At 34.5% G+C, this 115,343-nt stretch carries 104 protein-coding genes and 1 tRNA gene (2 of these 105 running past the window's edge); 71 read left to right on the top strand and 34 right to left on the bottom strand.

From position 1 onward, the window contains the following. The 3 genes from AC6CHK_RS10635 to AC6CHK_RS10625 form a co-directional block, all read left to right on the top strand. Nucleotides 1–512: the 3' portion of a S8 family peptidase gene (locus tag AC6CHK_RS10635; protein WP_498095906.1), read on the top strand. Its footprint begins 1,360 nt before the window's first position; only the last 512 of its 1,872 coding nucleotides appear in the window; its start codon lies off the left edge, out of view; its stop codon occupies nt 510–512. Between the two features lie 292 nt (nt 513–804). Next, nucleotides 805–1,188 carry a hypothetical protein gene (locus AC6CHK_RS10630; RefSeq protein WP_498095904.1) on the top strand — a complete coding sequence of 128 codons (384 nt, stop codon included), beginning with the start codon at nt 805–807 and terminating at the stop codon, nt 1,186–1,188. Then, entirely contained in the window at nt 1,173–2,882 is a 1,710-nt protein-coding gene (locus AC6CHK_RS10625) for a S8 family peptidase (protein WP_498095902.1), read from the top strand. Before AC6CHK_RS10630 ends, AC6CHK_RS10625 begins: the two co-directional genes overlap by 16 nt. Nucleotides 2,883–3,050: 168 nt before the next feature. On the opposite strand, the gene AC6CHK_RS10620 is transcribed toward AC6CHK_RS10625, so the two are convergent. After that, nucleotides 3,051–3,302 (bottom strand): hypothetical protein, encoded by a 252-nt coding sequence (locus AC6CHK_RS10620; protein WP_498095900.1) that lies wholly within the window; start codon nt 3,300–3,302, stop codon nt 3,051–3,053. A 220-nt stretch (nt 3,303–3,522) separates the two neighbouring features. Between AC6CHK_RS10620 and AC6CHK_RS10615 the strand changes: the two genes are divergently transcribed. Then, on the top strand, nt 3,523–5,238 hold the full coding sequence (locus AC6CHK_RS10615) for a helix-turn-helix domain-containing protein (protein WP_498095898.1): 1,716 nt from the start codon (nt 3,523–3,525) through the stop codon (nt 5,236–5,238). Between the two features lie 411 nt (nt 5,239–5,649). Further along, the gene (locus AC6CHK_RS10610) at nt 5,650–7,161 is read left to right on the top strand and encodes a carbon-nitrogen hydrolase family protein (RefSeq protein WP_498095896.1); all 1,512 of its coding nucleotides are present in this window, start codon (nt 5,650–5,652) and stop codon (nt 7,159–7,161) included. A gap of 179 nt (nt 7,162–7,340) precedes the next feature. Here AC6CHK_RS10610 and AC6CHK_RS10605 read toward each other — a convergent pair whose 3' ends face one another. Beyond that, the gene (locus AC6CHK_RS10605; RefSeq protein WP_498095894.1) at nt 7,341–7,922 is read right to left on the bottom strand and encodes a YciE/YciF ferroxidase family protein; all 582 of its coding nucleotides are present in this window, start codon (nt 7,920–7,922) and stop codon (nt 7,341–7,343) included. Between the two features lie 141 nt (nt 7,923–8,063). Here AC6CHK_RS10605 and AC6CHK_RS10600 point away from each other — a divergent pair, with 141 nt between their 5' ends. Next, nucleotides 8,064–8,384, top strand: coding sequence for a hypothetical protein (locus AC6CHK_RS10600; protein WP_498095892.1), 321 nt, complete (start codon nt 8,064–8,066; stop codon nt 8,382–8,384). 40 nt (nt 8,385–8,424) lie between these two features. Beyond that, the gene (locus AC6CHK_RS10595; protein WP_498095890.1) at nt 8,425–8,685 is read left to right on the top strand and encodes a SemiSWEET transporter; all 261 of its coding nucleotides are present in this window, start codon (nt 8,425–8,427) and stop codon (nt 8,683–8,685) included. 65 nt (nt 8,686–8,750) lie between these two features. Here the strand turns inward: AC6CHK_RS10595 and AC6CHK_RS10590 are convergent, their stop codons facing one another. From AC6CHK_RS10590 to AC6CHK_RS10570, 5 genes are all read right to left on the bottom strand, one after another. After that, nucleotides 8,751–11,012, bottom strand: coding sequence for a glycoside hydrolase family 3 C-terminal domain-containing protein (locus AC6CHK_RS10590; protein WP_498095888.1), 2,262 nt, complete (start codon nt 11,010–11,012; stop codon nt 8,751–8,753). 108 nt (nt 11,013–11,120) lie between these two features. Continuing rightward, the gene (gene metQ / locus AC6CHK_RS10585) at nt 11,121–11,930 is read right to left on the bottom strand and encodes a methionine ABC transporter substrate-binding lipoprotein MetQ (protein WP_498095886.1); all 810 of its coding nucleotides are present in this window, start codon (nt 11,928–11,930) and stop codon (nt 11,121–11,123) included. Nucleotides 11,931–12,027: 97 nt separating this feature from the next. Further along, nucleotides 12,028–12,684: a methionine ABC transporter permease MetI gene (metI, locus tag AC6CHK_RS10580; RefSeq protein ID WP_498095884.1), complete on the bottom strand. Its 657-nt coding sequence runs from the start codon at nt 12,682–12,684 to the stop codon at nt 12,028–12,030. Then, entirely contained in the window at nt 12,677–13,705 is a 1,029-nt protein-coding gene (locus AC6CHK_RS10575) for a methionine ABC transporter ATP-binding protein (protein WP_498095882.1), read from the bottom strand. The genes metI and AC6CHK_RS10575 overlap by 8 nt, the downstream gene beginning before the upstream one ends. Nucleotides 13,706–13,945: 240 nt before the next feature. After that, complete coding sequence (locus AC6CHK_RS10570) at nt 13,946–14,362, bottom strand: hypothetical protein (RefSeq protein WP_498095880.1); 417 nt, start codon at nt 14,360–14,362, stop codon at nt 13,946–13,948. A 233-nt stretch (nt 14,363–14,595) separates the two neighbouring features. Here AC6CHK_RS10570 and AC6CHK_RS10565 point away from each other — a divergent pair, with 233 nt between their 5' ends. Continuing rightward, on the top strand, nt 14,596–16,710 hold the full coding sequence (locus tag AC6CHK_RS10565; RefSeq protein ID WP_498095878.1) for a type IA DNA topoisomerase: 2,115 nt from the start codon (nt 14,596–14,598) through the stop codon (nt 16,708–16,710). Nucleotides 16,711–16,890: 180 nt separating this feature from the next. Here the strand turns inward: AC6CHK_RS10565 and AC6CHK_RS10560 are convergent, their stop codons facing one another. Further along, nucleotides 16,891–18,195, bottom strand: a complete 1,305-nt coding sequence (locus tag AC6CHK_RS10560; protein WP_498095876.1) for a helix-hairpin-helix domain-containing protein — start codon at nt 18,193–18,195, stop codon at nt 16,891–16,893. Nucleotides 18,196–18,430: 235 nt separating this feature from the next. Continuing rightward, nucleotides 18,431–18,775 (bottom strand): MerR family transcriptional regulator, encoded by a 345-nt coding sequence (locus tag AC6CHK_RS10555; protein ID WP_498095874.1) that lies wholly within the window; start codon nt 18,773–18,775, stop codon nt 18,431–18,433. 83 nt (nt 18,776–18,858) lie between these two features. Between AC6CHK_RS10555 and AC6CHK_RS10550 the strand changes: the two genes are divergently transcribed. Continuing rightward, the gene (locus tag AC6CHK_RS10550) at nt 18,859–19,752 is read left to right on the top strand and encodes an SMP-30/gluconolactonase/LRE family protein (protein WP_498095872.1); all 894 of its coding nucleotides are present in this window, start codon (nt 18,859–18,861) and stop codon (nt 19,750–19,752) included. 114 nt (nt 19,753–19,866) lie between these two features. Here AC6CHK_RS10550 and AC6CHK_RS10545 read toward each other — a convergent pair whose 3' ends face one another. Beyond that, entirely contained in the window at nt 19,867–21,174 is a 1,308-nt protein-coding gene (locus AC6CHK_RS10545) for a DEAD/DEAH box helicase (protein ID WP_498095870.1), read from the bottom strand. Between the two features lie 82 nt (nt 21,175–21,256). Between AC6CHK_RS10545 and AC6CHK_RS10540 the strand changes: the two genes are divergently transcribed. The 4 genes from AC6CHK_RS10540 to AC6CHK_RS10525 all read left to right on the top strand — a co-directional run bounded on the left by AC6CHK_RS10540 (nt 21,257) and on the right by AC6CHK_RS10525 (nt 24,887). Further along, nucleotides 21,257–21,679 carry a PaaI family thioesterase gene (locus AC6CHK_RS10540; RefSeq protein WP_498095868.1) on the top strand — a complete coding sequence of 141 codons (423 nt, stop codon included), beginning with the start codon at nt 21,257–21,259 and terminating at the stop codon, nt 21,677–21,679. Nucleotides 21,680–21,765: 86 nt separating this feature from the next. Next, nucleotides 21,766–22,110, top strand: coding sequence for a phage holin family protein (locus tag AC6CHK_RS10535; RefSeq protein WP_498095866.1), 345 nt, complete (start codon nt 21,766–21,768; stop codon nt 22,108–22,110). 185 nt (nt 22,111–22,295) lie between these two features. Continuing rightward, nucleotides 22,296–24,290, top strand: a complete 1,995-nt coding sequence (locus AC6CHK_RS10530) for a S9 family peptidase (protein WP_498095864.1) — start codon at nt 22,296–22,298, stop codon at nt 24,288–24,290. A 108-nt stretch (nt 24,291–24,398) separates the two neighbouring features. After that, the gene (locus AC6CHK_RS10525; protein WP_498095862.1) at nt 24,399–24,887 is read left to right on the top strand and encodes a DNA-deoxyinosine glycosylase; all 489 of its coding nucleotides are present in this window, start codon (nt 24,399–24,401) and stop codon (nt 24,885–24,887) included. A gap of 53 nt (nt 24,888–24,940) precedes the next feature. On the opposite strand, the gene AC6CHK_RS10520 is transcribed toward AC6CHK_RS10525, so the two are convergent. After that, nucleotides 24,941–25,633 carry an AIM24 family protein gene (locus tag AC6CHK_RS10520; protein ID WP_498095860.1) on the bottom strand — a complete coding sequence of 231 codons (693 nt, stop codon included), beginning with the start codon at nt 25,631–25,633 and terminating at the stop codon, nt 24,941–24,943. A gap of 201 nt (nt 25,634–25,834) precedes the next feature. On the opposite strand from AC6CHK_RS10520, the gene queA reads away from it, so the two are divergent. From queA to AC6CHK_RS10500, 4 genes are all read left to right on the top strand, one after another. After that, nucleotides 25,835–26,884, top strand: coding sequence for a tRNA preQ1(34) S-adenosylmethionine ribosyltransferase-isomerase QueA (queA, locus tag AC6CHK_RS10515; RefSeq protein ID WP_498095858.1), 1,050 nt, complete (start codon nt 25,835–25,837; stop codon nt 26,882–26,884). Nucleotides 26,885–26,976: 92 nt separating this feature from the next. Next, the gene (rlmN, locus tag AC6CHK_RS10510; protein WP_498095856.1) at nt 26,977–28,011 is read left to right on the top strand and encodes a dual-specificity RNA methyltransferase RlmN; all 1,035 of its coding nucleotides are present in this window, start codon (nt 26,977–26,979) and stop codon (nt 28,009–28,011) included. 45 nt (nt 28,012–28,056) lie between these two features. Next, a complete protein-coding gene (locus tag AC6CHK_RS10505; protein WP_498095855.1) occupies nt 28,057–28,965 on the top strand; it encodes a hypothetical protein in 909 nt (302 codons plus the stop codon). Nucleotides 28,966–29,037: 72 nt separating this feature from the next. After that, nucleotides 29,038–30,015, top strand: a complete 978-nt coding sequence (locus tag AC6CHK_RS10500; RefSeq protein WP_498095853.1) for a polyprenyl synthetase family protein — start codon at nt 29,038–29,040, stop codon at nt 30,013–30,015. Here the strand turns inward: AC6CHK_RS10500 and AC6CHK_RS10495 are convergent. Next, entirely contained in the window at nt 30,012–30,308 is a 297-nt protein-coding gene (locus AC6CHK_RS10495; protein WP_498095851.1) for a hypothetical protein, read from the bottom strand. The genes AC6CHK_RS10500 and AC6CHK_RS10495 overlap by 4 nt on opposite strands. Before the next feature lie 136 nt (nt 30,309–30,444). Between AC6CHK_RS10495 and AC6CHK_RS10490 the strand changes: the two genes are divergently transcribed. Then, nucleotides 30,445–32,877 carry an alpha-ketoacid dehydrogenase subunit alpha/beta gene (locus AC6CHK_RS10490; RefSeq protein ID WP_498095849.1) on the top strand — a complete coding sequence of 811 codons (2,433 nt, stop codon included), beginning with the start codon at nt 30,445–30,447 and terminating at the stop codon, nt 32,875–32,877. An 87-nt stretch (nt 32,878–32,964) separates the two neighbouring features. Further along, nucleotides 32,965–33,780, top strand: a complete 816-nt coding sequence (locus tag AC6CHK_RS10485; protein ID WP_498095847.1) for a hypothetical protein — start codon at nt 32,965–32,967, stop codon at nt 33,778–33,780. A 43-nt stretch (nt 33,781–33,823) separates the two neighbouring features. Here the strand turns inward: AC6CHK_RS10485 and AC6CHK_RS10480 are convergent, their stop codons facing one another. Further along, nucleotides 33,824–34,180 carry a winged helix-turn-helix transcriptional regulator gene (locus tag AC6CHK_RS10480; protein WP_498095845.1) on the bottom strand — a complete coding sequence of 119 codons (357 nt, stop codon included), beginning with the start codon at nt 34,178–34,180 and terminating at the stop codon, nt 33,824–33,826. 153 nt (nt 34,181–34,333) lie between these two features. Between AC6CHK_RS10480 and AC6CHK_RS10475 the strand changes: the two genes are divergently transcribed. Beyond that, nucleotides 34,334–35,395: an NADH:flavin oxidoreductase gene (locus tag AC6CHK_RS10475; protein WP_498095843.1), complete on the top strand. Its 1,062-nt coding sequence runs from the start codon at nt 34,334–34,336 to the stop codon at nt 35,393–35,395. Nucleotides 35,396–35,596: 201 nt separating this feature from the next. Here the strand turns inward: AC6CHK_RS10475 and AC6CHK_RS10470 are convergent, their stop codons facing one another. Further along, nucleotides 35,597–36,799, bottom strand: a complete 1,203-nt coding sequence (locus AC6CHK_RS10470) for a C1 family peptidase (RefSeq protein ID WP_498095841.1) — start codon at nt 36,797–36,799, stop codon at nt 35,597–35,599. A gap of 242 nt (nt 36,800–37,041) precedes the next feature. Between AC6CHK_RS10470 and AC6CHK_RS10465 the strand changes: the two genes are divergently transcribed. The 10 genes from AC6CHK_RS10465 to AC6CHK_RS10420 all read left to right on the top strand — a co-directional run bounded on the left by AC6CHK_RS10465 (nt 37,042) and on the right by AC6CHK_RS10420 (nt 48,099). Further along, nucleotides 37,042–37,560 carry an RNA polymerase sigma factor gene (locus tag AC6CHK_RS10465; RefSeq protein WP_498095840.1) on the top strand — a complete coding sequence of 173 codons (519 nt, stop codon included), beginning with the start codon at nt 37,042–37,044 and terminating at the stop codon, nt 37,558–37,560. 12 nt (nt 37,561–37,572) lie between these two features. Next, on the top strand, nt 37,573–39,879 hold the full coding sequence (locus tag AC6CHK_RS10460; protein ID WP_498095838.1) for a T9SS type A sorting domain-containing protein: 2,307 nt from the start codon (nt 37,573–37,575) through the stop codon (nt 39,877–39,879). A 121-nt stretch (nt 39,880–40,000) separates the two neighbouring features. Further along, complete coding sequence (locus AC6CHK_RS10455; RefSeq protein ID WP_498095836.1) at nt 40,001–40,504, top strand: GbsR/MarR family transcriptional regulator; 504 nt, start codon at nt 40,001–40,003, stop codon at nt 40,502–40,504. A gap of 97 nt (nt 40,505–40,601) precedes the next feature. Then, nucleotides 40,602–40,979, top strand: coding sequence for a hypothetical protein (locus AC6CHK_RS10450; RefSeq protein WP_498095834.1), 378 nt, complete (start codon nt 40,602–40,604; stop codon nt 40,977–40,979). A gap of 52 nt (nt 40,980–41,031) precedes the next feature. Next, nucleotides 41,032–41,739 carry a DUF2071 domain-containing protein gene (locus AC6CHK_RS10445; protein ID WP_498095832.1) on the top strand — a complete coding sequence of 236 codons (708 nt, stop codon included), beginning with the start codon at nt 41,032–41,034 and terminating at the stop codon, nt 41,737–41,739. Nucleotides 41,740–41,854: 115 nt separating this feature from the next. After that, the gene (locus tag AC6CHK_RS10440) at nt 41,855–42,307 is read left to right on the top strand and encodes an SRPBCC family protein (protein ID WP_498095830.1); all 453 of its coding nucleotides are present in this window, start codon (nt 41,855–41,857) and stop codon (nt 42,305–42,307) included. A gap of 168 nt (nt 42,308–42,475) precedes the next feature. After that, a complete protein-coding gene (locus AC6CHK_RS10435) occupies nt 42,476–45,214 on the top strand; it encodes a zinc-dependent metalloprotease (protein WP_498095828.1) in 2,739 nt (912 codons plus the stop codon). Between the two features lie 141 nt (nt 45,215–45,355). Continuing rightward, nucleotides 45,356–45,628: a hypothetical protein gene (locus AC6CHK_RS10430; protein WP_498095826.1), complete on the top strand. Its 273-nt coding sequence runs from the start codon at nt 45,356–45,358 to the stop codon at nt 45,626–45,628. Between the two features lie 167 nt (nt 45,629–45,795). Then, on the top strand, nt 45,796–47,184 hold the full coding sequence (gene lpdA, locus AC6CHK_RS10425; RefSeq protein WP_498095824.1) for a dihydrolipoyl dehydrogenase: 1,389 nt from the start codon (nt 45,796–45,798) through the stop codon (nt 47,182–47,184). A gap of 114 nt (nt 47,185–47,298) precedes the next feature. Further along, nucleotides 47,299–48,099: a patatin-like phospholipase family protein gene (locus AC6CHK_RS10420; RefSeq protein ID WP_498095822.1), complete on the top strand. Its 801-nt coding sequence runs from the start codon at nt 47,299–47,301 to the stop codon at nt 48,097–48,099. Between the two features lie 2 nt (nt 48,100–48,101). On the opposite strand, the gene AC6CHK_RS10415 is transcribed toward AC6CHK_RS10420, so the two are convergent. The 3 genes from AC6CHK_RS10415 to AC6CHK_RS10405 all read right to left on the bottom strand — a co-directional run bounded on the left by AC6CHK_RS10415 (nt 48,102) and on the right by AC6CHK_RS10405 (nt 49,717). Continuing rightward, complete coding sequence (locus AC6CHK_RS10415; protein ID WP_498095820.1) at nt 48,102–48,812, bottom strand: ABC transporter ATP-binding protein; 711 nt, start codon at nt 48,810–48,812, stop codon at nt 48,102–48,104. A gap of 79 nt (nt 48,813–48,891) precedes the next feature. Further along, entirely contained in the window at nt 48,892–49,458 is a 567-nt protein-coding gene (locus AC6CHK_RS10410) for a hypothetical protein (RefSeq protein ID WP_498095818.1), read from the bottom strand. A 185-nt stretch (nt 49,459–49,643) separates the two neighbouring features. Beyond that, a tRNA-Arg gene (locus tag AC6CHK_RS10405) sits at nt 49,644–49,717 on the bottom strand. Between the two features lie 47 nt (nt 49,718–49,764). On the opposite strand from AC6CHK_RS10405, the gene AC6CHK_RS10400 reads away from it, so the two are divergent. The 3 genes from AC6CHK_RS10400 to AC6CHK_RS10390 are packed head-to-tail and all read left to right on the top strand — an operon-like array spanning nt 49,765 to nt 53,542. Then, a complete protein-coding gene (locus AC6CHK_RS10400) occupies nt 49,765–50,811 on the top strand; it encodes an ABC transporter substrate-binding protein (RefSeq protein ID WP_498095816.1) in 1,047 nt (348 codons plus the stop codon). 39 nt (nt 50,812–50,850) lie between these two features. After that, nucleotides 50,851–51,495, top strand: coding sequence for a monofunctional biosynthetic peptidoglycan transglycosylase (gene mtgA / locus AC6CHK_RS10395; protein ID WP_498095814.1), 645 nt, complete (start codon nt 50,851–50,853; stop codon nt 51,493–51,495). A 13-nt stretch (nt 51,496–51,508) separates the two neighbouring features. Beyond that, nucleotides 51,509–53,542: a transporter-like protein gene (locus AC6CHK_RS10390; RefSeq protein WP_498095812.1), complete on the top strand. Its 2,034-nt coding sequence runs from the start codon at nt 51,509–51,511 to the stop codon at nt 53,540–53,542. Here the strand turns inward: AC6CHK_RS10390 and AC6CHK_RS10385 are convergent. The 5 genes from AC6CHK_RS10385 to AC6CHK_RS10365 are packed head-to-tail and all read right to left on the bottom strand — an operon-like array spanning nt 53,520 to nt 56,240. Continuing rightward, nucleotides 53,520–53,816, bottom strand: a complete 297-nt coding sequence (locus AC6CHK_RS10385; protein ID WP_498095810.1) for a hypothetical protein — start codon at nt 53,814–53,816, stop codon at nt 53,520–53,522. The genes AC6CHK_RS10390 and AC6CHK_RS10385 overlap by 23 nt on opposite strands. 1 nt (nt 53,817) lies before the next feature. After that, entirely contained in the window at nt 53,818–54,921 is a 1,104-nt protein-coding gene (recF, locus tag AC6CHK_RS10380; RefSeq protein WP_498095808.1) for a DNA replication/repair protein RecF, read from the bottom strand. Further along, complete coding sequence (locus AC6CHK_RS10375) at nt 54,918–55,226, bottom strand: type II toxin-antitoxin system RelE/ParE family toxin (RefSeq protein WP_498095806.1); 309 nt, start codon at nt 55,224–55,226, stop codon at nt 54,918–54,920. The genes recF and AC6CHK_RS10375 overlap by 4 nt, the downstream gene beginning before the upstream one ends. Then, a complete protein-coding gene (locus AC6CHK_RS10370) occupies nt 55,214–55,450 on the bottom strand; it encodes a hypothetical protein (protein ID WP_498095804.1) in 237 nt (78 codons plus the stop codon). The genes AC6CHK_RS10375 and AC6CHK_RS10370 overlap by 13 nt, the downstream gene beginning before the upstream one ends. Nucleotides 55,451–55,478: 28 nt before the next feature. Then, nucleotides 55,479–56,240 (bottom strand): UbiA prenyltransferase family protein, encoded by a 762-nt coding sequence (locus AC6CHK_RS10365; RefSeq protein ID WP_498095802.1) that lies wholly within the window; start codon nt 56,238–56,240, stop codon nt 55,479–55,481. A 96-nt stretch (nt 56,241–56,336) separates the two neighbouring features. Here AC6CHK_RS10365 and AC6CHK_RS10360 point away from each other — a divergent pair, with 96 nt between their 5' ends. The 7 genes from AC6CHK_RS10360 to AC6CHK_RS10330 all read left to right on the top strand — a co-directional run bounded on the left by AC6CHK_RS10360 (nt 56,337) and on the right by AC6CHK_RS10330 (nt 65,173). After that, nucleotides 56,337–62,192, top strand: a complete 5,856-nt coding sequence (locus AC6CHK_RS10360; protein ID WP_498095800.1) for an alpha-2-macroglobulin family protein — start codon at nt 56,337–56,339, stop codon at nt 62,190–62,192. Nucleotides 62,193–62,237: 45 nt separating this feature from the next. Continuing rightward, complete coding sequence (gene eco / locus AC6CHK_RS10355) at nt 62,238–62,726, top strand: serine protease inhibitor ecotin (RefSeq protein WP_498095798.1); 489 nt, start codon at nt 62,238–62,240, stop codon at nt 62,724–62,726. A 159-nt stretch (nt 62,727–62,885) separates the two neighbouring features. Next, a complete protein-coding gene (locus AC6CHK_RS10350; protein WP_498095796.1) occupies nt 62,886–63,341 on the top strand; it encodes a DUF1569 domain-containing protein in 456 nt (151 codons plus the stop codon). A 9-nt stretch (nt 63,342–63,350) separates the two neighbouring features. Then, the gene (locus AC6CHK_RS10345) at nt 63,351–63,821 is read left to right on the top strand and encodes a hypothetical protein (RefSeq protein ID WP_498095794.1); all 471 of its coding nucleotides are present in this window, start codon (nt 63,351–63,353) and stop codon (nt 63,819–63,821) included. Nucleotides 63,822–63,823: 2 nt separating this feature from the next. Then, on the top strand, nt 63,824–64,228 hold the full coding sequence (locus AC6CHK_RS10340) for a hypothetical protein (RefSeq protein WP_498095792.1): 405 nt from the start codon (nt 63,824–63,826) through the stop codon (nt 64,226–64,228). 37 nt (nt 64,229–64,265) lie between these two features. After that, on the top strand, nt 64,266–64,637 hold the full coding sequence (locus AC6CHK_RS10335) for a VOC family protein (RefSeq protein WP_498095790.1): 372 nt from the start codon (nt 64,266–64,268) through the stop codon (nt 64,635–64,637). 86 nt (nt 64,638–64,723) lie between these two features. Then, a complete protein-coding gene (locus tag AC6CHK_RS10330; RefSeq protein WP_498095788.1) occupies nt 64,724–65,173 on the top strand; it encodes a VOC family protein in 450 nt (149 codons plus the stop codon). Nucleotides 65,174–65,458: 285 nt separating this feature from the next. Here AC6CHK_RS10330 and AC6CHK_RS10325 read toward each other — a convergent pair whose 3' ends face one another. Further along, entirely contained in the window at nt 65,459–65,974 is a 516-nt protein-coding gene (locus AC6CHK_RS10325) for a hypothetical protein (RefSeq protein WP_498095786.1), read from the bottom strand. A 229-nt stretch (nt 65,975–66,203) separates the two neighbouring features. Here AC6CHK_RS10325 and AC6CHK_RS10320 point away from each other — a divergent pair, with 229 nt between their 5' ends. The 7 genes from AC6CHK_RS10320 to AC6CHK_RS10290 all read left to right on the top strand — a co-directional run bounded on the left by AC6CHK_RS10320 (nt 66,204) and on the right by AC6CHK_RS10290 (nt 73,032). Beyond that, on the top strand, nt 66,204–66,878 hold the full coding sequence (locus AC6CHK_RS10320; protein ID WP_498095784.1) for a DUF2490 domain-containing protein: 675 nt from the start codon (nt 66,204–66,206) through the stop codon (nt 66,876–66,878). A 248-nt stretch (nt 66,879–67,126) separates the two neighbouring features. Continuing rightward, nucleotides 67,127–68,131: a bestrophin family protein gene (locus AC6CHK_RS10315; protein ID WP_498095782.1), complete on the top strand. Its 1,005-nt coding sequence runs from the start codon at nt 67,127–67,129 to the stop codon at nt 68,129–68,131. A 123-nt stretch (nt 68,132–68,254) separates the two neighbouring features. Next, nucleotides 68,255–69,865, top strand: a complete 1,611-nt coding sequence (locus AC6CHK_RS10310) for a Na+/H+ antiporter (protein ID WP_498095780.1) — start codon at nt 68,255–68,257, stop codon at nt 69,863–69,865. Nucleotides 69,866–69,952: 87 nt separating this feature from the next. Continuing rightward, a complete protein-coding gene (locus tag AC6CHK_RS10305) occupies nt 69,953–70,978 on the top strand; it encodes a glutaminyl-peptide cyclotransferase (RefSeq protein ID WP_498095778.1) in 1,026 nt (341 codons plus the stop codon). Nucleotides 70,979–71,069: 91 nt separating this feature from the next. Next, on the top strand, nt 71,070–71,975 hold the full coding sequence (locus AC6CHK_RS10300) for a hypothetical protein (RefSeq protein WP_498095776.1): 906 nt from the start codon (nt 71,070–71,072) through the stop codon (nt 71,973–71,975). 32 nt (nt 71,976–72,007) lie between these two features. Beyond that, nucleotides 72,008–72,622, top strand: coding sequence for a deoxynucleoside kinase (locus AC6CHK_RS10295; protein WP_498095774.1), 615 nt, complete (start codon nt 72,008–72,010; stop codon nt 72,620–72,622). Between the two features lie 59 nt (nt 72,623–72,681). Next, the gene (locus AC6CHK_RS10290) at nt 72,682–73,032 is read left to right on the top strand and encodes an ArsC/Spx/MgsR family protein (RefSeq protein ID WP_498095772.1); all 351 of its coding nucleotides are present in this window, start codon (nt 72,682–72,684) and stop codon (nt 73,030–73,032) included. A 71-nt stretch (nt 73,033–73,103) separates the two neighbouring features. On the opposite strand, the gene AC6CHK_RS10285 is transcribed toward AC6CHK_RS10290, so the two are convergent. Both AC6CHK_RS10285 and AC6CHK_RS10280 read right to left on the bottom strand, forming a co-directional pair. After that, entirely contained in the window at nt 73,104–73,409 is a 306-nt protein-coding gene (locus tag AC6CHK_RS10285; protein ID WP_498095770.1) for a DUF493 family protein, read from the bottom strand. A 36-nt stretch (nt 73,410–73,445) separates the two neighbouring features. Further along, nucleotides 73,446–74,126: a DUF4197 family protein gene (locus AC6CHK_RS10280; RefSeq protein ID WP_498095768.1), complete on the bottom strand. Its 681-nt coding sequence runs from the start codon at nt 74,124–74,126 to the stop codon at nt 73,446–73,448. 406 nt (nt 74,127–74,532) lie between these two features. Between AC6CHK_RS10280 and AC6CHK_RS10275 the strand changes: the two genes are divergently transcribed. The 11 genes from AC6CHK_RS10275 to AC6CHK_RS10225 all read left to right on the top strand — a co-directional run bounded on the left by AC6CHK_RS10275 (nt 74,533) and on the right by AC6CHK_RS10225 (nt 92,752). Beyond that, complete coding sequence (locus tag AC6CHK_RS10275) at nt 74,533–77,343, top strand: SusC/RagA family TonB-linked outer membrane protein (RefSeq protein ID WP_498095766.1); 2,811 nt, start codon at nt 74,533–74,535, stop codon at nt 77,341–77,343. Nucleotides 77,344–77,360: 17 nt separating this feature from the next. Continuing rightward, nucleotides 77,361–78,827, top strand: a complete 1,467-nt coding sequence (locus AC6CHK_RS10270) for a RagB/SusD family nutrient uptake outer membrane protein (protein WP_498095764.1) — start codon at nt 77,361–77,363, stop codon at nt 78,825–78,827. Continuing rightward, nucleotides 78,787–79,743 carry a LamG domain-containing protein gene (locus tag AC6CHK_RS10265; RefSeq protein ID WP_498095762.1) on the top strand — a complete coding sequence of 319 codons (957 nt, stop codon included), beginning with the start codon at nt 78,787–78,789 and terminating at the stop codon, nt 79,741–79,743. The genes AC6CHK_RS10270 and AC6CHK_RS10265 overlap by 41 nt, the downstream gene beginning before the upstream one ends. A 46-nt stretch (nt 79,744–79,789) precedes the next feature. After that, nucleotides 79,790–81,172 (top strand): glucoamylase family protein, encoded by a 1,383-nt coding sequence (locus AC6CHK_RS10260; protein ID WP_498095760.1) that lies wholly within the window; start codon nt 79,790–79,792, stop codon nt 81,170–81,172. A 12-nt stretch (nt 81,173–81,184) separates the two neighbouring features. After that, nucleotides 81,185–82,573 carry a glucoamylase family protein gene (locus AC6CHK_RS10255; protein WP_498095758.1) on the top strand — a complete coding sequence of 463 codons (1,389 nt, stop codon included), beginning with the start codon at nt 81,185–81,187 and terminating at the stop codon, nt 82,571–82,573. 187 nt (nt 82,574–82,760) lie between these two features. After that, nucleotides 82,761–83,468 (top strand): carboxylesterase family protein, encoded by a 708-nt coding sequence (locus AC6CHK_RS10250; protein ID WP_498095756.1) that lies wholly within the window; start codon nt 82,761–82,763, stop codon nt 83,466–83,468. 105 nt (nt 83,469–83,573) lie between these two features. Continuing rightward, the gene (gene bglX / locus AC6CHK_RS10245) at nt 83,574–85,901 is read left to right on the top strand and encodes a beta-glucosidase BglX (protein ID WP_498095754.1); all 2,328 of its coding nucleotides are present in this window, start codon (nt 83,574–83,576) and stop codon (nt 85,899–85,901) included. A gap of 294 nt (nt 85,902–86,195) precedes the next feature. Further along, nucleotides 86,196–87,623 (top strand): adenylosuccinate lyase, encoded by a 1,428-nt coding sequence (gene purB / locus AC6CHK_RS10240; RefSeq protein ID WP_498095752.1) that lies wholly within the window; start codon nt 86,196–86,198, stop codon nt 87,621–87,623. Between the two features lie 49 nt (nt 87,624–87,672). Next, nucleotides 87,673–88,632 carry a WG repeat-containing protein gene (locus AC6CHK_RS10235; protein ID WP_498095750.1) on the top strand — a complete coding sequence of 320 codons (960 nt, stop codon included), beginning with the start codon at nt 87,673–87,675 and terminating at the stop codon, nt 88,630–88,632. 30 nt (nt 88,633–88,662) lie between these two features. Beyond that, nucleotides 88,663–92,358, top strand: a complete 3,696-nt coding sequence (locus AC6CHK_RS10230) for a phosphoribosylformylglycinamidine synthase (protein WP_498095748.1) — start codon at nt 88,663–88,665, stop codon at nt 92,356–92,358. After that, a complete protein-coding gene (locus AC6CHK_RS10225) occupies nt 92,336–92,752 on the top strand; it encodes a barstar family protein (protein ID WP_498095746.1) in 417 nt (138 codons plus the stop codon). Before AC6CHK_RS10230 ends, AC6CHK_RS10225 begins: the two co-directional genes overlap by 23 nt. Here the strand turns inward: AC6CHK_RS10225 and AC6CHK_RS10220 are convergent. Continuing rightward, nucleotides 92,733–93,104, bottom strand: a complete 372-nt coding sequence (locus AC6CHK_RS10220; protein WP_498095744.1) for a diacylglycerol kinase — start codon at nt 93,102–93,104, stop codon at nt 92,733–92,735. The two genes, AC6CHK_RS10225 and AC6CHK_RS10220, sit on opposite strands and share 20 nt — an antisense overlap. A 143-nt stretch (nt 93,105–93,247) precedes the next feature. Here AC6CHK_RS10220 and dnaN point away from each other — a divergent pair, with 143 nt between their 5' ends. The 3 genes from dnaN to AC6CHK_RS10205 all read left to right on the top strand — a co-directional run bounded on the left by dnaN (nt 93,248) and on the right by AC6CHK_RS10205 (nt 97,491). Then, on the top strand, nt 93,248–94,378 hold the full coding sequence (dnaN, locus tag AC6CHK_RS10215; protein ID WP_498095742.1) for a DNA polymerase III subunit beta: 1,131 nt from the start codon (nt 93,248–93,250) through the stop codon (nt 94,376–94,378). Between the two features lie 148 nt (nt 94,379–94,526). Continuing rightward, a complete protein-coding gene (gene pheT / locus AC6CHK_RS10210; RefSeq protein ID WP_498095740.1) occupies nt 94,527–96,929 on the top strand; it encodes a phenylalanine--tRNA ligase subunit beta in 2,403 nt (800 codons plus the stop codon). A 151-nt stretch (nt 96,930–97,080) separates the two neighbouring features. After that, a complete protein-coding gene (locus tag AC6CHK_RS10205) occupies nt 97,081–97,491 on the top strand; it encodes an META domain-containing protein (RefSeq protein WP_498095738.1) in 411 nt (136 codons plus the stop codon). 48 nt (nt 97,492–97,539) lie between these two features. On the opposite strand, the gene AC6CHK_RS10200 is transcribed toward AC6CHK_RS10205, so the two are convergent. The 8 genes from AC6CHK_RS10200 to AC6CHK_RS10165 form a co-directional block, all read right to left on the bottom strand. Next, nucleotides 97,540–97,779, bottom strand: a complete 240-nt coding sequence (locus AC6CHK_RS10200) for a DUF8828 family protein (protein WP_007845674.1) — start codon at nt 97,777–97,779, stop codon at nt 97,540–97,542. A gap of 36 nt (nt 97,780–97,815) precedes the next feature. Beyond that, nucleotides 97,816–99,135 (bottom strand): glycosyltransferase family protein, encoded by a 1,320-nt coding sequence (locus AC6CHK_RS10195; RefSeq protein WP_498095736.1) that lies wholly within the window; start codon nt 99,133–99,135, stop codon nt 97,816–97,818. Between the two features lie 74 nt (nt 99,136–99,209). Beyond that, on the bottom strand, nt 99,210–100,100 hold the full coding sequence (locus AC6CHK_RS10190; protein WP_498096228.1) for a 3-hydroxyacyl-CoA dehydrogenase family protein: 891 nt from the start codon (nt 100,098–100,100) through the stop codon (nt 99,210–99,212). 23 nt (nt 100,101–100,123) lie between these two features. Continuing rightward, nucleotides 100,124–100,531: a hypothetical protein gene (locus tag AC6CHK_RS10185; RefSeq protein WP_498095734.1), complete on the bottom strand. Its 408-nt coding sequence runs from the start codon at nt 100,529–100,531 to the stop codon at nt 100,124–100,126. Between the two features lie 98 nt (nt 100,532–100,629). Further along, nucleotides 100,630–101,508: a CGA/CIA family class A beta-lactamase gene (bla-A, locus tag AC6CHK_RS10180; protein ID WP_498095732.1), complete on the bottom strand. Its 879-nt coding sequence runs from the start codon at nt 101,506–101,508 to the stop codon at nt 100,630–100,632. Between the two features lie 64 nt (nt 101,509–101,572). Then, nucleotides 101,573–103,303, bottom strand: coding sequence for a cellulase family glycosylhydrolase (locus tag AC6CHK_RS10175; RefSeq protein ID WP_498095730.1), 1,731 nt, complete (start codon nt 103,301–103,303; stop codon nt 101,573–101,575). 165 nt (nt 103,304–103,468) lie between these two features. Beyond that, nucleotides 103,469–104,431, bottom strand: coding sequence for a Gfo/Idh/MocA family protein (locus AC6CHK_RS10170; protein WP_498095728.1), 963 nt, complete (start codon nt 104,429–104,431; stop codon nt 103,469–103,471). Nucleotides 104,432–104,624: 193 nt separating this feature from the next. After that, entirely contained in the window at nt 104,625–105,425 is an 801-nt protein-coding gene (locus tag AC6CHK_RS10165; RefSeq protein WP_498095726.1) for a T9SS type A sorting domain-containing protein, read from the bottom strand. A gap of 95 nt (nt 105,426–105,520) precedes the next feature. On the opposite strand from AC6CHK_RS10165, the gene AC6CHK_RS10160 reads away from it, so the two are divergent. The 10 genes from AC6CHK_RS10160 to AC6CHK_RS10115 all read left to right on the top strand — a co-directional run. Further along, nucleotides 105,521–107,638, top strand: a complete 2,118-nt coding sequence (locus AC6CHK_RS10160; protein WP_498095724.1) for a TonB-dependent receptor plug domain-containing protein — start codon at nt 105,521–105,523, stop codon at nt 107,636–107,638. A gap of 10 nt (nt 107,639–107,648) precedes the next feature. Continuing rightward, nucleotides 107,649–108,752 (top strand): HmuY family protein, encoded by a 1,104-nt coding sequence (locus tag AC6CHK_RS10155; RefSeq protein WP_498095722.1) that lies wholly within the window; start codon nt 107,649–107,651, stop codon nt 108,750–108,752. Between the two features lie 24 nt (nt 108,753–108,776). Beyond that, nucleotides 108,777–109,655 carry a heme/hemin ABC transporter substrate-binding protein gene (locus tag AC6CHK_RS10150; protein WP_498095720.1) on the top strand — a complete coding sequence of 293 codons (879 nt, stop codon included), beginning with the start codon at nt 108,777–108,779 and terminating at the stop codon, nt 109,653–109,655. Continuing rightward, nucleotides 109,639–110,679: a FecCD family ABC transporter permease gene (locus AC6CHK_RS10145; protein ID WP_498095718.1), complete on the top strand. Its 1,041-nt coding sequence runs from the start codon at nt 109,639–109,641 to the stop codon at nt 110,677–110,679. Before AC6CHK_RS10150 ends, AC6CHK_RS10145 begins: the two co-directional genes overlap by 17 nt. Next, complete coding sequence (locus AC6CHK_RS10140) at nt 110,679–111,452, top strand: heme ABC transporter ATP-binding protein (RefSeq protein ID WP_498095716.1); 774 nt, start codon at nt 110,679–110,681, stop codon at nt 111,450–111,452. Before AC6CHK_RS10145 ends, AC6CHK_RS10140 begins: the two co-directional genes overlap by 1 nt. Next, a complete protein-coding gene (locus AC6CHK_RS10135; RefSeq protein ID WP_498095714.1) occupies nt 111,452–112,102 on the top strand; it encodes a class I SAM-dependent methyltransferase in 651 nt (216 codons plus the stop codon). Before AC6CHK_RS10140 ends, AC6CHK_RS10135 begins: the two co-directional genes overlap by 1 nt. Nucleotides 112,103–112,105: 3 nt before the next feature. Then, the gene (locus AC6CHK_RS10130; protein WP_498095712.1) at nt 112,106–113,134 is read left to right on the top strand and encodes a hemin-degrading factor; all 1,029 of its coding nucleotides are present in this window, start codon (nt 112,106–112,108) and stop codon (nt 113,132–113,134) included. 209 nt (nt 113,135–113,343) lie between these two features. Next, nucleotides 113,344–114,216 carry a ChaN family lipoprotein gene (locus tag AC6CHK_RS10125; protein WP_498095711.1) on the top strand — a complete coding sequence of 291 codons (873 nt, stop codon included), beginning with the start codon at nt 113,344–113,346 and terminating at the stop codon, nt 114,214–114,216. 97 nt (nt 114,217–114,313) lie between these two features. Next, nucleotides 114,314–114,943, top strand: a complete 630-nt coding sequence (gene def, locus AC6CHK_RS10120) for a peptide deformylase (RefSeq protein WP_498095709.1) — start codon at nt 114,314–114,316, stop codon at nt 114,941–114,943. Nucleotides 114,944–115,048: 105 nt separating this feature from the next. Then, nucleotides 115,049–115,343, top strand: the 5' end (the start) of a protein-coding gene (locus AC6CHK_RS10115; RefSeq protein ID WP_498095707.1) for an SDR family oxidoreductase. It continues 461 nt past the right edge of the window; the window shows 295 of its 756 coding nt (coding positions 1–295); its start codon is at nt 115,049–115,051; its stop codon lies off the right edge, out of view.

Here is a 115,343-nt window from a genome sequence, read left to right as displayed (position 1 = left end):
ATTTGGATTTAAGAATTATTGATGTTACAAATAATACGGTTTATTCCCCTTGGAAATTGAATGCTGATATGCCAATGGTAACTGCTTCAAAAGGCGATAATACGGTTGACAACGTAGAGCAAGTTGTTTTTAATAATCCTGTTGCCGGAAGAGAATATAGAATTGAGGTTACTAATAAAGGTAACTTAGTAAATAGTACAGGCGCAAATGCACCGCAAAATTATTCTATTCTTGTGTCAGGATATTCGGAACAGGTTTTGGCAACTGGTGAAGTTATAAAATCAAGTGGAGTCATCATTGCACCGACCATTACGAAAGATTTTGTAAAAATATTAAAAGCTCCAGCAAAATCAATATATAATGTTTATGATTTATCTGGAAAAGTAGTGCAAAGTGGATCTATAAATGGTGATGATACTAGTTTAAATTTCACATCATTAACAAAAGGAATTTACATAATTGAAGTGAAAACTGGTAAAGAAGTGATTACTAAAAAGGTAATTAAAGAATAATATCTCTCTGTTTGAATATTTAATATTCATGGTTTAAATTTTATTATTAATCAAATCTCAAAAGGAGTTGATTTTTTATGTAATTAATGCCTCAATTTAAAGTAATTTAAAATTAACGATAATTTAAAATTAATTGTTTGTTTTCCAATGTTTTAGGTAGTGGAAAGTTAATAGTTTTTAATTGGATTTGTAGAAATTTATTAACATTTATTAATGCTTTGTGTTGATAATTTTCTATTAATTGAAGTATTATTGAAAAAAATCAATTAATATAAAAAAACAATTACTATTTGTGAGTGTTCTGGCTATTTTTCTAGCAAATGCACAAAATTATGATTCGCTTGAAAAAGAATTCGAAAAACAGAACAGAGACTACAACAAGAAGTTTAATTCTTATGTAGAAAAACACTATGGATCTTCCAAAACTCCTGAAGCTCTTAAAGAGATTGAAGAGCAGAGAAAAAACTTAGCCGGTTTTGCTCCAAATGGAAATCCGTATTTTTATAAGGCTGATGATTTAGATCAGATAAAAAATTCAAATTCAGATTTTCTTCAAAATGGTACTATAAACGGATTGACGGTTCTTTTAATGGAGAAGGTATCAAGTATACAGTTTTTGATGGCGGTCGTGCTTTTGAGGGGCATATTTTTTTCGATAATTTGCCTAACCGAGTAAATAATTTTGAAGCATCTACAAGTAATTACAGTTCGCATGCAACAGCTGTTACTAGTTTTATAGGGTCAAAAGATTATGCATATACGTTGAGTTCAGGGAGCATCATAAATTTCAAAGGTATTGCTCCAAATTCTACTTTTGATAATTATTCATTTGAAACCACTACATTACAGGGAAATACGACAACAAGTACTGTAGAGCAAAAAATATTATTAGCAAAACCTAAAATATCTAATCATTCATATGGAACAAACTTTGGTTGGAGTTTAAGAGCTTATAACGGTGCTAATGTTTGGCTGTGGTCCAGTGGTTCTTATTATGATGCTGGCGTTCATTATGATTTACAAGGAACTTACTATACAAACGACAGAGATTATGATAAAATTGTATACGAAAATCCATCTTTTGTAATTGTAAAATCTTCAGGTAATTCTTATGGTGATGGCCCGACAGGAAACACTAATGACTCATACTATTACAACACTTCGGGAAACCTTACGCAGTTTACAGCAACAGATGTTTTGCCACCAAACAATTGCGGATTAGGATATGATTGTATTGGTCCTGGCTCATTGGCTAAAAATATAATTGTTGTTGGAGCAACTGATATTATTACAAGTAATGATAACAGATATACGGTTTCTACTGATGTAGTTCATTCTGATTACAGTAGCGCAGGACCAAGAGATGACGGAGGTATAAAACCGGATATTTCTACAACAGGAACTAATGTTGCTAGTGCTGGTACTGCTCAGGATACTTCAGGTAGTCAGGGAATAGCAATTGGTAGCGGCACGTCATATTCTGCACCTATTGTAACGGGAGTTATTGGACTTTGGATGCAAATATACCGCCAGCTTTTTCCAGATCAAGAACTTAATGCTGCTTCTGCAAAAATATTGATGGTGCAGTCTGCTTTTGAAGCCGGAAATATTGGTCCGGATGCATGGTTCGGATGGGGTTATATAAATGCTAAGAAAGGGGCTGAATTACTTGTAGGTAAAGCTAATGATACCGTTGTTTTTAATGACGAAATTTTAAATAATGGTGTTGCTAACACAATGGAAGTAACAGCATCAGGTAACGAACCATTAAAAGTTACTATTTCATGGATTGACCCAGAATTCACAAATATTCCTACAACATATCAAGCAGGTCACAATAATAGAAGTTCTGTATTAGTCAATGACATAGACTTAAGGATTATTGATTTAACTACAAATATTGCTTATCTTCCCTGGAAACTTGATGTAAATAGTCCAAACACTGCTATAAAAGGTGATAATACCGTTGATAATGTAGAGCAGGTTGTAATAGATACTCCGGTTGCGGGACGTTCATATAGAATTGAAGTTTCAAATAAAGGAAGCTTGGTAAATAATGCAGGTGCAGTTACCCCTCAAAAATATTCTATAATAGCAACAGGACATAATCAGGTTCTTGGAACTGAAGAAACTGACAATAATTCAAGCATCATAATCGCTCCGACAATTACAAAAGATTATGTAAAAGTATTAAAGGCTCCGACGAAGTCAACATATAATGTTTATGATTTATCCGGGAAACTAATACAAAATGGATCTATAAATAGTACTGAGATAAGTTTAGACTTCTCGTCATTAACGAAAGGAATTTATATCATTGAGGTGAAAACAAATAATGAAGTAATTACTAAAAAGATAATTAAAGAATAGATATTCGCCTTTTTTGAGAGGCCCTAAATAAAAGAAAGACTGTTTCAAATGTGAAACAGTCTTTTAATATTACGAGTAACTAGTCTTAAACAAAAGAAAAAAGGCAAAGCTAAAATAGCTTTACCTTTTTCTATATATAATGAATGTTTGGTGTAGGTTCTGAAATAATTATTTCTTTTGTCTCCAATGAGTCCCGTTTTTTGGCGGATCTGTTGGTTCGGTTTCTTCGTCTAAACTTGATAATGAATCTCGTTTTGAATAACCTTCTTTTTGAAATTCACCCTTGTCATTTATTTTCTTATCGAAAATATTTGTGGTTTTGTTTTCTTCAGTATTAAATTCATCATCTTCTTGTCGGCAAGATATAAGTGATAAACTTAATAACATCATTACGGCTAAAAAATATTTTTGTAACATCATTTCTAAAATTTAAAGTTATCGACTTTATTTTTAACAAAGATATCTATGTAAAGTACACTGTGCAAGTTTATATAGGGACAATTTATAAATTATACCGTAAATATTTATAAATTTTTACCAAAAACAGCAATTTAAACCTTTGATAATCAAAATATTGATTATTAAGTATTATATTTTTAAACATCGTTGTATGAATAAATGATTTTGTTTAAATTTGACTATGATTTTCAAAATAAAATATCAAATCATAAAAAGATTTATTTCCTTATTCTGTTGTTTTTTTCTGTCGCTATTGTATTCACAGGATCCATATTCTGAGTTAAGAAAAAAATATTGGAATTATGAGGAAAATGATAAAAGAGCATTTGTTTACCTCAATCAGAATATTCGCAGAGCAAAACTTGAAAGAAATTATTCTGAGCTTTTTCAAGCGTATAAAGATGCTATTTTATTTTCTGAAAATAAGAAAATAGAATATTCAGATAGCGCAATAGCAGTTGCTAAGTTATCAAAAAAAAATGATCTTATAGGTGACTCTTATTTAAGTAAAGGTGCGATATATTATTTTAATCACAGGAAATTCCAGTATGCTTTAAATGAATATTTAAAAGCTTACGAATATCTTAAAGATTCGAAAAACGAATTTCTAAAATATCAAAATCTTTATCATATAGGAGTTGTCAAAAGTTATCTTGGATATTATGATGAAGCGTTGCAAATATTTAAAGAATGTATTGACTTTTTTGATGCTGAAATTAAGAATGAATCTCACGAGAATTTAATTTTTAATAATAGAAAAGGTTATCTCAATTCACTGCATCAGGCAATAATTTGCTATCAGGCATTAGGAAAGTTGGATGAGGTAAAAAAGCTTTTAGGTAAAGCAAAGGTTTCGATTCCAAATGATAAGGATTTTATTCTTGAAAGTAGTTACTTTAAAAAGAATGCTGGAGTTTTAGAATTTTCAGAAAAAAACTACAAAGAAGCGATCAGAGATTTTGATCTGGCGTTGCCCGGTTTATTAAAAGCTAATGATTTTACATGGGCATCCTATGTCTATTATTATAAAGGAAAAAGTTATACAAAACTTGGAAATCAGGAAATTGGCGTAGAAAATTTCAAAAAGGTTGATTCCATATTTACAGAATACAAATTCATTCTTCCGGAGCTGAGAAATAATTATGAAGAACTGATAGATTATTATAAAAATCGTAATAATTCTGAAAAAGTCTTGTTTTATACTAATCAGCTGCTAAAAGTTGACAGTGTAATTTCTTCTGATTTTAAATATTTGTCAACGCGCATTTATAAAGATTATGATACCAAAAGGCTCTGGGAAACTAAAGAAGAACTTGAGCAGACAAATTCGTACAGTAAAATATTATTGATTATTTGTTTGGCTATAATAATTGCTTTGGGTTTCATTATTTATTATCGTATTAGAAAACAAAAACAGATTCAGGAGAAATATAATAAATTATTGATAAAAATCGAAGACGAAGCTCATACAGAACCGGTTAAGTTACCTTTGCAGTATGATGTAAACAAAAATGTGAAGCTAGATAAAAACATAGTTGAAAAGCTGCTCAATGATATTAGTAAATTTGAAGCAGATCAAGGATTTTTAGAAAAAGGTCTTACACTAAAAAAACTAGCAGATAACTTTAAAACAAATACGTCTTATTTATCGCAGGTTATTAATGAATATAAAGGAAGCAATTTTAATTCGTATATCAATTTTTTAAGAATAAACTATGCTACGCAAAAGATCTATCATGATAAAGAATGGAGAAAGTATTCTATAGAACATGTGGCTGCGGCTTCAGGTTTCAGTAACAGACAAAGTTTTTCAAATATATTTTTAGAACAAAACGGAATAAGGCCTGCTGATTTTATCAAGAAAAGAGTAAAAGAACTTGAAGGCAATAATCATTAATATTTTTGTAAAAAAAAGAAACCAGAACTATCGTAAGATAATTCTGGTATTCTACAGAAACTAAGTGATGAAACAATATTTTTGCTAATATGAATGTTATTGAATATTGTCTTATTTGAAAAACTATTCTTTGATAATTTTCTTACTGCTAATTTATATACTTATTTAGCTGCTTCCAAAAGGTTTAGGGATGTATTCGTAAATGTTTACGTTAAAATTTATAAATTTTTACACTTGATTAAATTGTGTAATACATTGAATATCAAGTTACTATATCTTTTTTTATTGTCTGTTTTTTTAGATTAAGAAATGCTATTAATAGCGTTTAAATTTTTCTATAATTTTCACTAAAAACGGTAACTTATTTTAGTTTTCCATTATTTTTCATAACTTTAATGAAATAAAATTTTTATGCAGATAGATACACGAACCCTGAATATTGATGATTATGATGAATTGGTTTTGGCAATGCGACGCGCTTATCCAAACATGTCAGAAAATATCTGGTCTAAAAAAAGTATTACAAAACTTACTAAAATTTTCGAAGCAGGTCAAATTTGTATCACTGTAGACGGGAAAGTAGCAGCGGTTGCGCTTTCAATTGTTGTCAATTATGAAGAATTTGATGACGAACATACTTATAGTGATATTACCGGAAATTATACATTTAATACACATTCGGCAACTGGTAATGTGTTGTATGGTATTGAAATATTCGTCGATCCGCAATATCGTGAGCTTAGATTAGGAAGAAGGCTTTATGATGCCCGAAAAGAATTATGTGAACAGCTCAATCTTAAATCTATTATTTTAGGAGGAAGAATTCCCGATTATCATAAATACAGTCATGAGATTTCACCAAGAGAATACATCCGCAGAGTAAGAGATAAAGAAATTTACGATCCGGTATTGTCTTTTCAGCTTTCCAATAACTTTTTACCGATCCGTGTATTGAAAAAGTATCTTCCTGAAGACGAAGCATCTCGGGAAAATGCTGTTTTGCTACAATGGAACAATATTTATTACAGTAAAAAACCTAATACAATGCAGGACAGTACCATTCGTTTAGGTTTGGTACAGTGGCAGATGCGTCATTTTAAAGATATTAATGCTTTTTACGAGCAGGTTGAGTTTTTTGTAAACGTGATGGGCGATTACAAATCTGACTTTGTTTTGTTTCCGGAATTATTCAATACACCTTTGCTGGCGCCTTTTAATAATCTTTCGGAAAGAGACAGCATGATTGAGCTTGCGAAGATTACTGAAGAAATAAAAGCTAAAATTTCTGATTTGGCTATAAGCTACAATGTCAATATCATTTCGGGAAGTATGCCTCTTTTTGAAAATAATGACTTATATAATGTAAGCTATCTTTTGCATCGTGACGGACGTATTGATGAATACAGAAAAATTCACATTACACCAAATGAAAGAAAGTATTACGGAATGAAAGGCGGTAATGAAATAAGAGTTTTTGATACAGATTGTGGAAAAATAGGCCTTGTTATATGTTATGATGTAGAATTCCCAGAATTACCAAGAATTTTGGCCGATCAGGGCATGAAGATCCTTTTTGTGCCTTATCTTACGGATACCCAGAATGCATACATGAGGGTTCGTCATTGCGCTGCTGCCAGAGCAATAGAAAATGAATGCTATGTTGCGATTGCAGGATGTGTGGGAAATTTGCCGGGTGTGAATAATATGGATATTCAGTTTGGTCAAGCCGCTGTATTTACGCCTTCAGATTTTGCGTTTCCGTCTAATGCTGTGAAAGGGGAAGCGACTCCTAATACCGAAATGACACTTATTGTAGATGTAGATTTAAATTTGCTTAAAGATCTGCATTATCACGGTTCTGTTCAAGTGCTCAACGACAGAAGAAAAGATTTGTATGAAACCAATCTTAAATCCCAAATATAAAAGGATTAATAAAATATATTAATTATTAATCTTTTAATCATAATAATTTAAAAATTAAAACCTTTCATTGCTGAAAGGTTTTTTTTGTGTTTAAGGAAAACTTTTATGGTTATTGTTTCAATAAAGATAATACTTTATTGCATAACACAATATGATTTCGGTCACAATTTAACATAAATTTATTTTGCCTTGCTATTCAGAGCTGTATCAGCGATTTTGGTAAGAAGCTTATCGCAGTTTTTTTCTTCTTTTAAAGTAGCTAAAAGGTTGCTTAAGCATTTTTTTTCTTTTAAAACTTTTGCATAAGCAGCAAGACTGCCGTAAGTGGCAATTTCGTAATGTTCTACTTTCTGAACGGCAGAAATAATTCCCGCATCACGCACAGCTCCGGCTTGAGTTTCTTCCATTATACTTTTTCCTTCTTCTAGCAAACCCTGCATTGCATCACATTTTTTGGCTTCCGGTTTTAGTCCTAAAGATTTAAAGCATTCTTCAAGTCTGGTTACCTGCACCTTTGTTTCTTCAATATGATTCGCAATAGCCTTTTTAAGTTCAGGATGGGTTGCATTTTTTTCCATTTTCGGAAGTGCTTTTGCTAATGCTTTTTCAGCCCAGTAAATATCCTTAAGAGAATCTTCAAACAGGTCATTAAGATCTTTTGCGGCACCTTTTTTTGCAGGCGTTTTCGCTGCTGATTTTGTAGTTGATTTTGAAGTGGTTTTGGAAGCTGTTTTTTTTGATGTTGGTGTTTTGGTTGCCATAATTTAATATTTTTATTGATTTATGATTATTACAATTCAATTATGAGACCAAAAAACAATTGAATCACATCTTAGAGTATTATTTGGATGTTAATATTAATGGCAAACATTTTGTTCAGTCCAAGAATAAAAATATACACTATGAATAATAAGATAAAAATAGCTTTAGCAGTAATGGCTGGTGGAAGTTTAATTCTTCTAAACCAGCTTAGAAAAAGAAGAAAGAGCAAAACATTCACTGCACCGGACGGCAATTCTTACCTAAAGGATCAGATTTACCGTACTGCAGAAGGCGAATTGTACAAAAATGGAAAACCATTGCATTTCAATACTTTGCAGTCGGAGCAGAATAATTCTCAACATATGAATTATGATAAAAAAATAAATGACAAGCCGAAGAATTATGATGCTTCAAATATCAAAAATGTAGAATATCATCAAAGAGGAGTGAGACATCATTAATTCCCAAATGATGTTTAATAATTGTGAATGAATATTGATTATGGATGAAAATATCTTAGGAATTGCAGCAGGTGTGTTAACTTCAGTTTCCATGATTCCGCAGCTGATAAAAGTAATAAAGGAAAAAAATGTGGAAGACCTTTCTTGGGTGATGATTTTAGTGCTCATTAGCGGACTTTCGCTTTGGGTTTGGTACGGAATTTTACGCAACGAGCTTCCGATTATTCTGTCAAACGCATTCGCTGTATTAGTGAATTTAACTTTATTGACCTGTTATATTTTATTTAGGAAAAAGTCTTAATCCATACTAAATATTTAAAACTGTAAAATAACAAAGCTTGAGGATTTCTCAAGCTTTGTTGTATTCTATTTTAAAGTAAATTTTACTTTTGTTTTAATGGCATCAGAAGCATTTCCGATTAATGCTTCAAAATTGCCGGGTTCTGCAACCCATTCATGCTTGTCGGCATCGAAAAAGCTTAAAGCAGTTTTGTCAATTGTGAAAGACACTTCTTTTTCTTCGCCGGGATTTAAAAATACTTTTTCAAAACCTTTTAATTCTTTAGCGGGACGCGGAACAGAAGATTTCGGATCACTGATGTAAAGCTGCGCAACTTCAGCACCCGCTTTTGTACCTGTATTTTTAATATTTACGGTAAAAGTGATTGTATCTTCTTGATTCATTGTGGTTTTGTCTGCTTTAGCTTTACCAAACTCGAAAGTTGTATAGCTCAAACCGTGTCCAAAACTGAATAATGGCTTTATTTTTTTTGTATCATGCCAACGGTAACCTACAAATATTCCTTCATTGTAGGTAATGTTGATCGGGTTTTTCTGGTCTTTACCTTTTCCGGCAGCCAATTCTTCCTTATTTCCTGGATATTCGCCCAATTTGTGAACTGAATTATCTTCAAGCTTTACAGGAAAAGTAAAAGGAAGTTTTCCTGAAGGATTGGCATCACCTGCCAAAATAGAAGCAATAGAATTTCCGGCTTCAGATCCTAAATACCAAGCCTGAAGAACTGAAGGTACCTCTTTTATCCACGGCATTGCAACAGCATTTCCTGAAACCAAAACTACAGCGAAATTCTTATTGGCTTTGGCCAAAGCAGCAATTACATTGTCTTGATTATATGGTAATCCGTAGTCTTTTCTGTCGTTTCCTTCACTGTCTTGAAAATCAGCTTTATTCAATCCACCAACAAAAATTACATAATCAGATTTCTTTGCCAGTTCCACGGATTCATTCAACAATTCTTCTGCTGAGCGGTTGTCTTTCAGATCCTGACCGGATTTCACACCGTTGTATTCTCCACCAATATCACCAACGTAGCCTCTTGCATATTGTACGTCAGCCTGTTTTCCAAATCTCGCTTTGATTCCGTCTAAAGGTAGAGTTTCATATTTTACTTTTAATGAAGAAGAACCTCCGCCAACGGTCATTATTTTAATGGCGTTTTCACCGATAACGGCGATTTTTTTGGCTTTATTAATGTCAATCGGAAGAATGTTTCCATGATTTTTTAATAAAACAATTCCTTCCTCACCAATTTCTTTGGCAATTGCTTTATGCTCTTCAGAAGCGATATTTCCAAAAGGCTTTTTCGTATTCATTGTGGTCTTGTATGCCAAATGAAGAAGCCTTGTTACTTTATCGTCAAGTTCTTTGGTGCCTACTTTTCCGGATTTAATTAAGTCTAAATATGGTTTTGCCAGATAATAATTATCGTAAGCATTTTTTGTACCTGCCGAAAGTCCGTTGGTCCAGCTTCCGAATTCCAGATCCAATCCGTTGTGAATTGCCTGTTCGGTATTATTTACAGCACCCCAATCTGAAACTACAACACCTTTGTAGCCCCATTCGCCTTTTAAAATATCATTTAGAAGATACTGATTCTGACTTGCATATTGATTTTTATACATATCATAAGCTCCCATGATCGTCCATGAATCTCCTTCGGTCACCGCCGCTTTGAAGGGCGGAAGATAAATTTCGTATAAAGTCCTGTCGTCTACGATCACATTGCTGGTATGACGGAACATTTCCTGATTATTCAAGGCGTAATGCTTTACAGAAGTTGCCACACCGTTTGACTGAACACCTTTAATATAAGGAACCACCATTTTTGAAGTTAAATAAGGATCTTCGCCCATGTATTCAAAGTTTCTTCCGTTCAACGGAGTTCTGTAAATATTAACTCCCGGTCCCAAAAGAATATCTTTTTTTCTGTATCTGGCTTCTTCACCTAATGCTTTGCCGTAATTCCAGGACATCTTTTTGTTCCATGTTGCGGATAAAGCGGTAAGCGCCGGATAAGCGATAATTGAATCATTAGTCCAGCCGGCCTGATTCCATTCGTCCCACATTACTTCGGGACGTACGCCGTGCGGGCCGTCTGTTGTCCAGAATTCAGGGATTCCCAATCTTGGAACTCCGGGTGAACTGAATTTTGACTGTGCGTGAAGCATTGCTACTTTTTCCTCAAGCGTCATTCTTGAGAGCGCATCCTGTACACGCTGTTCAACAGGTTTAGAATCATCTAGGTAAACAGGTAATTGAGTATTTTGAGCCATGGAAGACATTGATATAAGAGTAAATAAACTTACAATGGCAGTTTTCTTTAGCATAAACCTTTATTTTGATTGTCAACAAAAATACAAAAAAAATTATTATCTCAATTTGAGATAATAATTTTTTATTTAGAAATTAGTTATAATTAAATCAACTATCAACTATTAAAAACCTTTCACAGCGCCGCCTTTAAAAATCTCATCCGCTTTTTTGGCAACTTCTTCGGATTGATAAGCTTTCAGGAAGTTTTTTACTTTTTCATCATTCTTATTATTTTCTCTTGATACAATTACATTCATGTATGGAGAATCTTTATCTTCTTTGAAAATTCCAAACTGATCAGCGTTCAATCCGGCTTGTGCAGCAAAATTATTGTTGATAATGGCAATTACAACTTCTTTATCATCCAAAACTCTTGGAAGTTGCGGAGCTTCAATTTCCAGAATCTTCAATTGTTTCGGATTTTCAGTAATATCCGTGACTTTCGGTAATAATCCTATTCCGTCTTTTAGTTTTAAAAGTCCGTTTTTCTGTAAAAGAAGCAACGATCTTCCGCCATTTGTTGGGTCGTTTGGTATCACAATTGTGCTTCCGTTTTGAAGCTGAGAAATATTTTTAATCTTTTTAGAATAAGCAATAATAGGGTAGACAAAAGTATTTCCAATGACTGCCAATTTATAGCCTCGCTGTTTAGATTGTTCTGTTAAATAAGGAACGTGTTGAAAAGCATTGGCATCAATATCACCATTGTTCAGAGCTTCATTCGGAATGACATAATCATTGAAAGAGATCAATTCAACTTCAAGATTGTATTTTTCTTTGGCTACTTTTTTAGCTGCTTCGGCAATTTCCTGTTCAGGTCCTGAAGTGATTCCGACTTTGATATAATTCGGATCATCTTTTTTTGGCGAATTACATGCAGTGAATAATAGCAAAACTGTTGCTGCGAAACCTAAAATCTTTATTTTTTTCATTGTAAATTATTTTATTTTAATTAATTTTTTGTTGGTTGGATAATCGCAAAGGCGCAAAGTTTTTACGGTATATAGTTGCGATTAACCAAATTCAAGCTCACCTGTGATCAAACCTTTTCGCCAATCGATCCCCAAAAAACTGTATGATAAAAACCAATGCCACCAACAAACCGAGAACCATATTCATAATCACGGCGTCATAACCGATATATCCGTATTGATAGCCAATTTGTCCCAATCCACCGGCACCAACTGCGCCACCCATTGCGGAATAACCGACTAATGTAATCAGCGTAATGCTAGCATTATTAATCAATGATGGAAGTGCTTCTGGCAGCAAAACTTTTTTGATGATCTGAAATGGAGTAGCGCCCAAAGCTCTTGCGGTTTCAATCAAACCTTGCGGGATTTCAAGAAGACTGTTTTCAACTAATCTTGCGATAAAAGGAGCAGCGCCAATACTTAAAGGAACTAGCGCCGCATTCACACCAATCGAAGTTCCTACCAAAGATCTCGTAAATGGAATCATCCAGACAATCAGAATAATAAAAGGAATGGATCTGAAAATATTAACCAAAATTGACAATACCCTGTTATATAAAACATTTTCCAAAAGCTGGCCTTTTTTTGTCAGAAATAATAAAATTCCGACAGGCAAACCCAATGCAAACCCGAAAAATCCTGATGCAAAAGTCATAAAAATTGTTTCCCAAAGTCCTTTAGACAAAAGTAAAATTGTTGTTTCGCTAAGCATAACCTCTCAATGTATTATGAATTTTATTCTGATTAAAATAATAGATTGCTTTTTGGTTTTCTTCCGTTTTTCCTTTCAGATGAATCAGAAGAGTTCCAAAGTTTGAGCTTCCCAGATATTCTACATCGGCTTTCAGTAATTGATACGGAATTTTATATTCGTCATAGATCTTTGAAAGCAATTTTTCAACGCTGATCTGTTCGTTGAGTTCTATCTCAACCAATGGAAATAAACCATCTTGTGGTTCTTTTTGAAATGTTTTGCTGAATTCTTTCGGAATTGTCATATTTCCTGAGTTTATAAATTGTTTGATGATGGGATGTTCTCTGTTTGAGATGATTTCCTGTAAAGTTCCCTTGATGATGAGTTTGCCTTTATCGATTACTGAAACGTGATTACAGATCGCTTTGATAACTTCCATTTCGTGGGTAATCAGCAAGATTGTGATTCCCAGGCGTTGATTAATATCTCTTAACAACTCCAAAATCGACTGTGTCGTTGCAGGATCGAGCGCACTTGTAGCCTCATCACAAAGCAGAAGATATGGGTCATTGGCTAAAGCCCTTGCAATGGCTACTCTTTGTTTTTGTCCGCCCGAAAGGCTTTTAGGATAGTCATTTGCTTTGTCTTCGAGACCTACAATTTTCAGCAATTCGTTTACTTTTTCACGGATTTTATCTTTGCTGATTTTATCGAGTTCCAATGGAAGTGCAATATTTTCAAAAACAGTTCTTGAAGAAAGCAGATTAAAATGCTGAAAGATCATCCCTATTTTTTTGCGTTCTTTCGCCAATTGTTTTGAACTTAATTGAGTAAAATCCGTTCCGTTGATGATGATTTGCCCATTGTCTGGCCTTTCCAATAAATTCACGGTTCGGATCAAAGTGCTCTTTCCTGCTCCGGAAAATCCGATGATTCCTACAATATCGCCTTTTTGAATGGTCAGACTTACATCATCCAAAGCCTTAAAAGATTGCTTTTTTTGATAAAATGTTTTTGAAATGTTTTTAATTTCTATCATTTTCCTGATTCGTTGTTAAATAAAAAAGGCTTTACAACGTGGTAAAGCCTTTAAAAATATGTCATAATAAGAGTAAGGTCAGCCACTAAAATTCACATACAAAGGCATACAGCAATACATCATCACATGATTGATGCTCATCTTCTTCATTGAATTGTATCTGAATTTTGTTTTCATTATCATTTCCAAACCTGATTACGGATGCAAATATAAAACATATATTTTTATTAGTCTACTTATTTAGTGGACTTTTTTAAATCTGAATAGTAAATAATTGTTAAGTATTTGGTTTTTAGTAATTAATAAATTGTTATTAAAGATATAATTCTCAACATCTTCTGTAAAACAAACATCAAAGAATATAATATGAGGACCCGCATTTATAATATCAGCATCTGCAATCGTAATATAAGCGTCCACTTTTATATAATTAGCAACTGATATTATAATATTAGCGCCAGCATTTATAAAATAAGCACTTGCAAGTATAATATAAGCATCCGCTTTTATAAAACAGTCAGCAGAAAATATAATATGAGCATCTGCAATCATAATATGAGCGTCAACTTTTATAGAACTAGTAACTGATAGTATAATGTAAGCACCCGCTTTTTTAATATAGGCGACTAATAATATAATATGAGCATCTGCATTCATAATACAAGCATCCGCTTCTATAGAATTATTAACTGATAGTATAAAACAAGCACCCGCAAATATAATATGAGCATCCGCTTCTTCATTATTAGCGATGGCGATTCTAAAGTAAGCTTTGGCAACAACATTATAAGTAATAGTAAACGGAAAACTGCCAAAATCTTTTCTATAGCACCGGCCGATAAAGTCAAAAAAAATCCCGAATTTTGTAGCCCTTCAATAATTCCGAATTCATGAAACTTTGTATTGCCGAAAAACCCAGTGTTGCCAGAGATATCGCCAAAGTATTGGGTGCAACGATGCCCAAACAAGGCTATATGGAAGGTAATGGCTATTGCGTGACATGGACTTTCGGACATCTTTGTACCCTCAAAGAACCACACGATTATGGTCCGCAATACAAATCCTGGAATTTGTTTTTGTTGCCAATTATTCCAAAAAACTTCGGAATCAAATTAATTCCAAACAAAGGAGTTGAAAACCAGTTTAAAGTCATTGAAAGATTAGTTGCAGAATGTGATGAAGTCATCAATTGCGGGGATGCGGGACAGGAAGGTGAATTGATACAACGTTGGGTTTTACAGAAAGCAAAATGCGACAAACCCGTGCAGCGACTCTGGATTTCTTCATTGACTGAAGAAGCAATAAAAGAAGGTTTTGAAAAATTGAAACCGGCCGAAGATTACAAAAACTTATATCTCGCAGGAAATGCTAGAGCAATAGGAGACTGGCTGCTGGGAATCAATGCAACACGACTTTTTACCAAGAAATTTGGCGGGAATAAAGCTGTTTTGTCCATTGGAAGAGTGCAAACTCCGACTTTGGCGATGTTGGTTCAGCGTCAGAAAGAGATTGATGCTTTCACCACAGAAGAATATTGGGAACTGAAAACCAAATACCGTGACGTAATTTTCAACGCAGCAATTGATCGATTAAAAACATTAGATCGTGCAGAAAAAGGTTTGGAATATCTGAAAGTAAATCCTTTTGAGATCGTATCATTTGAAATTAAGGAAGGAAAGGAAAAAAATCCGAGACTTTTTGATCTGACAGGACTTCAGGTCGAAGCCAACAAAAAATACGGTTATTCTGCAGACAGCACGTTGAAATATATTCAAAGTCTTTATGAGAAAAAACACGTGACTTATCCGCGTGTTGATACAACCTATTTATCCGAAAGTCTTTACCCAAAAATTGATGGGATTCTAAGAAAAATGACATTTTATCAGGAATTGGTTGCTCCTTTGTTGCAAGAGCCGATTCCGAAGTCGAAAGCGGTTTTTGATGATACAAAAGTAACGGATCACCATGCTATCATTCCGACAGAAATTCCGCCAACGCAAAATCTCAGCAGGGAAGAAAAGTTGATTTATGATTTGATTGCAAAACGTTTTATTTCCGTTTTTTATCCCGAATGTAAAATCTCAAATACTTTGGTGGAAGCTAAAGTAGGAACAATTCCTTTCAAAACAAGCGGAAAGCAGATTCTTGAGCCGGGCTGGAGAGCCGTTTATGCAAAAGACGCAAAAGACGAGCCTTCAGAAAAAGAAAAAGACGAGGAACAAACCATTCCTGAATTTAAAGTCGGAGAAACCGGGCCTCATGAACCAATGATTCATCAGGGAAAAACCTCTCCGCCAAAACCTTACACAGAAGCAACATTGCTTCGTGCGATGGAAACTGCCGGAAAACAGGTGGATGATGAAGAGCTTCGTGAAATGCTGAAAAATAACGGAATCGGAAGACCGTCAACTCGAGCAAACATCATCGAAACGCTTTTTAAAAGAAAATATATTGAAAAGAAAAGGAAAAATCTGATCGCCACACAAACAGGAATTCAGCTGATTGATACAATTGAAGACGAATTGCTGAAAAGTCCTGAATTAACCGGCGAATGGGAACTAAAACTCCGGAAAATTGAAAGTGGTGAATACGAAGCCAATCAGTTCAAAGACGAATTGATACAAATGGTAACCGAACTCACCAAAAAAGTGATCGACGGAAAAGCAAAAGTTTTCACAATTCATGACGAAAGCGAAGTAAAAGAAAAAAAGAAAAGCGAGCCAATTCCTAAAAAAGTATTACAAACCTGGGAAGAAACCGAATGCCCAAAATGCAAAAGCCGAGCTTTGATAAAAGGTAAAACCGCAGTCGGCTGTTCAGATTACAAAAACTGTAGTTTTAAGATTCCGTTTGAAATATTCGGTAAAAAATTGTCTGAGAAACAGCTTTTAGATTTAGTTTTAAAAGGAAAAACGTCAAAATTAAAAGGCTTCGCCACGCATCCGGAAAGTTTAACGGAAGGAATTATTTCACTCTCTCCCGAATTTATGATAACCCTAAACTAATTAAATTATTTTTAAACCATTAAGATAATTTAGTTAATAAGTAAATTAAGAAAATCCACGGATTTTTAGCAATATGCTTAAAGCGAAGCTTAACCTTAATATTCTAAAAATCTTAAAAAAACTTAATGGTAAAATTTTAAGTATTTTATCAACCATCAACTATCAACTATCAACCATCAACTATTTCAGATACAATCTCATTCTCGCTTCATATTCAGGCTTCGTTTTTAGGAATTTCCAGATTTTTTTGTCATCAGGATTACTGATTCTGAAATAAATAATTTTATCAGCAGAATATTTGAAATATGGATGATTTTTCAGCCACTCTTCAGGAGCGTCAACCAAAGTATATCTTTCAATTTTCGCATTGTCAAGCGGAGCAATATTTAGTAATTTCTGAACCAGTTCTTTATCAATATTGTACGTTTCAAGAATCTGTTCTTTGGTCATAAAACCCCCAAGTTTTTTCCTGAAGCCAATCATTGAACCTGCACTTTTTTCATCCAAACCAAATTCCAAAAGTTGCTTAAAAGTAATTGAATTCATATCTGTTTTAGAAAAATCAGTTTTTTCATGTTTAAATTCAGCTTTTTTAGAATCAGCTTTTTTTGCTATTGTTGCAGCGTTTAGCTTGATGTAAGGTTTCAGTTCTGCAAATTTTTCAGCAGAAATCACAAAGCAATTTTGGATGTCTTCTAAAGTTTTGAAGCTCCCTTTTAAGTTTCTGTCACGATAATTAACGATCACATTTGCCTGTTTTTCTGTAAATCCTAAAGCTTTCCAACCTTCAAAATCTAAAATATTCGGATCGAAAGATGTTTGTTGTATTTTCGTTTTAAAAGGCTTTGATTTTCCGGCGTAGCTACTGAAATTTTCCGGAGTTTTTGCAGGTAATATTATATACGGCGCCAGTTGCTTGTAGTTTTCCTCGTTAATAATAAAACATTCTTTGAATTTTTCTTTGCTTACAAAACTTCCGCCCAGAAAATTTTTATACTTTAAAATTGCAGCGGCTTGTTTTTCGCTAAAACCTATTTTTTCCCAATCGTTTTGTGAAAGTTGATCAGGATTGAATTTCCTTGAAATTGTTAAAGATTTATTCTCAAAACTTTTAAAATGATTGTTTTTTGCTTCTTTATTGTTTTCCGGAAGCAGAATATATTCCTGAAGCTGCGCAAACTTTTCTTCGGAAACCGCGAAACATTTTTTAAACTGTTCTTTTGAGATGAATTTTCCGCCGATAATTTTTTTATAATTCAGAATTGTGGCAACCTGCTTGTCTGTAAAGCCCAGCTTTTTCCATTGATTTTCATCCAGAATATTGGGATCAAAATCTGTCAGAATTTCTGTTGAAAAGCTTTCAGAAATAAATTTTACTTCAGGAAATTGCGTTTCATTTTTATTAGAATACTTTTTGAATGCAAACAATACAAGCAACAGCATTCCAAGAAATGCTATTTTTTGATAGTAATTTTTCTTCATCATTCCGTAAAATTAAAAATAATTTTAACTATAAAATATATAATTAAGAAATAATTTTTATTTTACTCTTTTTTTGCTAAGAAGAAATTGGGTAACGGATAAAAGTAAGTTACCGATTAATGCACAAATTACAAAAATATTTACTTCAAAGATGAAAGCAATTATTAATAAGGATAATGTGATGGTAATTAATAGAAGCAGATATTTTTGTTTCATTTTTTCCATTGAAATTTGAAATTTATTCAGAATCTTTTTCAACTAAAGAATCTTTCAGTTTCAGCAATTCAACTTTCACAAATTCGAGTCGGTCGATGATTGATATTGTTTCAGAAATTTTGGAATTTGTTGTCAGAGCAATTCGGGCACCGTCCAAAGTATAGCCTTTTTCCTTCACCAAATGATAAATGATCTTCAAGTTTTTGATATCTTCAGGTGTAAAATAGCGGTTTCCTTTTTTGTTTTTTTTAGGCTTGATGATCGGGAATTCCTGTTCCCAATATCTTATCAATGAAGCGTTTACGTCGAAAGCTTTGGCAACTTCTCCTATCGAATAATACAGTTTGTCGGGTAAATTTGTCTTCATTATATCTGATCCTGAAAATTCAAAGATAAATATTTTTTAAACTACTTCGCAAATCGTAAATTGTCGGCTTTAAATTTAGAAGAATGAAAAATACATGGAGTTTTTGCCTTATTGGTTTGGTTTTGGTAATACAAAGTTGCAAACCAGTAAATTATAATCATATGTTTTTTGAAAATGCAGAACCCACATTAGTTTCTGATCAGTTTGCTTTTACCGAAGGACCGGCGACTGATAAAAACGGAAATGTTTATTTTACCGATCAGCCAAATGATAAAATTTATTATTGGGATTGGAAAACCAACAAAATCATAGAATTTCTCGATAAAACCGGTCGTGCCAACGGAACTTATTTCGATGAAAATGATAATTTGATTACATGTTCGGACAACGAAGGTGAAATCTGGAAAATTGCGAAAGATAAATCTGTAGAAGTTTTATCAAAAGGTTTTGAAGGAAAAAGACTAAACGGCCCAAACGATCTTTGGCTGGACGAAAGTGGCGGAATTTATTTTACAGATCCTTTATATGAAAGAGATTATTGGGAAAATTTTAAAGTTGAAATTCCTGAAAAAAATTTGTATTACCGAAACAAAGAAGGCAAAATTTCAAAGTTGGAGACTTTCACGCAACCAAACGGAATTATTGGAAATACAAAACTGAAAAAACTTTTTGTTTCCGATATTGATGCCGGAAAAACCTATGTTTATGATATTTTGGGTGAAGGAAAATTGTCTGAAAAGAAATTATTCTGCGAAATGGGCTCAGACGGAATGACGCTCGACAAGGAAGAAAATCTATATTTGACGGGTGATGGCGTTACAGTTTTTAATAAAAAAGGTGAAAAAATTCATCATATCAAAATCCCTGAAGACTGGACAGGAAATGTAACTTTTGGAGGCGAAAATAATGATGTTCTGTTTATTACCGCTTCAAAATCAGTGTATACTTTGCCGACAAAAACAAAAGGCTTGAAATAATATTTTTAAACCATTAAGAAATTTTAGAGTTTGAGATTCATTAAGTAAACTTAAAAGCAAGCTAAACTTAATATTCTTAATAACTAAAAAAATCTTAATGGTTTAAATTTAATTTTAATAAGCAACTTCCATCTTTACTTTTTTGCCTTTAAGCTTTTCATTGCTCAGTTTTTTAAGTAAATCTTTTACTTTAGTTCTCGAAACTGCAACATACGAAGTGGTGTCTTTTACTTCGATCAAGCCTAAATCTTCTTTCTGCAATTCACCTTTTTTCAGTAAATATCCCACGATGTCTACTTTATTTACTTTATCTTTTTTTCCTGCGCTGATGTAAATCGTCTGAAATGGTGGGTTGGCAGGAACTTTAGAAAATTCTTTTACAGATTCTTCAGGGGTATCTTTTTTGATGAACGGGAATTTTTCATCTTCTGTCATGACCATATAAGCGAAACCTTTGGCATTCATTCTCGCGGTACGACCGTTTCTGTGAATAAAAGCATCTTCTGTTGCCGGCAGCTGATAATGTACAATCGACTCAACTTCAGGAACATCTAAACCACGCGCAGCCAAATCTGTAGTAATTAAAACTCTGGCCGTATCATTTCTGAATTTCAGTAAAGCACGTTCTCTTTCGTCCTGTTCCATACCACCGTGGAAAGTTTCTCTGGCAATTCCTTTATCCAAAAGCAAGTCGGCAATACGGTCAACGGTTTCTCTGTGATTACAGAAAATAAGGGTTCTTTTATTACCGATTTTACAAATCAGATGAAATAAAGTATCCAGTTTTTCTTCAGAAGTCGTCATTACTTTTCTTAACTGAATATCAGGTTTATTTTCTCCTAATTTTAAGAAATCGATTATTTTTTCATTTTTTAAACCTGTAAACTTTGGAATTTCATCCATCGCTGTGGCCGAAGTCAGAATTCTCTGAAAAAGATTGTACATATTTTCGATAATATATTCCATATCATCATGAAAGCCTAATTCCAAAGCCTTATCGAATTCATCGAGCACCAGATTTTTGATTGTTTTCACATCAAGATTTTTATTCCTCATGTGATAGGCAATTCTTCCGGGCGTTCCAATTAACACAGCAGGAGCTTCCTTAAGATTGTTTATCTCAATTTTTTTATCGTGACCACCGTAGCAAACTGTCACCTTAAAATCTGTTCCCATCGATTTGAAAACCTGCTCGATTTGTAAAGCCAGTTCTCTTGCCGGAACCACAATCAATGCCTGAATTCCTGTGGATTCTTTCTGTAGATTTCTAAGAACCGGAAACAAAAAAGCAAGTGTTTTTCCTGAACCCGTAGGCGAAAGTAAAACAACATCTGTATTGTTTTCCGTAGTTTTGTATGTAGATTTCTGCATCTGATTCATATCCTGAATCTGCAGTTTTTTGTAAATAGATTCTAATTCCATTTTGCAAAGGTAAGTGAAAAGAAATTTTTTAAGAAATTTTAATTATTTTAAAGAACTTTACTAAACATCAAATATCAAACCCATGTCTCCCCAGAAAAGAAAACTCATGACCGACAGTTTCAACCGTTCAGAAACTTTACAATTTTATAAAGCTGAACTTCTTGAAGTAGAAACTGATTTTGTTTCCATAAAAATCCCGAAAATGGAACTCATGACCAGAAAAGCTGGAATGTTCAATGGTGCAATGATCGCTTCTTTGGTGGATGTATCGTCCGGTTATGCGGCGGTAAGTCATTATGAAGAAGATTGTTACGTGGTAACCGTTGAATTAAAAGTGAATTACCTTCGGCCGGCAATTGGCGATGCGTTGGTTTCAAAAGCTTATGTGATAAAAGGCGGGAATAAAATAAGCGTGATCCGAACAGAAATTTATACGGTGAAGGAAAATCATGATTCAGAAAGTCATGTTGCCACTTCATTGGTAACGATGATGAAAATCAAATGATGTTTAAAGCCAATGCCGATCAAGGATTTATTGCTTTGGAATGAGATTTGTTCATCAAGAAAACATTAACATTAAAAAAATAAACCATGAACTTAATTATCCGATTACTCATCACCGCTGTAGTTGCTTTTTTACTCACAAAAATCTTACCCGGCGTACAATTTGACAGCTTTGGAACGGCTGTAATTTTTGCAATCGTTTTAGCTTTGTTGAATTTATTTGTAAAACCAATCTTAAGTCTTTTAGGATTGCCGCTTACGATTATCACGTTAGGGTTGTTTGCCTTGGTGATTAATGCTTTGATAATTTTGTTGGCAGATTATTTCATCGACAGCATGGTTGTAGATGGTTTTTGGTGGGCATTGATTTTCAGCATTGCACTTTCCCTAATTACTTCGCTGGCAAATTCTATGTTTTCAGATAGAGATTAATTTTTAATAAATAGTATGTATAAAACCGTCATTTTGACGGTTTTTTGTTATTGTAAACATATTTAATATTGAAAAACTTAAAGTAATAAATACAATTCGAAGTCTTAATAAACTTAGCCGTTAATTTTTCGTCCGTTTTTATTTTAAATACTAACTTTGACGATCTTTGATTTAAACAAAAAATTATGAAACTTAAGTACAGTCTGCTCGCTTTGGCAGCTCCGCTTTTAATGAATGCACAACAAGTAATGACGCCGGAAATTCTTTGGACTCTGAAAAAAGTCGGTGTTCAGGCTGTTTCGCCAGATCAATCTTCGCTTATTTATAAAGTAGGACAAGTTGATCTTAAAACTGAAAAAAAGAAAAATGAAAATTATTTATTAAATGTTCTCAATAACCAGTCTTCTAAAATAGATTTAGGTAAAAAAGCTTTAATTCAGTGGGATAAAAACGGAATCTATGCCCAGGAAGGTGACAAAATTTTCCTTTCAAAAGACAGCGGAAAAACCTGGACTGAATTTTACACAATCGGTGAAGTTGATAACATCGTAATTTCTCCTGACGGAAAGAAAATAGCTTTCAGTAAGCAGGTTTTGGTGGAAAAAGTAATGGGAAAAGATAAATATTCCGATACTCCAAAAACAACTGCGCAAGTTTATACAGACTTAAACCACAGGCATTGGGATTACTTTAATGAAGGCAAATACAATCACGTTTTTGTAGTCAACGTTTCTGATAAAGTAGATGCTGCAAAAGATTTGTTGGAAGGAAAAGCCTGGGATTCTCCGCAAAGGCCTTTCGGTGGAGCAGAAGATTTTGTTTGGAGTCCGGATTCTTCACAACTTTTATATGTTACAAAACCGAAAAGCGGTGCAGCATATGCAACAAGCACCAATACAGATATTTTTGCTTATGATTTGGCTTCAGGATCAACAAAAAATTTAACTGAAACTAATAAAGGTTACGATGTCAACCCAAAATTCAGTCCGGATGGGAAATCTCTGATCTGGCAAAGCATGGAGAGAGAAGGATATGAAGCTGATAAAAACGACATTAAATTGATGGATTGGAAGTCCGGAAAAACTTCAAATCTTACAAGCAATTGGGATGAAAGCGTTTCAGGAGATTTTTTCTGGGGTGGAGATTCAAAAACGATCTATTTTACAGCAGCATTTAGAGGAACAAAACAGCTTTTTTCTTTAGATCCTAAAAATTCTAAAGTTCAGCAGATTACAAAAGGAGATTTTGATATTAATGAAATTTTTGCGAATAATAAAAACTCGCTTTTAGTTTCAAAAACAGATATCAATCACGCGTCAGAATTGTTTTCTGTAAATCTTAAAAACGGAGAATTGCAGCAGGTTACCGAAGTTAATAAAGATGTTTATTCGAAATTAACACAAGGAAAATTTGAATTGAAAATGGTAAAAACTTCGGACGGAAAAGAAATGGGAGTGTGGTTCCATTATCCTCCAAACTTTGATCCGAATAAAAAATATCCGACTTTATTGTATTGTCAGGGTGGCCCACAATCTGCTTTGACGCAGTTTTTCAGCACAAGATGGAATTTTGCTTTAATGGCTGCCAACGGATACATTGTGGTTGCACCAAATCGTCGCGGAATGCCGGGCTGGGGAACAAAATGGAATGAAGAAATTTCAAAAGACTGGGGCGGACAACCGATGAGAGATTATTTGGCGGCAACAGATTTTGCGAAAACTTTACCTTATGTTGATGATGAGAGAATTGCGGCAGTTGGCGCTAGTTACGGTGGTTACAGCGTATTTATGTTGGCGGGAATTCACAACAATAGATTCAAAACCTTCATCGCTCACGATGGACTTTTTGATATGAAATCTTGGTATTTGACAACTGAAGAATTGTGGTTTGCAAATTGGGATTTGGGTTCGCCTTGGGAAAAGCCTTTGCCAAAAGCTTATACAGAATTTAATCCAAGTAATTTTGTAGATAAATGGAATAAACCAATTATGATCGTGCAGGGTGGAATCGACTTTAGAGTTGGTTACGAGCAAGGACAAGAAGCATTTCAAGCTGCAAAACTAAAAGGCCTGAAAACAAAATTTGTATATTTCCCGAATGAAAATCACTGGGTTCTGCATCCGCAAAACGGCTTGGTTTGGCAAAGAGAATTTTTTGATTGGTTGAAGGAAACTTTGTAATTAATTTAAAGTGAATAAATAATAATTAATTATTCAATATCAATAGAAACGGGCTTTAGCCCGTTTTTTGTTTAGTATTGGTTTAGCTGAAACTTATATATTTGAATCATGCAAAACAGGATTTCTTCATTTCCGCCAATAATTGATAAAAGTTCTAAAATTTTAATTTTAGGTTCAATTCCCGGTGTGAAATCTCTGGAAAAACAACAATATTATGCTCATCCGCAAAACAAATTCTGGAGAATTATTTTTGAATTGCTTAATGAAGAATTTACAGAAGATTATTCGGAGCGCATCCGTATTCTTAAAAAACATCAGATCGCTTTGTGGGACGTCATCGATTCATGTGAAAGAAAAGGAAGCCTCGATTCTGAAATAAAAAACGAAGAAGCTAATCAGATTGCTGAGCTTTTACAAGAACATCCAAATATTGAGGCTATATTTTGCAATGGTGGAAAATCATATAAAAATTTGCAGAAGATTTTAGGAAAGAATTTTAGAATTCCTGTAATTTTGCTGCCTTCGACAAGCCCGCTTCACACCGTTTCTTTTGAAAAAAAACTGGATGACTGGAAAAAGATTTTAGAGTATATCTAAAAAAAATGAAGCAAGAACAAAAAGTCCTTGCTTCATTTATATATTGTTAAGTTTTATTTTTCCAAAACATAAACTTCTTCATACGGCTGTATCAAAACCCATCCGTTTCCGGAAAATTTCATCTGAAATTCTTCACCGCTTCCTCTTCCGATTAAACTTTTAAATGAAACATTGGTTTTAAGTTCGGGACTTAGATTTCCGGACCATGCAACCGTTGCATTAGGATCTGTAAAAACTGGCGCGTCTGGCGTCACCATCAAAGTTAACGGTTCACCGTGGGTGGTGATAGCAATGTGACCTGTTCCCGAAAGTTTCACCTGAAATAAGCCTCCCGACATTACACCTGCAATACTTTTTAGCATTGTAATATCGCTTTTTATGCTTTGTTCGTGAGCTAAAACATCGTTTCCGTTTACACAAACGGTTTCGTTATTTAGATAAAGGATTCTTACTTTTTTCCCTGAATCTGCAACATACAATTTTCCTGTTCCTTCAGCTTTCATTAGTTTGGAACCTTCACCGCTAATTGCTTTTTTCAGGAAATTTCCCAATCCGCCGGCCAGCATTCCTTGCCTTTCAAAATTGATATTTCCAACGTAGCCGACCATGCTTCCGGTTTTCGTCCATACCGCCTGATTGTTGAGGTTGATTTCTAAAAGAGCAGGCTTTTCCAGCTCAAAATAGTCTCTTTCCTGTGGATTTTCTTTAGTTTCGTTAACGAATGATTCCAATGAATATTTGCTCATATTTTTATGATTTTATTTAGCCTAAAAATACTATTTTTCTTTAATAGAATTATTAATATTAAAAAACTTTAATGCTTCAACACGCTGTCAGAGCAGCCCTTAAAATAAAGACTTGACAAAGGGGTGTTTAATGTTGTATATTCGCAGTCCGAAAATTACATTAAGTAATTTTTAAATAATTTTTAAACCGTAATTTAAAAAATGAAGACATCCGATTTTAATTTCGACCTTCCTGCAGAATTATTAGCAGAACACCCATCTGAACACAGAGATGAAGCCAGATTAATGGTGCTTGACAGAAAAACACAAACCATTGAACACAAGTTGTTTAAAAATGTTGTAGATTATTTTGAAGAAAAAGATTTGTTCATTTTCAATAATACTAAAGTTTTCCCGGCACGTCTTTACGGAAATAAAGAAAAAACAGGAGCTAAAATTGAAGTTTTCCTTTTAAGAGAGCTTGATAAAGAAACCCGCGTTTGGGATGTTTTGGTAGATCCTGCAAGAAAAATAAGAATCGGAAATAAATTATTCTTTACCGAAGACGAATCTTTGGTCGCTGAAGTCATTGACAATACAACTTCAAGAGGAAGAACTTTGAGGTTTTTATTCGACGGTTCTTATGAAGAATTCAGAACCAAGCTGAAAGAGTTGGGAGAAACTCCGCTTCCGAAATATATCAAAAGAGAAGTTGAGCCCGAAGATGCCGAAAGATATCAGACAATTTATGCGAAAGTGGAAGGAGCTGTTGCTGCGCCAACGGCCGGTTTGCACTTTTCAAGACATTTAATGAAAAGATTGGAAATCAAAGGAATCGATTTTGCTGAAGTTACTTTGCATGTTGGTTTAGGAACTTTCAACCCAATCGAGGTAGAAGATCTTTCGAAACATAAAATGGAATCTGAAGAAATCATCATCGATGAAAAAAATGCTGAAATAATCAATAAAGCAGTTCAGGAAAACAGAAGAGTTTGCGCCGTAGGAACGACTACGATGAGAGCTATTGAAACTTCAGTTTCCTCAAACAGAAAAATTTCTGCATTCAATGGTTGGACAAATAAATTTATTTATCCACCTCACGATTTTGGTGTTGCGAATGCGATGATTACCAATTTCCATACTCCAAAATCTACATTATTAATGATGATTGCAGCGTTTGCAGGCAAAGAATTTATCATGCATGCATACGAAGAAGCCGTAAAAGAAAAGTATAAATTCTATTCTTACGGTGATGCAATGCTTATTTTGTAATTAATTTTAAATTATAGATTATAAATTTTAGATTGAATCCTAACTTTTGTGAAGGGTTTTAATCTAAAATTTATAATTTAAAAAACAATATTTTGAAAGACATTCGTACATTATCACTCGACCAGCTTAAAGACTATTTTTCGTCTTTGGGAGAAAAACCGTTTCGTGCGAAGCAGGTTTACGATTGGTTGTGGAGCAAAAATCTCCATTCAATTGAGGAAATGACGAATCTTTCAAAGCAACTTCGCGACAAAATTTCCGAAGAATATACCATCAATCCGGTTTCCGTAGATCAGCTTCAGAAAAGCACCGACGGAACGATCAAAAACGGAGTGAAACTTCACGACGGTTTATTGGTAGAATCGGTATTAATTCCAACAGAAACCAGAACGACTGCATGTGTTTCTTCACAAGTTGGATGCTCATTAAACTGCGAATTCTGCGCAACGGCAAGACTAAAAAGAATGCGAAACCTGGAAGTTGCAGAAATTGTAGATCAGGTCGCTTTAATCGACAGCCAAAGTAAAATGTATTTCAACAGACCGCTTACCAATATCGTTTTTATGGGAATGGGCGAGCCGATGATGAATTACAAAAACGTAGTTGAAGCCATTAAAAAAATTACCCAGCCGGAAGGTTTGGGAATGTCACCGAGAAGGATTACCGTTTCTACTTCGGGGATTCCAAAGATGATTAAAATGTTGGCGGATGATGAATTGCGTGTGAAATTAGCTTTATCGCTTCATTCCGCAATTGAATCCAAGCGTAACGAAATAATGCCGTTTTCGGATAAATTTCCGTTGACAGATATTATGGAAGCGCTTCAATATTGGTACAAAAAAACAGGATCGGTCATCACTTTTGAATATTGTGTCTGGAAAGGCATCAATGACGGAGATGAAGATATAAAAGCTTTAATTAAATACTGCAAACAGATTCCTTCTAAAGTAAATCTGATTCAATACAATCCGATTGGCGACGGAAAATACGACCAATGCAACAAACAGGCGGAAGAAAATTACGTTCGTCAGCTGGAAAATGCAGGAATTACCGTAATGATCAGAAAAAGTCGAGGCGGAGATATTGATGCGGCTTGCGGACAATTAGCCAATAAAACGACAGCTTAATCTTTCTTAACAATCAATTTATATCTAAAACATTATTTTTGTAGGATGAATAAGGTCATTCTGCTTTTTATTGTTTGTTTTTCTCAAGCTGCTTTTTCTCAACAGGCAGAAATTTTTAAGCTTAAAAAATATAAGATTGCAGTTTTAAATGATTCCATTCGGGAAAATTCCGGATTAAATTTTTTTGATGATAAATTATACACTTTCAACGACAGTGGAAATCCTGCCAGATTGTATGAAATCGACAAAAATTCCGGAAAAATTCTTAAGGTTTTAAAAACAAATCTTATCAATACAGATTGGGAAGCTTTAGCCAATGACGGAATAAATTTCTACATCGGAGATTTTGGAAACAATGCAGGAACAAGAAAAGATTTGAAAATTTATAAAGTTTCTTATGAAAATCTGACTTCTGCTAATCAATATAGAATTCCAGGTTCAGAAAGAGCTTTAGACGGTCAGCCGCTAACCTTTTATTTCCCTGAACAGAAAGATTTCACTTCCAAAAATAGGAGCACTGATTTTGATTTGGAATCTATGATTTATTTAAACGGAAAACTACATATTTTCACCAAAGAATGGGCTTCCAAATCTACTACACATTACACAATTGATCCTGAAAATTTCGAAAATCAGGCTGCACAAAAAGTAGAATCTTACAAGACGAATTTTGTAGTTACCGATGCATCTTATTTTGATAAAAAGCTTTATGTTGTTGGTTACACCAAGAAAACTGAAGTCTTTTTGGATATATTTAACGAAACCGAGCCGGGGATTTTTTTTGAAGAACCTTCAAAACATTATTACTTGGGAAGCGCTTTATCCATCGGGCAGATTGAAGGAATTGCCGTTGACGAAAAAGGAATTTATATTTCCGGAGAAAAATTTTATTCGCCTATCAAGAAAACATTGCCGTATCTCTATTTTGTACCTAAAGCCAAACTCAAACTTTAATTTTTGTTAAAATTGGCTGAAAAAAATTATCTTTGTGAGAATTAATAACTATTTATCCATCATTCAAAGATAGTGGCCAATATTGTAGAAGAAATCAAGCAACCGATCAATGAGGAAATGAAACTTTTCGAGCAGAAGTTTTATGAATCTATGCAGAGCAAAGTCGCTTTATTAGACAAAGTTACACGTTTTATCGTTACAACAAAAGGTAAGCAGATGCGTCCTATGTTTGTATTTCTTTGTGCAAAATTGATTGGGAATGTTAACGAGAAAACGTATCGTGGTGCTTCGATGATTGAGCTGATTCATACCGCAACTCTCGTTCACGATGATGTGGTTGATGAAAGTTTTAAGCGACGTAATTTCTTTTCAATCAATGCTTTATGGAAAAATAAAATTGCGGTTTTGGTTGGTGATTTTTTATTGTCAAAAGCTGTTTTGCTTTCAACAGACCACAAAGATTACGATTTACTTTCTGTAATTTCACGAACAATTAGGGAAATGTCTGAAGGCGAACTTCTTCAGTTGGAGAAAGCGCGGAAACTTGATATTACCGAAGATGTTTATTACGAAATTATCCGACAGAAAACAGCAACATTAATAGCTGCTTGCTGCGAAATAGGAGCTTTGTCGAATGATGCCGATGAGATTTTGGCAAAAAAAATGAGAGATTTCGGAACGTATACCGGAATGGCTTTTCAGATCAAAGATGATTTATTTGATTATTTGAGCTCAAATTTTATCGGAAAACCTGTCGGAATTGATATTAAAGAGCAGAAAATGACATTGCCTTTAATTCATACTTTAAAAATAGCAGGCGAAAAAGACAGAAAATATTATTTTGATACGATAAAACGCTATAATAACGATCCGAAACGTGTGAAAGAATTAATAGCTTTCGTTAAAAGTTCAGGCGGTCTCGATTATGCTATCAAGATTATGAAAGAATTTCAGCAAAAAGCAAAAGATATTTTAAATGAATTTCCGGATTCTGAAATCAGAACATCTTTGCATACAATGCTCGATTACGTTATTGAGAGAAAATTTTAGTCTAAAATCATTGTTGTGATCATAATCACAGACAAAACAATACAAAATAAAGCGATTAAAAATAAATAATCCGCAATACGTTCAAATCTGTTCTCCGTCTTTTCTTTCTTTGATCTTATCGCCATAAACGAGAAAAAGCAGCTGCATGCAAAAAACACACAAGCAATTCCCGCAAACTCATCAAGATAAGTATTGTGGCTCGTTTTTGTGATCTTAAGCGAAGTGATAATAAGCATCGAAAAACCCAACAAATTGCTGGATGCGTTCAGAATATGAGGCGATTTCTTTTCCATTTTTTAATATTATGTAAAATTAAGATAGAATTATTCTGATTATCAAATTTTTAAAAAAGATTATTAAAAATTAAAATTAATATAAAAAGTGTATATTAGCAAAATACTTCGAAATAAAAATATTTAATATTTGGCTATGCAAACAACCTATATTGAAACTCAGCAAATATCCTTTCAGGACTTTAAAAATCAGATACTTGAAGATTATAAATTAGGAAGAATCTCTCGTGAAATGTCTTATTTGGGCAGAAGAGAAGTTCTGACGGGAAAAGCTAAATTTGGGATTTTTGGGGACGGAAAAGAACTTCCTCAATTGGCGATGGCGAAAGTTTTCAAAAATGGAGACTTCCGTTCGGGATATTACAGAGATCAGACTTTTGCATTGGCTGTAAATGCTTTGACTGTTGAAAGTTTTTTTGCACAATTGTACGCAGATACAAGCGTTGAAAGAGAACCTGCATCAGCCGGAAGACAGATGAATGGCCATTTTGCAACAAGAAGTTTGAATGAAGACGGAAGCTGGAAAGACTTGACGGCTCAGAAAAATATTTCTTCAGATATTTCTCCGACAGCAGGGCAAATGCCAAGATTATTAGGGTTGGCGCAAGCTTCAAAAATATATAAAACCGTAAAATTTGACGGTTCTGAAAAATTCTCAAAAGAAGGAAACGAAATTGCTTTTGGGACAATCGGAGATGCTTCTACAGCAGAAGGTCATTTCTGGGAAACTCTGAATGCTGCTTGTGCACTTCAGGTTCCGATGATTGTTTCGATTTGGGATGATGGCTACGGAATTTCGGTTCCGACGATGAAGCAAAGAGCAAAAGCAGATATTGCCGAAATGCTGAGCGGTTTCCAAAGAAAAGAAGGTGAATTTCAGGGATGTGAAATTATTCAGGTGAAAGCGTGGGATTATCCTTCATTACTGGATGCTTATGCGAGAGCCGAACAGTTTGCAAGAATGGAAAGTATTCCTGTAGTCGTTCATGTGATTGAAGTTACGCAGCCTCAAGGTCACTCAACTTCGGGTTCTCACGAAAGATATAAGAATGAAGAGCGTCTGGCTTGGGAATCTCAGTTTGACGGTTTGGTGAAATTCAGAGAATGGATTTTAAATTATTCAATCGAAATCGAAGGAAATGAAGAGATCATTGCAACCATTGAAGAGTTAAATGCAATAGACGAAGAAGCTAAAAGAACGGTAAAAGCAGGTCAAAAAGCAGCTTGGGAAAGTTACCAGAAAACGATTACGGATTTGATTCAGTCAGTTTTACCTTTTGTTGAAAACCTTAAAGGTCAGAATTCTGAAATTGAAAATTATATTGGTCAATTCAATAAATTAGTTTCAAAAGCTAAAAAAGATGTTTTCCATTTGGTGAGAAAATCTTTATTGGCAACAAGAGGGACAAATTCTGCAGAAAGAAACCAATTGATGCAGAAATATAATGAGATTTTTGAGGTTGAAAAAGACAATTATTCTTCACATTTATATTCCCAGTCTCAGTGGAAAGCTGAAAACGTAAAAGAAATCAAGCCAATTTATTCCGACAATTCAGAAGATGTTGACGGAAGAGTAGTGGTAAGAAATAATTTTGATAAGATATTCGAAAAATATCCTGAAACTTTAGTTTTTGGTGAAGATGCAGGAAATATCGGTGATGTAAACCAGGGATTGGAAGGAATGCAGGAAAAATACGGTGAAGTTCGTGTTGCAGATACAGGAATCCGTGAAGCTACAATTTTGGGTCAGGGAATTGGTATGGCAATGAGAGGTTTAAGACCGATCGCTGAAATCCAGTATTTAGACTATATTTTGTATTGTTTGCAAGGAATGAGCGATGATTTAGCAACGGTTCAATACAGAACAAAAGGCGGTCAGAAAGCACCTGTAATTATCAGAACTAGAGGTCACAGATTGGAAGGAGTTTGGCATTCAGGTTCTCCAATGGCGGGAATTTTGAACCTTTCAAAAGGTATTTTGGTATTGGTTCCGAGAAACTTAACAAAAGCTGCCGGATTCTACAATACAATGCTTCAAAGTGACGATCCAGCAATAATTGTTGAATGTCTGAACGGTTACAGATTAAAAGAAAAACAACCTGATAACTTAGGTGAATTCACAGTTCCTGTCGGAAAAATCGAAGTTACAAAAGAAGGAAAAGATGTTACTTTGGTAACGTACGGATCGACTTGGAGAATTGTAATGGAAGCAGCAGAAGAACTTGAAAAACTAGGAATTTCTGCGGAAGTTATTGATGTTCAGTCATTAATTCCTTTTGATTTAACTCACGAAAGTGCTGAAAGTGTGAAGAAAACCAACAGATTAGTCGTAATCGACGAAGATGTGGAAGGTGGAACTTCAGCGTTTATTCTTCAGCAGATTTTAGAGAAACAAAAAGCATTCAGATATTTAGATTCTGATCCGTTGACGATCGCTGCAAACGATCACAGACCTGCGTATGCAAGTGACGGAGATTATTTCTCTAAGCCATCTTCGGATGATATGGTTGAAAGAATTTATGCAATGTTTAATGAAACAAATCCTCAGAAATATCCTTCGATATTTTAATAGAGATTTTAGATAAATTTTAAAACCGCTTTCTTTTAGGAAGCGGTTTTTTTATGATAAATGAGTATATTAGAGTAATTGTATTTTATGAAAAATATTATAAAACAAATAGCAGAAAAACAAATAGAAAGCCTTTCTATAATTCGAAATTATACTTGTATTCTAATTAAAAATTATAGTGATTATAAAGTTCATGGAACAGGTGTATTTGTGAAAATTCAAAATTTATATTTACTTATTTCTGCTGCTCATGTATTTGATGATTTTCATGAACTATTTATTCCTTTGGGAAATGGCGAAACATTACTTAAACCTGGTGGTAGACTAATAATTAACAATTCAAAAGTTAGTAGAAGCAATGATGATTTAGATATTGGTATTTTAATATTAGATGATGTATCTGTAAAAGATTTAATTCAAAGCTATGATTTTGTGATTGAAAGTAATTTAGAAATTAATCATGATATAACTTACCTTCATAATTATATTGTTTTTGGTTATCCTTCAAGTTGGTCGAAAAAATCTTTTTCTCGAAGCTCATTTCATTCACGTCCATTTATAAATTTTACAAAATGTGTTGACTTAGCTGAATACCCCAAATTAAAGAGGAACGAGGTATTAAATATTATTGTAGAATATAACAGACAAGAAACAGTCAATTTTAAATCTAAAAAATTTAGTTTTGGACCAAACCTTTTTGGAATTAGTGGATGTGGATTATGGTATTTAGATCCTCAAAATTATGAGGAGAATGCAAATCCAAAATTACTTGGAATAATGACTGATTGGCCAATTTCAAATAGAAGAAGATTGATTTCAACACGAATCGATGCTATCACAGAACTTTTAAGAAAAAGTGAATCTCTTAATTTTCCAGAATCAAATTTGTTTTCTTTTAAATAAATAGAAAACTTTTAAACAACCACCTTTTTCTTTTCCTTTTTTTCTAAAAGAGTCTTGCAGTTATAGCTTTCTCAGGATCAAAAACGTGATATTTTGTTTCCCATTCTTCCAATAAATACAAAATTGGCAACAACGCCAATCCTTTTTCTGTCAACGAATATTCTACTCTTGGAGGAAGTTCTTTAAACTCTTCGCGGATTACCAAACCATCACTTTCCATTTCCCTCAATTGATCGGTCAATACTTTTCTGGAAATAACATTGATTCGTACGGCAAGCTCCCCGAAGCGTAATTTTCGGTCTTTAATTACTAATACAATAATCGGTTTCCACTTGCTTCCCAATGCAGACATCGCTTTGCCGAGCGGACAACTGTATTTCATCAATTCATTCTTTTTCATAGGATTTTGTTTATAAAGTTCAACTAATTTAAACGTTACTTTTTTGTTACTAATGTAAGTTACTGCGAAGTTACCACTATTTTTTCAACAAAAGATACAAATACGAACTATTATTAGTTACTTTGTGTAACAATTATAAAATATTATTTAAAAATGAACACAGAATCATTATTTAAAACGTTTCAATACAAAAATTTACAGCTTAAAAATAGAATTGTAATGGCTCCGATGACGAGAGCCCAATCAGATAATGGAGTTCCGACTCAGCAGATTGCAGATTATTATGCAAGAAGAGCGGCTTCGGATGTTGGTTTGATCCTTTCTGAAGGAACGGTTATTAATAGACCGGCTTCAAAAAATATACTAAATATTCCTGATTTTTACGGAACAGAAGCATTAAACGGCTGGAAAAATGTAATCGACGGCGTTCACCAAAATGGTGGAAAAATGGGGCCTCAAATCTGGCATGTTGGTGATACAAGAAGTTCGGCAGATTACCCTTTAGTGGAGATGGAAAAGGCCTCCACAATGACTTTGGAAGATATTCAGGATACGATTGCTCAATTTGCGGCTTCAGCAAAATCTGCAAAAGATTTAGGTTTTGATGTTGTTGAAATTCACGGAGCACACGGATATTTGATCGACCAGTTTTTCTGGGAAGTGACCAATACAAGAACAGATGAATATGGCGGAAAAACATTAAAAGAAAGAAGTCGTTTTGCAGTTGATGTGGTAAAAGCAATCAGAGCAGCAGTTGGTGAAGATTTCACCATTATTATCCGTCTTTCACAATGGAAACAGCAGGATTATAAAACAAAACTGGCAAACAATCCACAAGAAATGGAAGATTGGCTGTTGCCGTTAAAAGAAGCCGGAGTTGATATTTTCCATTGTTCGCAACGTCGTTTTTGGGAACCGGAATTTGATGGTTCTGATTTTAATTTTGCAGGTTGGGCAAAGAAAATTACAGGACAGCCAACTATTACTGTTGGTTCTGTTGGTCTTGAAGGAGATTTTATGGCCGCATTTGCAGGACACGGGACCGAGAAAACAGATCTTTCCGAATTGATTCGCAGAATGGATAGAGAAGACTTTGATCTTGTGGCTGTCGGTCGTGCGCTTTTACAAGATCCTCAATGGGTAACAAAAATAAAAGACGGAAATTTGAGTGAGTTGATGGATTTTTCGCCTGAAAGTATGGGTGTGCTTTATTAAGGCAATTCACTTTTTTTACACATAATTTTACCTAATTTTTTTGATTTTTAGAAAAGCCGCTTTCAATCTGGAAGCGGTTTTTTTTAATGTTTTTTAAATTATTTCATTTAAGATTAAGATAAATAAAAACCGCCTGAAGAATTCTTCAGACGGCGATTAACAAGTTTTAAATATCTAAATTATCACTTAGAAAAAATTTTATTACAAACCAATGCTTTTGTTTGGTTTCAATTGCTTTCTGATGTTTTTCGGGATTGCATTTTTATGAACCAAAATTGCTGTTGATTTATACTCAACATAAGGTTTTGTCACATACAGATAACCGTCAAAATCGTTGGTTACACCCCAAGAATTTTTCACCATATAATATTCTTTTCCAGACTGATCTTTTGCCAATCCTACAATGTGCATTCCATGGTCATCGGTTGTAGAAAGGTTGTTAAGAGCCATTTGACGCATATCTTCTGTGATCGATTTGTCTTTTTTAGGCTGAGTAAATAAATCTTTTTTCACATCACCGCTGATTTGATTCAAATCAACATCCGGAACATATGCTACGCCGTTTTTATACGAAAAATAAGGCTCCGAAACGTCTGTTGCCCAACCAATTGAATATCCTTTGTTTACGGCATTATCAATAATTGCTGTTAGATCTTTCATCGGAACATTCCAGTCAGAATCGTGGCTCCAGTTATCAGGAATCGGAACTACAAATTTCTGATAATAAGGATAATCTTTATAAGATGTCAATTCAACATAATCTTCCGGATTGATGGCTACAACTTCTTTAGCAAAAGTTTTCGGTGTATAGTTTTTTCCTTCATACATGAAGTTTGCAGGAACTTTTCCAAGATATTGATCCAAAATTGCATCCACAGAATCCATCCAATTGTCTGAAAGTTTACCTTTTGTAGAAGCCTGAACCAAACTGTCTAAAACCGGCTTCAGCTTTTCCTGCATTTCTTTGAAATTGTTGGTCGTTTGTCCGGCTTTCAAACCTGTATACACTTCTTGAGGAACTGCTCCGTACTTTTTGTACATATTCACTACATCATGCAATTCACCTCCGTCGCCCCAATTGATTGCTCCGTTATTGAGAACAAATAATTTTGCTTTGTCGTGATAAGAATTTCTTGCTGTGAAGATTTCAGCCAAATCAACAGGTTTTTTGCCCATTCTCTGCATTTCAGACTCAAGGAAAGAATTTCCCGAATAACTCCAGCAAGTTCCCGAAGAACCTTGGTTTTTCACTGAAGTCGCTCCAACATCTTTTAACGTTGTGAACTGAAAGTTAGCATTTTGAGACTGATTGTTTTTTAACTTGTTGATTAAGTCATCTTGAGCAAACATCATACTTCCTGTACATAAAACAAAAAGCAATGATGCAAATTTTTTATTTTTCATTACTGTAAAAATTATGTCTGAATAGTCGCCAATATTAATGATTTGTTACACGAAAGTCTGGGAAAAGGGCTAAATTATATTTTAAGTTGGAGAAAACTGATTTCAGTTGAACAATTTTAAGTGTTAAATTTTAAATATTGAAATTTCCTTTCGCGAGTTTATTTGATTATTTTTAAAAAAAGTTTAATGTGTTTCCAACCTGTTCCAAAATTTCTGCATCTATAAGAGTATAAAGCCTGACTATGGAAAAAGAATTACTGTTAGAATGCCAGCGTAAAGACCGGAACGCACAGCGGAAAGTTTACGAAAAAATGGCGGGCAAGCTGTACGCCGTCTGCAAACGCTATCTGAAAAACGATGAAGATATTGAAGAAGTATTGGCCGATACATTTTACAAGATTTTCACAAAGCTGGATCAATTGCAAAATCCGGAAATTTTCGAAGCCTGGGCGAAGAAAATTGCAGTCAACGAATGTCTCCAAAAATTAAGAAGTATGAAAGCGCTTCATATTTCTTTTGACGATGAACTGGCAGAATCTCATGATACACAATCCGACAGTATTTCTTTTGAGAAAGATATTTTGAAACTTCTCAACTATCTTCCCGAAGGGTGCCGAGCGATTTTTAACCTTTTTGCGATTGAAGGATATCCGCATAAAGAAATTGCTGCGATGCTTTCGATAAGCGAAGGTACTTCAAAATCTCAGCTCAATTTTGCAAGGAAAAAATTACAGGAATTATTGGGTAATCAAAACATTTAAACTTTTACAACAATGGAAAATAATCACGATATAGATAAAAAATTCAACGATGCTTCTCAATCTTTGGAAGAGCCTGCAACTTTTCCGGGGTTTGACAAAGTTTGGGCAAAAGTTGAAGAGAAATTAGATAAGAAAAAAGATAAAAAAAGAATTGTTCCGATTTGGATTCCGTACGGAATCGCTGCGAGTTTGATGATTGGTTTTGGCGCATTTTATTTTATGAATAAAAAAGAAATAATTGATGTTTCCAAAAAAGTTATTGCTCATCATACGGTTTCACCAAAAATAAATTCAAATTTTCAAATAATTGACAGCACGATAAAATCTAATATTGAAAAGGAAACTGCTATTCCTAAAAATAAAAAAAGTGAACAGATTTTAGCCTATGAAAATTCAAAAATTTCTGAATCCGAAAAAATAAAAGATGTAAACATTGAATATGATAATTTAAAATCTGAAGTTTCTCCACAAAAAGAGCAATGGAAAGATACGCTTAAGGAGAAAAATATTGAGGAAGTTGTGGTAATGGGTTATGGAATTAAAAGAAAGGAAGCCTTAACTTCATCATCAACTTCGAGACTTTTAGCTTCAACAGAAAAAGCTTCCAAAACGTCGTATGCTGCCAAATCTTTGAGTGGTAAAGTTGCCGGTGTAAGAATTTCTTCTGATCGTAAAAAAGATGGAACAATAATGATAAGAGGTGCAAGAAGTATAAGTTATAACGCTCCTTTATATATTGTTGACGGAATTGTAGCCGGAAATAATTCTGAATTGCTGAAGGTTTTAGACCCAAAAAAGATCAAAGAATTAAAAGTAATTAAAGGAGCTGAAGCAACTGCATTGTACGGAAGCAGAGCAAGTGAAGGAGTTATTTTGGTTACAACAAAGGGTTTGTCAAGATCAGAGAAAAGAAAACTGAAAAGAATTTCTTCTGAAAAAATAATAAAAAAAGCAATTGAACCGAAAACAATTGAACCTGAAAAAGAAATCCCCAAAGCAGGCCTTTTAACGGCGGGAGAAGTCAACGATTTTTCAAAATGGAATTATTGGAAAGACATCGCTGTTCCAATCTTGGAAAAATATAAAAACGAATGGAAATTCTTTCCGGATAAAAGAGTTTCAGTTCAATTGGTGAATAGAAACAAAAAACCTGTCGTTGGCGAAAAAGTAAAATTACTGAATGATAAAAAACAAGTTGTTTGGGAAGCGGTTTCGGATAATTTAGGAAATGCTGAATTATGGATAAACCCAATGACTGATGAGAATTCTGTTTTGGAAAAATTTTATTTAGCAGATCAATCCGGTCAAATTATCGGAAGCAATATAAAAGAGTTTAAAAATGGACAAAATTTAATTGTTTTAGACAAAGATTGTGTTGAAAAACGTACATTAGACTTGGCTTTTGTGGTGGATGCAACAGGTTCGATGAGTGATGAAATTTCTTATCTGCAATCCGAACTTTTAGATGTTCTGAAAAAAGTTGAAGCAAATTTAAAGGATACAAATGTAAGATACGGCTCTGTTTTTTATCGCGATCAAGGTGATGAATATGTGACAAGAAAGTTTGATTTTTCAAATAAAGCGGAAGATTTAATTAGTTTTATTAAAAACCAAAATGCCGGCGGCGGCGGCGATTATCCTGAAGCGGTAGTTGAAGCAATGCAGGTTTCAATCGATGAATTGAAATGGAGCAACGAAAATTCGACAAAAATTTTATTCCTTATTTTGGATGCTCCGCCACATCATTCTGACCAAAATATCAATAAATTGTATGATAAAATAAAAGAAGCTGCGAAAAAAGGCATTACAATTATTCCTTTGGCAGCAAGTGGAATCGACAAGCAAACGGAATATCTGATGAGAACTTTTGCTTTGCTGACGAACGGAACTTACAGTTTTCTTACCAATGACAGCGGAATCGGGAACGATCACATCAAACCAACAATAGATTCTTATGAAGTGGAAAAGCTAAATGATTTATTATTGAGATTGATTCTTCAGAGAGCAACACTTCCGAAATGCAAAAACAGCATTTCCAATGATTATCTGAATAAAAAGCTTGAAACAGAAATTGAAAATCAGGAAGATTCTAAAACTATTTTATTTCCGAATCCTACAAAAGGAATGATAAATATTAAGTCGAAAAATAAAATTGATGAACTATTCATTTACGATTTGGCGGGTAAAATTATCATGAGAAAAGAGAATTTACCTGCCGGAAAAAACAGCATCGACATTACATCTTACCCGCAAAGTATTTATCTTGTGCGCACCAGATCGCAGGATAAATGGGAAACTTTTAAGGTGATTAAAAATTAATGAAATAAAGTAAAGCAGACATTCAAAAGTGTCTGTTTTATTTTAAATTTAATTTTCAAATATTATTGAAAGTTTAATAAAATGATTATATTTGTAAAAGAAATCGATAAAAATTTTATAAATGAAACTTTCGGAAGCTAAAGAAAAATACATTCAGACTTGGGGAACTTTTGCGACCAATTGGGGCATCAACCGCACAATGGCGCAAGTTCACGCTTTACTTTTGGCGACCGGAAAACCACTTTCTACAGACGAAGTAATGGAAATGCTTGAGATCTCAAGAGGAAATGCCAACATGAATCTGCGCGCTTTGATGGATTGGGGAATCGTGAAAAAAGAGTTTGTAAAAGGTGAAAGAAAAGAATATTTTGTTGCTGAAAAAGATGTTTGGTATTTGTTCAAACAAATTACAAAAGAACGCCGAAAAAGAGAGATTGAGCCTGTAATTTCTTTTTTGGAAGAGCTGAAAAATATTGAAGATAATGATTCTGAAGAAGCTAAAGAATTTATAAAGTTGATGGATGATTTCAGTTCTGTAACAGGAAAAATAAATAATATTATGGATTTGGCTATTAAAAGTGACGATCATTGGCTGGTGGGGAAAATAACCAATTTGTTGAAATAAGGAAGGACTTTAGAATCCTTTTTTTATTTAGAATTATCTTTCAAAAATTACTGAAACTATAGTAACAAAAGTATAACTAATTAATAAAACTTCAATCATGAAACTGAAAATTTTGATTACAGAACTTGCTTTTCAAACCTTATTAAGTGTCGGATGTATTTTGTATATGATTTACGAATACATTCAAAAAGACCAAATTAATGAATTTTTCATAGCATTGTTTTTTGTTGGAACTGCAAATTTATTAGGGTTTGTTATCAGGATATTGATTGTAGCGAGCCATTTCCATAGATACTATTTTTTTGGAGTAGTTGCATTTTTTCTATTATTGTATGCTTTAGTTAAATTTGAATCTGAAATGTTTTTGACGTTATATTTTATGGGAATTGGTGGTGTACTTTTTAATATATATTATTTAATCTACGGATTTTTTACAATTAGAAAATTATCAGACGAAATAGAGATTAAGAATTAATTTTTTCCTAATAAACTTTCAAAAATTACTGAAACCACAAAAACAATTAATCATGAGAAAGCAATACAAATTTATGACCTGTAATTGGGAGAACCTGATTTATCTGAACTTTCATATTGCGCCCGACTTACTTGCTGATCTTCTGCCAAAAGATGTTGAGCTAGATTTATTTAGTGGAAAAGCAGTACTAAGTATTGTTTGTTTTGAATTTTCAAATGCCAAATTATTTGGACTTAAGATTCCTTTTCATCAATATTTTCCTGAAATTAATGTAAGAACTTATGTAAAAAGAAAAGATGATGAAACTGTAAAAGGAATTTATTTTTTATCTGAAATGGTTCCAAAATTCATGACATATTTCACAGGAAAATTCATTTTTGGAGAACCTTTTTCAATGAGAAATTTAAGAATTGCAAAAAGCAAAACAAACTTGAATTATACAATTGATGATTCTGTCTGCAAAATGAATATACAAATAGAAAAAGGAGATATTTTAGAAAACCAGATACAGACAGAAGAACAGAAATTTGTAATTGAAAGGAGTTTAGCATTTTGTGGAAAAGCTGATCAAAAGGTAAAAATTTACGGGATTGAACATCAAAAATGGAATTTATTGGAATGTAAAAATCTAGAATTTGGTGTTAATAAAATTAAGCATCTTAATGACGCAATTCAAAATATCTTACTTTATAAAAAACCGGAAAGCGTTTTTATGACAAATGGTTCAAAAGTAGAAGTTTTTAAAAACTTTTTTATTTGAGTTTATGTTTCAAAAATTACTGAAAATATTATAATTATGAAAAATTTAATTGTGCATTTATTTTTAATCTTCTATTTTGGAGGAAAAACAAAAGGATAACTAAATCATAATCAAAATGGCTAGAATTTATATTGAAACATTCATCAAAGCCGATATTCAGAAAGTTTTTGATTTGGCTAGAGACATAGATTTACATCAAAAATCAACTGCAAAAACCAACGAAAAAGCAATTGCAGGAAGAATAAGCGGGTTGATCGAAGAAAATGAAACAGTCACGTGGCGAGCAAAACATTTGGGAGTTTATCAAACCCATACTTCAAAAATCACCAATATGGAAAAGCCTTATCAATTCACAGATATCATGCTGAAAGGAACTTTTAAATCCTTAAAGCATCAGCATATTTTCAGAGAAAAACATGGCGGAACTTTAATGATTGATATTTTTGAATTTGAATCTCCTTTTGGAATTTTTGGAAAGCTTTTCAACAAATTCTATCTTAAAAATTATCTGAAAAATTTTTTATTGGAAAGAAATTCTATGATTACAAAAATGGCAGAATCAATGTAGCTGAAAAGTTTGAAAAATCGGAACAAAACTTTAATATATTTAAAGAATAAAATTTTGGTTTTTATTTTATATTTTGATTTTTATAGTAAAAAAAACTAAAATTAATGTTAAAATATGTAACATTTTTATAATATTCCTACTAACAGTAAAATCCCCAAAAATAATATTATGACAAAAAAAATTTACGTATGTTGGGCATTAATAGCGATGGGAGTGCAAACGCTATATGCCCAAAACTTTTGGAAAAAAACAAAAATAAACGAAAGAACGGTTATTGAATCTAAAAAAAATATAGGATTAGATTATTCTAAGGCTTATACCTTAGATTTCAATCAGTTAAAAGCACACTTGAAAACAGTTCCAAAATCGGAAACAGGAATGGTGGTTTCATCTAATGTGACTATTGATATTCCTACATTAAACGGTGGTTTTGAAAAGTATTCCATTTACGAAACTTCAAATATGTCTCCTGAATTGGCAGCAAAATATCCCGATATTAAGTCCTACAGGGGAATATCTTTGAATAATGCTAATAAAACATTAAGTTTTGGATTATCGCCAAACGGGATAAAAATGATTCTTTTTTCTCAGGATGAAAAGCCTGTAGTCATTGAGCCCGCAACAAAAGAAGGGAGCATTTATCTGGTAAGTCCGGCGGTTCCGGAATTGCTTCCTGAAAGTGATAAGCTCAACTGTTATTTGGAAGATAACAATTCTTCTATGCAAAAAAATCCCACTTTTGTTGATGATAATACCGATGACAGAAAATTCAGGGTATTTCGTTTAGCGGTATCAACAGACGGGGAATTCAGTACTTTTCATGGGGGAACCGTTGCCGGTTCTCTGGCAGCGATTAATGATTTGATGAGCTATATAAATCCTGTATATGAAAGAGATCTTGCCATTCATATGAATCTGATCGCCAATACGGATGCGGTTATTTACTTAGATGCAGCTACAGATCCTTACACTCATACAGGTCCATTCGGATCCCTTTTAGGGAATTCACTCAATTCTCAGACACAGACAACACTTACTCAAGAGATTGGAGAAGCAAATTATGATATAGGGATTTTATTTACCGATCAGACCGGAGGTGGCAATGCCGGAAAAATAGGTATAGTTTGTGTTGATGGTGGGGCAACTATTACACCACCACCTATCCTTGGTTATAAAATAGTGATTGGAAAAGGAGCGGCTTACGCAGGACCCGTTAATGGTACTGGCCCACAAGGTTATATTTATAGTATGGTAATCGCCCATGAAATGGGCCACCAATATGGTGCAAATCATACTTTTTCAAGATCTGAAGAGTCAAATACAGGAGCAAGCAGAGAACCGGGAAGCGGAACAACAATTATGGGATACCCCGGAGTAACAGGTACTTATGATGTATTAGACAAACATAGTGACCAGTTTCTTCATTACAGTATTAGCCAGATTAATAATTATATCAAGACAACAACGTGTGCTGCAACTACAAATATGCAAAATAATCCACCTGTAGTGAACGCAGGGGATGATTTTACAATTCCTAAAGGAACTGCATTTAAGTTGACCGCTATGGCAAGTGATCCTGATAATAATAACCTTACTTATTCATGGGAGGAAGCTGATATTATACCCGAGTCAATGGACTATTATACATTTCCTGATCGAATGTCTGCTGTTACCCCCAATTTCAGAGTGTATCCACCAGCTTCCAGTCCTACAAGATATTTACCACCATTCGAAGAGGTTCTCAACGGAAGCCTTTACAATACATGGAATATGGTTTCGGACACAACTCGTAGTATGAAATTCATAAGTTTGGTAAGAGATAATGCTACAGGAGGAGGACAGACAGCAACAGATGAAGTGACAGTGGATGTTGATGCAGTAGCAGGGCCTTTCAAGATTAATTCAATATCATTGAACCAAAATTATACTTCAGGATCTTCTCATCTTCTTCAATGGGATGTGAACGGAACAAATGCCGCTCCTATAAACACGCAGTCTGTTAATATTTTGATCTCAACAGATGGTGGAAATACATTTACTACGCTTGTTTCGAATACTGCAAACGATGGACAGGAATCTATTACACTTCCAACAACTCCTTCACCAAAAGCATATATCTTGGTGGAATCTATAGGGAATATATATTATGCAGCAAGTCCTGCTTTTGCAATAGACCATACGGTTTCTTTGAACTGTACGCAATATCCTGCTGATGGAACATTTGCTATTACGCCAGCAGCTGAGGCAAATTTTGATATTAATGTTCCGGTAACCAATGCAATTGAAGATGTCAATATTTTAATGGATGTTTCCTACACAGACATGCAGAATCTAGTATTTACACTAAGAGCACCAACCGATCAGCAAAATCATTTTTTCTGGTATAAAAACTGCCCGGGGATAAGTGTCCTTAAAGCAACTTTTGATCAGGAAGGTCAGTCTTTATCAATGAATTGTAACAATCTGAATGCAACTCCGAATGCTAGAGTAGAGCCTATAAGATTGGATTTTAGCAGATATTATGGGCAAAACCCAAATGGTAATTGGAAAATTAGAGCAGTTGATATTGTGACAAACTCTACGGGTTCAGGTACCGTGAATGCAGCAGCAATTGAGCTTTGTACAAGAGTAGCTACTGCAACTAACTTATCAGTAAATGACACGAAACTGGATAAAGATGATTTCCAGATTTATCCGAATCCATCCAATGGAAGGTTTAATATCTTAATGACAAATAATACTCCAGTAACAATTCAGGTTTTTGATATATCTGGAAGATTGGTTCATACTCAAAATGATGTGAAAAATGATACTAAAATTGATCTTGCAAGCTTTGCCAGAGGAAATTATTTAGTAGTAATGGAAAGAGGTTCTCAAAAAGTTACTAAGAAAATCATTATTAAATAACTTTTTAAACTTATATTTCTTTTTAATTGAGCGGCTTTATATATGGCCGCTCATTTTATAAAAGTTAAATACTTTGATGTTGGTATGATATATGTAATATTACTTTAAACCTGAATAAATTTTATTCACAAAGTAAATGTCATGAAAAAGTTTTTTATATCAACAGTATTTTTGTTAGGTTTATCAATGAATGCTTATGGACAAAAGCATCCGCCACGTCCACCAGCTCCACCTCTTCCATCAAAAAGCGAACTGGTAAACAGCAAATCACGCGAACTGGACAAAAGATACAGAACAGAAAAGAAAATGATTCTGAATCATCCGCTTGCAACTAAGAAAATGAAAAGCGATCAGTTAAAAGCTTTAAATGCAAGATATCAAAACGAAAAAAGAATGCTGAGAAGCACAAGATAAAACCATTATAGAAATAGGTTTTGAAATTTTAAATAAATAGAGAATGCTTTTGTATTCTCTATATTTTTTTAAGAATATAAACATAGTAATTCTGCTGATAGAATGTATATTGAGAAAAGTAAAACATCCAATATTTTTCCTTAAATTCGCATAAAAATTTTAAGCTAATGAATTACGATATTATTGTCATCGGAAGTGGTCCCGGTGGATATGTTACAGCAATCAGAGCGGCACAGTTGGGTTTCAAAACTGCAATTATAGAAAAAGAAAACTTAGGAGGAATTTGCCTTAATTGGGGATGTATTCCAACCAAAGCTTTATTAAAGTCTGCTCAGGTTTTTCATTACATCAATCATGCAGAAGATTATGGTTTAAATAAGGTTGAAGCAAGTTTTGAATTTCCGAATGTAATCCAGAGAAGCCGTGGTGTTGCCGGTAAAATGAGCAAAGGAATTGAATTCTTAATGAAAAAGAATAAAATTGACGTAATTCTTGGTACAGCTAAAGTTCAGAAAGGTAAAAAAGTTTCTGTTACAGATAAAGAAGGTAAAGCAACGGAATATTCTGCAAACCACATTGTCATCGCAACAGGAGCACGCTCAAGAGAATTGCCAAACTTACCTCAAGACGGTAAAAAAGTGATTGGATACAGACAGGCATTGTCACTTCCCGAGCAGCCAAAATCTATGATTGTTGTAGGTTCCGGAGCGATTGGAGTTGAGTTTGCCGATTTTTATAACACAATGGGGACAAAAGTAACAGTTGTTGAGTTTATGCCAAACATCGTTCCTGTAGAAGATGAAGAAATTTCTAAACATCTGGAAAAATCTCTGAAAAAAACAGGAATCGAAATCATGACAAACGCTTCTGTAGAGAGTGTTGACACAAGCGGACAAGGGGTGAAAGCTACTGTAAAAACGGCTAAAGGAAACATTACTCTTGAGGCTGATATTTTATTATCTGCTGTTGGTATTGCTGCAAACATCGAAAATATCGGTTTAGAAGAAGTTGGAATCCAGACAGATAAAGGAAGAGTTTTGGTAAACGAATGGTACGAAACTTCAGTTCCTGGATATTATGCAATTGGAGACATCATTCCGACTCAGGCTTTGGCGCACGTTGCTTCTGCTGAAGGAATCACTTGTGTGGAAAAAATCAAAGGAATGCATGTTGAGAAAATCGATTACGGCAATATTCCGGGTTGTACATATTGTCATCCTGAAGTTGCGTCTGTCGGTCTTACAGAAAAGCAGGCAAAAGAAAAAGGATACGAAATCAAAGTTGGTAAATTCCCTCTTTCTGCGAGTGGAAAAGCAACTGCAAACGGAAATACAGATGGTTTCATCAAAGTGATTTTTGATGCTAAATATGGCGAATGGCTAGGTTGCCACATGATTGGTGAAGGAGTTACAGATATGGTTGCTGAAGCTGTTGTTGCAAGAAAATTGGAAACTACAGGTCACGAAATTATCAAATCAATCCATCCGCATCCAACGGTTTCTGAAGCAATTATGGAAGCTGCTGCTGCTGCTTATGGTGAAGTGATTCATATTTAATTTAAGATACTAATTTGTCAAGCTTTAATCCTTGACAAGTTTAATGATATGGAAACCACAGAGAAATCTGTGGTTTTTTTATGTATTTAATGATCTTTTTCTTAAATTTATTCAATGAATTTTGAAAAAACAGGACTCGTTTTATCAGGAGGCGGAACAAAAGGGATTGCTCATGCAGGAGTTTTAAAGTTTTTGAACGAAAAGAATATCGATGTTGATATTTTGTCGTGTTGTAGTGCTGGCTCTATTGTTGGCTGCTTGTATGCTGTCGGAAAAAAGCCGCAAGAAATTTTAGATTTTTTCCAGTCTGTTTATTTTTTCAACTGGAAACATTTTGCTTTTAATCAGCCGGGTTTGGTTTCTTCCGTTATTTTTGCCAATTATCTCAAGCCTGTTTTTAAGGATATGAAAATCGGGGATTTGGATAAAGAAGTACGGATTGTTGCTACAGAATTGGTTTCCGGAACAGAGAAAATTTTTGATAATGAGTTTAAAGTTATTGATGCGATCATCGCTTCATGTTCAATCCCCGGAATCACAACTCCTTATATTTTAGGTGAAGAAATGTTTTGCGATGGCGGTGTTCTCAATAATTTTCCGGCAGATATTATTCGTGAAGATTGTGATAAGCTGATTGGGGTTTTCGTTTCTCCGCCGCATAATATTGATATTAATGATTTAAAAACCATAAAAGCAATTGTTTCTCGATCTTACGATTTGCTTTCATATCGTATCGAAAAAATAAAATTTGATTATTGTGACTGGTTTATTTCGTCTCAGGATCTTTCAAGCTACGGAACTTTTGAACGACGAAAAGACCGTTTGGAACAGATTTTTAATATCGGCTATAATGCAGCAAAAGAAAGCTTTGATGAAAGCATCTTTTTCACTGAATTAAAACAAGCCGGAACTTAAGGCTAAACTGCCGTTTCAGATTGCGTGTAGCTTGCAAAGGCATCTTCTAAACTGTCAAATTTCCCTTTAAACTCTTCAATCGGACAATCTTGTAAGATATTTCCTTTATGAATAAGAATCACGCGGGAACACAGCGCTTCCACTTCCTGCATGATGTGCGTCGAAAGCAAAACCGTCTTTTCTTTACCTATCTCTTTTACCACATTTCTAATTTCAATAATTTGATTAGGATCAAGACCGTTTGTAGGTTCATCCAAAATCAGTAAATCCGGCTGATGAATAATCGCCTGAGCCAATCCCACTCTTTGTTTGTAACCTTTAGAAAGCTGGCCGATTTTTTTAGATTTTTCAGGAGTAATTCCTACCAATTCGATAACTTCATCAACTCTTGCTTCAGAAATTTTGTGAATATTCGCTACAAACTGAAGGTATTCTTTCACATACATTTCAAGGTATAAAGGATTGTTTTCAGGAAGGAAGCCGATGGTTTTTTTGCATTCAATTTCGTTTTCGGAAATATTTTTACCATTAAATATTATTTCTCCTTCATCAATTTTCAGGGCACCGACAATAGATTTCATCAGCGTAGATTTTCCGGCTCCGTTGGGACCCAAAAGACCGATGATCTCATTTTTATCAATTGAAATATTGATGTTGTTGAGTGCAATTTGATCGTTGAATTTCTTAGTGAGATTGATTACTTGAAGAGGCATATTGATGATTATCTTTTTACAAAAATAAAAATAAAAAACTCATCCGTAGAGATGAGTTGAGTAATATTTAAAAGAAATATTATTTTTTTGATTTCTTTCCTTTTGTAGGAGAAGGTTTTGCAGGTGCCGGATTTTCTTTATTCTGATGATTGACCATATTTGCAGCAGGATTTACTTTCGTTTGATGCTTATAAAGTGCAGCTCTTGCTGTACCAATTCCGAAGATTTTATCAACTTGTTTTTTATTTAGAAACTGCGATTTGCCGACGTATTTTCTGTTCTTATTGATGAATTGGATAAATTGTACGGTTGGTTGCCCATAATTTCTTTCATAATGAAGTTCAATAATATCATTGGGAAGCTCTAAAGTCACATTACCGATAGGCTCATCAATAAAACCGTCGGTAATCAACTTGTAAAGACCCACTACATCTCCATTCACATCCAAGAAGGAAAATGATCTGAAAGTATTCAGATTACTTGTGTTAATGTCTTGATAATTAAAGGTAAACTTGTTTTCTTTTTTGTATAAACCTACAGAATTGTCTTTGCCAATTTCCACCAAAGTTTCATTTTTTAACACTTTGATCTGCGAAAAAACGGATATGCTAAAGATGCAGGCAAATAGTAGAATTACTCTTTTCATGTGTGATTTTTCTTATTATTTATGATTATGGCTTAGCTAAGTTAATAAGATTAAGTGAAAAACCATAATATTTTAGATGACAAAAATAATATTTCTTTTTTAAAGCTAAAATTATGTTATTAACAACAATAATTGTTTATTAATATATAGTTAATAAAAAAACCGCTTAAAAGCGGTTTGTATTGTGACCTCGACAGGATTCAAACCTGTAACCTTCTGAGCCGTAATCAGATGCGCTATTCAGTTGCGCCACGAGGCCTTTTTTAAGGGTTTGCAAATATAATACTTTTTTACTTTCTTTGAAAGATGAAACTGAATTTTTTACTTTTTATTGTGTTTTTGTCTGTAATTTCCTGTAAACAAGAACAAAAAAAAACAGAACATAATGTGGTGTTTTTATCATCAAATCTTCAATATAAAGAAGATTCAGGTGTGTTTCATTTGGAATCAGGTAAATTTAAATATGACTTTAAAGCCAATCAGATTCCTTTTAAAAAAGTTGTTCTGTTGAATTCCAGTTTGTTGGGATATATTTCGGAGATTGGCGCTCAAAGTGCCGTAATTGGAGTTTCAAGTCCAGAATATATTTATTCAGAAAAAATTGAAAACCTTATCAAACAGGGAAAAATCCAAAATGTTGGAAATGAACAAAAATATAATATAGAAAAAATTATTTCTCTAAAACCTGATGCTATTTTTACCAATTATATTGCAAGTTTCGACAATACTTATCAATTGCTAAAAAATAATGGCATTCCTGTGATATTTTTAGATGAATATTTAGAACAGGAACCATTAAAGAAAACTGCTTATATAAAACTTTTCGGAAAGCTTTTTGGGAAAGAAAAAGTTGCGGACCGCAAATATTCAGAAATTGAAAAAAATTATGCTGAATTAAAAAAATTAGCTCTGAAAGCAGAATCCAAACCAATGGTTTTGGCCAATGAAATGTATGGTGATGTGTGGTATCTTCCCGGCGGAAAAACATTTACAGCCAATTATATTACGGATGCTAATGCAGACTATATTTTGGAAAATAATACCGACGAAAAAGCTGTAACGATGAGCTTTGAAGAGGTTTATGCAAAATCGAATAAAGCTAAATATTGGATCAATGCCGGCGACCATCTTTCTAAACAGGAGCTGCTGAATATCAATCCATATTATGATAAACTAGAAGTTTTCAACAAAGGAAAAATCTATGGTATTATCGCGAAAAAAAAGCAAAAGGCCAACGATTTTTTTGAAAGCGGTGTTGTACGTTCGGATCTTGTGCTTAAGGATTATATAAAAATTTTTCATCCCGAGATTTTGCCCGATTATCAGCTTACTTACATGAAAGAATTACAATAGATCCGAGTATTTTTCTATTTTTGCAGAAGTTTTTAGCATATGTGGAAAAAAATAAAACAACTTATTTTCATCGTTCTTATTCTGAACGTGATATTCATTATTTGGGGAAGATTTTTTAATCCACCCATTACTATTACGCAGATTGGCGGGCTTTTCGAATACGGAAAACTGCATCGCGATTACATTTCTTATGATGAAATGGGGAATAATGTAAAGAAAGCGGTGATTGCGTCCGAAGACCAGAAGTTCTTTATTCATAATGGTTTCGATTATAAAGCGATCGAGAAAGCGATGAAAAACAACGAAAAAGGAAAAAAATTAAGAGGTGGAAGCACAATTTCTCAGCAAACCGCTAAAAATATTTTCCTTTGGCAAGGCAGAAGTTGGTTGAGAAAGGGTTTGGAAGCTGTTTATACATTTATCATCGAAAAGGTTTGGAGTAAAGATATTATTCTTGAAAGATATCTGAATTCTATAGAAATGGGACAAGGGGTTTTTGGCGTAGAAGCCGCTGCTCAATATTATTTTGGAAAATCATCAAAAGATCTCAACAAATCGGAAGCTGCCTGGATTGCGGCTGTTTTGCCAAATCCTAAAAAATATGATCCGAAAAATCCGTCTTCTTATCTGAGAAAGAAACATAACTGGATTATGAGACAGATGGGAAATGTAAGCTTGAAATAGTATCTTTGTACCAATGAAATTTCTCAGGTCAAGTACAAAAAATTTTGAATCTGTTCTTAAAAAATATTTTTCTTTTAAGAATGAAACCCTTTCTTTGGAACCTTTCGCAGAGTTTCTGGAAAGCATAAAAAAGGCAGATTTTACGGATGTCCTTAATTATTTTAAGGCAAATCCTGTGCTGACTGAAAATTTCAGGCTGTATCTTTATAATATCTTTGAAGACAGACCTTTTAATCTTTCTTTGACGGAAGCTAATATATTATCTGAAAACGCTTTCTTTCCCGAACTGAGAAAAAGAATCCTCAACAAAATTTTACCGCCCGTTGAGCATGAAAAAACGGTTTGGTACATGGTTGATAACATCAGCTTTAAGCCTAAAGAAGATCTTCAGTATCTACATAATCTTCCTGAAAATGAAATTGATGAGTTTTTAAATATTTTAGGAATTTCAGATTTTATTCAAAAACCAAAAGTAAAAAACGAACTGATATTTTCGATGAATATCCTTTCGTGGCGGGTTACCGGGATGGCGCTTGAAGTAGAAGTAGTAAGAATGGCACCTGAATACAGGAATTTCGACAATCCGTTTTTAGCTTTACAGAATGAGCTTGAGGCTTTAGCTGAAGATTTTAAAGCCAATCCGGACATTCAGCTGCATTCAAAAGACAGCCATTACAAACAGATTAAAATCTATATTCAGCAATGTCTGGAATTTGTGAATATTGCTTTTAAAAACTCTTCTAAATATGGTATTTCAGGAAAGATCAATCAGTCTCTTCTGAAAATTCGTCAGCAAACGCAAAGAATTTATGAGATTGTACAATTGTTGGTTATTGATAACGAAAGTGATGTTATTGTAAAATCTAAACATTTGGTTTTTAATATTTTAAGATACAAATCTCACAAAAATAATATTTCGGAGCTTTTCAACGACAGCACAAGGATGATTTCGCATCTCATTACCAATCATACTGCAGAAACAGGAACTCATTACATCACTTCCAACAGGAAGCAGTATATGAAAATGTTTTATAAAGCGAGCGGTGGCGGTATTATTGTAGGAGCTTTGTGCGCTTTGAAACTGCTGTACGGATACATGCCCGGAAGTGATTTTTTCCATGCTTTATTATATTCTTTAAACTATGCGATGGGTTTCATAATGATCTATCTGATGGGATTTACGTTGGCCACCAAGCAGCCGGCTATGACAGCGGCTACGATGACAAAAGTGCTTTCTGAACAAGGAAATACGAAACGAAACAATACCGAATTTGCAGATTTGGTTTCCAAGTTATTCCGAAGCCAGTTTATTGCTTTTGTTGGGAATGTTTTGCTTGCGTTTCCGATCGCTTTGATTATTATCTACGGTTTAGATGTATTCTTTTCACAAAATCTTGCCGCTGAAAAGTCTGAAAAGCTTCTTAAAGATTTAGATCCGTTTAATTCCAAAGCTATTCTTCATGCAAGTATTGCCGGTTTTTATCTTTTTATTTCAGGAATTATTTCGGGGAATATAGGAAACAATTCTATCTTTTTTCAGATTCCTGCCAGAATTGCCAAAAACCAGTCGATTAAAAGAGTTTTCGGAGCAAAATTCGCCAAAAGTCTTTCAAAATATTACGCTAAAAACTGGGCGGGAATTGTCTCAAATTTCTGGTTTGGGGTTTTCCTTGGAGCAACGGCACCAGTTGGTTTGTTTTTCGGGCTCGATCTTGATATTCGTCATATTACATTCGCCGCAGGAAACTTTGCGTTAGGTCTTTACGGAAACGATTTTACGGTAGATTCTTACACATTCTGGATTGCCCTTCTTACTGTTTTCATCATTGGATTTTTCAATTTCTTGGTAAGTTTCAGCTTGTCGATGTTTTTGGCTTTTAGATCCAGAAAGATGAATTTTGATGAGGTTCGTGAGATTTACAAAGAAATATTCAGGTATTTTGTAAAACATCCTTTGAGGTTTTTCATACCAATTAGATCAATATTTGATAAAAAATCTACAGATTTGGTACAAAATACAATTTCTACAAAACCTGAAGATCGATAAATTTTTCTTCGCCAAATTTAGCCTGAAATTTCTTTAAGTAAAAGCTTCTGCGCATGCTGAAATCATTTTTCAGCAATGGAGAACTTATTTTTATGATGATGATTTTGTCTTCAATATTGACGCTTTCAATTTCATTAAAAAGACTTTCGTCAAGATATTCCTCGAAAAAATCTTTAATTTCAAAAGCCAGCAATTTATCTTCAAAACCGTAGATTTTGGCAAAAGATTTTACCAATTCAGAAGATTGGAATTCACGTTTTTTACTTTTTCTCATCTCAAACCTCAAAAATTATACTTTCCTCATTTATCTTCTTCACCACGCTTTCCGTACGTTCTCTGTGTGTGTCTGTAATAAAAATCTGTCCAAAATTTTCCTGATTCACCAATTTAATCAATTGTGCAACACGATAATCATCCAGCTTGTCAAAAATATCATCCAGCAAAAGAATGGGCGCCTTTCCTGTCAATTCTTTTACCAAGTTCATTTGAGCAAGTTTTAATGAAATCAAAAAAGATTTTTGCTGTCCTTGCGAACCAATTTTTTTAATTAAAACGGAATCCATTTCAAAAAGCAGATCATCTTTATGAATGCCTTTTGAAGTGTAGGTCAGCATTCTGTCTCTTTCCAGACTTTCGGTTAAAAGTTCCTGAAATCTTTTGTCAGGCTGCGCAGAATCGAAGCCGTCGGATAAATGTGATTCATAAATGACGGAAACAGTTTCTTTCCCACCGGAAATAATCTGATAAAAATTCTGAACAATCGGATTGAGCTGCTCGACAAATTCTTTTCTTTTTTCAAAAATTTTAGTTCCGGATTTCGTGATCGGGTCATCATAAATTTCTAAAGAATCTCTGTCAAAAACTCTGTTTTTAGCAAAATATTTTAATAAAGCATTTCTCTGCTGAATAGTTTTTTGATAATTGATAAGCTCAAAAAGATATCCGGAATTAGTCTGTGAAATCATCGAATCCAGAAACTTTCTGCGGCTTTCCCCGGAATCTGAAATAAGGTTTGAATCATACGGAGAAATCATCACACTCGGCAGATAACCAATGTGATCGGCTAATCTGTCGTAGCTTTTATCATTCTTTTTAATGATTTTTTTTCCTTCTTTTGGCTGAGAAATTTTGATAATATCTTCACTTTCATCATTTTGGATTTCGGCATCGATCGTGAAAAAATCTTCTTCTCTTTTAATATTATTGAAATCTGTATTCCCTAAAAAGCTTTTTCCTACAGAAAGATAATGCAAAGCATCCAGAATATTGGTTTTTCCGGCGCCGTTATTACCCACAAAACAATTAATTTGTGGTGAAAACTCAAACTTTTTTTCGGAATGGTTCTTAAAATTGTAAAGGGAAAGTTTTTTGATAATCATAATCCTAAAATTTTCTTTAATGTATTAGGATTCTGACGATTGTCCCAAAACGCAATAATGTATATAACAGGTTCTGAATATCTGTAAACAAGACTGTAATTTCCTAAATGTAAAATTCTGAAAGGTTTTATATCACCAATATTTCCAGCAAATGGATTAGACATTAGAAAATCGATTTTCTCGTAAATAGTTCTGTTAAGTTTTTGGGAATAAATATTACTTTTATTTCTGCTGTTCCAATATTCAAAAACTTTATTTCTTTGTGCAATTGCTATCTTGGTCCAGATAATTTTTATTTCATCCATTCTTCGTCTGATTTTCGAAGTTCTTCGTCTGAAACTGTTCTTCCATATTTAATGTCTTCTTCAGCCAATAAAAGAAGTTCTTTTTGCGATTCAGAAAAAAAGAATTGGTCATCTTTTGTAAGTACAGACGAAAGAATATCATCAATTGCCTGCAAAAGATTGATATTTTTAGTAGAAAAAATTTTTTCAACAAGTTGACTTCTTAATATTTCAATATTTTCCATACCCAAATTTTCAGTAAAGATAAAAATTTCATTTCATAAAATAATTCAGAAGCCAAAGAAAGAAAATAGGTAATCCCGAACAGGACTCGACCCAAAAAGAAAAGTATGAATCTCGATTTGAGTTTTCGGAAAAATAAATTAATATAAATGTAAAAATTGAAGTGAAGAAAAAAGCAACCGAAAACTGAAATTTCAGATAAAAAACGGATAAAATACAGGCAACAAAAACGAGCAAATAAGCAATATATTTGGTGTTTTGTACGCCAATAAGTTTCGGAAAAGTCTTTATTGTGTCACTTTTCATATCGCGAATATCAAAAGGCAAAACCAAAGCCGTAATGAAAAAGAAACTGATCAGAAAAATAGGAAAATTAAATTCATTTAATGTCAGCCAGCAATTGACAAGCCCCCAAACTAAACCTACATAAAATACTTTCAGCAAAGGGATTTTCCGAATGTATGTTTCAAGGAAAAAACTATTGTAAAGCAAACCTAAAACTACAATGATGAACCATTTCAATAATCGTATTTCATTGTGATTATGAATGATAAGAAATGCACAAATAACACCTGCAATTATATTTAATATTAAAATTTTAGAGAAATGTCTGGTTTTTTGATATTTTGTATAAAGATATCCGCTGAAATAAGTGATGAATATCAAGAGGATGGAAGGGAAACGGAATGTATTTTGCTCAGACATGAAGAATACTGCAAAGACGGTACCCATTAAGGATACATAAAATTGGCTGTCTATGACAGATTTTTTCAGTACTTTTAAGAAATTCATTTATCAAAAATAACATTTATGAAATCTTTATCGTCAATTTGATATAATTTTTTTAACTAAAGATTATATATGACCTCTAATAAAAAATATCTACATATGAAAAGATTCTCCAAGGTTTTGTTTCTATTCCTGCTGTTACTGAGCTTTTCGGTGGCTTTTTCACAAAACTATTATGACCAGCAATGGAAAAAAATAGAAGAAAACAGCAAAAAAGGAACCTATAAATCTAATCTTCCGATTATTTTGGACATACAAGACAAAGCGATGAAAGAAAATAATGCACTTCAGCTTATTCGATCTTTAAAGGCAGAATTCAGTATTGTGAATCTCACTTCAGAAAATGATCAGAACGACTCCGCTTCAAAATTTTTTGTAAAGCTTCAAAATGCGGAAAAACAATTGAAAGGCGATGATCAGCTGGTTTACAAGGTTTTGCTTTCAGGTTTTTTATTTGATTATTACAATGAAAATTCATGGAAAATCAACGGAAGAACGAATTTAAATTCACAAGATCTATCGCAAATCGAAACCTGGAGCAAGCTAGATTTTAAAAATTATCTTACCAAAAGCTTTCAAGAGCTTGATCAGCAAAAACCTGCATTAAAGAAGATTTCTTTTGAAAAATATAAAGAAGCCTTTTCAAATACAAAAAATAGTGGTTATTTCCCGACTTTATTGGATTGGTATTCTTTGAAGAAAATTGGTTTTCTTTCTGATAACGGACTTTTTACTAAAAATGAACTCGCAGAAAACAGATCCTCAATTAATACTGTTTTTAATGAATTAATTGCTGAAAACAGCGGAAATTCCAAACTGTATTTTATGCATCAGAAATTATCGGAAAACTGTGATTTCAATCGATGCAAAGATAAACTTGAGCAGCTACAGAATTTAGTTAAATCAAATGCAGAAGGCGATTACAAGGTTCTCATCATGGAGGAAATGATGGATGAGCTTGTATCAAAAAAGAAAGAAAAAGAAGCTTTGGCGATCGCAAATCAGGCGAAAAGTCAATATCCGAAATCAGCTTTTCTTGAAAATATTAAAAATAAGGAAAACTCAATTCTTAATCCTTTTTTAAGCATTAAATATGAAGACCAGACGCAGCCGAATTTACCGATTCATCTGGTTGCGGAATACAAAAATGTGCCGGAATTTTCTGTCAATATTTATGAAGTAAAAGATGATATTTTGTCTTTTATGCAATATTCCAAAAATTCTTACAACAATTCTTTTGGAAAGATCAAGAAAACTTTGGTAAGAAAGGAAGTTTTTCAGCTACCCGACCCGAAAGATTACCAACTTCATAAAACTTCATTGGAAATTAAGCCTTTGCCTTCGGGGATTTATGTTGCAGAATATTTTGTCGCCGGCTCTGATACAAATGATGTCGAAGCCAGACAGAATTTCTATTTTTTAGTTTCAAACAATAAAATTATTTATGAATCTAAAAATGATAGAAACCAGCTTTCAAATGAACTAAAATTAGTCAGCGCTGAAAATGGCAAACCTGTAAATAATGAAAATCTGACGTTTTACGAATTTGTACAGAACAAAACTTTAAATAAAGTAACCGGTAAAACGGATCAAAAAGGAGCTTTTACGCTTCCCGCAACACAAAATAAAGAATATTACAGAAATTTTTTGATTCATCAGCCAAAGACAAATGATTTCAATTTATTTCAAGTATATGGAAGTCAATATAACGAAGTATCGCAACGCGAAACAGATCATTTGGAAAAAGCTCGAATCTTTACAGACAGAGCAATTTACAGACCCGGACAAACCGTTTATTTTAAAGTAATCAACACCAAAGTTGATAAAGAAATTGAATCTGTAGTTTCAGGAATAAAGCAAAAAATTACATTAAAAGATTCTAATGATGAAGAAGTTTCTTCACAAAATTTTACAAGCAACGAATTCGGTTCTTATCATGGAAGTTTCGTGTTGCCAAAAGGAAAATTGAATGGTCAATTTACTTTATCCATCAATAAAGGTGATGATGATATGGAATATTTGGGCGTTGCTTATCTTAAAGTTGAGGAATATAAACGTCCGAAGTTTGAAGTGACCTTTGAGCCCGTAAAAGAAGAATATAAATACGGACAAACCATCGAGCTAAAAGGTAAAGCAATGATGTTTTCGGGAGTTGCGTTAAGTAATACAACCGTGAATTACGAAATCAAAAAACAGAACATCCGTTGGAAATATTTCCCTTGGTATCCGAATAACAATGATAACGAAAATTCGATTCTTGGCGAAGCAAAAACCAATGAAAAAGGAGAATTCGTAATTCGTCTGGATCTGAAAAAAGATGAAAAGGCGGAAGGAATTCAGATTGACAATTATCAAATCAATGCTGCGGTTACGGATATCAACGGAGAAACGCAGACTGCGGATACCAATCTCAAAGTAGCTTCCGTTACACATTACATTAAAGTAGAAGATGTTAAAAATGTTTTTAATGATGAAAATGTGAAATTAAAGGTTGAAACTAAAAATTATAACGAACAAAACCTTAAGAAATCTTATCAGGTAAAATTGTCAAAACTGGAAACCCCAAACAGGATTTTCAGGGATAATTTTAAAACAGAAGTTCAGGATTTGCCAAAATATTCAAAAGAAGAATTTATCAACAAATTCCCACATGATTTATATGATAAAAATGATGAATTAAAAAACTGGAAAGTTTCTTCTGTCATTCTGAACGATGTAAAGCGAAGTGAAGAATCTTTGGATTTAGGAAAGCTTGAAGCCGGAAATTATCAGCTAGAATTATCCAATATTGAAGGAAAAGACACGATAAAAGTTACTCGGAATTTCGCGGTTTGGGACAAAAGATTTTTAAGATCTGATCAAAAAACATTCTTAACGGTTTTGGAACCTAAAGGTGAATTTTCAAGAGGCGAAAAAGCAAAAGTATATGTTTATTCGGCAGTTCCGGATGCTTTGGCCAATGTTTTTGTACAGGACGGTTCGGGTAAAACCGTTTCCGAAACTCACAAATTCAAAAATGGTATTTTGGAATATACGGTTGATATTCCTAAAGATAAAAGTGTTGCTTCTTTAAATCTGCAATTTCAGGTTGTGGCGTTTAATGATGTTCAGACGCAATCTGTCAATTTAAAAATAAAAGATACCGAGCAGCCTTTAAAAATTGAAACGATAACGTTCAGAGACAAACTGGAGCCAAATTCCAAAGAAAAATGGACGATTAAAGTTTCGGGAAACGATAAAGAAAAGATCAATGCGGAAGTTTTGGCCAATATGTATGATATGTCTTTGGATCAGTTTGCGGTGAATAGTTTTGATTGGGAAAAATTATATACACCATATTCGATTGTAACTTCTTATGATTTAGGACAACATTTAGAGCAAAGATATTATCAGAAAAGGCTGAAATACTTCAATGGAAATTATGTTGAAGTACCACAATTTAATTGGTTTGATAGAAGTGTTTTAATGGCATTACAAGGGAAAGTGGCAGGAGTTACCATTCGTGGTCGGGCAAGTGCGGCTCCTTTAGCGGATACAATGAATACTGAACAAAATATTGAAGAAGCTGTTGTTGGTGGTTATATGAAGAAAAAAGAAGCAATGGCTGATACAGAAATTTCAAAAGAAAGTTTAGACAAAATCCCAGTTCGTCAAAACCTTAATGAAACCGCATTTTTCTATCCGAATCTAAAAACTGATGCTGAAGGAAACGTCAATTTCGAATTTACTTCTCCAGAAGCATTGACTAAATGGAAATTGATGTTCCTTGCTCACACAAAAGACGCAAGAGCGGCGACTTTGGAAAAAGAAGTCGTGACACAGAAAGAATTTTCGGTGACGCCAAATTATCCGAGATTTTTGAGAGAAGGCGATGAATTGAATCTTCAATCAAAATTATCAAACTTAACAAGCAAAAAATTAAGAGGTTCTGCAAATCTGCAAATTCTTGATGCTTTTACCAATGAAGATATTTCGTCTCAATTTGGTTTAAATTCAAGTACTCAGAATTTTGATTTAAATGAAAACGGAAACTCGGCATTAACCTGGAAAGTGAAAGTTCCGAATAATGTTTCATCCATAATTTTGAAAGTGGTGGCAAAAGCCGGTCAATATTCCGACGGCGAGCAAAAAGCGGTTGCAATCCTTCCCAACAGAATGTTGGTGACCGATGCCGTTCCTGTTTTTGTGAAAGAAGGCGAAACGAAAACTTTTGTTTTAGAAAATCTTAAAAATACAAATTCTACAACGGTTTCGAATGTTTCAAATACATTGGAATTGACGACGAATCCGATCTGGGAAATCATGTTTGCGCTTCCAAGTCTGAAAAACGATCAGAATAATTCTGCGGATGTGATCTTTAATAAATGGTTTGCAGATGTTTTGGCTTCCGAAATCTTTAAAGCGAACCCGAAACTGAAAACCGTTTTTGAAGAATATCAGAATAAAGGATTATTAACTTCAAATCTTGAAAAAAATCAGGAGCTGAAACAATTGCTTTTGGAAGAAACGCCTTGGGTTTTGGAAAGTAAAAATGAAGAGGAACAAATGGCAAAGCTGGCATTGCTTTTTGATGCCAATACAATGAAAAACTCGATCAATCAGGATTGGGACGATTTCCAAAAACTACAGAATCCGGACGGTGGATTTTCGTGGTATTCGGGTTATCCGAGTTCGTACGGAACGTCTTTATATATTCTTAAAAATTTAGGGAAAATCAATTCTTGGTTGAAGGATAATGTAAAAGATTATCAAACTTCCGAGCAAAATGAATTGGTGAAAAAACTTGTTCAATATGTTGATAATGAAGTGAATAAATATTTTGATGTGAAAAAAGAAAATGTCTGGAATAACTGGGCTTTGGATTATCTTGACACCCGAAATTATTGGGAAAAACAATATCCGCTAAAAGGAAAAGGAGCAACATTAAAAGCATTGGTAAAACAGAAAGCTAAAACGGCAAAAATCACAGATTTTACATTCTTCGGATTGCATCGTGCTGCTTTATTGATGAATGATTACGGCTTAAAAGACACTTCAGATAAATTGATGAATTACTTGAAAGAAACTTCTGTTGACTCAAAAACACAAGGAGCTTACTGGAAGCAGAATCTTGATGATTGGGGTTGGTTTAGCTCAAAAGTGGTAAATCATGCAGGAGCTTTGGAAGCATTCAACAAGTTGAAGGCAAACGATCAGAAATTCATTGAAGACATGAAAATCTGGCTCATTACCCAAAAAGAAGTGAATTCTTGGGGAAGTTCAAGAGGAACTGCGGAAGTGATTTTCACGATTTTAAATTCAGGGAAATCATGGACTTCAGCCGAAAGCGATAAAGCAACAATCGTTTGGGGTGGGAAAGAATTAAAACCTCAAACTCAGGCAACAGGTTATGTAAAATCTGCCGTGAAAACTGATGTTTTAGATAAAAATTTAGCGACAGTTATCGTTACAAAACCCGGTCCCGGAATTGTTCAGGGCGGATTATTCTGGCAATATTATGAAGATTTGGATAAAATAAAATCATCGGAAAATTACATTTCCATCACAAAAGAACTGTATAAAAAGGTCAAAACGGTCAACGGCGAAGAATTACAAAAAATAACTTCCGAAACTCCGCTGAAAGTTGGAGACAAAGTAACCGTAAGAATGATTCTGAATACAGATCGCCCAATGGAATTCATTCATATCAAAGACATGCGGGCGGCAGGATTTGAGCCTTTGGATGTAATGTCGGGTTATCAGTGGAAAAACAGTTTGGGCTATTATCAGTCGACAAAAGACGCATCTACCAATTTCTATATCGAATATATGCCGAAAGGAAAATATGTTTTTGAATACGATTATGTTGCCAATGCATCCGGAAAGTTCTCAAACGGGATCACAACAATGCAAAATTATTATGCACCACAGATGAATGCGCATACAAAAGGTACAAATGTTCAGATTTTGGAATGATATTTGGCTGGTAAGGAATTGTAATTTTAAATTAAATAAAATAAAATGAAATTTTTAAAAATGATATTGGCAGGTTTGGTGCTTTTTACAGGAATAAACACTTTTGCCCAAAAGAAGAAAGATAAGTTTGAAAAGCTGGAAATAGAAATGTTTCCAAAAGCAAAAGAAGGATTCAAGCAGGTTTATATTCAATTGCCGGTTGCTAAAAACGAAAACGACCTTAAAGTAGAGTTCTTTGTAGGACTGGAAAAAATGCTGGATTGTAATAAGCATTTTCTGGTGGGAGAGATCAAATCTCAAGATCTGCAGGGTTGGGGCTACAATTATTATGAAGTAGAATCCAAAGGCGAAACCGGCGGAACACTGATGGCTTGTATGGATCAGAAGCTGACGAAAAAATTCGTTTCCCTTCAACCCGAAATTGTAAGATATAACAGCAAATTGCCTTTAGTTTTTTATGTGCCGAAAGACCTCGAAGTTCGTTACAGAATTTTACGTCCGGATGCAGCAATGAAAAAGGCGGTTCAGAACTAAATTTCAATTTATATTAAAAATAAATCTCCCTGCAAATATTGCGGGGAGATTTTGTATAACGTCTATAAATGATATTAAACAAATCGTATTTATACATAAAAAAGAATGTCAAAATCACCCGAAAAAATAATATATTTGTTTGTACACAACTTAATAACTATGGAAAACGTATTTGACGCAAAAGATGCTCAGAATTACATTAATAGAATTAATAATTTGATTGAAGATACACACGGTTTATGGGGGAGAATGACGGTTGATCAGATGCTGGCGCATTGCTGTGTTACTTATGAAATGGTTTACGAGCCCGAAAAACACAAAAAACCGGGAACGATTGCGAAGTTTATTCTTAAAACTTTTGTTAAATCTAAAGTGGTTGGTGAAAAATCGTACACGAAAGATTCACCTACAGCACCACAATTTTTAATTAAAGAAAGAAGAAATTTTGACGAAGAGAAAAAAAGACTGATCGGTTATATCCAGAAAACGCAGCAATTGGGAGCTTCAGCTTTTGATGGCAAAGAATCTTTCTCTTTTGGAAAACTTTCTTCCAACGAATGGAACAATATGTTTGCAAAACATCTGAATCATCATTTGTCTCAATTTGGAGTTTAAATATTTAAAATGAAAAAACTGCTGCTTTTCCTTATTCTGATCTCTAATTTCGCTTTTGCGCAGATGCCTGATATTTCTACAGTTTGGCTGAATAATTCAAAACCTTACATTGGTACAATCGGCGATGAGAACCAGGAAATCAAACTGAAGATCAATATTTCAGACCAAAACAGAAAGAATGATCAGGAATATTTTGTTTCAGGATATTCTCTGGTAGACACCAATTATTCAAAATTTGAAGGAAAGCTTATCATTACCAAATACAAAAACGGTAAGAAAAAGGGCATGGTTTATGGTGATTACGAATTGGCTGAAGAAAATAAAGGTAAACATTCGGGAGTTTTCAAGGGCAAATTTATCTATACTTTCCGATGGAATAAGAAAACCGAAAAGATAGAAAATCCTTACATCGAATTGATCGGAAACTGGAAAAGCTACGATGGAACTTTAGACTTTAAAACCCGCTTAAAAAACCAATAATTATGATAAGAAAAATATTGGCTGTTATTGCAGGAATTATAGCAGGCGGCATCAGCGTCGGAATAGTTCAGAAAATAGGGCATTCCATTTATCCAATGCCCGAAGGCATGAAAGGCGACGATTTGGAAGCGATGAAAAATTATGTAGAAACAGCACCGTTTATGTCTTTATTTTTTGTCATAATCTCTTATGCGGTTGCTGCTTTAGTTTCGGGATTTGTTTCCACCAAAATTGCCAATGACCGCAAGAAAATTTATGCAGTAACTTGTGGAATTGTCTTCCTTATCCAATCCATTTACATGATGTCGATATTGCCTACGCCTGCTTGGTTCTGGGTTTTGGGGATCTTATCCTGGATCTTGGTTTTGATAGGATATCAATTGGCTTTAAGCAAAAAAAGAATATAAATCTGCTATAATAAGTTTTAAATAATTAAATCCACGCATGAAATTAGGTGCATTTTCAGTCAGCTTAAGTGTGAAAGATCTTCAGAAGTCTAAAGATTTTTATGAAAAATTAGGTTTCAGCACAATGGGCGGAAATATGGAAAGCAATTATCTCATCATGAAAAACGGAAGCACGCTGATTGGTCTTTTTCAGGCGATGTTTGATGGCAATATGCTTACTTTTAATCCCGGATGGGACGAGAATGCTCAGAACCTTAACTCTTTTGACGATGTGAGAGCGATTCAAAAGCATTTAAAAGGAAACAGTGTTGAACTCGATAAAGAAGCCGATGAATCCACTTCAGGACCCGAACATATCTTTCTGAAAGATCCGGACGGAAATATGATCCTTATCGATCAACATAGATAATACATGAGTAATTAATAATAGGTAATTAGCAATTACTTAAATAAACATAAACCTCCTCCTCAATCTTAACCTAAAACTAAATAAATATGGCAACAGTAAATGTTTACTTGACATTCAACGGAAACTGTAAAGAAGCTTTCGATTTCTACAAATCTGTTTTCGGCGGAGAATATCCTTATGTTGGAACCTTCGGCGAAATGCCTCCAACGGAAGGTAAAGAAACTCCCGAAGAGGATAAAGATAAAATCATGCACATTTCACTTCCGATTTCTCAGGAGACAATTTTGATGGGAAGTGATACCGGCGGCGAATGGTCTTCAAACCTGAAAATAGGAAACAATTTCTCCGTTTCCATCAATGCAGATTCTAAAGAAGAGGCTGATCGTTTATTCAGTGGGCTTTCCGCCAGCGGACAAGTGACAATGCCTCTGGCTGATACTTTCTGGGGCGCTTACTTTGGAATGTTTACCGACAAGTTTGACATAAACTGGATGGTAAATTATGATGATCCTGCAAAAATGCAGCAACATCCGTAATATATTGAATACACATAACAATAAAACCTCCAATTTTGGAGGTTTATTGTTTCAGGATAAATAATGCTTATGGTTTTAGGTAACCTATCGAATAAAGTGGAAAGCTTTAGCCCTCACCCAACGGTCGGTAGCCATTGCCGAAGGGCCTGCACCTCCTTAATGAAGGGTCTGCACCCCTTACCGAAGAGGCTGCAGGCTGTCTTTCAATGGCAATACCCCCTTCATGAAGGGGGTATTGCCATTAATCTAAGGGGGTATAGGGTCTTGCGAAGAGCCTGCGGACCCTTATGATACGGGCGGCTGACCGTCAACCGGCGGGGTAGGGGTGCTGGACGAAGGGGCAGAAGGGGCAGATGACATGAAAAACTGCTTCATATCATCGTAAATCACGTTGGTTCCCGGAACATTCTCGCCTGATAAAAATTTTACGTTTCTGTAAAACGAGATGGCGTTGTGGTAATTGTCATGATCCAGCAAAACTTTGGTGTCAGATAATTGTTCGGTTACCGAGCTCAGCCTTTGCAGCCTGCTTTCCACCTGCTGTCTTGCAGCATAATCTTTGTCAAATTCCGTTTTATCGATGAATCCGGGTACAAGCTGAGGGTATTGTTCCATGTATTGTTTGGCTTTGTTTACAAACAGTTTGTTTTGTTCGGCTATTCTTCCATATTGTTTTCGCTGGTCCGCAGTCAGATTGATGGTCTTGCCGTTGAGAATGGTTTCAATGCTTTGTATTGCCTGATCGATCGAGCTAATATCGCTGTCGGAAAAAGTAATGCTGATGAGGTTGTCTAGTGCCATAATACAATTGTTTTATTTGTTATTAAACACTAAATTAAGTAAATTATTTATATTTTATCATATTTATGCTTTGATTGTTAAATATTTTTTAATAAAATGTTAATAATTTTAATGATATTGAAACTGTTTTGTAGTGGGGTTGAAGTAAAAAATTAACTTGTGATTATAGATCTTTATTATTAATTTTGTCTCTTGTGATAGATGATAGTAATTAAAAAATTAATAGTAGATGAAGACTTTGAAGCAGATGGCTTTGGCTGTTTTTACTTTTGGAGCCACATTGTTGAAGGCGCAGGAAAATGATTTGGGAGCGTGGTATATGTATTTCGGGAACAATAAACTTAATGACAGATGGAATTTTCACAACGAGATCCAATACAGAAACTTTGATGCGATTGGCGATCTGGAGCAGCTTTTGATCCGTACCGGAATTGGATATGATCTTGCGGAAAACAACAACAACCTTTTGCTCGGATATGGTTTTATTTTGAGCAGGCCTTATATCAACGGAGAAAAAACTGAAAATATCGAGCACCGTGTATTCCAGCAGTTTATCACAAAGCAGAAGTTCGGAAGGTTCAATATTCAGCATCGTTACAGGTTGGAAGAGCGTTTCTTGGAAGACGATTTCAGGATGCGGTTCCGTTACCTGCTAGGTTTTAATATTCCTATCAACAACAAAGAAATGCTGCCGAAAACCTTTTATGCATCAGCTTATAATGAAATATTCCTGCATCTTGACAGCCCGGTTTTGGACAGGAACAGGGTGTATGGCGCATTAGGTTTCGTGATCAACAAAAACATGAGAATTGAAGCAGGATATATGAATCAGCTTCAGGAAAATAAAAACAGAGGGCAGGTTCAGATCGGTTTTTATAACAATATTCCGTTCAGTAAAAACTAAATTGATTGTAGGCAATCTTTCATAACTGGGAATTCTTTGAGTTCTTTGCTAAGTAGAAGGCCTTCGCATCCATTTAAAAATTAATTATTTGAATCGGCGAAACTTCGTTTTGTGAACCTTAAAAACAGTTAGTAGTTAAAAGATCTTTGCAGACTTTGCGTTTTAGAATAAGCATTAGATCAACAACGAATCAAAAACTAATATAATCTGCTTTAAAAACAGAGATAAATTAATTAATAGAAACACGTATGCATTCAGGAAAAAGATTTGGCCCTTTGGAGTTCGCCATGTGGACGAGGCGCAGTATTTATGTTCTGACGGTTTTATCGGCCGCTCCTACCATATTGTATTATTTCGGATGCACCTTTCTTTCTTTTCCGTGGCAGCCGATTGCGATCATGGGAACAGCAGTTGCCTTTATCGTCGGCTTCAAAAATAATGCTAGCTACAGCCGGCTTTGGGAAGCTAGGCAGATCTATGGCGCGATCATCAACGACAGCCGTAGTTTTGGATATATATTGCGGGATTCTCTTGCCGGTAAAGATCCAAATAAAGTAAAAGAGATGTTTTTGCGTCATTATGCATGGCTCACGGCTCTTCGTTTTCAGCTTCGCGAATCCCGAAACTGGGAAAATATGAATACCGCACAGTTCAGGGAATATGCCATGAAATACGAAATTCCCGAAAGACTTTCTAAGCTGGATGATGAACTGGGAAATTATCTTTCAGAAAAAGATTTAAGCTATATTTTAAGCAAAAAAAACAAAGCAACGCAATTGATGGCGATGCAGAGCAAAGATCTGTCGGAAGCTTATGCCAAAGGGGAGATCAATGATTTTCAGTGGTCGCAGATCAATCAGCAGTTGGTGAAATTCACCGATCATCAGGGAAAAGCAGAACGTATTAAAAACTTTCCATATCCAAGGAATTTTTCTTCGATCACCACTTATCTTCTGTTGATGTTTATTGTGTTTGTACCTTTCGGATTGCTCAGTGAGTTTGACAGAATGGGCGATGGAACTCTGCTTGAGAACTATACATTGTGGTTCAATATTCCTTTTTCACTTTTGGTAACATGGTGCTTTCACACGCTGGACAGTGTAGGCGAGGCGTCTGTAAATCCTTTTGAAGGAAGCCCGAATGATGTGCCCATCACACAGATAAGCCGTACCATTGAGATTGATATGAGAGATATGCTCGATGAAAGCGATCTTCCGCCTGCAATTGTTGCTAAAAATAATATTGTGCTTTAAACAGTAGAAAAGCTAAATTCGTAATAGTAACAGATCTGCGTAATCAGCAAAATCTTCGAGAACTAAAAAGAAGACAAACATCTGAAAGATCTTCAACAACTTAATATTAAAAAAAATATATAAATGATTCATACCTATGTCATTATATCAATCGCAGTTTTATTATCTGTGATGATTCTCGTAATGATAGGCCAAAAGCTGAAAGTTGCTTATCCCATCTTTTTGGTGATTGCAGGGCTTATCATCAGTCTTGTTCCGGGAATGCCGCATATAGAAATAGAGCCGGATCTGGTATTTCTTATTTTTCTGCCGCCGATCTTATTTGAGGCGGCGTGGTTTACTTCATGGCAGGATTTCCACAAATGGCGAAAGCAGATTTTTTCGATGGCCTTCGGTTTGGTTTTCCTTACTTCAATAGTTGTAGCTTATCTGTCGTCATCTATTATTCCGGGGCTTACCGTTGCGATGGGGTTCTTGTTGGGTGGCGTCAATTCTCCGCCTGATGCGGTGGCAGCTACTTCAGTGTTAAAGCACATGAAGATTCCAAAAAAAATTACAAGCATTCTTGAAGGTGAAAGCTTGATCAACGATGCTTCGAGTTTGATTGTATTTAAATTTGCACTGGCTGCGGTGATTTCCGGACAGTTTATCTGGCGGGAAGCGATTGGAAGTTTTTTTAGCATGGCGGTCGGCGGAATCGTTATCGGTATTGCTTTAGGCTTAGTTTTTGGCTTCTTTTTAAGGCTCATTCCTTCCAATTCAAATATTGATACCGTCATTACGCTTATTGTACCTTACGTGCTGTATGTAGCGGCCGAGCATTTCCACTTTTCGGGTGTTTTATCGGTAGTTGCGGGTGGTTTGCTGATGTCTTACAATTCGCACTGTTATCTGAGCCATACCTCAAGGATCCAGTCCGGTAATGTCTGGAGTGTCCTGATTTTTGTGATGAATACCATTATTTTTATCTTAATAGGTCTTGAGCTTCCTGTTGTAGTGGCTGCAATGAAAGATTATACGATTTCAGAAGGAATTTTTTATAGTATTGTAATTGGCGGAGCGATTATTTTCACAAGAATATTGTACAGCTATACCATCATGTATTTTCCATGGTTTTTATCAAAGAAATTAAGAGCCGAAAATCCAAAACCCGATTGGCGGGAGCCTTTTATCATCAGTTTTGCAGCAATGCGGGGCGTTGTTTCTTTGGCGGCGGCGTTGTCAATTCCGGCATTTTTGCCCAATGGTGAAGCTTTTCCGCATCGTAATATCATCCTTTTCGTCACTTTTGTTATTATTCTGATCACTTTGGTTGGTCAGGGATTGATGCTTACTCCAATCTTAAAATTCTTAAAGGTAAATGATGGAGGAAGTGACCTTCCGGAAGAGAAGCAGGAAGTGATTCTAATGAGAAAACTGAAAGAAACCGCTTTACAAAAACTGGAATCTGATTTTTCTGAACTAGCCAAAACAAACAGCCTCGTCGGACATCAAAAGCACAAACTGGAAAACGAAATGATGATGATGGTCGACAAATCTCAATGCATGGCGTCAACAGGAGATTATGTAACCGCCATGAATGAAAATAAAGACGTGATCAGGCAGCTTATTCAGGCGCAGCGAAACGAGCTTCATCGTATGAAACGCGAAAAGATATTTGATGACCATGTCATGCGAACTATAGAAATGCAGCTGGATTTTGACGAAGCGAAGATTACAGGTTTTACACATTAATTTAACTAAAATTTGATATTGCCATTTGATCAGATTAGCAAAGAGAAATAAATTTGCTATTTTTGTGAAATATTCCAGACAATTAAAATGAGAAACAAAATAATAGTAAGCCTTGCGGCACTTTTGATGTTCGTGTCTTGTAAAAATGACGAAAAAATATTGACTTCGCTGGCAGATTACAACAATTCTATGGAAACAAAAGGCTATCATTTTGGTGATAAGCTGGATATTCCGAAGGATGTTTTAGACAATGCAGAAAGTATTTCGATCAGCTTTGGAGATAAAGAAACTTCAAACCTGGTTGTAGATCCGAAGTTTTTTACGCTGGGAGACAATGCCGTAACTTTTAATATCAAAACAAAAGGTGGCGAAACTTTGTATCAGGATGCAACAATCAATGTTTACAGCAAAAGCCCGGAAAAAGATATCAATTATGAGATCATTGCTGAATATCCACATAGCCCTGCCAATTTTGTTCAGGGTTTTCAGATTGAAGGAAACACAATTTACGAAAGTGACGGTCAAAATGGTGCTTCTCAGATTTTAAAATATAATTTAGGTGACACAAAACCTCTTGTTGCTACAAAGCAGCCTGAAGAAATTTTCTCTGAAGGATGTGCAATTGTTGGCGATAAAGTTTATCAGCTCACATGGCGTAACAAGAAAGGGTTTATTTACGATAAAAACACTTTGAGTTTAGTTTCAGAATTCGCTTATCCGGATGTAATCGGAGAAGGTTGGGGGCTGACTTATGACGGGAAAAATCTTATTGCTTCCGATGGGACAAAAAACCTGTATTTTTTGAACCCAAGTGATCCATCAAAAATTACGAGATATATTTCTGTAGCTGGAAACAATGAGATTTATGATCAGTTGAACGAGTTGGAATTTTATAAAGGTTTTATTTATGCAAATGTGTGGCATAAGCCTATTATTTTAAAAATTAATCCTGCAAACGGTGAAGTAGTAGGAAAACTTGATTTTACAAAAATTGCTGATCCGTTTACAGAAGTAGACAGCGAAAGTGTTTTGAACGGTATCGCTTTCAAAGGAGACAATATGCTTGTAACAGGCAAAAACTGGCCGAAAATTTATGAGGTTGCTATTAAATAATTAAAAATTATTACAATTTCGATCAGAATAAAATAAAGTATGTAAATTGGTAGCGTTCCTTTCGGAGCGCTATCGCTGTAAAAAATATTTGTTGAGATTATTAAGCTTATTATTCGTTTTTGTTTTCTGTTCGCTTTCTGCACAGAAAGTCCTTCCTTTTGATACGCTGAGAATCAAGAATGCAAGAGACATGCTGGTTGACGATTACGGAAGCATTTATCTCTACAAAAACAAAGATTTTAGCTTTACCAAATACGATTCTTTGGGGAAACAGCAGGGCAAAATGTTGCTTACCGTCCCGTTCAGGATTCAGAATGTGCAAAATCCGCTTACGATTGCTCTTTTCTCCGAAAATGCACAGGAAATGAAATTTGTAGATCAGAATCTCAACGAAATTCAGACGATTGATTTTAAAAAGAAATTTCCGTTTATCAAGCATGCATACGCAGAGGATCTTCAGCAGATCTGGCTTTTGGATGGAAGTGCAAAACGATTGATTCAATACAATTTCAGGAATGATACGACGATCAATTCATATACTTTTGATATAAATTTTGATGATCTGATTGATCTTTTGATTTATAATAATAAAGTTTATGTTTTAACGAAAAATAAATTCATCGTTTACAGCTTAAAATTTGAAAAACTCTTTGAAGCTCCGGTTGAGAATAGTAAACGTATAAGAAGGGAAAATGATGATATTCTTATTGTTGCCAAAAATTCTATTCTTAAATATAGAGTTGAAAAGGAATTGGTGAAAATTTTTGAAGATCCCGAAGCGCAAATTGTGGATAAAAATTCGCTGGCATATTTTGAAATCAAAGACAACAAACTTTATCTTTACAGCCTCGAAAATATCAGGGAAATCAAGAAACAGCCGCAAACAGAATTGCCGCCAATAGAAGAAGAAAAATCTGTAGAAGAACTGGAAAATAAAGAATCCGGGAAAACAGATATTATTCAGCTTATTGATGAAATTCAGTCGCTTGGTTTTTAATTTAAAATGGATCAGAAAAACTTTTAAGGAATATGCATATTGCAGTTACAGGAAATATTGGAGCAGGAAAAACCACGTTGACAACTCTGTTGGCGAAGCATTACGGGTGGGATGCGCAGTTTGAAGATGTAGATCTCAACCCTTATCTGGAAGATTTCTACGCAGACATGAGCAAGTGGAGTTTTGCGTTGCAGATTTATTTCTTGGGCAGCAGATTCCGCCAGGTAAAAGAAATCAGAGACAGCGGAAAAAATATTATTCAGGATCGTACAATCTATGAAGACGCGCACATTTTTGCAGAAAACCTGAATGATATGAATCTCCTTTCAGACAGAGATTTTAAGAATTATGCATCACTTTTTGATCTGATGAAAACTTTCGTTTCTGCTCCGGATTTGTTGATTTATCTCAAATCTGATGTTCCGAATCTGGTAAAGAAGATTTATAAAAGAGGAAGGGAATATGAAGCCTCAATAAGCATTGAATATCTTTCAAAGCTCAATCAGAAATATGAAAAATGGATCTCAAATTACACCGAAGGCAAACTTCTCATCATAGAAGTTGATGATCTTGATTTTGTTGAAAAACCTGAAGATTTCGGATTAATCCTGCAAAAAATTGAAACCGAGCTTCATGGTTTGTTCTGAATAAAGTATGAGTTGGCGTTAAATTTGTTGTAAATATTTAAAATTTATTTGAAATTATCATGATTGTAAAAGTTCTGCATAACGGAAATTGCTCAAAATCGAATGCTGTATTAGAGTATTTGGATGAAAACGGTGTTTCGTTTGAAATCATCAATATGATCGAAGAACCGCTAAGCGTTACAGAACTTAAAACGGTTTTAAAAAAGATGAATCAGAATGTTTTTCATATCATCAGAAAGAATGAAAAATTGTATATCGACAAATTTGCAGGAAAAGATTATTCTGAAGACGAATGGCTTGCTATTTTATCTGAAAACCCGTCTTTGATACAGCGTCCGATTATCATTAAAGGATCTGTTGCGATGCTGGGAAGGCCGATTGAAAATGTGAAATTCTTTATCGAAAAATAATTAGTTAATGAAACTTCATTAATAAACTGTTTAAAATAAACAGAAAAGTCAGCAATAGCTGACTTTTTGTTTTAAAGAAGAATAACGTTTTCTATTTTGGCCACTTCCTTGTAGATTTTTACAACCTGATCGGCGTCCAAAACAAATGCATTGATGTTGCATGCGGTATATTTTCCGTTTTTGCTTTCGCGGTTACCTAATGTAAATTTTATTCCGTCAAAAATTTTGTATATTTCTGTAAGTTTCGACTGATCTGTAGGAATAATAAATTTAAAAAGGTAATCTTCCGGGAAATCGTGATGATTTTCAAGTTTTTCCTTTAAAGAAATATAAAATTCTTCAGGATTAGCGTGCTCATTTCCTTGTAATATGTCCATTATTGTTATTAAAAATATAAATATAACGAAAATTATTTATTTTCCCAAAGGTCCCAAGATAGAAGAAGAACTTTGCTTTTCATGATCTTCGATGATATTAAACAGACCGTTTACAATCTGCTCCGAAGCCAGCATGCTCAATCCTCCCGCATTTACATTATTTTTATTACCACTGCCAAGTAAGCTGCCTAAAATATTGCTTCCCGACAAAGCGGTATTGATTGTTTTTACAATTCCGTATTTATTAAGCTCTTGCTCAACCCGCGGCGCAATGGCTGCTACAAGCTGCTGAGAAGTTTTTTCTTTTAAAATTAAAGTTGCCGTTCCTTTCTGTCCCTGGATAATTCTTGTAACATCTTGTGCATTCAAACTGTTGACGGCATTTTCGAGAATTGGCCTTGAAATATTAACCGTGTAAACGGCTGCTTCAGCAATATATTCCCTTTCTTTTGCAACGATTGATGGTGCAATTTTTTCAAGAGTCGAATTTATGTCTCTTAATTCTTTAGGCAAAGCTCTATCAACTAGATTATTCTGCAAAAAAGCTTCTTTATTGCTGTAAATGCTCATTCCTTTGTTGATGCCTCCCAACAAAACTCTCTTTATTACTGCTAAACCTAAGTCTGAAGTAGCCATGCTTGTGCAAGATTGTACAGTTGTACTGATTATTGCGCCGGTTCCAATTAGTAAAGCTCCGGCTATAATATATTTTTTCATTTAGAATTTTTGATATAAGGTCAAATATTGCACCAAAGGTAATGTTATTGTTTGTTTAAAGAAAATTTTGTTATTCATATCAACATAAAGTGAGATTTGAAATTGTAAGAAGATATGAAAATGCTTCAAAAAGAATCAAAATACTCTTTACACGATTTTTTTGGGGAATAAAACATGAAAAATACTCTTTGCTTCAATATGAAATATTCATTTTTTTTAGTATTTTATGATTTGAAATTTATTAAAATTTGTCGTTTATTAACTTTTTTGACAAACTAAACCGTTAATTTTAAAATATTTAACTAAAATTAACAGCATTTGATATTTTTTATATTTTTGAATAATGTCTTCTTTTGAGAAAAAAGGTATTCACACATTTGATTTGTACAAAATAAAATTAAACTATATGAAACAAACTAATTTAAAGTATTCTTGTCTGATTGCCGTTCTCTATTTCGGGATGAACGTCAACGGACAGGTAACTCCTCAAGATACTCTGCCCAAAGAGCAGAAAATAGAGGAGGTTGTGATGATTGGGTATGGTAGCCGAAAAGCTGTAGATAATACTACGTCTGTAAGTTCTTTAAAATCTGATGAAGTTTCGAGAACAAAAGTATTGAATGCTTCACAAGCTATTCAAGGGAAAGCAGCAGGTGTGCAGGTAACAGCATCGGATTTACCAGGTTCTACTCCTACGGTTATAATTAGAGGTCTTGGGACAGCCTTGAGTGGTAGAAACCCATTATATGTTGTAGACGGTATGTTTGTAGATAACATTAATAATATTAATACAAACGATATCTTAACTTATGATATTTTAAAAGATGCTTCAGCATTAGCAATATATGGTAACAGGGCTGCAAATGGTGTAATTATTATTACTACCAAAAGTGGTAGAGGAAAAGGGATTACTGTTGAATATGACGGATTTACGGGCGTAAGAAATCCTTTGAAAAAGGTAAAAATGGCAGGAAGTAATTTATTTGCTTATTATACTAATACTGCTTTGGGAACAACAACGTTCTCACAAGATCAGCCAGTAAATACAGATTGGTTTGATGAAATTACAAGAACGGGTGTATACAATCAGCATAATATCAGCTTGTCTGGAGCTTCGGAATCTGCAAAGTATTTCTTAAGTTTAAGTAATTATGATGAAAAGTCTATTTTAAATGGAACTGATTATAACAGAACAACGGTAAGAACCAATAATGAATTTAAAATAGCTAAAGGAATTACCTTGTCCCAAAATTTAAGTGTTGCTTTCAATAATACTACACCTAAACCTTTAGGTGCATTTACGACAGCTTATAAACAGTCGCCAATTGTTCCTGTAAGATATTCAAATGGTCTCTTTGGAGTACGCTTTGTTGGAGCTGATGGTTTTGCTTCTCCTACTGGTGAAGCTTTTAATAATGTAGGCAATCCCGTGTCACAACTTTATTATAATAATGAGAAACAAAAGAGCTTTACTTTACAGGGAGGTCTTAAGTTAGATATCAATATTTTAAAAGATTTAAAATTCACTTCACAGTTTTCAGGGGAATATAATAATTTTAAAAGCTACAACTTCGTTGATTCAAAAGCTATTTGGTTAGCTGCTGACCCAACAAGAGTTCTGAATAATACACCATATCCCGTTAATGATCCGCTTAATCTATTAACAAATACTAAAAACGATTATTACAACTGGATATTAACTAATTATTTTACTTATAATAAAAGATTTGCAGATATTCATGATATTGAAGCTATGGTAGGAACTGAAGCTTCTGTAAAAAATGGTACAGATGAGTTGATTATTATAAGAAGAAATATGCTTGCAAATAGCAATTATTGGAATTTAAGAGATGTAAATTATAAAGACCAGTTAGACGATCTTAAGAGTATAGATGGTAACAGAAATACTACAACTTCTTATTTTGCAAGAGCACAATACAAATTGATGAACAGGTATTTGTTTACAGCGACCATTCGTAGAGATGGTTCCTCACAGTTTGCCAACGGTAAAAAATGGGGGAATTTTCCGTCATTTGGTGCCGGTTGGATAGTTTCTGAAGAAAACTTTTTAAAAGATGGTTTTTTTGATATGCTTAAAATAAGAGGAGGCTGGGGTAAAATAGGAAATCAAAATGTTCCTCTTAATTATTTACCTTTTAACACAGGAACGCCTTATGATTATGCTTTTGGAGGTAGCGTTATGAGCAGCGGTATGACAATAGATCAAGTTTATGATCCTAATCTTACTTGGGAGGTGACTGAAGAAACTTCTGTAGGCTTAGATTTTGAAATTCTAAATAAGAAGCTAAAAGGTTCTGTTGATTTGTATGATAAAGTTACTACAAACATTATTCTAAAGTCAATTCCAATTGTTACTGAAGGGATTTCTAAAGAAGGATACGCACATCTAGGTGAGGTTACTAACAAAGGTATAGAAGTAGCGTTAGGATGGGATGATAAGATAGGTGAAGATTTTAGCTACTCTTTAAGTGCTAACTATTCATTTAACAAAAACGAACTTAGTAAAATTGCTCAGCAAAATGTAAATGATATTATTGGTGGTGGTTTAGGAAACGGACAGGATACTAAGCTATTGAATGAAGGATCAACAGGTCAGCCTTTGGGTAGCTTTTATCTTTATGAAGCCAATGGTATGGATGCCAATGGGAAATTGACATATGTAGATCACAACGGTAACGGTGTTACTGATGCAGGAGACCGAAAATATTTTGGATCCTATATACCTAAATCAACCTTAGGTATTAACTTAAATTTGAGATATAAAAGCTGGGATTTTTCAGCTAACGGATACGGTACATTTGGAGCTAAAGTGTATAATGGTAAAAAAGCTCAAAGATTTTCAGGTGAGAATATAGAGTATAATATTGCTAGCGATTTTTGGACTCCTACAAATACAGGATCAGCAAACCCGGCTCCATTTAATTCTGTACCACTCGCTTCTACTTATTATTTGGAATCTGGTGATTTCTTTAGAATAAACAATATTTCTTTAGGCTATACTTTAAGTAATGTAGTGGATTATTTATCTTCTATGAGATTTTATGTGAGCGCAATTAATCCTGTTGTTTTTCAGAAGTTTACTGGTTTTTCACCTGAACTGAATGGTAACGGCGATCCTTATGGGAACACAGGAATAGAATTGGATGCATATCCTACATTAAGATCATTTGTATTTGGTGTTAATATTAAATTTTAATTATTAAATAGAAAATCATGAACAAAAAAATAATAATATTATCTACTTTAGCACTACTTTCATTTTCAAGCCAAAGCTGTAATGACGATTTTGTAGAAGTAAATCCTACTGAAGCAATATCAGCACAAGATCTAAGCTTATTTAATAATAATGAGGGTGCTGAAAGTTTTGTAACTGCTATTTATGCCAAATTTCTAGATTGGAATATGAGTACATTTGCTTGGATAGGTGTTTCGAGTATTACTTCTGATGATGCAGACAAAGGATCAACACCCGGAGATACAGGCACTGATAAGGATGTCTTAGATGCTTTAACATTTAATGCAACGACGCCATCTTTTAGAGATTTGTTTGCTGCTCATTATCAGGGTATCAACAGATGTAATCAGGCTTTAGTTTATTTGCCACAACTTAATAATGCTGATCCGGCTTTACGTAGCAGATTAGAAGGTGAAGCACATTTCTTAAGAGCGTTTATGTATTTTACATTAGTTAGAACTTATGGTGGTGTTCCTATTGTAGATAGAATAGCAATTCCAGGCAATGATGAAGACAGAAAAATGTTGCTTACGCGAAAGTCTAAAGAAGAAGTTTATGCATTTATTGAATCTGATCTTCAGGCAGCTATTGCCGCGTTACCAGAGAAAAGTGCTTATACAGGTGCTAATGTTGGAAGAGCATCAAAAGGGGCCGCTTATGCCTTATTAGCAAAAGTTTCTATGTATCAAAAAAAGTGGCAACAGGTTGTAAATAATTGTAATTTGGTAACAGGTTACTCATTAACAGACGATTTTGCAGAAATTTATAAAGTAAGTGGAGAAAATAATGCAGAGTCAATCTTTGAGATTCAAGGTAAAGGTGAGGCCCCTGCAAAAGGTATTCAACAATACTCTCAGGTTCAGGGAGCAACTGGAGCTGGTGGCTGGGGCTGGGGCTTCAATGCACCTTCTCAAGGTTTAGTAAATGCATATAACGCAGAAGGTGATACCGAAAGAAGAAATGCAACTATAATTTTTAGGAATTCCACCTTATATGATGGACGTATAGTTCCTTCTACTGTAAATAATCCTTATTACAATTTTAAAGCTTATTCCTCTAATTATTCTGGTGCCGATCATTCTGATGTTAATATTCGATATCTTAGATATGCAGAAGTTTTGCTAATGAAAGCAGAAGCATTAAATGAGTTGGGACAGACATCACAAGCTATATTATTATTAAATCAGGTTAGAGATCGAGCAAATATTAATCCAACAACAGCAACTAGTCAGGCTGATGTAAGAATTGCTATTTGGAAAGAAAGAAGATTGGAATTAGCTTTTGAGCATGACAGATGGTATGATCTTGTAAGAACAGGACAAGCTGCAGCAGCTATGGCAGCTAATGGTAAAACATTTATTGTTGGGAAGCATGAGTTGTTCCCCCTGCCTCAAACTTTTATTGATGAAGCACAAGGACTTTCCGCTCAAAATCCAATGTATTAATTTTAATATTTTAAAGATGAGAAATAAAACAATTATAAAATATTTTAGTGCTGCACTTATTTTAGGAGCATTGTTTACAAATTGCGAAGATAGTATTGATAAAGACAATCCTCCTATTCCTTATGCATCTATAGGGGGGTATGATAATTCTGACGAAATTGCTGCAGACAACTTAATAAGTAAAATAAGTTTTGAAGATAATGTTGTCGATAGCAAAAATGGCTTAAGTGGAGGAACCGCGTCAGGCATAAACTTCGAGGCTGGTGCTAAAGGAATGGCTTACAAAGGTTCAACAACAGGTATGATTGCATTTACTGACCTTAGTGATAGAATCAAAAATGTTAAAAGTATTACTCAATCCATGTGGATAAAAACTTCGCAACATACAGGTGGTGCGCAATGTATTTTTATGCTTCCAAAAACAACAGATTTCTGGGGGAATATTTTTGTTTTGATTGAGGCCTCTAGTGACGGAAAAATGTTATTAAAATTTCATATTCAAAAAGATGTTACCCCTCCCATTGCGTGGGCTGGGCAATTTATAGAAACCGGTGGTGCTAATAAATTAGAAGGAATGTATGATAAATGGAAGCATTTAGTATGGTCTTATGACGGAACTACTTCTACGTTTGCACTATATGTCGATGGTGTTATGGTGCCATTACCGGATAGTATAACAAAAAGATATGCCAGCGATCCCGCTCAGGGAGGTTTACCTTTAGGAAATCTTGCTAACTCAAATGTTTCAAAGTTTGTTATTGGAGGATTCCAACAGCATTTAGGTTCTCCATGGGCAAATCCAGATGGCTGGATGCTTAAATATACAGGTTTGATGGATGAGTTCAGACTGTACGATAAAGCACTATCTTCTTCTGAAGTGAATGCTTTATATAAGCTTGAAAAAGATAACCGATAATCTCTAAGAGAGCCCTTTATCGGGCTCTTTTTTAATATTTTTTTAAATGAAAAAAATTATAGTAATATTGTTTTTTGGACTGATTGTTAATTCTTGTTCATCGGAGGATGCCATACCTCCTGCAGGTACGCCTATTGGGGGTGGTACTGAAGCTCCCAACACTTACACCGATGCCCAACTTACCGAAATAGTACAGAAAGATGCATTAAAATATTTTTGGGATTATGCTGAAATCAATTCAAAACTAGCCAGAGAAAGGTATCATACCGATAATCCGGGACAAGATGCTTATGTTGTTTCAGCAGGAGGATCTGGTTTTGGACTAATGACCATTTTGGTTGGCATAAAAAATGAATATGTCTCAAAAGCGGAAGCGGTTTCAAGATTGACTACAGCTCTTAATTTCCTTCAGAATGCCAATCGTTTTCATGGCGCATGGCCACATTGGATGAATGGAAATAATGGTCAGGTAATACCATTTAGCTCACAGGATGATGGTGGAGATTTAGTAGAGACTGCATTTTTAGCACAGGGCTTAATCTGTGTAAGAGAATACTTTAAAACATCAACTGATCCGACAGAATTAGCACTTTCTCAAAAGGCAGATTCATTATGGAAAGACATAGAATGGAATTGGTATACACAGGGTCAAGATGTTCTGTATTGGCATTGGTCCCCTAATTTTAATTTCCAAATGAATCATAAGCTACAAGGGTTTGATGAAACCTTAATTACTTACGTTTTAGCCGCAGCTTCACCTGATCATTCTATTACAAAACCTGTTTATCAGCAGGGTTGGGCCCGTAATGGAGGTATTGTAAATGTTGCTTCACAATATGGTTTGCCTTTAGTGGTAAAACATAATGGAGCTAATAATACGGTTGGGCCAATGTTTTGGTCACATTACTCGTTTTTAGGTCTTGATCCAAGAGGATTATCAGACGAATATGTTAATTATGGTAATGCTACAACCAATCATGCGAAAATCATGTATCAGTATTCCATAACGAATCCAAAAGGATGGCAGGGATATAATTCAAAAAGCTGGGGACTTACTGCAAGCTATTCCAGAAATACTGACGGATCCACAGGGTATTCAGCACACCAGCCTAATAATGATTTAGGAGTGATTTCTCCCACGGCAGCCCTTTCGAATATGCCTTATACGCCAACAGAAAGTATGAATATGCTGAGATTTTTATATAATGAAAATTATAATAAATATATTGGAGTAGCGGGGCCTTATGATGCTTATTCTGTTCAGTATAATTGGGTTACACCGAGATATTTGGCAATCGATCAGGGAACAATCGCTCCAATGATCGAAAATCATAAGTCACAATTCTTGTGGCAATTATTTATGAATGCACCCGATGTAAGGCAAGGCTTGATTAAATTAGGATTTCATTCAACACAATACGGATTTTAACAATAATATACAATGAAAAGGATAATGTTATCGGTTACTTTAACCTCACTTCTTCTTATTGCAGTTTCCTGCAAGAACACACAAACGGCACAACAAGTTTCAAATGTTCAGGTAAAAAATAGTATTACTGACGAGCAGTTGATGGACAGAGTTCAGAAAGATGCTTTAAAGTATTTCTGGGAGTATGCGGAGCCAAATTCTATGCTGGGAAGAGAGCGTTATCATGAAGATAATGTTTACCCTCAAAACGATCAGCATGTTGTCACAACAGGTGGGTCAGGGTTTGGATTGGCGACAATTTTGGTAGGAGTTGAAAGAGGTCTTGTTCCAAGAAAAGAAGCAGTAAAAAGATTGACCAATATGATGGATTTCCTTGCAAAAGCAGATCGTCATAAAGGTGCATGGCCGCATTGGATCAATGGAGAAACAGGAAAAACAGTTCCTTTCGGAAAAAAAGATAACGGTGGAGATTTAGTTGAAACAGCATTTTTGACCTCAGGGATTTTAATGGTTCGTGAATATTTCAAAAATGGAAATGCCGAAGAAAAAGCTTTAGCAAAAAAATGTGACGAGCTTTGGAAAGGAATTCAGTGGAATTGGTACACAAAAGGTGGCGAAAAAGTTTTGTACTGGCATTGGTCACCCGAATATCAATGGGACATGAATTTCCCACTTCAGGGGTACAACGAATGTCTGATTACTTATATTTTGGCGGCATCTTCGCCTACTTATTCGATCGATGCAGAAACGTATTATAAAGGCTGGACAAGAAATGGTGCTTATCTTTCGGACAAATCAAAATACGGTTTGCCAATGTATGTGAAACATAACGGAGCTGAAGAATATGGCGGACCATTATTTTGGGCGCATTATTCGTATATTGGATTGGATCCGAGCGGTTTATCAGACAAATTGATTAAAAATTACTTTGATTTAAATAAAAATCATGTACTTATTGATTACAAATATTGTGTGGAAAATCCAAAAAAGTGGAAAGGTTACGGTCCAAATTATTGGGGATTGACGGCCAGCTATACAAGAAATGAAGACGGAAGCACAGGTTACAACGCGCATTTCCCACAAAATGATCACGGTGTCATTACTCCGACTGCGGCGCTGAGCAGTTTTCCGTATTCACCAAAAGAATCGATGGATTTCCTAAGATTTATTTATACTCAAAAGCCTGAATTCATTGGTTCGGCTGGGCCTTACGATGCGACTTCGATTCACTACGACAATTGGACAACTCCGAGATATTTAGCGATCGATCAGGGAACAATTGCTCCGATGATCGAAAATTACAGAACAGGATTTTTATGGAAGCTATTTATGAATGCGCCTGAAATCCAGCAAGGATTGAAGAAATTAAGTTTCCAGTCAGAAAAATATAATATTAAATAATTTTTTAGGAGCTTAATCCCGCTTTCCGCACTCGCTATTTTGAGGGTTGCGGCGGCAAAGCCGCCGCCGAAACCCTCAAAATGAGCTCAAACAAATGCTTCAATCGGGGCTATTTGATACCTCCGAGTATTGACAAGTCACAAAAGAAAGAGTATTAATGGTTTAGCTAAAACTTAAAATCTTAATAATGAAATTTAAACTAAAACATATCCTTTTTTTAATTCTGCCATTTTCTTTGACCTTAAATGCTCAGGAAGTAAAAACAGAGCTCAATAAAGAAGTCAAAAGGCCGGAAAAAATATCTTATATTCTTGATTATCCGCAAAAAGTGAAAGGAAAAGTACCTTTAATAGTATTTCTTCACGGCTCGGGAGAAAGAGGAAATGACCTTGAAAAAGTAAAAGCGCACAGTCCGTTTACTTATAAAAACCTGATCAAGGAACCTGTTGCGATTTTAGCACCACAATGTCCTGCCGATACTTGGTGGGATACCGTTACGGTGTATCATTTAATTAAAGAAATTCAGAAAAAATATAAAATTGACGATTCGAGAATTTACCTTACCGGACTTTCCATGGGAGGTTGGGGAACGTTGAAACTGGCAATGGAACATCCTGAAATGTTTGCAGGCGTGGTTTCAGTGTGTGCTCCGACGGATAGAGTAATGTACGCGAATATTCATCAATATAAGGATTTGAACATGAAGATTTTTCATGGCGGTATGGATGATGTGGTTTTACCTGAAAATGCTTTTAATTTTTATCAGAAACTTCATCCGATCAATCCAACCGCAGAATTGACCATTTTTCCTAACGATAATCACAATTCATGGGATTCCACTTATTCAAATCCTGCTTTGTATGAATGGATGTTATCAAAGAAAAAAGATAAATAATTTAATAAAAGTAATGAAAATCTTTTGAGAAATTAAGTATTTAGTTTTTCTTTGCTTTAAAAAGAATCATTGTAAAAAAGTGTAATTAAAAAAGGAGTAGATAGCATGAAAAAGTTAATTGTAATCGCCACTTTAGCGCTGGCACCTGTGTTTTCGGCTCAGGAAATGGTGAGCAAGCCTGTTCAGTCTTATCAGACGGCTCAATACCAGTCAAAAAAGAAAGCTTTTGTAGATAATCTTTTGTCGAAAATGACTTTAGATGAAAAGATCGGACAGCTGAATTTACCGAGTTCGGGAGATTTCACGACAGGTCTAGCCAAAAGTTCAGATATTGGAAAAAAAGTTGAACAAGGTTTAGTCGGCGGGCTATTCAATATAAAAGGTGCTGATAAAATCAGAGCCGTGCAGAAAGTTGCCGTTGAAAACAGCCGTCTAAAAATCCCGTTGATTTTCGGGATGGATGTTATTCACGGTTATGAAACCACTTTCCCGATTCCTTTAGGCTTAGCAGCTTCTTGGGATATGGATTTGATTCAGCAATCCGCAAGAGTTGCAGCAAAAGAAGCATCTTCTGATGGGATCAACTGGACATTTTCGCCAATGGTTGACATTTCCCGCGAACCAAGATGGGGAAGGGTTTCCGAAGGTTCGGGTGAAGATCCGTATTTAGGAAGTGAGATCGCAAAAAATATGGTTTACGGTTATCAGGGAAAAGATTTGTCTCAAAGCAGCACTATTTTAGCTTGTGTAAAGCACTTTGCATTGTACGGAGCGGGTGAAGCAGGAAGAGATTACAACACGGTGGATATGAGCCATATAAGAATGTTCAACGAATTTTTTCCTCCTTACAAAGCGGCTGTTGATGCAGGTGTAGCTTCTGTAATGGCTTCTTTCAATGAAGTAGACGGAGTTCCTGCAACGGGAAGCAGATGGCTTCAGACCGAAGTTTTGAGAAATCAATGGAAATTCAAAGGTTTTGTAGTGACAGATTATACAGGAATCAACGAAATGGTCGACCATGGGATGGGAGATCTTCAGCAGGTTTCTGCGTTGGCTTTAAAAGCAGGAGTTGATATGGATATGGTTGGTGAAGGATTTTTAACAACTTTAAAAAAGTCTTTATCTGATGGGAAAGTCACTCAGGCTGAAATTGATTTGGCTGCAAAAAGAATATTGGAAGCAAAATACGATTTAGGCTTATTTGATGATCCTTACAAATATGGAGACGCAAAATTAGCAGCGAAAGAAGTTTACAATCTAGAAAATAGAAATATTGCAAGAAGTGCTGCCGCTCAATCAATGGTTTTAATGAAGAATGAAAATCAGGTGTTGCCTTTGAAAAAGTCGGGAACTGTTGCCGTGATCGGACCGTTGGTAAACAATTCTTTGAACATGGCGGGAACTTGGAGCGTTGCTGCTAAACATGATAAAGCAGTTAATTTAATGCAGGGTCTTCAGGCGAATTATGGCAAAGATGTGAAATTCATTTCTGCTAAAGGCGCAAACATCGATTATGATGCAAAATTAGAAGAAATTTATGCTGCTCACGGAAAGAAAACCGACAGAGACAGCCGTTCAAAAGAAGTTTTGTTAAAAGAAGCGGTGGATGTTGCCAACAAATCTGATGTGATCGTTTTAGCGATTGGAGAATCTGCGGAAATGAGCGGTGAATCTTCGTCAAGAACTGAAATTACAATTCCACTATCTCAAATTGATTTATTAAACGAATTAAAGAAAACAGGAAAACCAATCGCAGTCGTACTTTTCACGGGTCGTCCTTTAGCTTTGACAAATATGAAAGACGTTCCGGATGCAATTCTTAATGTTTGGTTCGCTGGTTCAGAAGCCGGAAACGCAATTTCAGACGTTCTTTTTGGAAAAGTAAATCCTTCAGGAAAACTTCCGATGACGTTCCCGAGAAGTCTTGGCCAGGTTCCGATTTATTACAATGCTAAAAATACAGGCCGTCCTTTAGATCAAAAATTGGTTGATAAATGCGAATACCAAAGATTCCGTTCCAATTATATGGATGAATGTAATACGCCGTTGTATCCATTTGGTTACGGTTTAAGTTATACGAAATTCAATTATTCAGATATTAATGTTTCTAATGCAAATCCAAAAGGAAATCAAACCATTCAGGCATCTGTAACGGTTACAAATTCCGGAAATTATGACGGCGCAGAAGTTGTGCAGCTATACATCAGAGATAGGGTTGGGAGCATCACAAGACCGGTAAAAGAATTGAAAGGATTCCAAAAAGTAATGCTGAAAAAAGGAGAATCAAAAAAAATTACCTTTAATATTACTCCGGAAAGCTTGAAATTTTACAACGGAGATTTGAAATACGATTGGGAATCCGGAGAATTTGACATCATGATCGGAACCAATTCTGAAGATGTGAAACATTCTAAAATTAATTGGACAAAATAAATTCGCAAAGTCATTCGAAAGAATGGCTTTTTTTGTTTTTTGGAGCAATTTCCCGCTTTCTGTTGCAATCTTTTTTTTCAAAAAAGGATTTCCACTGCAATCGGGGCTATAATTTCTGCCGGTGTTTTTAGCTGTTCAGAAAAATAAGATTTTTTGTTATTCAGATCTTCAGTTCAGAGCGGTAAATAATCACTTCATTTTTTATTAAAATCCATGAAATTTACAGTTAAAAAAAGCATTTTTATCTCTCACCGAAAAACCGTAATTTTGCATATCTAAAAGTAAAAAGAAAGAATGAATTCCTACAAAAATCCATTGGAAGAACGCTATTCAAGCGAAGAAATGTTATTTAACTTTTCACACAATAACAAATTCCGTACTTGGAGACAGCTTTGGATCGCTTTGGCTGAAATCGAAAAAGACTTAGGTTTAGAAATTTCCGACGAGCAAATCGCTGAATTAAAAGCTAATGCTGAAAATATCGATTACGACAAAGCAGCTGAATACGAGAAAAAATTCCGTCATGATGTAATGGCCCACGTTCACGCTTACGGTGATGTGGCGCCTTCTGCAAAAGGAATTATTCACTTGGGAGCAACTTCGGCATTTGTAGGAGACAATACAGATTTAATTCAGATCCGTGACGGACTTTTAATTTTAAAGAAAAAGTTGGTCAACGTGATGAAAAACCTTTCGGATTTTGCTATTCAGTATAAAGATCTTCCGACTTTAGGATTCACTCATTTCCAACCGGCTCAGTTGACGACTGTTGGAAAAAGAGCAACACTTTGGCTACAAAGTTTGGTTCTTGATATTGAAGAACTTGATTTTTTCTTGGAAACATTACGTTTTAGAGGAGTAAAAGGAACAACAGGAACTGCAGCAAGTTTCCTTGAGCTTTTCAATGGTGATTATTCTAAAGTTAAACATTTAGATAAAGAATTGTCAAAAAGATTCGGTTTTGAAAAAGTTTTCGGAGTTTCCGGACAGACTTACGACAGAAAAATCGATGCTAAAGTGGTTGCCTTATTAGGAAATATCGCTCAGTCTGCACATAAATTCACGAACGATTTACGTCTTCTTCAAAATCTTAAAGAAGTTGAAGAACCATTCGAGAAAAACCAAATCGGCTCATCTGCAATGGCTTACAAACGTAATCCAATGAGAAGCGAAAGAATCGGAGCATTGGCAAAATACGTAATGTCTTTGACGACAAGTTCTGCAATGGTCGCTTCAACACAATGGTTTGAAAGAACTTTGGACGATTCTGCAAACAAGAGATTAACAATTCCACAAGCGTTTTTAGCGGTTGATGCAATTCTATTGATTTGGAACAACATCATGAACGGAATCGTGGTTTATCCAAACAGAATCAACAAACATATTATGGAAGAACTTCCTTTCATGGCGACAGAATATATCATCATGGAAGAAGTGAAAGCCGGCGGCGACCGTCAGGAAATCCACGAAGTGATCAGAGTTCATTCGATGGAAGCTTCCAAAAAAGTGAAAGAAGAAGGTAAAGAAAATGATCTGATCGAAAGAATCTTAAACGACGATTCTTTAAAATTAGATAAATCAAAATTAAAAGAAGTTTTAGATCCTAAAAACTTTATCGGTTTTGCTCCAATTCAGACGGAAGAATTCATTGCAAATGAAGTTCAGCCGATTATTGACGCGAACAAAGATTTGATAGGTTTGGAGGCTGATCTTAAAGTATAAAATCAATATGCAGTCTTTTTCGGCTGCATATTTTATTTTCAATTAAAGCATGAAAAAAATACTTTTAATCATATTATTGATTCCAATACTTTCTTTCTCCCAACAGAAAGAAGTTTTAAAGTATTTTAAATCAAAAGATTCTTTGGTTGGAGTAAAAAATCAGAAAGGAGAAATTATCGTTCCTGCACAGTTCAAAGTTTTTTCATATTTAAAAGATGGAGAATTAGTTGAAGGAGAAACAATTTACTTCGACGGTTTTAAAAATGATGAAATAAAAGAAAAAAATGCTTGGGGATATGTCTACGATAAAAAAGGGAATTTCCTTTACAGACCTTTCTTTTACGACAATGGAGCAGATTATTTTGCGGAAGGCGTAAGAAGATTTGTTAAAAACGGGAAAGTCGGTTTTGCAGACAGAAACGGAGCGGTTGTAATTGAAGCCAATCATGATTTTGCATCGCCATTTAATTATGGATACGCTGCTTTTTGTGACGGCTGCGATTGGGAGAAGACAGAAGATGAACACAAATCAATTGTTGGTGGAATTTGGGGAGTAATGAATTTCGAAGGAGAAATCGTTCAGCCCATTACAAAATCCGAAAACGCTGTAGAAATGAACGGAAAATATTATCCGTATCCATTCAAATACAATGAAAAAGAGAAGACGATTCTTCAGTTTTTTGAAAAACAAAATAAAAAGCTTTCAGAAATAAATTATGTCAATCATTACAACAAAATATCTGAAAATGAAAAGAAATTATTCTTTGAAATCGTCGAGCGACCAAAGGAAAACTTCCCGTTTTATCAGGTAAAAGCTTATGATTACAGAAAAATGGAAGCAGGATTTTTGGATTATAAATTTTTAGTTTCAGAAGATGGCAAAAATGTCTTCACCCTGGAATTTGAAAGTGAAAAAATTCCTTTTGAAAAATGGCTGAAAAAAGAGATTAAAGAAGCCAAAGAATATCAAAAAGAGCATCCCGATAATCCGAATAAATTAAGTAAATAAAGTCTAATAATATTTAATATCTGACATCTAATGTCTAATAAAAAAAGAATTTTCGTAGAAAAAAGAGGAATTTTCGATGTAGAAAGTCCAAAAATTTTTGATGAAGTAAAAGCGGTTGCTCCGTCAATCCAGAATGTAAAGGTTTATAACGTTTACGATATTTTTGGGTTAATTGATGGTGAATTTGAAAAAGTGGTCAACAGCACTTTCGTAGATCCGGTTACTGATATTTTGCATGAAGAAAATCCTGCGCAAGGAATTTATTTCGCAATGGAATTTTTACCGGGACAGTACGATCAACGTGCAGATTCTGCTCAGCAATGTATCGCTTTACTGACTGAAAATGAAAAATCTAAGGTAAGAAGCGGGAAGCTCATCGAGTTTGAAGGTGTTTCTGAATCTGATTTAGCAAAAATCAAAGATCTTCTCATCAACAAGGTAGAATCTCAGGAAAAAGATTTAGCTATTCTAAATATTCCTGCAGAAGAAACTCCGTCGAAAGTTTTGGTTCACGAAAATTTCATCAATTTTGATGATGCTCAGTTGGAAGAGTTCTTTAACAATCACGGTTTTGCATTAGGCTTAGATGATTTAAAATTCATTCAGGAGTATTTTAAAACTGAACAAAGAAATCCTACAGAAACTGAACTTAAGGTTTTAGACACCTATTGGAGTGACCATTGTCGTCACACAACGTTTGAAACAGAATTGTCAAATATTGAATTTGAAGGACAGTTTAAACATACATTGGAAACTATTTTCAATGATTATATCGAAAAAAGAAAATTCTTAGGACGCGAGTTGAAACCAATTTCTTTAATGGATCTGGCGACAGTTTGTGCAAAATATTTCCATAAAACAGGTAATTTAGAGAATTTGGTGGTTTCTGACGAAATCAACGCTTGTACAATCCAAATCGAAGCTGAATATGATGGTAAAAAAGAACCATGGTATTTATTATTCAAAAACGAAACCCACAATCACCCAACGGAAATTGAGCCTTTTGGTGGTGCTTCGACATGTTTAGGTGGTGCGATCAGAGATCCGTTGTCTGGACGTTCTTACGTTTTCCAGGCGATGAGATTGACGGGTGCTGCTGATGTGTTGGAATCGGTTGATAAAACTTTACCAGGTAAATTACCTCAGAAAACAATCACAAAACAGGCTGCAAACGGATATTCTTCTTACGGTAACCAAATCGGTTTGGCAACTACAATGGTTTCTGAAATCTACGATGAAGGCTACAAAGCAAAAAGAATGGAAGTTGGTTTTGTTGCCGGAGCTGTTCCTGTGGATTGGGTAAGACGTGAAAAGCCTTCAAATGGCGATTCTATTATTATTTTAGGGGGTGCAACGGGTCGTGACGGTGTTGGTGGAGCAAGCGGAAGTTCGAAAGAACAAGACGAAACTTCGATTCACACGATGAGTTCTGAAGTTCAGAAAGGAAATGCGGTTGAAGAACGTAAAATCCAGAGATTATTCAGAAATCCTGAAGTGACAAGATTGATTAAAAAATCTAATGATTTCGGAGCGGGTGGAGTTTCTGTTGCAATCGGCGAAATTGCTGATTCTTTGGAAGTTAATTTGGATGTTTTACCTTTAAAATATGAAGGTTTGAACGGAACTGAGCTTGCTATTTCTGAATCTCAGGAAAGAATGGCAGTTGTTGTTGAACCGAAAGATAAAGAACAGTTCATCAAATTCTGTGAAGCCGAAAATATTGTTGCCGTTGAGGTTGCAAAAGTGACAGATTCTGGAAGAATGCAGATGTTCTGGAAAGGCGATAAAATTGTTGACCTTTCAAGAGAATTTTTAGATACAAACGGTTGTTCTAAGACTCAGGAAGTTAAGATTACGCATCTTAACGACGTAAAAGAAGAAACTCAGACTTTCAACGAAGAGAATTTCTTGAAAATCTTAGCAGATAAAAATGCAGCTTCTCAAAAAGGTCTATTAGAAATGTTCGATTCATCGATTGGTGCGACTACGGTTGCGATGCCGTTGGGTGGAAAATATCAGCAGACTTTGATGGAAGGAAGCGCTCAAACGCTGCCGATTATCGGAGCGAAAAATATTGAAACGGTTTCCTTGGCAAGTTGGGGATTTGATGCGGAGATTTCTAAGCAGAATTCTTTGTTGGGAGCTTCTTACGCCGTTGTTGAAAGTGTTGTAAAAATCGTTGCGATGGGTGGCGATTACAAAAATATCAGACTAAGTTTTCAGGAATATTTTGAGAAATTAGGGCAAAATCCTGAGAAATGGGGCAAGCCTTTAGCTTCTTTGTTAGGAGCTTATGATGCACAAATTAATCTTGGTTTGGCAGCCATTGGAGGTAAAGATTCAATGAGTGGAACGTATCAGGATCTGAATGTTCCACCAACGTTGATTTCTTTTGCTTGTGCAAACGGAGAAAAGAAAAATATTATCTCTCCTGAATTTAAAAACGAAGGAAATAAGGTTTATTTCTTCAATCATATCGCTCAGGAAAACGGACTTCCGAATTATGATGTTTTAAAAGAAATTTTCGAATTAATTTTTGAAAATATCAAAGCCGGAAAAATCGTTTCTGTAAAAACAGTGAAAGAAGGTGGAGTTGCAGTGGCTTTAGCAAAAATGAGCTTCGGAAACAGATTAGGTGCTGAAGTTACGGTTGATTCAACTATTTTATTAAGCAAAAATATCGGTAATTTAATTATCGAATCTAAAGAAGAATTAAGTTCCGCAAATCTTCAATTCATCGGAGAAGTTAAAAATTCAAATGTTATCAAAATTAATGATGCTGAATTTACGATTGAGAAATTATTAACTGCAAATACAAATACATTTGAAAATCTTTTCCCAACGGTTGAAAAAGAAAAAATAACGGTTGAAATCGATGAGAAATTAAACTCAATCAACCCAAGAAATATCATCATTAAAAAACACGGAATTGCTCAGCCAAGAGTTTTCGCGCCGGTTTTCCCTGGAACGAACTGTGAATATGATACGCTGAATGCTTTTGCAAAAGAAGGCGCGATTGTCAATAGTTTGCCTTTAATTAATATCAATCACCAACTATTGGACGAAAGTATTGATGCGTGGGTTGAAGAAATTAAAAAGTCTCAGATTTTGGCTTTCTCAGGAGGTTTCTCGGCAGGCGATGAGCCGGATGGTTCTGCAAAATTCATTGTAAATGTGTTGAAAAACGAGAAGATGAGAAATGCCGTTCACGAATTGTTGGACAGAGACGGAATGATCATCGGAATCTGTAACGGTTTCCAGGCGTTGGTAAAATCCGGATTGCTGCCTTACGGAAGAATTAAGGATTTGGATGAAAACTCTCCGACTTTGGCTCACAATGCGATCAGAAGACATATTTCTCAAATGGTTGATGTGAAAGTATTAAATGATGAATCGCCTTGGTTAAAAGGAATGAAAGATCAGGTTTTTACGATTCCTATTTCGCACGGTGAAGGTCGTTTCATGGCTTCGAAAGAGGAAATTCAGAAGTTGTATGAAAACGGACAAATTGCAACGCAATATCTGGATTTAGATGGAAATGTCGCTCACGGAATGCCGTTCAATCCAAATAATTCATTGTTCGGAATTGAAGGAATTACGAATCCCGACGGAAAAATCTACGGCAGAATGGGACATCCTGAACGTTTTGCAGAAGGTTTAATGAAAAACATTCCAACTGCGAATTACCACAATATATTCAAAAATGGAGTGGAATACTTCAAATAATAATAAAAAGAAAATGATCGTCATTAATGGCGATCATTTTTTTAATCTTATAGGTTTCTACGAAGAAGCTTCCAGAGTTTTTATGAAAGATACCGATTGGAAAGTTGGGACCTTGGATGGTTTTAATGATATTCTTCATGTTGGTTTCGGTGTTTTTGAAAATCATGAAGAAATTGAAATTATTTGGAAAGAATCTCAAAAATCAAAAGAAGATTTAGGTTTCGAAACAACGAAAGAATTTTACGAAAATAAAATCAAGCAGGGAAAACCTTTTAATATCGATTTTGCTCAACAAAGGTTAAATGATTTGGTTGATGGAAAAGGACAGACACTTTTTGAAATTTTGCTTGAAATTATAGAATCACATAAAAATATTAGACTGATTTTAAAATAACTTCAATATATTTCCAATAAACCAAAACCCCAACAATAACGGAAGCGATCGTCATCAACACAACCGCGCCGGCAGAAATATCCTTAATAAATCCTATTTTTTTATCAAATCCGGGATGAATAAAATCGCAGATTTTTTCAATGGCCGTGTTGAGAATCTCGGCGCTTAAAACTCCAAAAGAAACAATAAGAATCAAGGCTGCATCAGTATTTGAAAGTTTTAAATAAAAAATCAGAAATAGATTAATTAAAAAAGCCAAAAACTCCAACTGAAAATTTCTTTCAGATTTCAGCATAAAAAAAACACCTCGGAAAGCGTTGAAAAAACTTTTATGAATCGGTGGTTTTTGCATTTTAAAGTTGATGTTGAGCAAAGATAATCAATTCAAATTTCCTGAAGATTTTAAAATCTTTCGATAGTTGTTAATAACTCACGGCATTATTTTTTTATATCTGTTTTCTATTTGTTATATTTGTAAAAACTTATTTTAAATCTATGAAATTTATTATTTCAAGTGGTGAACTGCAGAAAGCATTGCAAACTGTAAGTGGCGTAATATCAAGCTCTCAATCGAGGCCGATTTTAGAAAACTATCTTTTTGAGCTAAACGAAAATAACCTTACCGTTACAGCGTCTGATGGCGAAACAACTTTGGTAACTTCATTGGATGTAAAGTCTGATGATGCGGGTAAATTTGCGGTTCCTGCCAAAATTTTTCAGGATTTTATTAAAACCTATGGCGAGCAGCCTTTAACGCTTGTTGTAAAAGATAATTCAGAAGGTACCGGAAGCCAGCTTGAGATTTTAGATGAAAAAGATAATTTTGCGGTTGCATTAGACAACGCAGACGATTATCCTGAACTTCCGGAATTTGAATCTGCGCAAAGCGTTACGATGCCTGCAGGAGTTTTATCTGAAGCTTTGACAAATACACTTTTTGCAACAAGTAACGATTCTCTTCGTCCGGTAATGACGGGGGTTTTATTCCAATTTGGAGAAAATGAAACGAACTTTGTTTCTACAGATTCTCACAGATTGGTTGTTTATAAAAGAACAGATTTGATGAATGCCGAGCCAATGGAATTTATCATGCCTAAAAAGCCTTTAAACATTTTCAAAAATATTTTAGCAAGTTCAAACGAAGACATTATTATTGACTTCAACGAGAATATGGCTAAATTTACTTTTGGTAAACATATCTGGATTTGTAGACTAATTGACGGAAAATATCCTAATTATACAGCGGTAATTCCTAAAGAAAACCCGAATGTTTTGACGATTAACAGAAACCTGTTGTTGGGAGCAATCAAAAGAGCTTCCATTATGTCAAATAAATCAACCAATCAAGTAAGATTTAAGCTTTCAGCAAATATCCTTCATCTTCATGCAGAAGATACGGAATATGCGAACAAAGCAGATATGCAGATTCCTTGCGATTATAATGGTGAAGATATCAACATTGGGTTTAGCTCTAAATTTTTAACCGAAATGTTAACGATTCTTAGTGCTGATGATATCACAATGAAAATGTCTCAACCCAACAGACCGGGAATTATCGAACCGCTTGATGGTCTTGAAGAAAACGAAAATATCTTAATGTTGTCAATGCCGGTAATCGGATTGTAATATTAATTTTTAATAATAAAAAAAGAGGTTGATTTTTCAGCCTCTTTTTTGTTTTAAGGCGACTTGGAAGGTTAAAAATTTCGTTGTTTCTCAAAAAAACACGACATTTGTAGACGCAAAAAATTCAAATAAATTTCAAAATAAACAGATGAAGATATCAAATAACTGGCTGAAAGATTATATCAAAACGGAATTAAAATCTGAAAGAATCGGAGAATTCCTTACAGATATTGGCCTTGAAGTGGAAGGAATAGAAAAATTTGAAAGCATAAAAGGAAGTCTGGAAGGTGTTGTTGTAGGAAAAGTTTTAACCTGCGAAAAACATCCGAATGCAGATAAATTGAAGAAAACAACTGTTGATGTTGGAAACGGAAAAATTTTGAATATTGTTTGCGGAGCTCCAAACGTAGAAGCCGGACAAACTGTTCCTGTTGCTGTTGTAGGAACTAAAATCTACGATAAAACCGGAAACTTTTTTGAGATAAAAGAAGCAAAAATAAGAGGTGAGGTTTCTCAAGGAATGATTTGTGCTGAAGACGAATTGGGCTTAAGCGGAGATCATGGCGGAATAATGGTTTTAGACGAAAAGAAATATGAAGTCGGGAAGAATTTTTCAGACTATTTTGAATTAGCAAATGACGAGGTTTTTGAAATCGGATTGACGCCGAACAGAACCGATGCGATGTCACATTATGGCGTTGCGAGAGATTTGTACGCTTTTCTTTCGACAAATCAGCAGAAAGGTGATTTTGAAAAAATATCTTCGGTGGCATTAAATAACGAAGGTGCTCATAATTTCACTTTGGAAGTTGAAGATACAGAACTGACGCCAAGATATATCGGAGCCGTGATTGAAAATGTAAAAGTTGCGGAATCTCCGTCTTGGCTGAAAGACAGATTAAAAGCAATCGGTTTGAGCCCAATCAATAATATTGTAGACATTACCAATTATATTCTTCATGGTTTTGGGCAGCCGCTTCATGCTTTTGATGCAGATAAAATTACAGATAAAAAAGTAAAAGTAGGAACTGTTGCCGAAGGAACAAAATTTGTCACTTTAGACGGTGTTGAAAGAACTTTAAACGGTTCTGAAATCATCATCAAAGATGGAAAAGACAATCCGATGTGTATTGCCGGGGTTTTCGGTGGTGCAAATTCCGGAGTTTCTGATGAAACGAAAACTATTTTTCTAGAAAGTGCCTATTTTAACCCTGTTGCGGTAAGAAAAGGAGCGAAATTCCATGGTTTAAATACTGATGCTTCTTTCAGATTTGAAAGAGGAGTTGACCCGAATATTACCAGAACTGCCATCACGCACGCGATCAAAATGATTGAAGAATTGGCTGAAGGAAAGTTGGTAGGAGAGCTGCTTGAAGAATATCCTAAAAAAATTGAAGATAATTATATCATTCTTCGATTCTCAAAAATCGAGCAGATTTTAGGGACAAAAATTCACAGAGAAAAGGTAAAAGAAATTTTAAAAGCTCTTGAAATTCAGGTTTTAAATGAAATTCAGAATGGTTTTGAAATCTCTGTTCCGGCTTACAGAGCAGATGTTACCAGAGAAATCGACGTCATTGAAGAGATTTTAAGAATTTACGGATATAATAAAATTGAAGCTCCGCAGAAGATTTCGTTCACGCCAGTTAAGCTAAATGCGAACGATCAGGATGAATTGGAAAACAACTGGGCAAGAACGTTACAAAGTTTAGGTTTCAACGAAGTAATGAATAATTCTTTAACTTCTGTAAAAGATGAAACCGATGCTGTAAAACTGCTGAATCCGCTAAGCAATGAATTAACTTTCATGAGAAAATCTTTATTGGAAGGGCTTCTACAGAATGCAATTTACAATATCAACAGAAAAAATCAGGATATAAAATTCTTTGAATTTGGTAAAATTTATCATAAAAGAGATAAATACGAAGAAAGAAAACAGCTTGCAATTTTAGTTTCTGGAAGAAATGTTGCCGAAAACTGGTTGCAGCCAAAATCTGCGACAGACTTTTACAATTTAAAGGCTTATGTAAAAGTTTTATTGGAAAAATTATCCGTTGATTATAAAGAAACCGCTTTATCTGATGATAGATTTTCTGATGCTCTAGCTTTTGAAGTTAACGGAAAAACTTTGGTAAGAATAGGAAAAGTTGCTCCTCAATTATTGAAAGATTTGGATATCGATCAGGAATGTTTTTATGCCGAAATGGAACTGGAATTTGCTCAGGAATTACGTTCTAAAAATGAATTAAAATTCAAGGATATTCCTAAATTTAACAAGATCAGGAGAGATTTAGCATTATTGATCGATAAAAATGTGAATTATCAAGATCTTTATCAGACCGCCAAAAAGAATAAATCACCATTTATTAAGAACATCAATTTATTTGATGTTTACGAAGGGAAAAATCTTCCTGAAGGTAAAAAATCATATGCAATGAGTTTTGAATTGCTAAACGAAGAAAAAACTTTAGAAGAGAAAGAAATTGCAGTTGTAATGGATTCTTTAATTAAATCTTTCCAAAAAGACTTCAATGCAGAATTGAGATCATAAATAAATTATAGTTATAAAGTTTGAAAGTAAGAATTTACTAGAAAACTAAAAAATTGAAACGGACTTTGGTTCGTTTTTTTTTATTGAATACTATTTAAAAATATTTCTAAACAATAATATTTCCGTAATTTTGATTTTAAATCTAAAGAAAATGAAAAAACTATTTTTAAGTTTGTGTACAGTTGCTGTGTTAGCATCGTGCGGAACAATGTCAAGTCCAGGAGCTTCAAAAGTTGGGAAATCTCAGCCATCAATTTCTAATACTAAATGGGTTTTAGCGGACAATGTAAAAGGCAAGACTCCGACTCTGAATATTGAAGGAACAAAAGTAAATGGAAATGCAGGATGCAATAATTATTTCGGAACATTGTCTACTGACGCAGATTCAGGAACTTTTACTGCGGCTCAGCTTGGCTCTACCAAGATGGCTTGTGAAAATATGAGCGTTGAACAAAATTTTATGGATATGATGCAGAAAGCCAACAAATATGTGGTTTCCGGCTCAACTTTAGAATTGTATAAGGATAATCTTTTATTATTGAAATTCAACAAATCTGAATAAAAAAAGGAACTCAAATTTGAGTTCCTTTTTTTATGGATAAATTAATTATTATTCTTCCTCTTCTTCGTCGTATTTCGCCAACTCTTCATCACACCATTTGAATGCAGCTTCTACTACTTTTGTAGCCTCATCTGCCATGGTCTCTTCATCGTCGCCTTCAAGATCATCCAACCATTCAACTTCTTCTTCCTCAACATTCAATATGAATCTTGGATATTCTGTATGTACTACGAATAAATCTTCAGGAAATTCCGAATTGTCCGCTAATAAAAACTTTGGTAATTTCATTTTTTTAATGTTTAAACTTTCTCAAAGATAATAAAATTATTGATACTTATTCTTGTCGATTTTAATTTTTTGCAAAACTTTATGAGGTGTCAAAGTTGTTTTTTTTAGAGTATCATTGGGCTTAAAAGTGAGTTTTAAATTCGGATTTACCGTGCTTACCAATTCTGCAATCTGTACATGTTTTTCAACATCTTCAACATCTTTTATATAAAATAAAATAGGAACCTTTTCAAGTTTTTCGCTTTCTAAAAAAGAGGCAATTTCTTTTCTGTTTTCAAGATAATTACCTTTTGAAAGCCATGTGAAAGTCATTCCTGTCAATAAGCTTAATGCTGCAATTGTATACACTTTAATCCCAAACAATTCAAACAATTTTTTAAAATAAACCAACCAGATCGGGAAACTGAAAGGACACAGCAATCTGTAATCCAAAGGATCAATTGAGTAAAAATATTGTATAAAAAAAGAACATAAAATGCCCGAAATTCCAAGAGTTAACATGTATTTTTCGGTTTCTGAAAGCTTGTTTTTAATAAAAAGAAAAATGATCAGAAGTATATTTAATATTCCGATACCATAAATTCCAAAATTAATAATCCCACCTCCGGGATTTGCTATATGAACAAAAGGATTAAAGCTTGTTGCTAAACCTTGAAAGAATTCGGTAATCAATAGGGAAGTAGGTTTTAAGCCAATTTCTAAGAATACTTTAATATAATTTTCATTAAAATAATCAATAAACAGAAATTTATATAAAACAACAAATACACATGCCGCAGCCGCAGAAAACATAAAAGCTGGTGCATATTTTTTCCTGAAAGAAATCAAACCGAATAATCCTGTTCCGCCAATTAAAAATAATGCGCTGTATCTTATATTATAAAGAAGAATCAAAATGATGGTAAGGTAAAAGAAAGCCTTCCATTTTGCCCAATTTTCGGTAATAATCAAATGCGAAAGATAGAACAGAATAAAGATAAAAGGTAAAATTAAAGCTTCACTCAACGTTGCCGAAAAAATGCTTACAAAACTGAAAAGCGAACATAAAATTAAGGATTCTTTAAAATAAAATTTTTTTTTCCAGGCAAAGAAAATAATAAAAAGAAATGATAGAATTCCAACAACTTTACTGCTCCAGAATTCATCAAAACCAATATAAGTGAAAAGCTTAATGCTTAAAGGATATCCTAAAGGCGTCGTCGTATTGTCAACTGTTGGCAATACATTTGCAAACCTCATGTAGCGCGCTGAATCCGGCGTTATGCGGCCTTTTTCGTTCATTAAAAAACGCAAAATGGTCATCACTAAAGTAATGATGACCAAGGATATTTGAATATGTTTTTCTTTAAATTTCATAGAAGAAAAAATAGTGAATTTATTTCATTGTCAATTTAAAATTTACCATTGCCAATTCATTCATTCATCTTTCCTTATTTTGAGAACATTTTCGCTACTTTTTCAGCTTTTTTGCTTTCAGAATAATCGTAAAAACCTTCACCGGATTTCACTCCTAATTTTCCTGCCATTACCATGTTTACCAACAACGGATTTGGAGCATATTTAGGGTTTTTGAAACCGTCGTACATTACATTTAAGATCGCTAAACAGATATCAAGACCAATAAAATCAGCCAATTGAAGCGGTCCCATCGGATGAGCCATTCCCAACTTCATAACCGTATCAATTTCTTCAACTCCTGCAACACCGTTATACAAAGTTTCAATAGATTCGTTAATCATTGGCATCAGAATTCTGTTGGCTACAAATCCCGGATAATCATTCACTTCTACAGGCACTTTTCCTAAAGTTTTGCTCATTTCATAAATGGAATCAAATGTTTCTTTGGAAGTTGAATAGCCTTTAATGATCTCAACCAATTTCATGATCGGAACAGGATTCATAAAGTGCATTCCGATTACTTTATCGGCTCTTTTTGTAGCCGCAGCAATTTTAGTAATAGAAATTGATGAAGTATTGGTCGATAAAATACAGTTTTCAGGAGCAAATTCGTCCATTTGGGCAAAGATTTTAAGCTTCAGATCCTGATTTTCAGTTGCTGCTTCAACCACCAAATCTGCGTTTGTCACAGCGTTTTTCAGTTCTGTGAAAGTAGTGATATTACCTAATGTTTCTGCTTTTTGTTCTTCTGTAAGGTTTCCCTTTGCAATTATTCTGTCAAGGTTGGTGGCAATGGTTTTCAAGCCTTTGTCTAAAGCATCCTGTGACACATCAACCAAGCTTACTTTAAAACCGCTTTGTGCGAAAGTGTGTGCAATGCCATTTCCCATGGTTCCGGCCCCGATAACTACAATGTTTTTGATCATTTTTCCTTATTTAATTATATTTATTTTTTATAGATTATTACATTTTTTGCTTTGTCCAAATCGGCTTTATTTACGGTTGTAGCATTAAAGCTTACCATTCCGTCTCTGTTTTTTAGTCGTGTATTGTTTTGTGAAGATATAGCAGTTTCAAGACCTTTTACGAAGCTGGTTTTCTGACTTTTGGAAAGATGATCTGTTCCTATATAAAGATTAAATTCACCTTCTCTTCCCAATCCTGTTTGCTGATAAATCTCAAATGTTTTGATTTTATTTTTCTTCTGGAACTGATTGATGTAATTTATTACAGGCTCAGTTGACGGCGTTCCGCAGCAAATGCTTCCATAGCTGATTTCCATAAAATTCTGACTTTTTTGAGAAACACAATGTGTAAAACAAAATATACTGAATACAAATAATATTTTTTTCATAATTAAATTTTAGAATTGGATGTGATCTTTTATTCTGAAAATTGACAAAAGCTAATTTTCAACCCTATTTATTTGACCTTAAAAATAACACTTAAAAATTACTTATTAAAATAATCCCAAACGGCTTTAGAAATATCAGAAATTATCTTGCAGTTTACAGCTTCAGTTTCGGTAGAATTGCTTACGAATACTGCAATTGCGTAATGTTTTCCGTTAGGCAAAGTTACGATTCCCATGTCATTTTCGGCGCCAGTTAATCCATCTTTATTTTTCCCCGAAGAACCCGTTTTATGAGCAACAGGTGTAGATTTCGGGAGTTGCTCAACCAGTTTATTTTTTCCTGTAGATGTCGAATGCATCACTTTCATCAGATAATCGGTCGACTTTTTTGATAATAATTTTCCAGCATAGAATTTTTTCAGAACATCTGCTGCAGATTGTGTTGTACTGTAATTTTCATACTGCGCGTTCCAATCTTTATGCATTTCTTCTTCATTAAATTTTATCTGAAAACCTTTTACACCTTTGGAATCCATAAATTTTTGTACAGTTTCGGTTCCTCCGATTAATTTTAAAAGAATATCACAACCATTATTATCACTTAAAGCAACCGTAAAATCGATGATTTCGCTTAACGGAACTTCAGTATTTGTATTTTGATATTTCTCACGAAGTGGCGACCATGTATTTTCAAGCAGATTCGATTTGTTCAGCATCACTTTTTGGTCTAAAGAAAGCTTGCCTTTATCCACGAAATCTAAAATAACCGCTGCAATATGAAACTTGAAAACGCTTTGCATCGGAAGCTTTTTTCCTCCGTTTTTATTATATTTAAAGCCATTTTCAAAGCCTAAAACCGAGATTCCAACTGTTGCTTTTTTATCTTTAACAATTGAATTAATCTTTTGTTCCAAAACCGAATTCTGAGCAAAAGTAAATGCCGAAATTAGAAGAAAAAGCAGTCCGAATTTTTTCATAAATTTTATATTAAAAATAAATCCCTCTTAATAACTAAAAGGGATTTGCAATTTAAGACAATTATTATTTCACTTCAAAATAATTCAGGTTGACGCCATCATTTTCAAAAACAATCCGAATTTTATTTTCACCTTTTTTTAGGCTAATTCCTTTTGCTGTAAAGGTTTCCCACGTTTCATTTCCTCTTGTGGAAAGTAAAGAAACTGTTGCCAATTGTTTTCCCGAAGCGTCTTCAATCCTTATTTTGGAATCTTTATCTGCTGAATATCTTATGTCAAAAGTATAGATTTTATCAGCTTTTGCATTGATTGTATATTGAATCCATTCTCCGGCTTCTGTTTTCCCGACATAATATTGATTGGTGATTTTGTCGTTACATTGATAAATATCAACGCCGTCATTTCGCATTTGATGCCCCGAATTCCATTCCGATCTTTTGTTTGGATCGCTTACCCAAAGATTGATGAAATCTTTATCCGAATAAGCAGAATTCATGATGCCTAAATCATATTCCGAAGCAAAAATTCTTCCCGGAACCTGATGATTTTTAAATGCTTTCGTCGAATGATCTTTTGTTTGTCGGAACATCGCATCGATCACATCATTTTTAATTTCAACATTACTGAATTTATAATTGTCAGTAATTTTCATTAAAGCTTTTTTAGCAAATTCTTTGGACGGTTTTTCACCACCGTTTTTCCAGTAATCCAGTAATTTTTTGTATTCCGGCGTGATTTTTACATTGGCAATTCCAGCTGTATTATCAATCTTTTTCATTGGCCAGAAAGCGTATCCGATATTGTGCTTGTCCAAAAGCTGAATCAGTTCTGTAAACCAAACGTTTGAGTTTTCTCCGGTTTCACCAAGCCAGATCGGCATATTGTATTTTTTCCTTAAATCTAATGCAAATTGTATTGTTTCATCGTTATTATAATTCCAGTATTTATGAAAGCTGAAGACCATATTGTTATCCCAAATTGGCGTCAAACCGTTGTAATTATTTCCCCAGCCGTTTCCTTCAAGAAAAATAATATGCTTTTTATCAACCTGACGGATGGCTTCAGTAATATCTTTCTGTAATTTCCAAAGCGGCGCGTTGGACATTTCATCGGTTCCGTTCGGATTTTTACCTGTAAAATTAATATTCGGTTCGTTGATTAAATCATAACCGCCAATCCAAACTTCATCTTTGTATCTTTCTGCTAACTTTTTCCAAAGAGCAATTGTTTTTTTCTGATTGTCTTCGCTTTCCCAAAGTGACGGTTTCGACTTGTCGTTGTCGGAAATATTTACATCATTTCCTTGTCCGCCAGGCGCTGCATGAAGATCTAAAATCAGATAAATCTTATTATCCGCGCACCATTTGAGAAGATCATCAGTCATTTTAAAACCTTCTTCAAGCCATGTATTTTTACCTTTTACAGGTTCTTTTTCGATGGGCAAAGTATACAAATTGTAATGCATCGGAAGCCTTATCGAATTGAATCCTGCTTTTGCCAGAAAATCAATATCCTGTTTTGTAATACCGTTTTTCAGGTATTGTTTGTAAAATTCGTTCATTCCGTCTTCACCGATCAATTCTGCAATTTTCTCTTTAATTTTATATTGCGGACCGGCAAAATCTGCAGTTTTCAGCATATAGCCTTCCTGCAGCATCCATCCTCCCAAACCTAAACCTTTCAACTGGATATTTTCACCTTTATCATTAACGATATTTTGACCTTGCGTTTTTAAAAGTTGTGATGTCCCAAATTGAGACAATAAAAAAGCGGATAATATTATGGCTCGTTTCATAGTTTTGATTTTTAAAATATTTAGGAGATTGTTATTTAGAAATTATTGTTTTAATATTAACAAATATATTTAAAATTTGTTGATTGAAAATAAATTAATTCTTTAAAAAGAAAAACGGACCCAAAGCCCGTTTATATTCATAAAAATGTAGATATTGTGCTTAAACTAAGAAATCAATTTCATAATTTCCAGAGCTACTTTCAAAGCTTCAGTTCCGTCTTCCAACGAAACCTCTACATTTTTATTTTCTGTAATGGCGGCAGCGAAAGAATTTAGTTCATCCAAAATAGCATTATTTGGCTGAATATTTGGATATTCGAATAAGATTTGATTTTTTTCGCCATCCGCATTTTCGATAATCATATCAAAAGGTGTAGGATTTTCCGGAGCATCTTTCATACGAATAACTTCGGCTTTTTTCTCTAAAAAATCAACAGAAACATACGCGTCTTTTTGGAAAAAACGGCTTTTTCGCATCGCTTTCATCGAAATTCTCGAAGTCGTAAGATTGGCAACGCAGCCATTTTCAAATTCAATTCTGGCATTGGTAATATCCGGAGTTTTGCTCACAACACAAACGCCGCTTGCATGGATATTTTTTACTTTAGACTTTACAATACTTAAAAGAATATCAAGATCGTGAATCATCAAGTCTAAAACGACAGAAACATCGGTTCCGCGCGGATTAAATTCGGCTAATCTATGAATCTCAATAAACATCGGATTTTGGATATAATCTTTTGCTCCGATAAAAGCGGGATTGTATCTTTCAACATGCCCAACCTGAGCTTTTATTCCGTATTCACGGCATTTGTAAAGAATTTCTTCAGCTTGCTCAAGGGTTTGGGTAACAGGTTTTTCGATGAAAAAATGAAGCTTTTTTTCAATTGCTTTTAAAGCGTAATCGTAATGATAAAGCGTTGGCGTCACAATATCCAACATATCAATCTGATCCAATAGATCATCGAAATTTTCAAAATATTTGTAACCGAACTCGGCTTCCAGTTTTTTTCCGTTTTCTACATCTTTATCATGAAAACCTACAAAATCATATTTATCTGATTGATTTAGAAGCTTCAAATGTATTTTTCCAAGATGTCCGGCGCCCACCAAACCTGCTTTCAACATAGCTTTTTTTAATTTTTGTAAATATACTAATTTTGATTGAAGATAAAGTTTGGAACAGATTTCTCGGTTAATCCAATTACGAAATTTTAAGCTTCAACATTAAAATCTATAAATGCAAAAGGCAGCATCAAAAATTGAAACTGCCTTTTTATAGAAAAAATAGAAAAGTATTAAAAGTATTTCATTAAAGTTTTTACTTCTTAATAAACTTAGATTTTGAAACTGTTCCTTGGGCAGTTTCGATCATGATAAAATAAACTCCCGATTGAAGTGTGCTGATACCGAAGTTATTGTTGTCTAATTTTCCTTCCGCAACTTTTTGTCCTGCTGCAGAATATATCTGAATTTTTTTAAGATCTTCTTTAGTTACAAATTGTAAAGCTGTATTTTGAGAATTAACAGCAAATTTAACTTGATTTTTAGCCTTCGTATTGTCAGAAACAGCAAGGGTTGCGGGTGTATTATAAATAACATCATCTAAAAGTAATGCAGTATGTTGAACAGCGCCAATGAATTTAAATGCAATGTATTGATTGGTAGAAACTGGTACACTGATGGTTACTGTTTGTTCTGTTGCAGAATTTAAAGTATAAACCGGGCTTATAGAAGTGAAAGCTGAAGTGCCTGCAGTTGTAGCTGCGGAGACCAAACCTACTTCCAAAGTTCCTGTTCCTGCAGATCCTGCTGTCATTGCATAGGTGAATTTCAGGGATTTTGTTCCGTCGGGAGCAACAATTTGTGGAGTTACTAGATATGCAGGAGTGTTGGCAGCCATAAGTGAATAAAACTGTGCATGCTTATCAGCGGCTCCGTTTTCTGCATATATAAAAGGTCCAGGCCCCGGAGGAGCTACTTTTGACCATCCGTTTTGTGGCCAAACTGCAGTTGTACCAGTTGCAAATGATTCAAAATTCTCACTAATTGTAGCAACTTGTGCATTTGCTGTGATAGCCAGTAATATTAAACTTCCTCCTAAAAGTAGTTTTGATTTCATAACGTTATTTTTATTTAGAATTATTCCACAAAAGTAATATTTTATTTTTAATTATTCTAAATAAAGCTCTATATTTGTCAAAAATTTTTGAGTTTATGAAGAAGAAAGTGCTTTCCATTCTATCATTATCCACTATATTTTGGGTGAATGCACAGGAAAAAGATTCTTTAGATCAGAAGAAAATAGAAGAAGTTGTATTGACCGGACAGTACACTCAGCAATCTATCAACAAATCTATTTATAAAGTTGAGGTAATAAATGCCGAACAGATTAAAAACATGGCAGCCACCAATGTTGCCGATGTTTTAAATCAAAGTCTTAATGTTTTGATCGTTCCGGATCGTAATTCGGGGAATTCTACAGCGAGCCTTATGGGATTGGGTGGCGAATACACAAAAATTTTAATAGATAATATTCCCGTAGTTGGAGATATTGGTCTTGGAAACAATATCGACCTTACAAAGCTAAATATCAACAATGTTGAACGAATTGAGGTCGTAAGAGGCTCAATGGGAGTAGATTACGGAAGCAATGCAGTTGCCGGAGTGATCAATATTATTACAAAGAAAAACAGCCAGAAAAAATTAACATTAAATGCTTCTTTGCAGGAAGAAACAGTTGGAAATGAATACGACTGGTACAAAAAAGGAGAAGGAAGACATATTCAGAATTTAAATGTGGGCTACAATATCAACGAAAATTGGTATGTCGGAGCCAATATTAATCATAATGATTTTCAAGGTTTTAAAGGAACTCAGGAAGATTATAAATATTTTGAAAAAGACAAAAAAAGAGGATATCTGTGGCAACCAAAAGATGTTTTGAATGTTGACGGAATTTTAAGATATAGTAAAAATAAAACATCAATTTTTTACAAGTTCGGTTTTCTGAGTGAAAAGCTGAATTATTACAATCCAATCGTACAAGATCGTTATTTGGATGTTAAAAATATAACCTATGCATCAATAGACAGAGATTATTTTACAACAAGATATCTGAATCAGCTTAATATCAGTACAAAGCTTGGAAATATCAATTATACAGGAGATTTTTCTTACCAAACACAGGACAGAAAATACCGTGATTATGATTATGATATTCCAAACAGACAAGTAATCGGAAACAAAGATTCATATCAATCTTACAATAAAGCAGACGTTTTATACTCAAGAGGAGTTTTCAGTAATTTTTTAGAAAGTAAAAAAATTGACTTTCAGTTGGGGTACGAACTGGATCGCACTTCCGGTTTTGCAGGAAATATTGCGGGAGATTTTGCAGGCACGGATAATATTAAACGGACAATATTCAATTATGCCAATTTCATGACCGTTGAATGGAACGCAACAGATTGGTTGTCGATTCGTCCGGGATATCGTTTGGCTTTAAGCGACAAATTTGATACTCAGCACAATTATTCATTAACGGCAAGAGCAAGAGTTACAGACAACGATAATATTCGTTTGGTTGTAGGAAGCGCTAACAGATTCCCAAATTTTGATGAATTGTATACTTATGTAGTTGATAGTAATCATGATATTCAGGGAAATCCGAATTTGATTCCCGAAGAAGGCATGACGGTTTCTTTAAATGGAGAAAAGAAAATTTTCACCGCTTCGGACTGGAATTTTAATTTAGGAGCAAGTGCTACTTATTTGAAAGTAAAAGATAGAATTGAGCTTGCTACGATAAGTCGTCAGCCTTTAAAATATAAATATATAAATATAAATAAATACGCATCTTATTTATTTGAGGCTAATTTCAGGGCACAAAAAAACAACTTCAGTTTTGCAGCAAATGCTTCCTATTACGGAATCTCAAAAGAATTAAGTGCAGGCGGAATCACTTCGCCGGATGATTTTTTCTACACACTTGAAACAAATGCAGCCGTAAATTATACTGTTCCAAAAACAAGCACAACACTTTCGTTATTTTATAAATATACCGGAATCGTACAAACATTTGTTTTGTCAGCGGACTTATTGAATCCTTATTATGATATCGGCGAGCGCGGAAATTTTCACATGATGAATTTTATTCTTACACAGCCTTTCTTTAATAAGCATTTGGATGTAAGTTTTGGTGTGAAAAACATTTTCGATGTATCCTCGGTAAGAGATACGACGGTTACAGGAAATGCGCATGAAACAGCAGATCCCAACTCAAATCTTTTCTATGGAAGAAGTTATTTTGCCAGATTAAGTTATAATTTTTAAATAGATTAAAATGAAAAAAATATTATTTAGTTTATTATTGGGTGCGTCATTTATTTCTCAGTCTTGCATCAATGATAATGAAGACCCAATTGCTGTGCTTCCTTCAGAAGGAGTTTCAGTTGAGGCCAAAGTAGAAGGCCCTACACAGCCCAATCAGGTTTGGATAGATCTTAGCGATATCAATGATAAAGGAGATCCTAAACAAACGGTAACAAAAAGGACAGATTGGGATCTTGCGTTTTATTCGGGTAGCGAATTTAAAGTAATCTTAAATTCTTCGATTGCGATGGCAGCAGGAAAAATCCCCAATGCTACAGATATCAATGCGGTAAATGCATCAACTGTAGAATCTTTGCAATATTCTGTACAGGTTGCAAATTTTGATCTTTCCAATACCATATATATTGATGATGTCAACGGAAACTTTCCGAGCGGTTATACTGCAATAGAAGAGGTGAAAGCAGACAGCCAGCAAAATGCAATTTATCTTGTAAACATGGGTCTGGATATTTTCAAAGGCAACATTGCAGCCGGATCGGTGGCAACTGGTGGCGACAGAAGAGGTTGGATGAAAGTTCAGGTAATCAGACAAGGTGACGCTTACAAAGTAAAATATGGAGAACTAAATGCAACTGGTACAGCTATTCATGAAGTTGTCATCAATAAAAATCCTGCTTACAATTATACTTTCTTTAGCTTAAAAGATAAAAAAGAAGTAATAATTCAACCTGAAAAAAACAAATGGGATATCTGTTTTACGGTATTTACAAATATTATTGCGGGGGCCGGAAGTTATACTTTTGCAGATTTCGTGACAACAAATAATGTAGGAAATGTAGGCGCTTATGAAGTGAAAGTTACATCAGGATCAATGATCGAAGCCTTTAATAATTTTAAAGAAACAGATGTGGATGCCTCCAAATTTATTGTGAACGACCAAAGAGTGATCGGAAGTAGCTGGAGAGAAGTAGGACCATCGGGATATCAGGTAAAAGGTGATGTTTTCTATATCATTAAAGATGCTTCGGGCGCATATTTCAAGCTGAGATTTACCAGACTTACAAGCAATGAAGGATTGCGAGGATTCCCGAAATTCCAGTATAAAGCTTTATAAAAAATAATCAATAATAATAGTATCATGAAAAAATTCATTTTGGCAGCTTCTGTTCTTGCAGCAGTATATTCTTGCAAAAAAGAAGTTCAAAAACCTACTGAAAATGCAACGGAAGTCTCTTCTGAAACTCCAAAAACAAACAACAAAATCGTTTCTTTAAGCGGCGGAGTCACAGAAATAGTGAGCGCTTTAGGTCACGAAAGTGAAATCGTTGGAACAGACGTTACAAGCACATATCCTGAAACATTGAAGTCAACTGCTAAAGATTTGGGACACGTAAGATCAATGACAATTGAGCCGATTATGGCTGTAAATCCTACTTTGATTTTAGCTTCAGATAAAGCCATTAATCCTGAACTTTTAGGTAAAATAAAAGCATCAGGAATCAAATCTGAATTGTTTAAGCAGGAATTTTCTATTGATGGAACCAAAAAGCTGATCGCCGATGTAGCAAAAGCCATCGGAAATACAGATTATCAGAAATTAAATGATAAAATTGATGCAGATTTAAAGCAAATCCAGCCTATTGCTAAAAAACCTAAAGTATTATTCATCTACGCAAGAGGAAATATGATGATGGTTTCAGGTAAAAACACACCAATGGCCGCATTGATCAATATTGCAGGAGGTGAAAACGCAATTAATGATTTTGAAGATTTCAAACCGCTAACTCCGGAAGCAGTTGTAAAAGCAAATCCGGATGTTTTATTCTTTTTCACAAGCGGATTACAAGGTTCCGGCGGAAATGAAGGTGTTCTGAAAATGCCTGGTGTTGCACAAACAAATGCAGGAAAAAATAAGAAGATCATTGCAATGGACGGAGGTTTGGTTTCAGGTTTCGGTCCGAGATTAGGAGAAGCAGCAGTTGCATTAAACAAACTTTTAGTTGAAAACACAAAATAAACTATACTTTTATTTTTCAATGAGTGCCCTTTTGCTGGTTTTTCTGGCAATTGGGGCACTTTATATTGGAGTTTACGATTTTAATGGAGCTTCACCATTTGCAGTTTTAAAGCAATTTTTACAGGGAGATCCAAATTTGGCATTAAGTGATAAATATGTAATTTGGGATGTACGTGCAGCCAGAATTATCATGGCAATTTTAGTGGGAAGTATGCTGGCGGTTTCGGGAACAGGATTGCAGGGACTTTTTAAAAATCCTTTGGCGACCGGAGATTTAATAGGCTTGACTTCGGGAGCAACTTTACTTGCTGCAATTGCAATTGTTTTAGGAGGGCATTTCAGAGAATATCTTCCTGAAGCGGTACAGTTTTCATTGGTAGGTATTTCGGCTTTTATAGGAGCTTTATTGGCAATGATGCTGGTTTACAGGATTTCTACAAGCAGCGGAAAAACAAATGTTGTCATGATGTTGCTAAGCGGTGTCGCGATCACGGCAATTGGTTTTTCAATCACAGGTTTTTTGATTTATATTTCAAAAGACGAACAATTAAGAGATCTTACATTTTGGAATATGGGAAGCCTAGCTGCCGCAACATGGACGAAAAATATTGTTTTAACGGTAGTTTTAATCATTTCCTACATTGTTTTACTTCCGAAAGGAAAAGCCTTGAATGCAATGATGTTGGGCGAAAAAGATGCTCAGCATTTAGGAATCAATGTTGAAAAACTAAAAAAACAGATCGTGATAATAACAGCTTTAATGGTCGGAACCTGCGTAGCATTTTCAGGAACAATTGGTTTTGTGGGTCTTATTGTCCCATATATTTTAAGGCTTTTATTTAAGTCAAATTATGCATTCATTTTGCCATTATCAGCGGTTTTCGGAAGTATTTTACTTTTGGTTGCCGATACATTCAGCAGAAGTATTGTTGCGCCTTCAGAACTGCCGATCGGTATTTTGACCGCATTGATGGGAGGCCCGATTTTTATAGCAATTTTAATTAAATTTAAAAAATCACTCTAATGATAAAAGCGCATCATATCATGTATAAGCATAAAGAATTTCATATTCTTGATGGGATAGATGTATCTTTAGAATATGGTGAATTTTTAGCGATTGTAGGTCCGAACGGAGCCGGAAAGTCAAGCCTGCTGAGTATTTTGGCAAATGAAGTGAAGCAAGGGAAACAGAAAATTCTATTCAAAAATAAACAGATTTCTGATTGGGATGTCAGAGAATTGTCAAAACACAAATCTAAATTTTCCCAGCACAATTCCAACGAAATTCCTTTGCAGGTAAAAGATGTCGTGATGATGGGACGTTATCCTTATTTCGATTCTCAACCGAAGAAGGAAGATTTGGAAGCGATGAACAAAATGATGTACGAAACCGATATTTATCATCTGAAAGAAAGAGATTACAATACTTTGTCAGGCGGTGAAAAGCAGCGCGTGCATCTTTCACGTGTGATGGCTCAGTTGGATAATGAAATTGCTCATAAGTTGGTGTTTTTAGACGAACCGTTGAATAATCTTGATGTTAAACATCAGTATAAAGCTTTAGAAATCATCAAAAAATTTACTCAGAAAGCAAATTCGGCAATTGTTGTTTTGCATGATCTGAATTTGGCCGCGCAGTTTGCCGATAAGATTTTATTAATGAAATCAGGTAAAGTTTCGGCGTACGGAACGCCGGAAGAAGTTTTTACTGCTGAAAATATTAGTAATGCTTACAATTTTCCGTGTACGATTTGTCAGCATCCGGTCAATGCAAACCCAATGATTATTTTTGGATAATGGAACAGAACGAATTAAAAATACTAGCTCAGAATTTAGCCAATCCGCAAGGTGAAAAAGGAATTGAAATTGGCGAAATGATGAACGCCACAAACATCGGAATGACACTCGAAAGCATCAAAACGCTTTTGATAGAAGATGATGAGCATATTCTTGAGATCGGCCACGGAAACGCTGGTCATCTAAAAAGTGTTTTAAATAAAGCTAAAAATGTAAAGTATACAGGAATTGATATTTCAGAAACGATGCATCACGAAGCGAAAAAGTTGAATAAAGAGTTTGAAAGCCAATCAGATTTTGTTTTATATGAAGGAAAAAAGCTTCCTTTTGAGGACAAGGTTTTTGATAAAATATTTACAGTAAATACGGTCTATTTTTGGGAAGAGTCAATAGATTTTTTAAATGAAATTTACAGAGTTTTAAAGAACAGCGGAACATTCGTTCTCACTTTCGGGCAGCGGGATTTCATGGAAAAACTGCCTTTCACGCAATACAATTTTAAGCTTTACAATAACGATGAAATGGAAGAATTGATATCCAAAAGCCACTTTAAAAGAATGAAGATCTCTGAAAAAGAAGAAGAAATAAAAAGCAAAACCGGAGACGAATCAATAAAAAGAAATTACACAGTTTTAACCATAAAAAAATAAATAATGAGTACATTAGTGAACGAACTCAAAGAAAAATGGGAAGCTCTGAAAGCAGAAAACCCACACTTAAGAATAAGAAATGCAGCAGCGCAATTGGGCGTAAGCGAAGCAGAATTGTTACTAACAAACGTAGGTGAAGAAGTAACTGTCCTGAAACCTGAATTTGCAAACATCTTAACTGAAGTTGAAAAGTTAGGGAAAGTAATGGCGCTTACAAGAAATGACGAATGCGTGCATGAAAGAAAAGGAACGTATCTGAATGGTGATTTCAGCAGCCCACACGCGCAGCTTTTTGTAGGTGAAGATATCGATCTTAGAATTTTTATGAACCATTGGAAATTTGCTTTCGCAGTCGCGGAAGGAGTTAAAAAAAGCCTTCAGTTCTTCGGAAAAGACGGTTTGGCACTTCATAAAATATATTTGACAAAAGACAGCAACGCAGAAGCTTTCGATACAATTGTTGCTCAGTTTAAGGCTGAAGATCAAAATCAAGCTTTTGAATTTGAAGCAGTTGCTCCAAAAGCTCCGGAAAAAGCTGATTCGGAAATCGATGCTGAAGGTTTCAAAAAAGCGTGGACCGAATTGAAAGATACTCATGAATTTTTCATGATGACAAGAAAATTCGGAGTGACTAGAACTCAGGCTTTAAGACTGGCACCGGAAGGTTTTGCTAAAAAAATTGAAACTTCAAAAGTGGTAAATGTACTTGAAGATGCTGCCGAAAAGAATCTTCCGATCATGATTTTCGTTGGAAACAGAGGAATTATCCAGATCCATACCGGTGAAGTGAAGAAAACGCTTTGGCATCAGCAATGGTTCAACGTGATGGATCCTGATTTCAATTTACATTTGGATGTTACCAAAATTGCTGAAGCATGGATCGTGAAAAAACCAACTGAAGATGGTGAAGTAACGGCTATTGAAGTGTTCAACAAAGAAGGTGATTTCATTGTTCAGTTCTTCGGAAAAAGAAAGCCGGGAATTCCTGAATTACAAGAATGGAAAGACCTTGTAGCAGATTTAGAAAAATAATAGTTAGATGATTTGATGAAGGCCGTTTTGTTTTTTATAATTCAAGACGGTTTTTTTTTTAATGTAAAAACCGTAAAACTGTAAATTTGTTTATCGTACGGTTTGTCATTCTGACGAAGGAAGAATCTCAGCTTTAGTTTAGATTTTCACTTCATTACATTGCGTTCAGAATGACAACAATAATTTAATTCAAATTAAAAAAAAATAAAATGAAAAATATTTTCATAGCGATCATACTTGCGGGTTTCTGCTCTTTACATGCACAAAATTTTGAACCGTATAAATTTTATAATCAAAAAGGAAAGGAAATAAAAACCGAAAAGCTAGTCAAGGAATTGGCTGAATATGATGTTGTTTTCTTTGGTGAAAATCATAACAGCTCAATCAATCATTGGCTTCAGCTGAAAATAACGGAAGCTTTGCATAAAAAGAAAAATGGGCAGGTTATTTTAGGCGCCGAAATGTTTGAAAGAGACAATCAAGCTCAGCTAAATCAATATTTAGAAGGAAAATTTGATGCTAAAACATTAAAAGATTCAGCTCGGTTATGGAATAATTTTGCAACAGATTACAAACCTTTGGTTGATTTTGCCAAAGATAAAAAGCTGAAATTTATTGCGACAAATATTCCAAGAAAATATGCTTCAAAGACCGCAAAAGAAGGCTTGGAATCTTTGAATAATTTACCCGAAAGTGAAAAAGCTTACATTGCTCAATTGCCAATTAAAGTTTCTTTGGAAACACCCGGTTACCAGGAAATGAAAAAAATGATGGGCGATCATGCAGAAGGAACCAAAGTGATGAATTTTATTTCTGCGCAGGCTACGAAAGACGCAACAATGGCTGAATCTATTCTGAAAAATTTTGAAAAAGGAAAAACTTTTATTCATTACAACGGAAATTATCACAGCAAAGAATTTGGAGGAATTTATTGGTATATCAAACAAAAAAATCCGGATTTGAAAATGGCGGTGATTTCTGTTTTTGAATCTGAAGATCCTGAATTAAGAGTTCCTGAAAAAGAATATATCCCGACAGATTTTAATCTGATCATTCCGGCGGATATGACGAAAACGTATTAGTTTTCTGATAAAATTTATAAGACTCCGACTTCGTTCCTCAGAATGACAATGATGAGTTTCTAAGACATTGGCTATATTTGTTTATATTTTATTTATAATGAAAAAGCTATCTTTTCTACTTTTACTTTTTATAGGTTTTATCAACGCTCAAAAGCTGACTCAAAACGAAATTTCAATCATTAATCAAGGTGATAAAGATTCTGCTTTACCAATTTATCAGACGACGGATTCTCATCAGCACACAACGCTGTTGAACTTTTCTTCCGAAATTGATCCGCTGGATCCAAATATGGCAACTTTAGTCAAAAGAATGAAAGAATCTCTTCTCTCAACCGACGGCGGAGTAGGAATTGCTGCACCGCAAGTTGGAATCAACAGAAGAATAATCTGGGTTCAGCGGTTTGATAAAGAAGGCGAGCCGCTGGAATATTTTATCAATCCCGTAATTGTCTGGAAGTCTGAATTACAGAATCTCGGTCCGGAAGGCGATTTGTCGATTCCTGATTTCAGAGATCAATTTTACAGAAGTAAAGTGATTCGGTTGGAATATGTTGATCTGAAGGGACAAAAGTTTTCTGAAATGGTGGAAGGTTTTACAGCGGTGATTTTCCAGCATGAAATTGACCATCTTTTCGGGATTTTAATTACAGATAAAAAAGCAAAAGACATGAATGATGCTTATCAAAAAGTGGATGCTTATAAAAGAAGTGATTCTACCACAAGATAATTGATAAGATAATTTTAGTAAAAGATTAAGTGAATTCCGCAAGTTTCGGATTTTTTTCGGATCACAATATTTCAATCTTTGCAATAGAATTTTAAATAAAAAACAATGCAAAGATTTAAAGGTAAATTCGCTATGATTACAGGCGGAACAAACGGAATGGGCTTCGCAACGGCTCAGCAATTTATCAACGAAGGCGGAACAGCAATCATCACGGGAAGAAGCGAAGAAACGGTAAATAACGCTTTAGAAAACTTAGGCAAAAATGCATTCGGAATTGTTTCTGATGCGGGAAAGATGAAAGATTTGCTGGCTTTACAAAGTGAAGTGAAAAAGTATACGGAAACGATTGATATGGTTTTTGCCAATGCGGGATTCGGAAAATTTTCACCGATTGAGAATG

It is taken from the genome of Chryseobacterium sp. GQ58 (assembly GCF_059758895.1).
Note: the sequence above shows the minus strand (reverse complement) of the source record. Positions and strands in the feature narration are given on the sequence as shown.

Coding starts and splice junctions, on each gene's coding strand:
- AC6CHK_RS10260 (WP_498095760.1), top strand. CDS start 79,790: ATGAAAAAAATTATAGTAATATTGTTTTTTGGACTGATTGTTAATTCT.
- AC6CHK_RS10435 (WP_498095828.1), top strand. CDS start 42,476: ATGACAAAAAAAATTTACGTATGTTGGGCATTAATAGCGATGGGAGTG.
- AC6CHK_RS10555 (WP_498095874.1), bottom strand. CDS start 18,775: ATGAAGACAAATTTACCCGACAAACTGTATTATTCGATAGGAGAAGTT.
- AC6CHK_RS10350 (WP_498095796.1), top strand. CDS start 62,886: ATGGAAAACGTATTTGACGCAAAAGATGCTCAGAATTACATTAATAGA.
- AC6CHK_RS10255 (WP_498095758.1), top strand. CDS start 81,185: ATGAAAAGGATAATGTTATCGGTTACTTTAACCTCACTTCTTCTTATT.
- AC6CHK_RS10545 (WP_498095870.1), bottom strand. CDS start 21,174: ATGGAATTAGAATCTATTTACAAAAAACTGCAGATTCAGGATATGAAT.
- AC6CHK_RS10400 (WP_498095816.1), top strand. CDS start 49,765: ATGAAACTGAATTTTTTACTTTTTATTGTGTTTTTGTCTGTAATTTCC.
- AC6CHK_RS10420 (WP_498095822.1), top strand. CDS start 47,299: ATGAATTTTGAAAAAACAGGACTCGTTTTATCAGGAGGCGGAACAAAA.
- AC6CHK_RS10310 (WP_498095780.1), top strand. CDS start 68,255: ATGATTCATACCTATGTCATTATATCAATCGCAGTTTTATTATCTGTG.
- eco (WP_498095798.1), top strand. CDS start 62,238: ATGAAATTTTTAAAAATGATATTGGCAGGTTTGGTGCTTTTTACAGGA.
- AC6CHK_RS10550 (WP_498095872.1), top strand. CDS start 18,859: ATGAAAAATACATGGAGTTTTTGCCTTATTGGTTTGGTTTTGGTAATA.
- AC6CHK_RS10525 (WP_498095862.1), top strand. CDS start 24,399: ATGCAAAACAGGATTTCTTCATTTCCGCCAATAATTGATAAAAGTTCT.
- AC6CHK_RS10460 (WP_498095838.1), top strand. CDS start 37,573: ATGGAAAATAATCACGATATAGATAAAAAATTCAACGATGCTTCTCAA.
- AC6CHK_RS10150 (WP_498095720.1), top strand. CDS start 108,777: ATGAAAAAATTCATTTTGGCAGCTTCTGTTCTTGCAGCAGTATATTCT.
- AC6CHK_RS10335 (WP_498095790.1), top strand. CDS start 64,266: ATGAAATTAGGTGCATTTTCAGTCAGCTTAAGTGTGAAAGATCTTCAG.
- AC6CHK_RS10185 (WP_498095734.1), bottom strand. CDS start 100,531: ATGAAAAAAATATTATTTGTATTCAGTATATTTTGTTTTACACATTGT.
- AC6CHK_RS10475 (WP_498095843.1), top strand. CDS start 34,334: ATGAACACAGAATCATTATTTAAAACGTTTCAATACAAAAATTTACAG.
- AC6CHK_RS10450 (WP_498095834.1), top strand. CDS start 40,602: ATGAAACTGAAAATTTTGATTACAGAACTTGCTTTTCAAACCTTATTA.
- recF (WP_498095808.1), bottom strand. CDS start 54,921: ATGATTATCAAAAAACTTTCCCTTTACAATTTTAAGAACCATTCCGAA.
- AC6CHK_RS10275 (WP_498095766.1), top strand. CDS start 74,533: ATGAAACAAACTAATTTAAAGTATTCTTGTCTGATTGCCGTTCTCTAT.
- AC6CHK_RS10385 (WP_498095810.1), bottom strand. CDS start 53,816: ATGAGAAAAAGTAAAAAACGTGAATTCCAATCTTCTGAATTGGTAAAA.
- AC6CHK_RS10140 (WP_498095716.1), top strand. CDS start 110,679: ATGATAAAAGCGCATCATATCATGTATAAGCATAAAGAATTTCATATT.
- AC6CHK_RS10565 (WP_498095878.1), top strand. CDS start 14,596: ATGAAACTTTGTATTGCCGAAAAACCCAGTGTTGCCAGAGATATCGCC.
- AC6CHK_RS10360 (WP_498095800.1), top strand. CDS start 56,337: ATGAAAAGATTCTCCAAGGTTTTGTTTCTATTCCTGCTGTTACTGAGC.
- AC6CHK_RS10295 (WP_498095774.1), top strand. CDS start 72,008: ATGCATATTGCAGTTACAGGAAATATTGGAGCAGGAAAAACCACGTTG.
- AC6CHK_RS10170 (WP_498095728.1), bottom strand. CDS start 104,431: ATGTTGAAAGCAGGTTTGGTGGGCGCCGGACATCTTGGAAAAATACAT.
- AC6CHK_RS10485 (WP_498095847.1), top strand. CDS start 32,965: ATGAAAAATATTATAAAACAAATAGCAGAAAAACAAATAGAAAGCCTT.
- AC6CHK_RS10570 (WP_498095880.1), bottom strand. CDS start 14,362: ATGAATGCAGATGCTCATATTATATTATTAGTCGCCTATATTAAAAAA.
- AC6CHK_RS10465 (WP_498095840.1), top strand. CDS start 37,042: ATGGAAAAAGAATTACTGTTAGAATGCCAGCGTAAAGACCGGAACGCA.
- metQ (WP_498095886.1), bottom strand. CDS start 11,930: ATGAAAAAAATAAAGATTTTAGGTTTCGCAGCAACAGTTTTGCTATTA.
- AC6CHK_RS10325 (WP_498095786.1), bottom strand. CDS start 65,974: ATGGCACTAGACAACCTCATCAGCATTACTTTTTCCGACAGCGATATT.
- AC6CHK_RS10415 (WP_498095820.1), bottom strand. CDS start 48,812: ATGCCTCTTCAAGTAATCAATCTCACTAAGAAATTCAACGATCAAATT.
- AC6CHK_RS10480 (WP_498095845.1), bottom strand. CDS start 34,180: ATGAAAAAGAATGAATTGATGAAATACAGTTGTCCGCTCGGCAAAGCG.
- AC6CHK_RS10375 (WP_498095806.1), bottom strand. CDS start 55,226: ATGGATGAAATAAAAATTATCTGGACCAAGATAGCAATTGCACAAAGA.
- AC6CHK_RS10270 (WP_498095764.1), top strand. CDS start 77,361: ATGAACAAAAAAATAATAATATTATCTACTTTAGCACTACTTTCATTT.
- AC6CHK_RS10200 (WP_007845674.1), bottom strand. CDS start 97,779: ATGAAATTACCAAAGTTTTTATTAGCGGACAATTCGGAATTTCCTGAA.
- AC6CHK_RS10155 (WP_498095722.1), top strand. CDS start 107,649: ATGAAAAAAATATTATTTAGTTTATTATTGGGTGCGTCATTTATTTCT.
- AC6CHK_RS10340 (WP_498095792.1), top strand. CDS start 63,824: ATGATAAGAAAAATATTGGCTGTTATTGCAGGAATTATAGCAGGCGGC.
- AC6CHK_RS10430 (WP_498095826.1), top strand. CDS start 45,356: ATGAAAAAGTTTTTTATATCAACAGTATTTTTGTTAGGTTTATCAATG.
- AC6CHK_RS10575 (WP_498095882.1), bottom strand. CDS start 13,705: ATGATAGAAATTAAAAACATTTCAAAAACATTTTATCAAAAAAAGCAA.
- AC6CHK_RS10330 (WP_498095788.1), top strand. CDS start 64,724: ATGGCAACAGTAAATGTTTACTTGACATTCAACGGAAACTGTAAAGAA.
- dnaN (WP_498095742.1), top strand. CDS start 93,248: ATGAAATTTATTATTTCAAGTGGTGAACTGCAGAAAGCATTGCAAACT.
- AC6CHK_RS10595 (WP_498095890.1), top strand. CDS start 8,425: ATGGATGAAAATATCTTAGGAATTGCAGCAGGTGTGTTAACTTCAGTT.
- AC6CHK_RS10230 (WP_498095748.1), top strand. CDS start 88,663: ATGTCTAATAAAAAAAGAATTTTCGTAGAAAAAAGAGGAATTTTCGAT.
- AC6CHK_RS10130 (WP_498095712.1), top strand. CDS start 112,106: ATGAGTACATTAGTGAACGAACTCAAAGAAAAATGGGAAGCTCTGAAA.
- AC6CHK_RS10495 (WP_498095851.1), bottom strand. CDS start 30,308: ATGGAAAAGAAATCGCCTCATATTCTGAACGCATCCAGCAATTTGTTG.
- AC6CHK_RS10205 (WP_498095738.1), top strand. CDS start 97,081: ATGAAAAAACTATTTTTAAGTTTGTGTACAGTTGCTGTGTTAGCATCG.
- AC6CHK_RS10390 (WP_498095812.1), top strand. CDS start 51,509: ATGAAATTTCTCAGGTCAAGTACAAAAAATTTTGAATCTGTTCTTAAA.
- AC6CHK_RS10530 (WP_498095864.1), top strand. CDS start 22,296: ATGAAACTTAAGTACAGTCTGCTCGCTTTGGCAGCTCCGCTTTTAATG.
- AC6CHK_RS10315 (WP_498095782.1), top strand. CDS start 67,127: ATGCATTCAGGAAAAAGATTTGGCCCTTTGGAGTTCGCCATGTGGACG.
- AC6CHK_RS10135 (WP_498095714.1), top strand. CDS start 111,452: ATGGAACAGAACGAATTAAAAATACTAGCTCAGAATTTAGCCAATCCG.
- bglX (WP_498095754.1), top strand. CDS start 83,574: ATGAAAAAGTTAATTGTAATCGCCACTTTAGCGCTGGCACCTGTGTTT.
- metI (WP_498095884.1), bottom strand. CDS start 12,684: ATGCTTAGCGAAACAACAATTTTACTTTTGTCTAAAGGACTTTGGGAA.
- AC6CHK_RS10175 (WP_498095730.1), bottom strand. CDS start 103,303: ATGAAACGAGCCATAATATTATCCGCTTTTTTATTGTCTCAATTTGGG.
- AC6CHK_RS10590 (WP_498095888.1), bottom strand. CDS start 11,012: ATGCTAAAGAAAACTGCCATTGTAAGTTTATTTACTCTTATATCAATG.
- AC6CHK_RS10195 (WP_498095736.1), bottom strand. CDS start 99,135: ATGAAATTTAAAGAAAAACATATTCAAATATCCTTGGTCATCATTACT.
- AC6CHK_RS10490 (WP_498095849.1), top strand. CDS start 30,445: ATGCAAACAACCTATATTGAAACTCAGCAAATATCCTTTCAGGACTTT.
- AC6CHK_RS10410 (WP_498095818.1), bottom strand. CDS start 49,458: ATGAAAAGAGTAATTCTACTATTTGCCTGCATCTTTAGCATATCCGTT.
- AC6CHK_RS10305 (WP_498095778.1), top strand. CDS start 69,953: ATGAGAAACAAAATAATAGTAAGCCTTGCGGCACTTTTGATGTTCGTG.
- AC6CHK_RS10235 (WP_498095750.1), top strand. CDS start 87,673: ATGAAAAAAATACTTTTAATCATATTATTGATTCCAATACTTTCTTTC.
- AC6CHK_RS10370 (WP_498095804.1), bottom strand. CDS start 55,450: ATGGAAAATATTGAAATATTAAGAAGTCAACTTGTTGAAAAAATTTTT.
- AC6CHK_RS10250 (WP_498095756.1), top strand. CDS start 82,761: ATGAAATTTAAACTAAAACATATCCTTTTTTTAATTCTGCCATTTTCT.
- AC6CHK_RS10535 (WP_498095866.1), top strand. CDS start 21,766: ATGAACTTAATTATCCGATTACTCATCACCGCTGTAGTTGCTTTTTTA.
- AC6CHK_RS10440 (WP_498095830.1), top strand. CDS start 41,855: ATGGCTAGAATTTATATTGAAACATTCATCAAAGCCGATATTCAGAAA.
- AC6CHK_RS10610 (WP_498095896.1), top strand. CDS start 5,650: ATGCAGATAGATACACGAACCCTGAATATTGATGATTATGATGAATTG.
- bla-A (WP_498095732.1), bottom strand. CDS start 101,508: ATGAAAAAATTCGGACTGCTTTTTCTTCTAATTTCGGCATTTACTTTT.
- AC6CHK_RS10455 (WP_498095836.1), top strand. CDS start 40,001: ATGAAACTTTCGGAAGCTAAAGAAAAATACATTCAGACTTGGGGAACT.
- AC6CHK_RS10265 (WP_498095762.1), top strand. CDS start 78,787: ATGAAGCACAAGGACTTTCCGCTCAAAATCCAATGTATTAATTTTAAT.
- AC6CHK_RS10220 (WP_498095744.1), bottom strand. CDS start 93,104: ATGCAAAAACCACCGATTCATAAAAGTTTTTTCAACGCTTTCCGAGGT.
- AC6CHK_RS10160 (WP_498095724.1), top strand. CDS start 105,521: ATGAAGAAGAAAGTGCTTTCCATTCTATCATTATCCACTATATTTTGG.
- AC6CHK_RS10165 (WP_498095726.1), bottom strand. CDS start 105,425: ATGAAATCAAAACTACTTTTAGGAGGAAGTTTAATATTACTGGCTATC.
- mtgA (WP_498095814.1), top strand. CDS start 50,851: ATGTGGAAAAAAATAAAACAACTTATTTTCATCGTTCTTATTCTGAAC.
- queA (WP_498095858.1), top strand. CDS start 25,835: ATGAAGACATCCGATTTTAATTTCGACCTTCCTGCAGAATTATTAGCA.
- AC6CHK_RS10560 (WP_498095876.1), bottom strand. CDS start 18,195: ATGATGAAGAAAAATTACTATCAAAAAATAGCATTTCTTGGAATGCTG.
- AC6CHK_RS10445 (WP_498095832.1), top strand. CDS start 41,032: ATGAGAAAGCAATACAAATTTATGACCTGTAATTGGGAGAACCTGATT.
- AC6CHK_RS10615 (WP_498095898.1), top strand. CDS start 3,523: ATGATTTTCAAAATAAAATATCAAATCATAAAAAGATTTATTTCCTTA.
- AC6CHK_RS10320 (WP_498095784.1), top strand. CDS start 66,204: ATGAAGACTTTGAAGCAGATGGCTTTGGCTGTTTTTACTTTTGGAGCC.
- AC6CHK_RS10605 (WP_498095894.1), bottom strand. CDS start 7,922: ATGGCAACCAAAACACCAACATCAAAAAAAACAGCTTCCAAAACCACT.
- AC6CHK_RS10345 (WP_498095794.1), top strand. CDS start 63,351: ATGAAAAAACTGCTGCTTTTCCTTATTCTGATCTCTAATTTCGCTTTT.
- AC6CHK_RS10620 (WP_498095900.1), bottom strand. CDS start 3,302: ATGATGTTACAAAAATATTTTTTAGCCGTAATGATGTTATTAAGTTTA.
- lpdA (WP_498095824.1), top strand. CDS start 45,796: ATGAATTACGATATTATTGTCATCGGAAGTGGTCCCGGTGGATATGTT.
- pheT (WP_498095740.1), top strand. CDS start 94,527: ATGAAGATATCAAATAACTGGCTGAAAGATTATATCAAAACGGAATTA.
- AC6CHK_RS10280 (WP_498095768.1), bottom strand. CDS start 74,126: ATGAAAAAATATATTATAGCCGGAGCTTTACTAATTGGAACCGGCGCA.
- def (WP_498095709.1), top strand. CDS start 114,314: ATGAAAAAGCTATCTTTTCTACTTTTACTTTTTATAGGTTTTATCAAC.
- AC6CHK_RS10365 (WP_498095802.1), bottom strand. CDS start 56,240: ATGAATTTCTTAAAAGTACTGAAAAAATCTGTCATAGACAGCCAATTT.
- AC6CHK_RS10600 (WP_498095892.1), top strand. CDS start 8,064: ATGAATAATAAGATAAAAATAGCTTTAGCAGTAATGGCTGGTGGAAGT.
- AC6CHK_RS10290 (WP_498095772.1), top strand. CDS start 72,682: ATGATTGTAAAAGTTCTGCATAACGGAAATTGCTCAAAATCGAATGCT.
- AC6CHK_RS10225 (WP_498095746.1), top strand. CDS start 92,336: ATGGAGTGGAATACTTCAAATAATAATAAAAAGAAAATGATCGTCATT.
- AC6CHK_RS10505 (WP_498095855.1), top strand. CDS start 28,057: ATGAATAAGGTCATTCTGCTTTTTATTGTTTGTTTTTCTCAAGCTGCT.
- AC6CHK_RS10540 (WP_498095868.1), top strand. CDS start 21,257: ATGTCTCCCCAGAAAAGAAAACTCATGACCGACAGTTTCAACCGTTCA.
- AC6CHK_RS10520 (WP_498095860.1), bottom strand. CDS start 25,633: ATGAGCAAATATTCATTGGAATCATTCGTTAACGAAACTAAAGAAAAT.
- purB (WP_498095752.1), top strand. CDS start 86,196: ATGAATTCCTACAAAAATCCATTGGAAGAACGCTATTCAAGCGAAGAA.
- AC6CHK_RS10285 (WP_498095770.1), bottom strand. CDS start 73,409: ATGGACATATTACAAGGAAATGAGCACGCTAATCCTGAAGAATTTTAT.
- AC6CHK_RS10125 (WP_498095711.1), top strand. CDS start 113,344: ATGAAAAATATTTTCATAGCGATCATACTTGCGGGTTTCTGCTCTTTA.
- AC6CHK_RS10470 (WP_498095841.1), bottom strand. CDS start 36,799: ATGAAAAATAAAAAATTTGCATCATTGCTTTTTGTTTTATGTACAGGA.